General features: G+C 67.1%; 106 protein-coding genes and 1 pseudogene (2 of these 107 only partly in view). 51 read left to right on the top strand and 56 right to left on the bottom strand.

The window, feature by feature from the left end:
• The 13 genes from AB1281_RS10845 to AB1281_RS10785 all read right to left on the bottom strand — a co-directional run.
• On the bottom strand, nt 1-539 hold the 5' portion of the coding sequence (locus AB1281_RS10845) for a DUF2968 domain-containing protein (RefSeq protein ID WP_049443363.1). The gene continues 166 nt to the left of window position 1, outside the view; 539 of the gene's 705 nt are visible here — the first part of the coding sequence; its start codon is at nt 537-539; its stop codon lies beyond the left edge, outside the window.
• Nucleotides 540-644: 105 nt separating this feature from the next.
• On the bottom strand, nt 645-2795 hold the full coding sequence (locus tag AB1281_RS10840) for a TadG family pilus assembly protein (protein ID WP_430345889.1): 2151 nt from the start codon (nt 2793-2795) through the stop codon (nt 645-647).
• Between the two features lie 8 nt (nt 2796-2803).
• Nucleotides 2804-3265 (bottom strand): DUF3613 domain-containing protein, encoded by a 462-nt coding sequence (locus AB1281_RS10835; RefSeq protein WP_430345888.1) that lies wholly within the window; start codon nt 3263-3265, stop codon nt 2804-2806.
• A complete protein-coding gene (locus AB1281_RS10830; protein ID WP_430345887.1) occupies nt 3262-4152 on the bottom strand; it encodes a Flp pilus assembly protein TadD in 891 nt (296 codons plus the stop codon). Before AB1281_RS10830 ends, AB1281_RS10835 begins: the two co-directional genes overlap by 4 nt.
• A complete protein-coding gene (locus tag AB1281_RS10825; protein ID WP_430345886.1) occupies nt 4152-5087 on the bottom strand; it encodes a type II secretion system F family protein in 936 nt (311 codons plus the stop codon). The genes AB1281_RS10830 and AB1281_RS10825 overlap by 1 nt, the downstream gene beginning before the upstream one ends.
• A 28-nt stretch (nt 5088-5115) precedes the next feature.
• Entirely contained in the window at nt 5116-6072 is a 957-nt protein-coding gene (locus tag AB1281_RS10820) for a type II secretion system F family protein (RefSeq protein WP_049443368.1), read from the bottom strand.
• A 2-nt stretch (nt 6073-6074) separates the two neighbouring features.
• Nucleotides 6075-7424 (bottom strand): CpaF family protein, encoded by a 1350-nt coding sequence (locus AB1281_RS10815; RefSeq protein WP_430345885.1) that lies wholly within the window; start codon nt 7422-7424, stop codon nt 6075-6077.
• The gene (locus AB1281_RS10810; RefSeq protein ID WP_430345884.1) at nt 7409-8665 is read right to left on the bottom strand and encodes an AAA family ATPase; all 1257 of its coding nucleotides are present in this window, start codon (nt 8663-8665) and stop codon (nt 7409-7411) included. Before AB1281_RS10810 ends, AB1281_RS10815 begins: the two co-directional genes overlap by 16 nt.
• A 27-nt stretch (nt 8666-8692) precedes the next feature.
• Complete coding sequence (locus tag AB1281_RS10805) at nt 8693-10051, bottom strand: type II and III secretion system protein family protein (RefSeq protein ID WP_430345883.1); 1359 nt, start codon at nt 10049-10051, stop codon at nt 8693-8695.
• A gap of 18 nt (nt 10052-10069) precedes the next feature.
• Nucleotides 10070-11104 carry a Flp pilus assembly protein CpaB gene (gene cpaB, locus AB1281_RS10800; RefSeq protein ID WP_014037520.1) on the bottom strand — a complete coding sequence of 345 codons (1035 nt, stop codon included), beginning with the start codon at nt 11102-11104 and terminating at the stop codon, nt 10070-10072.
• A gap of 25 nt (nt 11105-11129) precedes the next feature.
• Nucleotides 11130-11606, bottom strand: a complete 477-nt coding sequence (locus tag AB1281_RS10795) for a TadE/TadG family type IV pilus assembly protein (protein ID WP_430345882.1) — start codon at nt 11604-11606, stop codon at nt 11130-11132.
• Nucleotides 11603-12148, bottom strand: a complete 546-nt coding sequence (locus AB1281_RS10790) for an A24 family peptidase (RefSeq protein WP_430345881.1) — start codon at nt 12146-12148, stop codon at nt 11603-11605. Before AB1281_RS10790 ends, AB1281_RS10795 begins: the two co-directional genes overlap by 4 nt.
• An 89-nt stretch (nt 12149-12237) precedes the next feature.
• Nucleotides 12238-12426 (bottom strand): Flp family type IVb pilin, encoded by a 189-nt coding sequence (locus tag AB1281_RS10785; protein ID WP_014037517.1) that lies wholly within the window; start codon nt 12424-12426, stop codon nt 12238-12240.
• A 692-nt stretch (nt 12427-13118) separates the two neighbouring features.
• Here AB1281_RS10785 and AB1281_RS10780 point away from each other — a divergent pair.
• The 4 genes from AB1281_RS10780 to AB1281_RS10765 all read left to right on the top strand — a co-directional run bounded on the left by AB1281_RS10780 (nt 13119) and on the right by AB1281_RS10765 (nt 21377).
• Nucleotides 13119-14099, top strand: a complete 981-nt coding sequence (locus AB1281_RS10780; RefSeq protein ID WP_430345880.1) for a helix-turn-helix domain-containing protein — start codon at nt 13119-13121, stop codon at nt 14097-14099.
• Nucleotides 14100-14334: 235 nt separating this feature from the next.
• Nucleotides 14335-20061 carry an ESPR-type extended signal peptide-containing protein gene (locus AB1281_RS10775; RefSeq protein WP_430345879.1) on the top strand — a complete coding sequence of 1909 codons (5727 nt, stop codon included), beginning with the start codon at nt 14335-14337 and terminating at the stop codon, nt 20059-20061.
• A 61-nt stretch (nt 20062-20122) separates the two neighbouring features.
• Nucleotides 20123-20965, top strand: coding sequence for an OmpA family protein (locus tag AB1281_RS10770; RefSeq protein ID WP_430345878.1), 843 nt, complete (start codon nt 20123-20125; stop codon nt 20963-20965).
• Nucleotides 20966-21113: 148 nt separating this feature from the next.
• Nucleotides 21114-21377, top strand: coding sequence for a DUF6959 family protein (locus AB1281_RS10765; protein WP_223224455.1), 264 nt, complete (start codon nt 21114-21116; stop codon nt 21375-21377).
• Between the two features lie 81 nt (nt 21378-21458).
• Here AB1281_RS10765 and AB1281_RS10760 read toward each other — a convergent pair whose 3' ends face one another.
• Nucleotides 21459-22286 (bottom strand): class I SAM-dependent methyltransferase, encoded by an 828-nt coding sequence (locus AB1281_RS10760; protein WP_430345877.1) that lies wholly within the window; start codon nt 22284-22286, stop codon nt 21459-21461.
• 63 nt (nt 22287-22349) lie between these two features.
• On the opposite strand from AB1281_RS10760, the gene AB1281_RS10755 reads away from it, so the two are divergent.
• Complete coding sequence (locus tag AB1281_RS10755; protein WP_075677902.1) at nt 22350-22757, top strand: MerR family transcriptional regulator; 408 nt, start codon at nt 22350-22352, stop codon at nt 22755-22757.
• 73 nt (nt 22758-22830) lie between these two features.
• Here the strand turns inward: AB1281_RS10755 and AB1281_RS10750 are convergent, their stop codons facing one another.
• The 3 genes from AB1281_RS10750 to AB1281_RS10740 all read right to left on the bottom strand — a co-directional run bounded on the left by AB1281_RS10750 (nt 22831) and on the right by AB1281_RS10740 (nt 27564).
• Entirely contained in the window at nt 22831-23547 is a 717-nt protein-coding gene (locus AB1281_RS10750; RefSeq protein ID WP_430345876.1) for an MgtC/SapB family protein, read from the bottom strand.
• A gap of 100 nt (nt 23548-23647) precedes the next feature.
• Nucleotides 23648-25420 carry a chloride channel protein gene (locus AB1281_RS10745; protein ID WP_430345875.1) on the bottom strand — a complete coding sequence of 591 codons (1773 nt, stop codon included), beginning with the start codon at nt 25418-25420 and terminating at the stop codon, nt 23648-23650.
• A gap of 62 nt (nt 25421-25482) precedes the next feature.
• Complete coding sequence (locus AB1281_RS10740) at nt 25483-27564, bottom strand: TonB-dependent receptor family protein (protein ID WP_430345874.1); 2082 nt, start codon at nt 27562-27564, stop codon at nt 25483-25485.
• Between the two features lie 131 nt (nt 27565-27695).
• Here AB1281_RS10740 and AB1281_RS10735 point away from each other — a divergent pair, with 131 nt between their 5' ends.
• Complete coding sequence (locus AB1281_RS10735; RefSeq protein WP_430345873.1) at nt 27696-28616, top strand: M14 family metallopeptidase; 921 nt, start codon at nt 27696-27698, stop codon at nt 28614-28616.
• A gap of 73 nt (nt 28617-28689) precedes the next feature.
• On the opposite strand, the gene AB1281_RS10730 is transcribed toward AB1281_RS10735, so the two are convergent.
• Nucleotides 28690-29541, bottom strand: a complete 852-nt coding sequence (locus AB1281_RS10730; protein WP_430345872.1) for a LysR family transcriptional regulator — start codon at nt 29539-29541, stop codon at nt 28690-28692.
• A gap of 160 nt (nt 29542-29701) precedes the next feature.
• Here AB1281_RS10730 and AB1281_RS10725 point away from each other — a divergent pair, with 160 nt between their 5' ends.
• The gene (locus AB1281_RS10725; protein ID WP_010485170.1) at nt 29702-30055 is read left to right on the top strand and encodes an SMR family transporter; all 354 of its coding nucleotides are present in this window, start codon (nt 29702-29704) and stop codon (nt 30053-30055) included.
• Entirely contained in the window at nt 30055-30378 is a 324-nt protein-coding gene (locus AB1281_RS10720; RefSeq protein WP_005409978.1) for a DMT family transporter, read from the top strand. The genes AB1281_RS10725 and AB1281_RS10720 overlap by 1 nt, the downstream gene beginning before the upstream one ends.
• Before the next feature lie 125 nt (nt 30379-30503).
• Here the strand turns inward: AB1281_RS10720 and AB1281_RS10715 are convergent, their stop codons facing one another.
• The 3 genes from AB1281_RS10715 to AB1281_RS10705 form a co-directional block, all read right to left on the bottom strand.
• On the bottom strand, nt 30504-33452 hold the full coding sequence (locus AB1281_RS10715) for a TonB-dependent receptor domain-containing protein (RefSeq protein WP_430345871.1): 2949 nt from the start codon (nt 33450-33452) through the stop codon (nt 30504-30506).
• Nucleotides 33453-33521: 69 nt separating this feature from the next.
• On the bottom strand, nt 33522-34466 hold the full coding sequence (locus AB1281_RS10710; protein ID WP_430345870.1) for a FecR family protein: 945 nt from the start codon (nt 34464-34466) through the stop codon (nt 33522-33524).
• Nucleotides 34463-34981 (bottom strand): sigma-70 family RNA polymerase sigma factor, encoded by a 519-nt coding sequence (locus tag AB1281_RS10705; RefSeq protein ID WP_430345869.1) that lies wholly within the window; start codon nt 34979-34981, stop codon nt 34463-34465. The genes AB1281_RS10710 and AB1281_RS10705 overlap by 4 nt, the downstream gene beginning before the upstream one ends.
• A gap of 150 nt (nt 34982-35131) precedes the next feature.
• On the opposite strand from AB1281_RS10705, the gene AB1281_RS10700 reads away from it, so the two are divergent.
• Nucleotides 35132-35512 (top strand): VOC family protein, encoded by a 381-nt coding sequence (locus tag AB1281_RS10700; RefSeq protein ID WP_099523683.1) that lies wholly within the window; start codon nt 35132-35134, stop codon nt 35510-35512.
• Nucleotides 35513-35707: 195 nt separating this feature from the next.
• Nucleotides 35708-37687, top strand: a complete 1980-nt coding sequence (betT, locus tag AB1281_RS10695; RefSeq protein WP_430345868.1) for a choline BCCT transporter BetT — start codon at nt 35708-35710, stop codon at nt 37685-37687.
• 99 nt (nt 37688-37786) lie between these two features.
• Here betT and AB1281_RS10690 read toward each other — a convergent pair whose 3' ends face one another.
• The gene (locus AB1281_RS10690) at nt 37787-40414 is read right to left on the bottom strand and encodes a TonB-dependent receptor (RefSeq protein ID WP_430345867.1); all 2628 of its coding nucleotides are present in this window, start codon (nt 40412-40414) and stop codon (nt 37787-37789) included.
• 237 nt (nt 40415-40651) lie between these two features.
• A complete protein-coding gene (locus tag AB1281_RS10685; protein ID WP_430345866.1) occupies nt 40652-41629 on the bottom strand; it encodes a zinc-binding dehydrogenase in 978 nt (325 codons plus the stop codon).
• Nucleotides 41630-42060: 431 nt separating this feature from the next.
• Here AB1281_RS10685 and AB1281_RS10680 point away from each other — a divergent pair, with 431 nt between their 5' ends.
• From AB1281_RS10680 to AB1281_RS10665, 4 genes are all read left to right on the top strand, one after another.
• Nucleotides 42061-44424 carry a ribonucleoside-diphosphate reductase subunit alpha gene (locus AB1281_RS10680; protein ID WP_430345865.1) on the top strand — a complete coding sequence of 788 codons (2364 nt, stop codon included), beginning with the start codon at nt 42061-42063 and terminating at the stop codon, nt 44422-44424.
• A 147-nt stretch (nt 44425-44571) separates the two neighbouring features.
• Nucleotides 44572-45612, top strand: a complete 1041-nt coding sequence (locus tag AB1281_RS10675; protein WP_008267116.1) for a ribonucleotide-diphosphate reductase subunit beta — start codon at nt 44572-44574, stop codon at nt 45610-45612.
• Between the two features lie 25 nt (nt 45613-45637).
• Nucleotides 45638-46105, top strand: coding sequence for a flavodoxin (locus AB1281_RS10670; protein ID WP_430346992.1), 468 nt, complete (start codon nt 45638-45640; stop codon nt 46103-46105).
• Nucleotides 46077-46403, top strand: coding sequence for a thioredoxin family protein (locus tag AB1281_RS10665; RefSeq protein ID WP_005409967.1), 327 nt, complete (start codon nt 46077-46079; stop codon nt 46401-46403). Before AB1281_RS10670 ends, AB1281_RS10665 begins: the two co-directional genes overlap by 29 nt.
• A gap of 112 nt (nt 46404-46515) precedes the next feature.
• Here AB1281_RS10665 and AB1281_RS10660 read toward each other — a convergent pair whose 3' ends face one another.
• A complete protein-coding gene (locus tag AB1281_RS10660) occupies nt 46516-47847 on the bottom strand; it encodes an Nramp family divalent metal transporter (RefSeq protein WP_430345864.1) in 1332 nt (443 codons plus the stop codon).
• 117 nt (nt 47848-47964) lie between these two features.
• On the opposite strand from AB1281_RS10660, the gene mntR reads away from it, so the two are divergent.
• Nucleotides 47965-48435, top strand: coding sequence for a manganese-binding transcriptional regulator MntR (gene mntR / locus AB1281_RS10655; RefSeq protein ID WP_014037494.1), 471 nt, complete (start codon nt 47965-47967; stop codon nt 48433-48435).
• Between the two features lie 184 nt (nt 48436-48619).
• On the opposite strand, the gene AB1281_RS10650 is transcribed toward mntR, so the two are convergent.
• From AB1281_RS10650 to fabR, 3 genes are all read right to left on the bottom strand, one after another.
• Complete coding sequence (locus AB1281_RS10650; protein ID WP_430345863.1) at nt 48620-49168, bottom strand: thioredoxin-like domain-containing protein; 549 nt, start codon at nt 49166-49168, stop codon at nt 48620-48622.
• A complete protein-coding gene (locus AB1281_RS10645; RefSeq protein WP_430345862.1) occupies nt 49158-51311 on the bottom strand; it encodes a TonB-dependent receptor plug domain-containing protein in 2154 nt (717 codons plus the stop codon). The genes AB1281_RS10650 and AB1281_RS10645 overlap by 11 nt, the downstream gene beginning before the upstream one ends.
• A gap of 276 nt (nt 51312-51587) precedes the next feature.
• Nucleotides 51588-52244 carry an HTH-type transcriptional repressor FabR gene (gene fabR / locus AB1281_RS10640; RefSeq protein ID WP_005409961.1) on the bottom strand — a complete coding sequence of 219 codons (657 nt, stop codon included), beginning with the start codon at nt 52242-52244 and terminating at the stop codon, nt 51588-51590.
• A 92-nt stretch (nt 52245-52336) separates the two neighbouring features.
• Here fabR and AB1281_RS10635 point away from each other — a divergent pair, with 92 nt between their 5' ends.
• Together AB1281_RS10635 and AB1281_RS10630 are read left to right on the top strand one after the other, a co-directional pair.
• Entirely contained in the window at nt 52337-53407 is a 1071-nt protein-coding gene (locus AB1281_RS10635; RefSeq protein ID WP_430345861.1) for a ferredoxin reductase, read from the top strand.
• Between the two features lie 11 nt (nt 53408-53418).
• Complete coding sequence (locus tag AB1281_RS10630) at nt 53419-54567, top strand: fatty acid desaturase family protein (protein ID WP_075677930.1); 1149 nt, start codon at nt 53419-53421, stop codon at nt 54565-54567.
• Nucleotides 54568-54572: 5 nt separating this feature from the next.
• On the opposite strand, the gene AB1281_RS10625 is transcribed toward AB1281_RS10630, so the two are convergent.
• The 5 genes from AB1281_RS10625 to AB1281_RS10605 all read right to left on the bottom strand — a co-directional run bounded on the left by AB1281_RS10625 (nt 54573) and on the right by AB1281_RS10605 (nt 58602).
• A complete protein-coding gene (locus AB1281_RS10625) occupies nt 54573-54908 on the bottom strand; it encodes a tetratricopeptide repeat protein (protein WP_005409958.1) in 336 nt (111 codons plus the stop codon).
• Nucleotides 54905-55483, bottom strand: a complete 579-nt coding sequence (locus AB1281_RS10620; protein WP_430345860.1) for a flavin reductase family protein — start codon at nt 55481-55483, stop codon at nt 54905-54907. The genes AB1281_RS10625 and AB1281_RS10620 overlap by 4 nt, the downstream gene beginning before the upstream one ends.
• Nucleotides 55480-56109 (bottom strand): superoxide dismutase, encoded by a 630-nt coding sequence (locus tag AB1281_RS10615; RefSeq protein ID WP_075677934.1) that lies wholly within the window; start codon nt 56107-56109, stop codon nt 55480-55482. The genes AB1281_RS10620 and AB1281_RS10615 overlap by 4 nt, the downstream gene beginning before the upstream one ends.
• Nucleotides 56110-56502: 393 nt before the next feature.
• Nucleotides 56503-58023, bottom strand: a complete 1521-nt coding sequence (locus AB1281_RS10610; protein ID WP_430345859.1) for a thioredoxin family protein — start codon at nt 58021-58023, stop codon at nt 56503-56505.
• A 99-nt stretch (nt 58024-58122) separates the two neighbouring features.
• A complete protein-coding gene (locus tag AB1281_RS10605; protein WP_430345858.1) occupies nt 58123-58602 on the bottom strand; it encodes a GNAT family N-acetyltransferase in 480 nt (159 codons plus the stop codon).
• A gap of 66 nt (nt 58603-58668) precedes the next feature.
• Between AB1281_RS10605 and AB1281_RS10600 the strand changes: the two genes are divergently transcribed.
• The 10 genes from AB1281_RS10600 to AB1281_RS10555 all read left to right on the top strand — a co-directional run bounded on the left by AB1281_RS10600 (nt 58669) and on the right by AB1281_RS10555 (nt 70408).
• Complete coding sequence (locus AB1281_RS10600; RefSeq protein ID WP_430345857.1) at nt 58669-59613, top strand: TIGR03571 family LLM class oxidoreductase; 945 nt, start codon at nt 58669-58671, stop codon at nt 59611-59613.
• 145 nt (nt 59614-59758) lie between these two features.
• Entirely contained in the window at nt 59759-60070 is a 312-nt protein-coding gene (locus AB1281_RS10595) for a DUF3817 domain-containing protein (protein WP_164117287.1), read from the top strand.
• 151 nt (nt 60071-60221) lie between these two features.
• A complete protein-coding gene (locus AB1281_RS10590) occupies nt 60222-61418 on the top strand; it encodes an MFS transporter (protein WP_164117250.1) in 1197 nt (398 codons plus the stop codon).
• Nucleotides 61415-62608 (top strand): isochorismate synthase, encoded by a 1194-nt coding sequence (locus AB1281_RS10585; protein WP_430345856.1) that lies wholly within the window; start codon nt 61415-61417, stop codon nt 62606-62608. Before AB1281_RS10590 ends, AB1281_RS10585 begins: the two co-directional genes overlap by 4 nt.
• The gene (locus AB1281_RS10580) at nt 62605-64257 is read left to right on the top strand and encodes a (2,3-dihydroxybenzoyl)adenylate synthase (protein WP_430345855.1); all 1653 of its coding nucleotides are present in this window, start codon (nt 62605-62607) and stop codon (nt 64255-64257) included. Before AB1281_RS10585 ends, AB1281_RS10580 begins: the two co-directional genes overlap by 4 nt.
• Nucleotides 64257-64889 (top strand): isochorismatase family protein, encoded by a 633-nt coding sequence (locus AB1281_RS10575; RefSeq protein WP_075677950.1) that lies wholly within the window; start codon nt 64257-64259, stop codon nt 64887-64889. The genes AB1281_RS10580 and AB1281_RS10575 overlap by 1 nt, the downstream gene beginning before the upstream one ends.
• Nucleotides 64889-65146, top strand: a complete 258-nt coding sequence (locus AB1281_RS10570; RefSeq protein ID WP_101765620.1) for a phosphopantetheine-binding protein — start codon at nt 64889-64891, stop codon at nt 65144-65146. The genes AB1281_RS10575 and AB1281_RS10570 overlap by 1 nt, the downstream gene beginning before the upstream one ends.
• The gene (locus AB1281_RS10565; protein WP_430345854.1) at nt 65143-69033 is read left to right on the top strand and encodes an enterobactin synthase subunit F; all 3891 of its coding nucleotides are present in this window, start codon (nt 65143-65145) and stop codon (nt 69031-69033) included. Before AB1281_RS10570 ends, AB1281_RS10565 begins: the two co-directional genes overlap by 4 nt.
• Nucleotides 69024-69782 (top strand): 2,3-dihydro-2,3-dihydroxybenzoate dehydrogenase, encoded by a 759-nt coding sequence (locus AB1281_RS10560; RefSeq protein ID WP_430345853.1) that lies wholly within the window; start codon nt 69024-69026, stop codon nt 69780-69782. Before AB1281_RS10565 ends, AB1281_RS10560 begins: the two co-directional genes overlap by 10 nt.
• A 179-nt stretch (nt 69783-69961) precedes the next feature.
• Nucleotides 69962-70408, top strand: a complete 447-nt coding sequence (locus tag AB1281_RS10555; RefSeq protein ID WP_119006388.1) for an REP-associated tyrosine transposase — start codon at nt 69962-69964, stop codon at nt 70406-70408.
• A gap of 1100 nt (nt 70409-71508) precedes the next feature.
• Here AB1281_RS10555 and AB1281_RS10550 read toward each other — a convergent pair.
• The 6 genes from AB1281_RS10550 to AB1281_RS10525 all read right to left on the bottom strand — a co-directional run bounded on the left by AB1281_RS10550 (nt 71509) and on the right by AB1281_RS10525 (nt 79499).
• Nucleotides 71509-72969 (bottom strand): esterase-like activity of phytase family protein, encoded by a 1461-nt coding sequence (locus AB1281_RS10550; protein WP_430345852.1) that lies wholly within the window; start codon nt 72967-72969, stop codon nt 71509-71511.
• 21 nt (nt 72970-72990) lie between these two features.
• Nucleotides 72991-75309, bottom strand: a complete 2319-nt coding sequence (locus AB1281_RS10545) for a TonB-dependent receptor (RefSeq protein ID WP_430345851.1) — start codon at nt 75307-75309, stop codon at nt 72991-72993.
• 268 nt (nt 75310-75577) lie between these two features.
• A complete protein-coding gene (locus tag AB1281_RS10540; RefSeq protein ID WP_430345850.1) occupies nt 75578-76018 on the bottom strand; it encodes a DUF2894 domain-containing protein in 441 nt (146 codons plus the stop codon).
• Nucleotides 75936-76574 carry an OmpA family protein gene (locus AB1281_RS10535; RefSeq protein ID WP_430345849.1) on the bottom strand — a complete coding sequence of 213 codons (639 nt, stop codon included), beginning with the start codon at nt 76572-76574 and terminating at the stop codon, nt 75936-75938. Before AB1281_RS10535 ends, AB1281_RS10540 begins: the two co-directional genes overlap by 83 nt.
• Nucleotides 76571-78835 (bottom strand): DUF802 domain-containing protein, encoded by a 2265-nt coding sequence (locus AB1281_RS10530; protein WP_430345848.1) that lies wholly within the window; start codon nt 78833-78835, stop codon nt 76571-76573. Before AB1281_RS10530 ends, AB1281_RS10535 begins: the two co-directional genes overlap by 4 nt.
• Before the next feature lie 10 nt (nt 78836-78845).
• On the bottom strand, nt 78846-79499 hold the full coding sequence (locus AB1281_RS10525) for a DUF3348 family protein (RefSeq protein ID WP_430345847.1): 654 nt from the start codon (nt 79497-79499) through the stop codon (nt 78846-78848).
• A 145-nt stretch (nt 79500-79644) separates the two neighbouring features.
• Here AB1281_RS10525 and AB1281_RS10520 point away from each other — a divergent pair, with 145 nt between their 5' ends.
• Complete coding sequence (locus tag AB1281_RS10520) at nt 79645-80565, top strand: M14 family metallopeptidase (RefSeq protein WP_135968033.1); 921 nt, start codon at nt 79645-79647, stop codon at nt 80563-80565.
• Between the two features lie 50 nt (nt 80566-80615).
• On the opposite strand, the gene AB1281_RS10515 is transcribed toward AB1281_RS10520, so the two are convergent.
• From AB1281_RS10515 to AB1281_RS10495, 5 genes are all read right to left on the bottom strand, one after another.
• Nucleotides 80616-81008, bottom strand: coding sequence for a diacylglycerol kinase (locus AB1281_RS10515; RefSeq protein ID WP_012511296.1), 393 nt, complete (start codon nt 81006-81008; stop codon nt 80616-80618).
• Between the two features lie 82 nt (nt 81009-81090).
• Nucleotides 81091-81771: a hypothetical protein gene (locus tag AB1281_RS10510; protein ID WP_430345846.1), complete on the bottom strand. Its 681-nt coding sequence runs from the start codon at nt 81769-81771 to the stop codon at nt 81091-81093.
• Nucleotides 81768-82298, bottom strand: coding sequence for a nuclear transport factor 2 family protein (locus AB1281_RS10505; RefSeq protein WP_101765611.1), 531 nt, complete (start codon nt 82296-82298; stop codon nt 81768-81770). Before AB1281_RS10505 ends, AB1281_RS10510 begins: the two co-directional genes overlap by 4 nt.
• Nucleotides 82299-82333: 35 nt before the next feature.
• Nucleotides 82334-82780, bottom strand: a complete 447-nt coding sequence (locus AB1281_RS10500; RefSeq protein ID WP_430345845.1) for a hypothetical protein — start codon at nt 82778-82780, stop codon at nt 82334-82336.
• Nucleotides 82773-82967: a hypothetical protein gene (locus AB1281_RS10495; RefSeq protein ID WP_430345844.1), complete on the bottom strand. Its 195-nt coding sequence runs from the start codon at nt 82965-82967 to the stop codon at nt 82773-82775. Before AB1281_RS10495 ends, AB1281_RS10500 begins: the two co-directional genes overlap by 8 nt.
• 95 nt (nt 82968-83062) lie before the next feature.
• Here AB1281_RS10495 and AB1281_RS10490 point away from each other — a divergent pair, with 95 nt between their 5' ends.
• Nucleotides 83063-83443, top strand: a complete 381-nt coding sequence (locus AB1281_RS10490; protein WP_430345843.1) for a hypothetical protein — start codon at nt 83063-83065, stop codon at nt 83441-83443.
• 17 nt (nt 83444-83460) lie between these two features.
• Nucleotides 83461-83778, top strand: a complete 318-nt coding sequence (locus AB1281_RS10485; protein WP_430345842.1) for a hypothetical protein — start codon at nt 83461-83463, stop codon at nt 83776-83778.
• Nucleotides 83779-83828: 50 nt separating this feature from the next.
• Here the strand turns inward: AB1281_RS10485 and AB1281_RS10480 are convergent, their stop codons facing one another.
• The 5 genes from AB1281_RS10480 to AB1281_RS10460 all read right to left on the bottom strand — a co-directional run bounded on the left by AB1281_RS10480 (nt 83829) and on the right by AB1281_RS10460 (nt 87180).
• Nucleotides 83829-84176, bottom strand: coding sequence for an RcnB family protein (locus AB1281_RS10480; RefSeq protein WP_430345841.1), 348 nt, complete (start codon nt 84174-84176; stop codon nt 83829-83831).
• A 114-nt stretch (nt 84177-84290) separates the two neighbouring features.
• Nucleotides 84291-85109 carry an alpha/beta fold hydrolase gene (locus AB1281_RS10475; protein WP_430345840.1) on the bottom strand — a complete coding sequence of 273 codons (819 nt, stop codon included), beginning with the start codon at nt 85107-85109 and terminating at the stop codon, nt 84291-84293.
• 176 nt (nt 85110-85285) lie between these two features.
• On the bottom strand, nt 85286-86317 hold the full coding sequence (gene arsB / locus AB1281_RS10470; RefSeq protein ID WP_430346991.1) for an ACR3 family arsenite efflux transporter: 1032 nt from the start codon (nt 86315-86317) through the stop codon (nt 85286-85288).
• 14 nt (nt 86318-86331) lie between these two features.
• On the bottom strand, nt 86332-86835 hold the full coding sequence (locus AB1281_RS10465) for an arsenate reductase ArsC (RefSeq protein ID WP_430345839.1): 504 nt from the start codon (nt 86833-86835) through the stop codon (nt 86332-86334).
• A gap of 15 nt (nt 86836-86850) precedes the next feature.
• Nucleotides 86851-87180, bottom strand: a complete 330-nt coding sequence (locus AB1281_RS10460) for an ArsR/SmtB family transcription factor (RefSeq protein WP_430345838.1) — start codon at nt 87178-87180, stop codon at nt 86851-86853.
• 17 nt (nt 87181-87197) lie between these two features.
• Between AB1281_RS10460 and arsH the strand changes: the two genes are divergently transcribed.
• Nucleotides 87198-87926, top strand: a complete 729-nt coding sequence (gene arsH / locus AB1281_RS10455; RefSeq protein ID WP_430345837.1) for an arsenical resistance protein ArsH — start codon at nt 87198-87200, stop codon at nt 87924-87926.
• Nucleotides 87927-87956: 30 nt separating this feature from the next.
• On the opposite strand, the gene AB1281_RS10450 is transcribed toward arsH, so the two are convergent.
• Complete coding sequence (locus AB1281_RS10450) at nt 87957-88367, bottom strand: MerR family transcriptional regulator (RefSeq protein WP_135968040.1); 411 nt, start codon at nt 88365-88367, stop codon at nt 87957-87959.
• Nucleotides 88368-88451: 84 nt separating this feature from the next.
• Between AB1281_RS10450 and AB1281_RS10445 the strand changes: the two genes are divergently transcribed.
• A complete protein-coding gene (locus tag AB1281_RS10445) occupies nt 88452-89081 on the top strand; it encodes a cation transporter (protein ID WP_119006378.1) in 630 nt (209 codons plus the stop codon).
• A 1-nt stretch (nt 89082) separates the two neighbouring features.
• On the opposite strand, the gene AB1281_RS10440 is transcribed toward AB1281_RS10445, so the two are convergent.
• Nucleotides 89083-90018 carry an aspartyl protease family protein gene (locus tag AB1281_RS10440; RefSeq protein ID WP_430345836.1) on the bottom strand — a complete coding sequence of 312 codons (936 nt, stop codon included), beginning with the start codon at nt 90016-90018 and terminating at the stop codon, nt 89083-89085.
• Nucleotides 90019-90432: 414 nt separating this feature from the next.
• Between AB1281_RS10440 and AB1281_RS10435 the strand changes: the two genes are divergently transcribed.
• The 3 genes from AB1281_RS10435 to AB1281_RS10425 all read left to right on the top strand — a co-directional run bounded on the left by AB1281_RS10435 (nt 90433) and on the right by AB1281_RS10425 (nt 92160).
• The gene (locus AB1281_RS10435) at nt 90433-90873 is read left to right on the top strand and encodes a hypothetical protein (RefSeq protein ID WP_285303404.1); all 441 of its coding nucleotides are present in this window, start codon (nt 90433-90435) and stop codon (nt 90871-90873) included.
• 264 nt (nt 90874-91137) lie between these two features.
• The gene (locus AB1281_RS10430; RefSeq protein WP_285303403.1) at nt 91138-91527 is read left to right on the top strand and encodes a hypothetical protein; all 390 of its coding nucleotides are present in this window, start codon (nt 91138-91140) and stop codon (nt 91525-91527) included.
• A 156-nt stretch (nt 91528-91683) separates the two neighbouring features.
• On the top strand, nt 91684-92160 hold the full coding sequence (locus AB1281_RS10425) for a hypothetical protein (RefSeq protein WP_430345835.1): 477 nt from the start codon (nt 91684-91686) through the stop codon (nt 92158-92160).
• 19 nt (nt 92161-92179) lie between these two features.
• Here the strand turns inward: AB1281_RS10425 and AB1281_RS10420 are convergent.
• Nucleotides 92180-92525, bottom strand: a pseudogene (locus AB1281_RS10420) (hypothetical protein).
• A gap of 159 nt (nt 92526-92684) precedes the next feature.
• On the opposite strand from AB1281_RS10420, the gene AB1281_RS10415 reads away from it, so the two are divergent.
• Nucleotides 92685-93695, top strand: a complete 1011-nt coding sequence (locus tag AB1281_RS10415; RefSeq protein ID WP_430345834.1) for an alpha/beta hydrolase family protein — start codon at nt 92685-92687, stop codon at nt 93693-93695.
• Between the two features lie 95 nt (nt 93696-93790).
• On the opposite strand, the gene AB1281_RS10410 is transcribed toward AB1281_RS10415, so the two are convergent.
• The 4 genes from AB1281_RS10410 to AB1281_RS10395 all read right to left on the bottom strand — a co-directional run bounded on the left by AB1281_RS10410 (nt 93791) and on the right by AB1281_RS10395 (nt 95925).
• Entirely contained in the window at nt 93791-93937 is a 147-nt protein-coding gene (locus tag AB1281_RS10410) for a hypothetical protein (protein ID WP_430347025.1), read from the bottom strand.
• A 109-nt stretch (nt 93938-94046) separates the two neighbouring features.
• Entirely contained in the window at nt 94047-94859 is an 813-nt protein-coding gene (locus tag AB1281_RS10405) for a hypothetical protein (RefSeq protein WP_430345833.1), read from the bottom strand.
• The gene (locus AB1281_RS10400) at nt 94838-95338 is read right to left on the bottom strand and encodes a hypothetical protein (protein ID WP_430345832.1); all 501 of its coding nucleotides are present in this window, start codon (nt 95336-95338) and stop codon (nt 94838-94840) included. The genes AB1281_RS10405 and AB1281_RS10400 overlap by 22 nt, the downstream gene beginning before the upstream one ends.
• A 209-nt stretch (nt 95339-95547) precedes the next feature.
• Complete coding sequence (locus AB1281_RS10395) at nt 95548-95925, bottom strand: hypothetical protein (protein ID WP_430345831.1); 378 nt, start codon at nt 95923-95925, stop codon at nt 95548-95550.
• A 568-nt stretch (nt 95926-96493) separates the two neighbouring features.
• On the opposite strand from AB1281_RS10395, the gene AB1281_RS10390 reads away from it, so the two are divergent.
• Nucleotides 96494-96823 (top strand): hypothetical protein, encoded by a 330-nt coding sequence (locus AB1281_RS10390; protein ID WP_430345830.1) that lies wholly within the window; start codon nt 96494-96496, stop codon nt 96821-96823.
• On the opposite strand, the gene AB1281_RS10385 is transcribed toward AB1281_RS10390, so the two are convergent.
• Nucleotides 96817-97221, bottom strand: coding sequence for a ribonucleotide reductase subunit alpha (locus tag AB1281_RS10385; protein WP_075677990.1), 405 nt, complete (start codon nt 97219-97221; stop codon nt 96817-96819). The two genes, AB1281_RS10390 and AB1281_RS10385, sit on opposite strands and share 7 nt — an antisense overlap.
• 194 nt (nt 97222-97415) lie before the next feature.
• Between AB1281_RS10385 and moaA the strand changes: the two genes are divergently transcribed.
• The 14 genes from moaA to AB1281_RS10315 form a co-directional block, all read left to right on the top strand.
• Nucleotides 97416-98396 carry a GTP 3',8-cyclase MoaA gene (gene moaA, locus AB1281_RS10380; RefSeq protein WP_430345829.1) on the top strand — a complete coding sequence of 327 codons (981 nt, stop codon included), beginning with the start codon at nt 97416-97418 and terminating at the stop codon, nt 98394-98396.
• Between the two features lie 8 nt (nt 98397-98404).
• Nucleotides 98405-99400 carry a bifunctional molybdenum cofactor biosynthesis protein MoaC/MoaB gene (moaCB, locus tag AB1281_RS10375; RefSeq protein WP_430345828.1) on the top strand — a complete coding sequence of 332 codons (996 nt, stop codon included), beginning with the start codon at nt 98405-98407 and terminating at the stop codon, nt 99398-99400.
• Nucleotides 99400-100653 (top strand): molybdopterin molybdotransferase MoeA, encoded by a 1254-nt coding sequence (locus AB1281_RS10370; RefSeq protein ID WP_430345827.1) that lies wholly within the window; start codon nt 99400-99402, stop codon nt 100651-100653. The genes moaCB and AB1281_RS10370 overlap by 1 nt, the downstream gene beginning before the upstream one ends.
• Complete coding sequence (locus tag AB1281_RS10365; protein WP_049401279.1) at nt 100653-100913, top strand: MoaD/ThiS family protein; 261 nt, start codon at nt 100653-100655, stop codon at nt 100911-100913. The genes AB1281_RS10370 and AB1281_RS10365 overlap by 1 nt, the downstream gene beginning before the upstream one ends.
• A 3-nt stretch (nt 100914-100916) precedes the next feature.
• Nucleotides 100917-101417 carry a molybdenum cofactor biosynthesis protein MoaE gene (locus AB1281_RS10360; protein WP_430345826.1) on the top strand — a complete coding sequence of 167 codons (501 nt, stop codon included), beginning with the start codon at nt 100917-100919 and terminating at the stop codon, nt 101415-101417.
• A 222-nt stretch (nt 101418-101639) separates the two neighbouring features.
• On the top strand, nt 101640-102182 hold the full coding sequence (gene mobA / locus AB1281_RS10355; protein WP_430345825.1) for a molybdenum cofactor guanylyltransferase: 543 nt from the start codon (nt 101640-101642) through the stop codon (nt 102180-102182).
• On the top strand, nt 102179-102544 hold the full coding sequence (locus tag AB1281_RS10350; protein ID WP_430345824.1) for a hypothetical protein: 366 nt from the start codon (nt 102179-102181) through the stop codon (nt 102542-102544). Before mobA ends, AB1281_RS10350 begins: the two co-directional genes overlap by 4 nt.
• A gap of 145 nt (nt 102545-102689) precedes the next feature.
• Nucleotides 102690-104108, top strand: coding sequence for a NarK family nitrate/nitrite MFS transporter (locus tag AB1281_RS10345; protein WP_430345823.1), 1419 nt, complete (start codon nt 102690-102692; stop codon nt 104106-104108).
• Nucleotides 104109-104180: 72 nt separating this feature from the next.
• Nucleotides 104181-107975, top strand: a complete 3795-nt coding sequence (locus AB1281_RS10340; RefSeq protein ID WP_430345822.1) for a nitrate reductase subunit alpha — start codon at nt 104181-104183, stop codon at nt 107973-107975.
• Entirely contained in the window at nt 107975-109519 is a 1545-nt protein-coding gene (narH, locus tag AB1281_RS10335; RefSeq protein ID WP_012511273.1) for a nitrate reductase subunit beta, read from the top strand. Before AB1281_RS10340 ends, narH begins: the two co-directional genes overlap by 1 nt.
• Entirely contained in the window at nt 109519-110199 is a 681-nt protein-coding gene (gene narJ / locus AB1281_RS10330) for a nitrate reductase molybdenum cofactor assembly chaperone (RefSeq protein WP_049444677.1), read from the top strand. Before narH ends, narJ begins: the two co-directional genes overlap by 1 nt.
• Nucleotides 110196-110903, top strand: a complete 708-nt coding sequence (gene narI, locus AB1281_RS10325; RefSeq protein WP_010485313.1) for a respiratory nitrate reductase subunit gamma — start codon at nt 110196-110198, stop codon at nt 110901-110903. Before narJ ends, narI begins: the two co-directional genes overlap by 4 nt.
• Before the next feature lie 3 nt (nt 110904-110906).
• Nucleotides 110907-111806 (top strand): peptidylprolyl isomerase, encoded by a 900-nt coding sequence (locus AB1281_RS10320; protein WP_430345821.1) that lies wholly within the window; start codon nt 110907-110909, stop codon nt 111804-111806.
• Nucleotides 111807-111829: 23 nt separating this feature from the next.
• Nucleotides 111830-112217, top strand: partial view of an MFS transporter gene (locus AB1281_RS10315; RefSeq protein ID WP_014037437.1) — the beginning only. It continues 944 nt past the right edge of the window; only the first 388 of its 1332 coding nucleotides appear in the window; its start codon is at nt 111830-111832; its stop codon lies off the right edge, out of view.

Below are 112217 nucleotides of genomic sequence, written 5' to 3'. Positions count from 1 at the left end.
TGGGCCTGCTGCAGGGCGGCGCTGACCTGTGCCGACTGCGCCTGCTGCTGTTCCATTTCCTGCTGCAGGGTGCGCAGGCGTTCTTCGTTGTAGGCCACCAGGCGCTCGGTGTAGCGCTTGCCGGCTTCCAGGCGGGTGGTGTCGATGTAGACCTGGGCCAGCTGCTCGGACTGCTGCGCGAAGGTGCGGTAGACACGTTCGGCGTTGTCCACCGCGTCGGTCTTGATCACCCGCCAGAAGTTCTTCTCCTGGAACAGGGCGACGTAGTAGGTCAGGGTGTTGGCGTTGAACAGCAGGCTGGCGCCGTAGTTGCCGTTGTAGGTGGTGCGCAGCTCGGTCAGCTGGCGCGAATCCATCAACTGCTTGAGCTCGTCCACGGTGTTGCGCACCACCGGCGCGCTGCGCGCCGGTTCGGCTGCAGGCTCACGATCGCCACGTGCGGCCATCGCCGCCGGTGCCACCAGCATCATGGCCACGGCCAGCACTGCCGCGCTGCGCGCGTGCCGGGCGAAGACCGCGCCCCCTGAAGTTTCTCGCATGTCTAGACCATCCACGGATGAGTGTGGGTTGAGATGAAGGTGGTTCCCCGCCGGGAGTCTAGCATGCGCGCGGGCGCCGCCAAGGGCGCCCGTCACGGCTCGATTTCAATAGACCAGCTGTGCGGCGCTGCACTGGATCGACTGCACGTTGACGTCGGTCCGGCCCAGCTCCAGGCCCAGCACGCTGGCCAGCAGGTTGGTCAGCAGGGTGCCGACACTGTTGAGCACCGGCCGCAGTGCGGCCAGGATTGGCTTCAGCAGGGTGCACAGCAGGCCGCTGCAGCTGACGCTGCCGTCGGGGTTGGTGACGCCGCTGCCACCGGCACCATCGAGGAAACCGGCCGGCGCGGTCTGGATGTACGACGCCAGGTTGTTGCGCACGCAGCCGTTGTAGTCGATCAGGTTGCCGAGCAGGCTGTCGCAGCGGTTGATCAGCAGGCCGCCGACCAGCGAGCCGAGCAGGCCATCGAGCAGGCCCAGGCCCTGGCCGGTGACGGTCGTCTTGTAACCGGTCCACACCGAACCGTCTTCCCAGCAGGTGGTCAGGCCCAGCAGGCAAGGCTTGGGGACGCCATTCTTCACCGTCCAGTTGCCCAGCGGCGCGAGATTGCGTGCCGGGTCGCCATCGCGCAGCAGCGGGATGACCTGGTCGACGTTGTAGCGCCCGCCAGTGGGGAAGGCCGCCTGCAGGTAGCGGTCGGCCAGTGCCTTGGCCGTGTCGTTGGCGCTCATGCCCTGCTTGGGCGAGCTGAGCATGCCCGACAGCACCCGCAGCAGTTCATTGACCAGGCTCGACACCGCGTCACCGATCGCGAGCGGGTTGATCCGGGTCGAGCCGGTCTCGCCGGCAGCCAGGGTCAGGTTCTGCGAGCTGGTCAGCGCGGGCAGGGTGATCTTGTCGTTGATCAGCGGCTGCCCCAGCAGCTTCAACAGCTGCTCGTTCTGCAGCGTGACGTCGCAGACATTGGCCTTGGAGAAACGCTGTGCGGGGTCGACATTGCCGACGCAGGCACGCAGCACCGATGAATCGACCTGGATGGTGGCCTTGGGGGGACTGGCGCCGCACTGGATGCCGGTCAGCGTGCCCATGCCGTTGGCCACGTCGACGTGCAGCGGCAGGTGCAGGCGCGTGCCGAGCAGGTTCAGCAGCGGCCCCAGCGCGAACAGGTTGTTGCTGTCCACGTCCACCATCAGCCGCACCTGCGCATTGTAGGCACGGGTGCCGACGCCGCCGATGGCGATCGACGGCGGTTCGACCACGCCGCCCTGGATGTTGATGCCCAGCAGGTCCAGCCCCTTGATCGTCACGCCGTTGCCATCGTTGGCGATGGAGATGGCGGTGTTGATCAGGTTGAGCACGTTGATCTTCGATTCCAGCGCGCTGCCGACGGTGCCGTCGGGTGAGACAACTTCCGCGAACAGGCCACCGCCGCCGGCCTGGCTGCCGAGCACGATGTTGAGCTTGTTGATGTCCAGCTGGGTGGCGACAAGGTCGGACAGGGCGCGCAGCTGCACGCCCACCGTCGAGTCACGGCCGACGACGGTGGCGGTGGCATCGACCAGCTGCGCCAGCGAAATCTTGTTGACCGACAGCAGGCGGTTGAAGTCGGCCACGCTGAGGTTTGCGCTCACCGGGATGTTGAGTGCCTTCAGCAGGCCGGATGGCGTGACGTTGGCCTGCGCCAGGCCGTCATAGGACAGCACCGTGGCATTGGTGACGTCCAGGCCGACCAGGCGCAGGGTCGACAGCAGTACGGAATTGCCATTGGTACGCAGCAGCTGCGAGCCCACCGCGAACACCGCCGTGGGCTCCGAGCGGCGGGCTACCGCCTGTACGCTGACGGTCGGCAGGCTGGTGTTCTGGCCGAAGAAGGGCAGAACGCTGCGCTCGGCGATCACCTGCACGGCATTGCGCGGGTTGCTGGCATCAACGCTGGTGACGAAACGGTTGCTGGTGCCGCGGCTGGCACTCCAGTTGCCGCAGCGGATCTGCAGGGTACCTGCGAACCTGTTCTGGGCCAGCGCGCTTTGCCGGGCTGCGCTGTTGTCGCTGTTGTCCGCACTGCACAGCTCCAGCCGCTGTGCGCCGGCCAGCGCGGCCAGGTCGGCCACCTTCTGCGCATCACGCTTGGCCCAGAACAGATAGCCGATCTCGATCAGGCCCAGCATGGCCAGCAGCGCCAGCATGACCAGCATCATCGTGACCGACATGCCGCCGCGTGGGCGACTGAAACTGAACTGGCGTGGGCGTTTCATGGCCGACCTCAGCGTCCGGAGGAGGAGGCGTCCTTGGACCGGGCAACATCGGTCTCAAAGAAGTCCGGGATCTCGTGTTCAAAGCTCTTCAGGTAACGCGCATAGCTCAGCGTGGCCTGGTCACCCAGGATCGGCAGGCGCTGGCCGGCCTGCTGCCCCGACGCCTGCAGGCGGAACAGGTTGCGGGTGGCTTCGCCGCTCTGCAGGCGCGCACGCGGTGTTGCCGGTGGTGCAACGTCGGTTGCGGGGATTGCCGGCGGCGCCGCAGCCACCGCTGTGGATGCGGCGGGTGAGGACAGCTCCACGGTGGGAAGCGGCTCGGCCTGCATCGGCGCTGCGGCCGGTGCCGACGGCAAGGGGCCACCGAGCATCTGTCCGGTCAATGGCTGTTGCTGTGCCTGCACGGCACCGGCAGCAAGCAGGCAGGACAGCACGGGCAACAGGCGTCGGGTCAGGCGCATCGCGGTCATGGGGTGCTTCCGGTCGGGTGATCGGTGGTGCTGAAGCGTTCCAGCATCGACGGTGGCAGGCGCTGCGGATCGCGCTCGTCACGTGCTTCGCGGCGTGGTTCGGCTGCCAGCCGGGTGCTGCCCGATGCACGGGCGCCGCGTTCGCTGCTGGCCGTGAGCGCAGGCGCCGGGGCGTTGACGGCGGCCGCAGCCTGCCGCTGCTGCAGGCGGGTGCGGATCTGCTGCGCCTGCTGCTGGATGCTGCGGCGCGTTTCCTCGTTGAGGTTGGCCTGTTCCGACAGGCGCTCTGCCGTGGCCTGATCGCCGCGCAGTACCGCCCACAGTGCGAGATTGGCCGTGGCCTTGGCGTTGCCTGGCGAAAGCTCCAGGGCCTTGGCCAGCGGCTCGCGCGCCTGGTCGAACTGGCCGGCGCGCAGCCGCGCATAGCCCAGGTCGCCCAGGTAGTCGGTGTTCAAGGGCTGCAACTGCGTGGCGCGCGCCAGCGCCTGTTCGCTGCCGGCATCGTCGTCGCGGCGCGCCGCGATCAGGCCCAGGCCATGGGCGGCCGCGGCGGCCTGCGGTCCGCTGGACAGCTCGCGATACAGCGCGACGGCTGCGTCGGTCTGGCCGGTCTCGCGCAGTGCGTCGGCCTGCAGCAGGCGCAGGGCGGGGCGATCACCATAGCGTTGGCGGAAGGCCTCCGCGTGGGCCAGCGAGGCATACCAGGCACCCTGCTGCTGCATGCGCTCGATCAGTTCCAGATAGGCGTTGCGGCTGTCCTGCGGATCGGGTTCCGGCGGCGCAAGGCTGGGCGCCCGCACATACTTCGGCGTGGTCGAGGTGCAGCCACTGGCCAGGGCGGCGAGGGCGGCGGCAAGCAGCAGGCAGGAAGTGCGCAGGGCAGGCATCAGGGCGATCCCATCTTGGACATGGTGGTGGCCAGCGCGACCAGCGCTGGACCGGCAAGCACCAGCATCAGTGCCGGCAACAGGGTCAGCATCATCACCACGGTCATCTTCACCGAGAGCTTGCCGACCTTTTCCTTCAACGTGTTGCGGCGCTGTTCGCGCAGGCGGATGCTGAACTGGCGCAGCGGTTCCTGCACCGCGCCGCCGTGTGCATGCACCTGCAGGATCAGCTGCATAAGGCTGGTCAGGTCGTCATCGGCGTAGACCTCGCTCAACCGCCGCAGTGACTGCGCGCGGGTGCGGCCGTGGGTGTAGGCCACGTTCGCTTCCTGCAGTTCGCCGCCCAGTACCGGCAGCGCATCGCGCAGCTTGTCGCCCAGTGTCTGCAGGCTCTGGTCCATGCTGAAGCCAACGCCCTGCAGCAGGCGCAGCAGGTCGATCAGCAGGGGCAGCTCGTTCTCGACCGCGCGGCGGCGGCGCTTGACCCACGACGACAGCACGAACTTTGGCAGCAGCAGCCCGGCTGCCAGCGCACCGATCACCACCATCACCTTGGCCAGCCCGTGCGCGCTGCTGAACGCCAGCGCCAGGGCCAGCACCAGCAGCGCAAGCAGCAGGCGCAGGCCCAGGTAGATGGCCGTGCCCCGGCGTGTATTCCAGCCGGCGAGGTCCAGCAGCAGCTTGTCCTCGTTGGCCAGCAGCGCGGCCTCCAGGCGGCCACCACTGAGCGAGCGGCCGAAGCGCTCGAGCCAGCCCAGCGAGTCACGGCGGGTGGCCTCGCTGTCGCGCGCTTCGTCGCGCGGTTGCAGGGCGGTCTTCAGCGTGGCCGAGGTGCGGTGCTCGCGATGGCTGCGAATCCAGCCGGCAATGCCGAGCAGGGCGACACCGGCCGCCAACACCAGCAATGAGAGAGCGAACCAGGCGGTGGCGCTCATCGGGTACCTCCGTGGCGGCGGCGGGCGGTCATAGCGACTTGGCCAGGCGGTACAGCAGGAACGCTCCGAGCAGTTCCAGGCCCAGTGCGATCAGCAGGATTCGGTGGCCGAGCGGGTCATGCAGCACCGGCTGGAAGAACGCCGGGCTGGAGATCGCCATCAGCACCGCACTGGCCGGTGGCAGCAGCCCCAGCACCCAGGCCGACATGCGCGTTTCCGAGGTGGTGGCCGCCAGCTCCTGCTGGGCCTGCTCCAGGTCGCGCATGAAGTCGCCCATGCGCTGCAGGATCTGGTCGGCGCGGCCGCCGATGCGCACGCTCACCCCGATCACCACCGCCAGCACCTTCAGCACGTCCATGCGATATGGCTGCGCGGCCAGGCTCAACGCGCGATCCAGGTCCATGCCGCTGCGCGCATAGCGCACGGTGGTGTCGAGCAGGCCACGCAGTGGTGCGCTGGTCTGCATCGAAGAGACCTGGAACGCGGCCTGCAGGCTGTTGCCCAGCGCGGTGAGGCGGACCAGGTTGTCGAGGAAGTCCGGCATCTGGTGCAGCAGCTGCGCACGCAGTTTCGTGATCCGGCGCATCACCCACAGCCAGCAGCCCAGCAGGTACAGCAGCAGGGTCAGCGGAAACATCCAGGCCGTGCCCAGCCGCATCGCCGCGACGACCGCAAGCACAACGCCGGGCACCAGCAGCATCAGTGGCAGCTTCCAGCCCGGCTGCAGGCCGGCGCGCTGCAGCACGCCGTCCCAGGGCAGTACACGGCTCCCACTGCTGGCGGGGCGGGCGGAATCGTTGGCTGCGGCAACGGCGGGCCCGGCCGGTACCGCACCGGCGGCGCTGCCGCGCGCCAGCTGCTGCTCGGCATGCTGCAACGAGGCCTGGCGCTGTTCGCGGCTGCTGGCGGTGCCCCACAGCCAGACGGCCAGCGCCAGCAGCACCGAGATGATGCTCAACACGCCCAGCAGCAGGCCGGTACCCATGCTCAGAAATCCCCGTAGAGTGATTCGCGCAGCTCTTGGCGGAACGGCTCCAGCTTGTGCGAATGCGGATGGAAGCCCAGGCCGATCCAGCGGTCGGTCTCGCGGCCGCTGCCGTCGATCTGCACCTCGTGCCGGAACATCTCCTGGGTGGTGATCAGGTTGTCGCTGACCCCGGTGATCTCGGTGATCGAGACCAGCACCCGGCGCCCGCTGCCCAGCCGGGAGATCTGCACGATGAAATCGATGGCGCTGGCGATCTGGCGGCGCAGGCTGTCCTCGCTGCCCTGGAAGCCGGCAAAGCCGGCCAGCATCTCGATGCGGTACAGGCAGTCGCGGGGTGTATTGGCGTGGATGGTGGCCATCGATCCGTCATGGCCGGTGTTCATCGCCTGCAGCATTTCCAGCACTTCAGCGCCACGCACTTCGCCGACCACGATGCGGTCCGGGCGCATGCGCAGGCTGTTGCGGACCAGGTCGCGGATGCTGACCGCGCCCTGGCCCTCGGCGCCGCCGATGCGGCTCTCCAGGCGCACTACGTGCGGATGGTTCAGCGAAAGCTCGGCGGTGTCTTCCACGGTGATGACGCGCTCGTTGGCAGGCACGTAGCTGGCCAGGGCATTGAGCAGCGAGGTCTTGCCCGAGCTGGTGCCGCCGGAGACCAGGATGTTGCAGCGGCCCAGCACCATCGCCTTCAGCAGGGCCTGCATCGGCGCATCGAAGGTGCCCTTGGCGAGCAGTTCGTCGGGGGTGAACGGGTCCTTGCGGAACTTGCGGATGGACACCATCGGTCCGTCCACCGCCAGCGGCGAGATGATCGCGTTGAGGCGGCCGCCGTTGGGCAGGCGCGCGTCGACCATGGGGTTGGAGTCATCCAGCCGGCGGCCGAGCGGCGCGAGAATGCGACGCAGGATGCGCAGCAGGTGGGTGTCATCGGTGAAGCGCTGGGTGGCGCGCTTGAGCTGGCCGCCCTGCGAAACGTGCACGTCCTTGAAGCCGTTGATCAGGATGTCTTCGATGGAAGGGTCATGCAGGAGGTCGTCCAGCGGGCCGAAACCGGTCAGCTCCTTGACCAGGCCCTCGGCGACCACCTGCATCTCTTCCTCGTTGATCGGGATGCGCCATTCCTGGATGAAGCCCACGGTCTGCACCTGCACCCAGCGGGCGATGGTGTCCGGGGCCCAGGAATCGATGTCGATGCGCTCGTCCTCGATGCTGTTGAGCAGGTGCTCATGCGCGGCCGACAGCACCTTCTGGTACTGCTCGGTCTGCGCGAACGGCAGGTGGCCCGGGGTAGTTTCGGGCACCACCGGGCGGGCAACGGCATGCGGGAACGGGGTTACCTTGTCTTCCATTGCGATCCACCCAGGGCAAGGGAGAGTCTTTCCCGCAGGCCATGCGGCTGGACCGGGCAGGCGGCCGGATCCAGGCGTGACACGAGCGGGGCGAGGGCACGCAGATAGGGGTCGCGCGGGGCATCCTGCAGCAGCAGGTGGCCCTGGCTGGCGGCCAGGCGCACGCGCGGTCGTTCGGGCAGCGTCGCCAGCAGCGGTACTTCGAAGCGGCGCGCGATCTGTTCCGGGCTCATGCCGCTGCTGTCATCGTGGCGGTTGATCACCAGCTGCAGGCGCTTCTCGCGCTCGCGCTGGCCCGCCAGGTGCTTCAGCGCCTGGTCCAGCGAGACCAGCGTGGCGATCGAGGCATCGGTGACCAGCCAGATCTCGTCAGCCTGGTCCAGCAACAAGGGCGGAAGCTGCCGCAGCGGGCAGCCGCCGGCGTCGCACAGCACGCTGGCGAACACGCCGCGCAGGCGTTGCAGCAGCGCGCCAGGATCGGAGGGCGGAACGGCATCGCCGCCACTGGCACGATCCAGCAGCACCAGTCCGGAGTCATGGCGCGCCATGGCCGTGCGGGCGAGGGTGGCATCGATGCGGCTGGCATTGCGCAGCGCGTCTTCGTAATGGAATCGGCTGTCGAGATTGAGATACAGCGCGAGGTCACCAGAGGGCTGCGCCAGCTCCATCAGCAGGCCGTCCTGCTGCAGGGCTTCGCCCTGGGCCAGGGCACGCGTCTGCTGCGCCAGCACCGAAAGATGTGCGGCCAGGGTGCTGGTGCCGACGCCGGCGCGCACGCCCAGCAGCACAACCAGGCGCGCCTTGTGCGCGTGCTGGGCCACGGCGGCCGGGCGTGGTGACAGCGCACGCCGCAGGGCCGCCTCGATGCCTGCGTCGTCACTGTCCAGGTCCAGTACATCGCGCAGGCCAGCGCGCAGCGCGATCACCACGCCCTCAACCTGGCCGGCGCTGGTGGCGCCCACCGCGACCAGGGGCAGGTCGGGTTGGGTCTGCTGCAGCTGCTGTGCCAGCACGCTCGACGCGGCCGCATGCTCGGGCCGGAAGTCGAGCAGCACCAGGCTCTGCGGGCCGCGCTGCAGGTCCTGCGCGGAGGTAGGAGCGTTGCTGTCCTGCCAATGCAGGGTGGTGCTCGGCGGCAGCTTGGCAGCCAGCCGGGGCAGCAGTTCGCGATCCATGCCATACAGGACCAGGTTCATCGGGGGTCCTTGCGGATGCAGCGGCTGGGCAGTGGCGTAGGGCATGGGCGTGGTATCGCAGGCATCATGGAGTCAGCGCGAGAACCCGGGCACCGGGTCCTGGCTGACCGGACCCAGCAACCAGGAACCCCACTCGGGGAGGTGCGGCTTGGCTTCGCGCTCGCCGGGCAGCGGCAGTTCGGCGTTGCGTGCCAGCGGCTGCACCAGGCGCGGGGTGACGATGATCACCAGCTCCTTGTCCTGGCGCTTGTAGTCGAAGTTGCGGAAGAACGAACCGATGATCGGCAGGTCGCCCAGCAGCGGAATCTTGCTGACGTTGGAGACGATGTTGGAGCTGACCAGGCCACCGATGACGAAGCTCTCACCATCGCCCAGCTCGACCGTGGTGTCGGCGCGGCGGGTGGTGATCGAGGGGATCTGCACGTTGTTGAGCATGATGGAATTGCTGTAGTCCAGGTCGCTCGCTTCGGGCGCGACCTTCAGCGCGATCCGGTTCGCCGCCAGCACGGTCGGGGTCACGGTCAGGCCGATGCCGAACGGCTTGTAGGTGATCGTGGTGGTGCCAAGCCCTTGCGGTTCCAGGATCGGCAGTTCGCCGCCGGCCAGGAAACTGGCGCTCTGCCCGGACAGCGCCACCAGCGTCGGCTCGGCCAGCACCCGGGCCATGCCATTGCTCTGCAGCAGTTCGACGTCGGCGTTCCACAGGCCCTTGGTCGAGCCGAACACCAGGCGGAATGCCGAGGAAATCGGTGACACCGCTTCGTTGCTGACGTTGCCTTCCTTCATGCCCGGCAGTACGCCGGTGTTGCCCGGCAACCCGGTACCGGGCCGCGCGAAGCCATAGGCGAAGCCGCCGTTGCGGTTCTGGAAGTTGATGCCGATCTGCTTCATCGCGGTCTTGTTGAACTCGACCACCTTGACCTCGACCTGGACCACGCCGCCGCTGCTGATGGTGGACGTATCGGCAAGCACACCGTCCTTGCCCAGTGCCATCGCCGCCGTGCGTTGTTCCTGCATGTGCGAGAGCACGCTGTCGGTGCTTCCCTGCAACAGGCCCTGCTGGTCCTGTTGGGTGAAGACGAGATCGTTGCCGCCGGTGCTGGCAGCGCCCTGTACGGCGCTCTGCACCCGTACCGTCACCCGTTGCGGCTCGGCCTGCTTGCGGTGCCACAGCAGCAGGGTGGTGGTGCCGGGCATCTTGCCCACCAGCAGCGCCTGGCGCTGGCCACGCAGCATCACGATGTCGGCCACGCCGGGGTCGGCAATGGCCACCCGCTCCAGGTCGGCCGGCAGGTTCCAGGGACGCTGCTCACGGGCCTGCAGCACCAGGTCATCGGCGGCCACGCTCGTTGCCGGTGCCAGCAGCACCAGCAGCAGGGCCAGCCAGTGCTGGCGGGGAGAGAGGCGTGGACGGCGGCGACGTTCGGTCATGGATGCGCTCGATGCAGGTCAAAGGGAGCCACGGGGGGCGGAACTGTCGCCACGGATGATCTCGATACCCGACGCGCGCGGGGCGCTGCGACGGGGCGCCGGCGCGCGCGCGGGTGCATCCGCGTTGCTGCGTGGCGGGGCGCTGCCGCGGCCGGCCAGCGCGTCGCCGTCGATACCGGCGAAGGCGTGGTTCTCCGGGCGCTGCAGTGCCAGCTGCTGCTCCGCGTCGAGCCCACGCAGCGGATCGATCACGCCGCGCGACTGGGGGAACAGCGCCAGGTCGGGCAGGCCGGTATCGGCGGGATTGCGCAGCGCCAGGAACAGCTTGCCCTGCTGTGCACCCAGCAGCAGCCGATTGGCGTCGGCCACCGGTACCGCCAGCACCGCGCTGCGCGCGGGTTGCGGGGCTTCATTGCTGCTGTGGCTGCCGCCACTGCCGGTGATGTCGGCCGCGCGCGGGTCGTTGCGGGTGTCGGCCTCGCTACTGGAGGTGGCCTCTGAGGCGACCGGCGCGATGTCCTGCTGGCCATAGCTCAGCACGCGCAGGCGCGACAGCAGCAGGCGCGTCTGCGCGGCTTCGGCGGGGCTGTTGATGCTGGGCTGGGCATTGCGCAGGTTGAGGAAGACGTCGACGAAGTCACCGGGAAGGATGCGGTTGCCGGCACCGACCAGTTCGTCCACGGGCACGGCCAGTGCGCGCTCGCCCGGCCGCAGCTGCAGCGAGAAGCCCTGTGCCAATGCGCTGCTGCTGATCGGGCTGCCTTCGGCGATGTCCTGCACCGGCACCTTGCCGACCACGGCGGCGATGCTGGTGGCGGCACCGGCGACGGGTGAGGTGCGCTGGGCCAGGCGCAGGCCGTTGGCGCTGATCGGCTCGCCCGCAGGCAGGCGTGCCACGGCTTCCACCACCGTGATGGCCTGCGCCTCGTTGTGCGCGATTGGCGCGACCGTGACCGGTGCGGCCGGTTTGCGCCCGATCATGAAAGCGATCAGCGCCAGCAGCACGGCCAGGCCGATCAGGGCGACGGCAGCGATGCGGGTCAACTTGAGCATGGGACCGTCTCCAAAATACCGATCATCAGTTGCCGCTGCCGAGATCGAGCTGGGCGACCGCGACGCTGCGGATGGGAGCCTGCATCACCCACTTGTAGAGCGTGGCGGTGCCGGGCAGGAAGGGATAGCTGGCGTAGTCGTAGCTGACCGTCACGGTCATGCACTGGGCCGTGGCCAGGCCGGCGCAGGGCGCCTGTGCCGACACCACGATGGCGTTGCTGCCCCCCGCGCTGCAGTCCACGTTCTGCTTGGAAAACTGCAGCAGCCATTGCATCGAGGTGCGTGCGGCGACGCAGGCGGCAGTGCGCCGCTCGTCGGCCGTGCCGTAACGCAGCGAGGCGCGCGCGCCTTCGGCCGAGGCGGTGGCCAGGGTCTGTTGCGCCGCCATGATCATCACCCCGGAGAAGGTGAACAGCAGCAGCGGCAACAGGCCGAGCATCAGCATCAGCGCGAACTCGATGCTGGCGACGCCGCGTTGCAGGCGTGGGCTGCGGGTGTTCATGCTGCACCTCCGTAGATGCTGGCCAGCACCCAGCCGATGGCGGCGAGTGCCAGGTAGGCTGCATAGGGAATGCCACGTCGTCCCTGGCGGGCGGCCTGCATGTCGCGCAGGGCCGGATGCGTCTGCCATTGCGTGCTGGTGCGATTGACCTGCATCTGCAGGTGGCCGGGCAGCAACACGCCCAGGCGCCGGCCAGCCAGCACCAGCACGGCGTGCAGCCCGGCGGCGAGGCTGGCCACCAGCCAGACCGGCAGCAGCGCCTGCCAGCCCAGCATCAGCCCCAGCACGGCGAAGAACTTCACATCACCGGCGCCCATCCAGCGCAGGGCATAGAACGGCAGCAGCGCCACCAGGCCGAGCGCCGCGCCGGCAACGTGGGGCAGCCACGGCTGGCGCGGCGCGCCGAACTGGCCGGCGACGATCACCACGGTGGCGATCACGCATGCGGCGATCAGCCAGGCGTTGGGCACCCGACGGGCATACAGATCACTGATCGCGATCCGCAGGCACACGCCGATGGCCAACAATCCCAGCAGTGTCATCGCACACTCCATCGTCCGTCACTGGACGGTCTTCGCCTGGTTCCATGCGCCCCGCCGTCGCGGCCCTGCCGGCCGCGCGCGGTCGCCGCTTAGGTCGTCGAGCCCGACGCCTTGGTCGCCAGTGCGGAGAGGTTCTTGAACAGCGTTTCGAAGAACCCCTTGATCTGGTCGTTGCCGACCGCGATCAGGATGCCGGCGATGACGGCGGCCAGCAGCCCGTACTCGAGCGCGGTGACGCCGTCTTCTTCCTTCAGGAATTTGCGGATCGATGCGTTCATGACCAATGTCTCCCTCTACCTGTCTGCGGATGCAGTACACCTGCGTTGGGCGGTGGCCCGGCTCCGCCGGGATCGTCCGTGGGCCTCCGCGCGTCCTGGCGGAGGAGGCACGGCGGGTTGGACCCGCTGTGCTCAAGCAGGGTGATCGTCTCCAGGCGGGACATTGGCCGCACGGTCGCGACCGCACGGCGCGGGGCCGGTGGTCGAGGCATCCAATGATGCGTGCGTGGTCATGCTGTCCCCCTGGGTGCGGCCAGATCAGATGGCCGGATCACCGTGATATCGACTTTGCCTGAATGGCGGTTGGCTGCAACTGGAACCTATATGCAAATTCGGCAGAAACCCCGGAATCCTGAAACTTTCAGATTGTTTCTGTGACGAAAATCCGTTCGCAGGCAAAACGATTCATGGTCGTGCAGATAATGTGATTCCATTTTCCGGCGCATGCGAAAACCGTGCCACTCGCTCCGACATTTTCTTCACCTGTGTATCTATTTTCATCATTTCAGTCCGCGGGTTTACCTTTGCAGATTATTGGGCATACTCGCATTCAAGCTATTGCATTTCCCTGGTCGGTCGCATCGAAGCCGGTGCGGCCGGCACGGCATCGGAAGTGGTTAATGGATCGATGCGCGCCCTGTCAGGCAGTGGGGGCCGCATCGCATGGCGGATCAACGGGGGACAACACTGTCATGGTCGATGGTGGGGTAGAAGACAGCGACGACAGCGGCCTGCGGTCGATAGACCTGGCCACGCTGAGCGGCGTGCTTCGTGTCTGTGATGTCGAACTGCTGCTGCTTGATGGCAATGGGCCACGTGCGGCGTTCGCTTCGCGCGTGCACGAGGAAGCCCTGTTCTGCAGCATCAGCTGCGGTTTCCATTGCCGTGGCCGCTTCATGCTGCCGCCGGACTGGGCGATGCTGGGGTATCTGCACGCCACCGATGAAACGCTGAGCTGGTGCCATGGCGTGCCGCTCACGCCCGGCATGGCGCTGACGATCATGCCGGAGGGCATCAGTGAGTTCACCCTGAGCCCGGGCACGCACATGACCCTGATGCTGGTGCCGGTGGCCCGCGTGCAGCGCAAGCTGACCGAACTGAGCCTGCGCAGCACGCCACCTGCTGGCCAGGCACTGTCATTGTTCAACCTGGCCAGCGAAACCACGCCGCTGGCACGCCACTACCAGCAGCTGCACCTGCAGCTGGGGCAGGGTGCAGGCCTGCAGCCGGAAGAAACCGAAAGCCTGCTGCATGAGCATGTGCAGGCTCTTCTGGGCGCCGGTGCGGCGGATCGCCCGGGCTGCAGCCGTGCACGGCGCACGCATTATCTGATCGCGCAGCGAGCAGAGAACTTCATGCGGCTCAACCTGCGCCGCAATATCTACATGAATGAGATCTGCGATGCCGCCGGCGTCAGTGAGCGCGGCCTGCGCTATGCGTTCGAAGACCTGTTTGGAACCTCGCCGAACCGCTATCTCTCCATGCTGCGCCTGTGCGCGGCCTGCCGCAGCCTGTCGATGGCCGATTCCAGCCGTCGCTCGGTGAAAGCCATCGCCCTCAGCTGCGGCCTGTGGGACCTTTCGCGCTTCGCCGACAATTACCGCAAGGTATTCGGCGAACTGCCGCGCGATACCCTGATGCGCGCGCCCGCGCAGATCGGCCAGCCGGCCTGAGCCAAGCCCCGCAAGGGTTTCCGCGGCGTTCATGCCGGAATTGCATATCCGCTTGCCGATCGTGTTGCCGCTTCTGCATAACCGGCTGCCGATTCCGGCCGTGGATTTGCCGGAATGCGCGATTGCCGTGCCGGATTGAAGTGCACCGGCGCCGTTGCAACCGCTGAAATGTCAGTCACCTGCCTAACGGCAAGTCCACTGTCATTCCAGTTGTTCGCCTACGGGGGAAATGCTCATGAACCGCATCTACCGGCGTGTATGGAACCGCCAGCTCAATGCTCTGGTTGTGGCCTCGGAACTGGCCACCGGCGACAGCGGCGGCAGCGCCGCACGCGATCCGCGCGCCTTCCTGCTGATGCCCACCGCCCTGGCCCTGGCACTGCTGTGCGCGCTGGCCAGCGGCCACGCAGGGGCATCGGAAACCAATCAATCGTTGCGTGACCTGCAAGCGCTTGCGGCGAAGTATGCGCAGCCGATGCCGGTCAAGGTCGACGCTGAAGTGGCCCTGGCTGCCGCTGCGCGACAGGCGCAGAGCAGCCCCGCGATCAGTGCGGATGCTCGCCTGGGCCTGCAGTTGAACACCACGTCGCTGCCGGTGGTGCGTGACGTATTGCCGGCCACCGTGCAGGTGAAGCTGGCAGCGGACACCGCGCCGAAGCAGGTGGCCGTCCCGGCGCTGGCGGCCGATGTCCGCGCCACTGTCGGCCTGGGCAACGCTGCGGGCAAGGCAGCACAGGTGGATGCATCGCTGGCAGCGCACGTTGCGCCCGGCGCGCAGGCGCCGCTGGGTGTCGCCGCCGATGCACGCGCCAAGGCCAAGGTCGGAGTCGCCGGCCGCCAGGTCGCTTCGATCGATGCTGGTGCCAAGGCCTTGGCGGGCCTCAGCGGTTCGTCCCTGAAGACCTCTGTCGACGGCAACACCGACGCGCATCTGGCGGTGGCTGGCCATCACATCGAAGGTCAGGGCCAGGCCCGGGCGACAGCCGCAGTCACGCTGCCGGCCAAGGAGGAATTGCCGGGTGACACGCATGATCGCGCCATCAGTGCCGCGTTCGATGCCGGCGCCGCCGGCAAGGTGCGCGTGCAGGCGCCGGACGGCCAGGAAGTGATCGCCGACCGCAACCTGAAGCTGGCCGGACAGGCGACCGTCGCCGCGCAGCACAGCGCGCTGGGCGTTGGCAACCTGGTGGGCGGCGCGGTGGGTGCTGTCGGTGGGACGCTTCACGGTGCTGCGGGTGCGGTCGGCAGCACGGTGGGTGGTGCGCTGAACGGCACCGTCGGAACGGTGGGCGGTGCTGTCGGCGGCGCGCTGAACGGTACTGTCGGAACGGTTGCCGGTGCAGTGAGCGGCGCACTGAACGGTACCGTTGGCACCGTTGGCAGCGCAGTGGGCGGTGCACTCAATGGCACGGTTGGCCAGGTCGGTAGTGCGGTAGGTGGCACGCTCAACAACACGGTCGGCGCAGTCGGCGGTGCAGTGGGGGGTGCACTGAACGGCACCGTCGGAACGGTTGGCGGTGCGGTGGGTGGCACGCTCAGCAACACGGTCGGCGCAGTCGGCGGTGCACTGAACGGCACCGTCGGAACGGTTGGCGGTGCGGTGGGTGGCACGCTCAACAACACGGTCGGCGCAGTCGGCGGTGCACTGAACGGCACCGTCGGAACGGTTGGTGGTGCGGTGGGTGGCACGCTCAACAACACGGTCGGCGCAGTCGGCGGTGCAGTGGGTGGTGCTCTGAACGGCACCGTTGGCACAGTTGGCGGCGCAGTGGGTGGCACGCTCAACAACACGGTCGGCGCAGTCGGCGGTGCACTGACCGGCACCGTCGGAACAGTTGGCGGTGCAGTGGGCGGCACGCTCAACAACACGGTCGGCGCAGTCGGCGGAGCACTGAACGGCACCGTCGGAACGGTTGGGGGTGCAGTGGGTGGTGCGCTCAACAACACGGTCGGCGCAGTCGGCGGTGCACTGAACGGCACCGTCGGAACGGTTGGTGGTGCGGTGGGTGGCACGCTCAACAACACGGTCGGCGCAGTCGGCGGTGCACTGAACGGCACCGTCGGAACGGTTGGGGGTGCGGTGGGTGGCACGCTCAACAACACGGTCGGCGCAGTTGGTGGTGCACTGAACGGCACCGTCGGAACGGTTGGTAGCGCAGTGGGCGGCACGCTGAACGGCACCGTTGGCACCGTTGGCAGCGCAGTGGGCGGCGCACTCAACGGCACGGTTGGCCAGGTCGGCAGCGCAGTGGGTGGCACGCTCAACAACACCGTCGGCACGGTCGGTGGTGCAGTGGGCGGCATTCTCAACGGTACCACCGGCAGCCCCACCAGCGGCCTGGGCGGTGTGCTGGGTAGCACGCTGGGCAATGTCGGCAGCGCGGTGGGCAACCTGCTCAACGGCAATCTCAATGGCACCATCGGCAATCTGGGCACCGCCGTGGGTGGCCTGGTCGGTGGCACGCTCAGCGGTCTCGGCCTGACCAAACCCTCTGCGATTCCGCCGACCAGCCCGAAGGCGCCGGCGGCGGCCGACCCGAATGCGGGCCTGATCATCGGTACCGGTGGCCTGGTCGGCAATGTCGGCCAGCTGATCGGGCCGACCACCACCAGCCTGTTCGGTGGCAACGGCTACCTGAGCAACGGCAACCTCAAGCTCAGCAACGCCAACGTGATGCAGACCTATTCAACGGTCAATGTGCTGGGCCTGCCGGTGGTCAACCTGTCGCCGGTCGGCAGCACCCTCAACGGACTGGGCGGCGCTGCCACGGGTGGCAGCTCGCACCTGACCCTGATCGGTGGCGTCACCTCCGACAGCTACATCTACAACATCAACAACGGCAATCCGGGTGGCCTGCTGGGTCTGCTGCTGCCGAAGGATTCCCCGGCCTGGGCGGCCAAGTGCCTGGACATCGCGCTGGCCGACATTTCCTGCTGGGCCGTCAACGCGGCTCAGGATTACCAGGTGCTGATGGGCGATGGCGCCTTCGCCAACGGCTCCAAGGAAGTGGTGATCGGTGCCAACGCGCGCCATGAACTGCCGAAGGTCGATGCCAACGTCGCCTTCCCCGGTGATGGCGTGAACGATCCGAGCAATCCCACCGGCGTGCCGACGGCCGACTATGCCGCGCGCATGGGCCATTCGGTCGTCGTCGGCGACAGCGCCGTCGGTACCGCCAACGGGCAGACCCTGCTGGGTGCCGAATCCACCTCCAACCAGGCCAACTCGGTCGCGCTGGGCTACCGCTCGGCTGCGCTGCGCGGCGCGCAGGCCAGCTACAGTGCCTATGGCCTCACTGCGCCGCAGGTCTCGGCCGGTGAAGTGTCAGTGGGTACCGCCGGCGGTGGCGAGCGCCAGATCACCAACGTGGCTGCCGGCAGCGTCAACACCGACGCGGTCAACGTGGCGCAGCTGAAGGGTGCGATCAGCCTGATCAACGGCGTGGCGGATGCCGCGGTGACCTACGATCTGGATGCCGGCGGCAATCCGAACTATCGCCGGGTCACGCTCGGCGCAGGCACCGGCACCACCACCATCGGCAACCTTGCCGCCGGTGCGGTCACCGCAGGCAGCCTGGAAGCGGTCAACGGCGGCCAGCTGGCGGCGACCAACAGCGCCATCGCCAGCTTCTTCGGTGGCCGCGCGGCCTTCGATCCCGCCAGCGGCATCTTCACCGCACCGCTGTTCGAGATCAGCACGATCTCCACCGGCGGCGCCATCGCCAAGGGCCTGTACACCAACGCCACCGATGCCTTCGCGGCGGTGGATGGCTCGCTGGTCAACCTCAACTCGCAGATCACCGATATCCGCAATGGCGGCACCAAGTACCTGCGGGTGAACTCGACCGGCACTGAAGCGGTGGCCAGTGGCACCGATTCGATCGCGGTCGGCACCAATGCGCGGGCGACGGCGGCCAACGCCATCGCGGTGGGGGCAGGCAGCCTGGCCGATCGTGCCAACTCCGTGTCGATCGGCGCCGCCGGTGCCGAGCGCCAGGTCACCAACATGGCGGCCGGTACCGCGGCGACCGATGCGGTCAACCTGGGCCAGCTGCAGGCCTCGGAGCAGGGCGCGCTGCGCTATGACCTCAACCCCGATGGCAGCGTCAACTACGCCAGCGCCACGCTGGGCCAGACCGGCACGGCCACCACGCTGCGCAACCTCGGCCCGGGCCAGGTCAGTGCCACCAGCAGCGAGGCCATCAACGGTGCCCAGCTGTTCGCGGCCAACCAGGCCGTGGCCACCCACCTCGGCGGTGGTGCTGCGGTCAACGCCAGCGGCGTGCTGACCGCACCGACGTACTCGATCAACAACGTCGCCGCCAACGGCACCGTGACCAAGGGCAGCTACAACGACGTCGGCACCGCGTTCGATGCGGTCAGCAATTCGCTGGCCAACGTTGCCGACCAGACCGGCGAGATCGACAAGCTGGCCGTGAAGTACGACGTCGATGGCAGTGGCAATGTGATCAACAGCGTGACCCTCAAGGGGAGCGGCACCGGCGCAGTAAAGGTGACCAACGTTGCCGCGGGTAGCATCCTGGCCGGCAGCAGCGACGCCATCACCGGCGACCAGCTGTTCAGCACCCACAGCACCATCGCCAACTACTTCGGCGGCACCACTGCCTTCAACGGCACCACCAATGTGTGGACCGCGCCGACGTTCAGCATCTCCAGCATCGCCACCGATGGCACCTTCACCAGCGGCGATTACAACAACGTCACTGCCGCCTTCACTGCTGTCGATGGTTCGCTGAAGGTCCTCAACCAGCGCATCACCAACGGTGGCGGCAGTGCCTACCTGGCGGTGAATTCGACGGCGGCCGCAGCAACCGCAGCCGGTGCGGAAGCGGTGGCGGTCGGCCCGCAGGCCAGTGCGGCCGGCGCCAACAGCGTGGCGGTCGGCAATGGCGCCAGCAGCAGTGCCGGCAACAGCGTGGCACTGGGTGCCGGCTCGGTGGCCAGCGTCGGTGCGCAGAGCGGTTACACCGGCGCCTATGGGCAGACGGGTGCCAGCAATTCCGCTGGCGAGGTGTCGATCGGCAGCAGTGGCAGCGAGCGCAAGATCACCCACGTCGCGGATGGCTCCGATGACCACGATGCGACCAATGTCGGGCAGCTGAAGAACGGCGTGAACTACGCCATCGACCAGTCCAAGTCCTACACCGACCAGAAGATCCAGAACATCACCAACGTGGCCGGCAGCTTCCGTGCCAACAACACCAACAACCTGGCCGACCCGTCCGCCAGCGGCGCCAATTCGGCCGCCGGTGGTGCAGGCTCCACCGCCGCCGGTGCCAACTCGACCGCGCTGGGCAATGGTTCGCAGGCGCAGGCTGACAACGCGGTGGCGCTGGGTGCGGGTTCGGTGGCGAACCGGGCCAACACGGTCTCGGTCGGTGCCGCCGGTGCCGAACGCCAGGTGGTCAACGTGGCCGACGGCTCGCAGGCCACCGATGCGGTCAACGTGCGCCAGCTGCAGGCTTCGCAGCAGGGCACGATCCGCTACGACACCACGGTGAACGGCGCGACCAACTACAACAGTGTCACCCTGGGCAGCACCAGCAGCGGCCCGACCACGGTCCGCAACGTTGCCGCCGGCACCGCCGGTACCGACGCGGTCAATGTGGACCAGCTGAAGTCGGGCATGGCGCAGACCCTGGACTGGTCGAAGGCCTACACCGACGAGCGCATGGGCGGCTTCGAGCGCGACCTGCGCAAGACCGACAACCGTGCCTCGGCCGGTATCGCCTCGGCAATGGCCACCGCGGCGCTGCCGCAGCCCAGCGAGGCGGGCCGCAGCATGGCCTCGATCGCCGCCGGCAGCTACAACGGCGAATCAGGCGTGGCGCTCGGTATCTCCGGTGTCTCCGAAGGCGGCCGCTGGATCTACAAGTTCAGCGGTTCGACCAACAGCCGTGGCGAGGCCGGTGTGGCCGTCGGTGCCGGCATCCAGTGGTGATCCCCGCCGCCGGGCCGCACGCGCGGCCCGGCATCGCGGAAACGTCTACAGGGGGAATGACATGAAACAGCATCGCATCGCCCGCGCCGGCCAGTGTGCCGCCACGCTGGGCCTGATCCTGGGGATGGGCCTGCTGGCCGCCTGCCGCAGCCATGCGCCGGCCGCCGACGGTCCTGCCGAAGCCACCGCCGTGCACTTCCCGGAGGCCTCGAAGGCCTCGCTGAAGGAAGGCATCTATCCCGACGTCGCCGACCTGCGCCGCTTCGCGCCGGGCATGACCAAGCGGCAGCTGTACACGCTGCTGGGCACGCCGCATTTCAATGAAGGCATGTGGGGCGTGCGCGAGTGGAACTACCTGTTCAATTTCCGCACCGCGCAAGGTGCGGAGTACTTCACCTGCCAGTTCCAGGTCCGTTTTGACAGCAAGGGCATTGCCCAGGCGGGCTACTGGAAGCCGGAATCGTGCGCGGCCGTGCTGGAGCCGCCGCGGCCACCGGCCCCGCCGGCACCGGTACCGGCACCGCTGCCGGAACAGCCGCTGCGGCTGTCGGCCGATGCGTTGTTCGGTTTCGACAGCGCGGTGCTCAGCGCCGAAGGCCAGCACGCGGTGCAGGGCATCCTGGCGCAGGTACGCGAAGCCGCGCAGGTGCAGTCGATCCGGGTAACCGGCTACACCGACCGTATCGGCAGCGCCAGTTACAACCAGACGCTGTCGCAGCGTCGCGCCGAGGCCGTGCGCAACGCGTTGGTGCAGGGTGGCGTGCCTGCAGCCAGCATCAGTGCCGAAGGGCGCGGCGCGGCCGAGCCGATCGTGCAGTGCGGGCAGCGCAACCGGCGCGAGCTGATTGCCTGCCTGGCGCCGAACCGGCGCGTGCAGATCGCCGGGATGGCGCAGCCACGTTGACCTTCCTGCGCCGGGGCGATGCCCCGGCATCCCGAGTCCCCCCTGACCGCCGGCAGGCGTGGCAACGTCTCCCCCGTCGTCCACGCCTGCCTGCGGCTCAGGTTTTCAAACGGTGCACGCGATGAATGCCCAATTCCTGCCACTCTCCATGAAGACGGAAGCTACGCTCAGCGTGTACGGCCAGCTCGGCAACCATGCCGTGGTGCGCATCCCCGGGCGACGCCTGCCGGGCCTGATCCTGCAGGCCGATACCGTGGCCGGGTTCCTGGCCCAGCTGCAGGAAGCCCAGGCCTGCCTGCGCAGCGGCCGCGCACAGCGCACCGATGCCGAGCTGGACATGCTGATCGACGTGCTGCAGCAGTGGTACGCACTGATCGAATCGCGCCTGGCCGACGCCGGCGAGGCACTGTAGAAGAAAAAGGGGACGGAGGGGATTAAGTCGTTTCTGGCACACCCGGGGCGAGAACGACTTAATCCCCTCCGTCCCCTTTTCCTAGGCGCGGGCGCGGACCAGCCAGCAGGCGGCATCCACGCGTACGCGGTCGCCTTCGATGAACGGCGCGAATGCGGCCAGTGCCTGGTCGCGGAGCACGGTGGCGCGGTCTTCCGGCATTGCGCGCAGGGCCAGCCCCAACGGGCCCAACTGGCCGACATAGGTCGGCAGGTCTTCGCGGGCGATCGAGCAGGGCAGGTCTACCGCAACCACCTCCACATCCTTCCAACCGGCGGCCTGCAGCAGCCGCTGTACCTGCCCGCCATCGGCAAAGGCGAACTGTCCCGGCGCGCCAGGTACCCGGGGCGGCAGATCCAGTGCATCGCCGATGGCGCGTTCGGCCGTGGTCATGAATGGGTTCTCGTGGGCACTGCGCCAGGCGATGAAGCGCAGCCCCGCGCCGGGTGTCGCGGCACGATGCAGGTTGGCGAAGGCAGCCTGGCTGTCCTCGAAGAACATCACGCCCAGCCGCGACTGGATCCAGTCGAAGTGCGCGGACGGCAGCGGATGCCGCTGCGCGTCTGCCACGATGAAGTCCGCGTCCAGTCCCGCAGCCTCGGCGCGCTGGCGGGCTAGCGCCAGCATCGGCGCGGAGATGTCCAGGCCGGTGCTGTGTGCCGCCGGGCGAGCGCGGGCTGACGCCAGCAGGCTGGCGCCGGTGCCGCAGCCGATGTCGAGCAGTTGCGTGACGGTCTCCGGAAGTTCAGTGGCCAGCAGGTCGGCCATCGGCTGGAACAGGCCATCGAGGATGGCCTGCTGGGCGACCCAGATCTGCCCGCCAGGGCCATTCCAGAGCGCATTCTGATCAACGGGGGATGTACTGGCCATGGCCTTGTCCTGCCGGGAAGTTGCCCATAGGTTGATGCTTGAAGGCGACTTGAGGTCAAGCCCGTGCGTGAACTGGATATCGGCGAGGTGGTGAAGCGCAGTGGCGTGCCGGCCTCGACCCTGCGCTACTACGAGCAGCTGGGGTTGTTGCAGGCCCTCGGCCGTCGCGGCCTGCGCCGGCAGTACGACGAGCAGGTGCTGGAACGGCTGGCGCTGATCGGCCTTGGCCAGGCGGCCGGGCTGTCGCTGCAGCAGATCGGGGCATCGCTGCCGCCGCAGCGCGGCTGCCTCACGCTGGATCGTGAGGCGCTGCTGGCGCAGGCTGATGTGCTGCAGCAACAGATCAGCCAGCTGCAGCGGATACGCCGTCACCTGCAACGCGCCGCGGCCTGCCCGGAAGCGCAGGATGCACGCCAGTGCGGTTCGTTCCGCAAGCTGCTGCGCGCGCAGCAGCGCAGGGCGGGTGGGTGAGAGAAGGGCATCCACGCATGGCGTGGATCTACTGCACCACGACCTCGGTAGGTCCACGCCATGCGTGGATGAATCAATCGCGGGTGCTGACTTCCCAGGTGGCATGCAGCACGCCCGGCACGTGTTCCATCCGTGCCAGCACCACGTCCAGCTCGTCGGCACTGACCGCCGTACTGACCAGCACCGCGATCACGTCGGTGGGGGCGTCGGCATGCTCGACCACCTGCACATCGCCCACCGGGTACTGCGCAGCCTCCAGCGCATCGACCAGGCGCTCGCGCACCCGCGGCACGGCTTCGGCATCCACGCTCAGGCGCACTTCATAGGTGGCTTCGGTCGCCGCCTCGTTGATCGGAATCCGGTTGATTGCATTCACCAGCGGCCGCAGCAGGGTGTTGCCGGCAATGATCAATACCGTCAGCAGCACGCCCTCGGCCAGCATGTCCGCACCGGTGCAGCTGCCGACCGCCGCCGAACACCACAGGGTGGCGGCAGTGTTCAGGCCGCGCACGTTCATGCCTTCCTTCATGATCACGCCGGCGCCGAGGAAGCCGACCCCGGAGACCACGTAGGAGATCACCCGCACCGCCTCGGCGCTGCCGGCGATACGCATGCCCAGGTCGACGAAGGCAGCGGCACCCACCGCCACCAGCACGTTGGTGCGCAGGCCGGCGGTGCGTTGCCGGTACTGGCGCTCGGCGCCGATCAGCGTGCCGAGCACGAAGGCGGCCAGCAGGCTGACCACGGTGTCGGCGAAGGGGCCGACCTGGAAGGTTTCAATGAAGCGCATGGTCGGAGTCTACCCGGTCGAAGTGACAGTAGATCCACGCCATGCGTGGATTTCCAGCGGTCCAGAAACGACTTAATCCCCTCCGTCCCCTTTTTGCGGGTCAGTCGGTGTCCTCGACGCGCTCGCCCATCAGTTCGCGCTGGCGCTTGTCCAGTTCCTCGGCGTAGCGCTTGCGCACGAAGGCTTCGGAGACCACGCCCAGCACCTGGCCGTCGGCGGCGACCACGGCCAGTTCGTCGGCCTGGGTCTGGTCGAAGCGTTGCATCACGCTGACCACGTCTGCGGCCGGTGACAATGACACGTCACGGTTCTCGGCCAGCTCGCCGATGATGGTCTCCGGCTTCACGCCGTCGCCGTAGACGCGTGGGATCTGCACGATGCCGGCATAGTGGCCTTCGCCATCGATCAGCACCACCCGGCTGCCCGAGCCCAGTGGGAAGCGCTGGCGGAAGGCATTGGCGTCGAGGTCGGCCGGGGCGGTCGCCACGCCCTTGCGCATCAGCCGGCCGGCATTGAGGTTCTGCACCCAGCCGACGTCGCGTGCGCTCTTGATGGTCTCGCCGCGCAGGTGCATGCGCCAGGTCGAGAACGAATAGCCGAACCACTGCCGCACCAGCGTGCTGGAGACCAGCACCGCACTCATCACCACGCTGGTCAACAGGAAGTCGTGGGTGCCTTCCAGCACCAGCATGGCCATGGTCATCGGCGCGCCGACCACGGCGGCGGCCAGCGCCGCCATCCCGGCCAGGGCGGCAGAAGTTGCATCAATCACCGGCACGCCGGTGGCCATTGCCAGCAGGCCGGCGAACAACGCACCGACCAGGGTGCCCATGAACAACGAGGCGAAGAACAGGCCACCGCGGAAACCAAACCCAAGCGAGATGCCCGAGGCCAGGCACTTCAGGGTCAGCAGCCCGCCGATCCAGATCAGCGGCAGATGCGTGGTCAGGTCCAGGTGCAGGGCGCCATGGCCGGACGACAGCACCTGCGGGCTGGCCAGTGCCAGCGGAATCAGCAGCAGGCCACCCACCACCGGCCGGCCCCACAACGGCAACGGGCTGCGCTTGACCGTGCCTTCGATCGAAGCGATCAGCCGCATCACCGCGATGCCGACCATCGCGCAGCAGCAGCCGAGCAGGCCGTAGATGGCGTAGTCGGCGGCGCGGACATCAATCGTCGAGGCGGCCGGCAGCAGGTAGGCCTCGATGCCGGCTTGGTCGGCCACGAACGCGCCGGCCAGCGCAGCGACCGCCACCGGGGCCAGCGCGGCCGGGGTGTAGGCGCCGATGACGATCTCGAAGGCGTAGAACGCGCCGGCCAGTGGCGCCCCGAAGGCGGCCGCGATGGCACCGGCGGCACCGGCGCCGACCAGGATGCGCACGTCGTTGCGGCGCAGGCGCATCACCCGGCCCAGTTGCGAGCCGCTGCCTGCGCCCATCTGCGTATACGACGCCTCCAGCCCGACCGAGGCGCCGCAGCCATTGGACAACAGGGTCTGGGTCAGCACGATGAGGTTGTCGCGCATCGACATGCGGCCGCCATGCAGGGCATTGGCTTCCACCGCATCGAGCAGGGGCCGCTTGAGCCGGGTCGCGGCCAGGCTGACCAGGCCGACCAGCAGGCCACCCAGTGGCAGGACCAGCAGCGCGGTCCAGGTCAGCGAGGGCAGGGAACTCAGGCGCATGCCGTCGTCCAGCCCGTACAGGGTGCCCTGCAGCCAGCGTGCGATGCCGGACTGCAGCAGGGTCAGGTAGCCGGCGATCAGGCCGACCAGCAGGGCAAGCGCGATGAACCACAGGTCGCTGCCGCGCAGGCGCAGGCGCAGGCCCTGGAAGGCCAGATGCAGGCGCGATGGCGAAACAGGCAATGACATGGTGGCGGCATGATACGCCGCCACCGTGATCGCCACCGTCACTGCATCGGGCGGTTACTGCGTCAGAAGCGGTAGCGGCCCTGCACGTAGAAGGTGCGCGGCGCGGCCACCATGCGGCCAGCGTTGCCATCGACGTTGCGGGTGTACCAGCGCTTGTCGGCCAGGTTGTTCACGCCCAGCGCGATCTCGCTGTCGCCCAGGCCGGGCACCTGCCAGGCCACCTGTGCATTCCACAGGCGCACGCCCGGCACGCGGCCCACGCGCGCGTCGGCGGTCTCATCCCAGGTGTTGGCCGCATCGGAGAACTGGCCGCTCTGGTGGGTGCTGGAGACATTGAAGGTCCAGCCGGCCAGCGCGTAGCGTGCGCCGACGCTGTCGGTGTCGCGCGAGTAGAACGGCACGTCCAGGCCACGGTTGTCGCCGGACTGCTGGATCGCCTTGGTCCAGGTGTAGTTGGCGTACAGCTCCAACCCGGCCAGCGCGCTGTCTTCGCTGAAGTGGTACTCCAGCGCGCTTTCCACGCCCTTGTGGTCGGTGGCGCCGATGTTCTGGAAGGTCGGCGGGGTGATCCCCGGTACCTGCAGGATCTGGTTGTCGAAGCGCATCTTGAACACGGTCACTTCCGCGCGCAGTGCGCCGTCCTGCCAGCGTGCGCCCAGTTCGGTGGTCCTGGCGATTTCCGGGTTCAGCGGGTTGCTGGCGGTCTGCGAATTCAGCTGGATGTTCTGCACCGGCCCGAACGAGGTGGTGTAGTTGCCGAACACGGTCAGCTGCGGGGTCAGCAGGTAGGCGATGTTGAGCGAGGGCAGCGCCTTGTCGTTGCGGCTGCTGAAGGTCGCCGCGCCACCCGCCTGGCGGCGGTCCATGTCGATCCATTCCATGCGCACGCCCGGGGTGATCCGCCATTGGCCGATCGCGATGCGGTCGTCGATGTAGAAGGCGTGCGCGTCGGTGGCGTTGTCGAAGCGGGTGGTGCTGCTGGCCACGCCGGTGCGGCGGGTGACGGTGTAGCTGCGGTCATTGCCGCGCTCGCGCAGGAAGCGGTAGCCGGCGGTGATGTCATGCACCGTGCCGCCCCACTGCAGGCGCTGGGTGTAGCGCGGCTCGATGCCGAGCACGCGGTAATCGCGCGGCTGCACGGTCAGCTGGGTATTGGCCGCGTTGACCAGCGAGCTGGCACGGCTGCTTTCGTTGTAATAGGCCAGTACCTCGAACTCGCTGTTGTCCGACAGCGTGTTGGTGTAGCCCAGGTCGATGCCGGTGCGGTGGCCCTTCCAGAAATCGGTGGGGCGGGTGTTCTGGAACGGGTCGGCCTCGTACTGCGCGCGGGTCAGGCCGCCCGGGGTCAGCGAGCGCACATCGTAGTAGGACAGCTTGGCACGCAGTTCCTGCTGTTCGTCGATGGCGTAGGCGAACTTCAGCGCCAGGTCGTTGAAGCGGTCATCGCTGCCCTGGCGCCAGCCGCGGCCGTCCTGGCCGGAGTACAGCAGGGCCGCGCCCAGGCCGTTGTCGCCGGTGCCGCCAAGGAAAGCGTTGTACTGGGTGCTGTCTCCGCCGCCATGGTCGTAGGCGGTGTAGCGCACGCCGGCCTCACCGTGCAGGCCGGCACCTGTGGGAATGGCGCGGGTACTGAAGTTGATGATGCCGCCCACGTTCTGCGGGCCGTAGCGCACCGCACCGCCGCCGCGCACCACATCGATCGATTCGATGTTGGACAGGCTGGTCGGCGCGAACGACAGCTGCGGCTGGCCATACGGCGCCACCGCCAGCGGCACGCCGTCCAGCAGCACGGTCGAGCGCGGCGAGTAGCGCCCGGTCAGGCCACGCACGCCGATGTTCAGCGACACCGAGCTGCCGGCAGTGCCGGAGTTGTCGGTGACCTGCACGCCGGGGATGCGGCACATGGCATCGCCGATGCTGGCCGCGCCGCTGGCCTCGATGCGCTGACGGTCCACCACGGTGCGCGCGCCAGCGAAGCTCTTTACGCTGTCATGCAGGCCGGTGCCCAGCCAGCTGCCGGAGACCTGGATGCTGTCCAGCGTGGTGGCGCCATCCTGGGCGAAGGCGCTGGCGGCCGGAAGCAGGCACAGGGCGAGGGCGGCGGCCAGAGGCAGGCGGGCCGGTTGCAGGGCGTGGATGGGCATCGGTGCGGGTTGTGGAAGGTCGTAAATGAGAATTATTGCTGATTCCATTCGCTATTGGAATGCATCCCCGGTTCATGCCGACGCCCCGGTGATAGAGTGGGCGATTGCTTCCTGACTCGCTGAGATCCGCCATGTCCCAAGCCGCCTTCTACCCCGTCGGAACCCCTGGCCAGCCGTGGGGAGCGGCGGAACGGGAGCTGTGGCGTGGCCGCCAGCAGCGCCTGCGTCGCTATGACGAGGAGGTGCTGCCGCGCATCGAGTCGCTGGCCTCGCGCTTCGACAAGGTGGCCTATGGCCAGCTCGATTACGCGGGCGAGACCTACACCCTGTACGCCCTGCGCAGCCGCGACTGGAACCCGGCGCTGCCGGCCGCGCTGGTCACCGGTGGCGTGCATGGCTACGAGACCAGCGGCGTGATGGGCGCGCTGGAGTTCCTCGAGAAGCACGCTGCTGACTATGCCGGCAAGGCCAACCTGCTGGTGGCGCCGTGCGTGAATCCGTGGGGCTTCGAGCGCATCAACCGCTGGAACTTCGATGCGATCGACCCGAATCGCAATTTCCGCGCCGATGGCCCGGCCCGCGAATCGACCGCTGTCATCGAGCTGATCGCGCCGTACCAAGGCCAGTTCATGCTGCACATCGACCTGCACGAAACCACCGACAGCGACGAAAGCGAGTTCCGCCCGGCGCTGGCCGCGCGTGACGGCAAGCCGTTCGAGCCGGGCCTGATTCCCGATGGCTTCTACCTGGTGGACGACAGCGAGAATCCGCAGGCAGCGTTCCAGCAGGCAGTGATCGCCGCGGTGGAGAAGGTCACCCACATCGCGCCGGCCGACGACAAGGGCGAGATCATCGGTTCGCCGGTGGTGGCCCATGGCGTGATCGAGTACCCGCTGGTGAAGCTGGGCCTGTGCGCCGGCATTACCGGCGCGAAGTACACCACCACCACCGAGGTCTACCCGGACAGCCCGCGGGCGACCCCGCAGCAGTGCAACGACGCACAGGTGGCGGCGGTGTGCTCGGCGCTGGATTACGCGCTCGCCCATCGCTGATCGGTTCGGTAGTGCCGGCCGCTGGCCGGCAGCCACGGGACAAAGAGATTGCCGGCCAGCGGCCGGCACTACCTCAGCCCAGCGCGTCTGCCCACCACAGTGCGGCTGGCCCTGGCGGCGTGTCGCGGCGCCACAGCAGGTCGCTGTGGATGCGCCGTGGCCAGCCGGGCAGCACCAGTTCCAGCAGCCGCCCGCGGTCATAGCGCTGTACCAGCGCCCGCGGCAGTTCGGCCCAGCCGATGCCGTCCTCGGCCATCTCCATCACCATCAGGTAGTCGGTGGCGGTCCAGGCCAGGCCGGTGACCATGCGGGATTGATCGACTTCTGCGCTCAGGCGCACCTGTCTATGCCGCGCCAGCTGCGCGGCGGCGCGACGGCCGGCGCTGGCCAGCGGATGCTCGCGCGCTACGTACACCGACAGTTCGCTGTGATGCGCCAGCGGACGTGCCATCAGTCCATCCGGATACCACTCCTGCCGTGGCAGCAGGCCCAGCGCGGCGCGACCGTTGCTCACCAGTTCCAGCACGTCCTCGCCCTCGGCATCCAGCCATTCCAGTTCGATCTCCGGGAACGCTTCGGCGAAGCGCTGCAGGATCCGCTGCTCCGGGTCCAGCTGGTAGACATCGGAGAACGCCACGGTCAGGCGCGGCTCGACCGGCGCGGCCAGGCGCACGCTCAACTGCTGCAGGCGGGCATCGGCCGCGAGGATCTCCTGCGCGTGGCCCAGCACCTGGCGGCCGGCCTCGGTCAGCTGCGGGTAGCGCCCGCTGCGGTCGAACAGGCTCACGCCCAGGTCGGCTTCCAGGTGGGCAATGGCGGTGCTGACCGTCGACTGGGTCTTGCGCAGGCGTCGCGCCGCCGCCGAGAACGAGCCCAGCGCGGCGGCTTCCACGAAGGCCTGCAGGGATTCAGGGGAGTAGGGCATTGATCCATCGCTCCTGTCGATGGAATCCATTTTGATACCACCGTAAAAGGCGATGATACTGGCTTCCGTCGCCCCCGTCTGCGGGGCGTTCCGGACCCTCCACGCATGGCGTGGATCCATCGGTGAGGCGGCGTGGTCCCCGCCCTGCAAGGAGCTTCACATGTCCCGTACTGTTCCCGCCCGTGGCGCGCTGGTCGCCTGGGCCTGCCTGACCGTGGCGATCGTTGCCGAAGTGGTCGGCACTTCGTTCATGGCCCATGCCGCCCGCGATGGCGGCTGGACCGGCTACCTGATCATGGCCGGCGCGCTGGCGCTGTCCTACTTCTTCCTGGCGCAGTCGGTGCGCCGTATCGCCGTTGGCGTGGCCTATGCGGTGTGGGAAGGCCTCGGCCTGACCCTGCTGACCGTGGTCGGCCTCACCGTCTTCGGCGAGAGCCTGTCGCTGCAGCAGCTGGCCGGCCTGGTGCTGGCGGTGGTCGGCATCGTCTGCGTCACCCTCGGGGAGGCGCACTGATGAATACCCTCGCTCTGTTTTTCGTGATCTGTTCTGCACTGATCGACGTCGCCGCCAACATGATGGTGGCCAAGTCGGAGGGCTTCCGCCGCTGGCGCTGGGGCGTCGGCGCGATCGTCATGGTCTGGATCGCCTTCGCCCTGCTGGGACAGGCCGTGCGTTACATGGACCTGGCCACCGCCTATGCGATGTGGGGTGCGATCGGCGTGATCGGTACCGCTACCTGCGGCCGCCTGTTGTTCGGCAACCGCCTGCGTCCGATTGGCTGGGTCGGCATCGCGCTGGTCACGGTTGCAGTGCTGCTGCTGAGTACTGCGAAGTGATGCATCGTTGCGCCAACCAAGGTTGGCGCCTACCAGAACCACGGTTGGCACCTTCCAGAGCGTGAGCCGCCGCAGGCAAGCGCCCCGGGGATGATCTCCCCGGGGCGTTGCTGTTTCTGCAGCACTCAGAAGCGTGCGGTGAAGTTCAGCCGCGTGGTGCGACCCGGGCCCGGCATCAGGCTCATCGCCAGCGTGTCCATGTAGTAGGTGTTGCGCAGGTTGCTGACCACCAGCTCCACCTCGCTGCGCGGGGTGAACTGCCAGCGTGCGTAGAAGTCATAGATCGCGGTCGGCAGGTAGATGTTCTGCAGGCCGGTCGAACCGGTGGTGTTCCAGGGCTTGTCCAGTTCGTGGGTGGGGCCGCTGTTGTAGGTGCGGCGGATGCCGGTATCCAGCCGCTTGTCGAACAGGCGGAAGCCCAGCGTGCTGTGGATCGAGTACTTCGGCGGGTTCTGTGCGTTGACGAACGAGGTGCCGAAGCCGCCGTCCACGCAGTCCGGCGTGGTGTCCAGCTTGCTCCACTTCGCATACGGGTCTTCGCGCAGGCGCTTGGCAGTGGCCGCATCGCAGGTGCGCGCGCGCTGGTAGTAGCTGGCCGACAGGTCCAGGTAGGCGATGCCGGCGTCATAACCGGACTGCAGCTCGTAGCCGGACACCGTGTAATTGTCGACGTTGTCGACGTAGAAGGCCCAGTTGCTGGAATCGAAGCGGCGGGTGATCGCGTTGTCGATATCGTTCTTGAACCAGGCCACCTTGAATGCCAGGCGGTCACCGTCGCGCCACAGGTCCTGCTTGAGCAGGCTGAAGCCGATGTCCCAGGAACGGTTCTTCTCCGGCTTCAGGTCAGCCACCGGCGCCGAGGTGCTGTTGCCCAGCGTCGACTCGAACAGGCTGGGCATCTTCCAGCCCTGCGCGTACTTCACGTAGAAGAACATGTCCGCGTCGAGGTTGAAGCGTGCTTCGGCATAGGGCGCGAAGCCGTGGCCGGAGCGCCGGATCGCCGGCTTGTAGCCCCAGGCGGTGGGAATCTGCTTGGTGTAGAAGCCATTGGCACCACGCGGGTCAGGGATGAACCCGTCGAAGTCATAGGCCTGGCCCAGCGTGCTGTCGCCATAGGGTGTGGCGCGCAGCGAGTCATAGGTGTAGTTGCCCTGTGCATCCGGGTACCACTCCTTGTACCAGCCCGGCAGCAGCTGGCCGCCCTTGCTCAGCCGCGCGAAGGTGTAGCGCAGGTCACGCGATTCGCTGACGAAGGCCACGCGGTTGCGGTCGCGGGTGCGGTAGTCGATGAAGCGGCCGCCGGCTGTCAGCGACAGCCAGTCCCACGGCTGCCACTGCAGCGACGCCACCACGCTGGCCTCGCGGCGCGTGCCCGAGCGCAGGTAACGGTTGTTGTTGTAGTCCACCGGCAGCACCGGCGAGTTCGGCGCGGTGTCTTCATGCTGGAAGGACGCGCCGAAGCGCAGCGTCCAGTCGCCCAGGCCGTTGCTGAAGCGCGTGGTGTTGCTGCTGTCCACGCCCCAGCGCTGGGTCTTCACGTCCGACTGCAGACCGGGGCCGTAGGTCTCGCCCAGCGTGTCGGGCATCTGGTCGGAGGCCATTTCCTTGAACAGCGGCGTGTTGGCGATGTTGCTGTTGAACATGCGGCTGGTGGCGGTGGTGAACCACAGCGTGCTGCTCAGATCCAGCCATGGATGCGCCTCGGGCCGGTACCGGTGGCGCAGCGAGGTGGCATTGACCCGCATTTTCCCCGGCTCGAACTGGAACATGGTGTTGGCCTTGTCCACGTAGGTCACCCATTCGTTGGACTCGCCCACGCGACCGATCGCCGACGGCATGATCTCGCCGAAGCTCGAATTGAAGTAGCGGTGGCTCAGCTCCAGGCGTTGGTCCGGACTGGGCGTCCAGGTGAACTTCAGCAGCGCCGATTCGTTGTCGGTATGCGTGTTGAGCACCTCATCGCCGGGGTGGTACATGTCCGAGACCGCCTGGCTGGACATGCCCGTGCCGCCGCTGGACAGGTGCTGGTCGTCGTAGCGATGTGCACCGTTGCTGCCGGCGAAGTAGTTGCCCTGGCGGCGCCGCGCATAGGCCGCGACCAGCTGCCAGTCTTCGCCGCGCTGGGCGAAGGCCACGCTGCCATTCCAGTCGCGCGGGTCACGCAGGCTGTTGCGGTTCTCGCTGCCACGTGCCACCTGCTTGAACACGCGCGTACGGTCGATGCTGTTGTCGGCCACGCCGCCGCGCACGCGCAGGCCCCAGGCCTGGCCGTCGTCGAGGATGTCATCGACATTCAGCGTTTCCATGTAGACCACGCCACCGATCGCGCTGGCGGCATTGGCGGCCAGGCTCGGCCCCTTCTCGATGCTGACCGCACTGATCAGATCGGGGTCGAGATAGCTGCGCTGCTGCACGCCGGCATAGCCGCGGTACACGTCGATGGCCTGCTGGCCACCGTCGATGATCACCGGCACCCGGTTCTGGCCCTGCAGGCCGCGGATGTTGACGTCCAGCGCACCGCCGTTGCGAACGTCAGCGGTGTGCACGCCCACCGCACCGGCCAGCACATCGCCGATCGACTGGCCGCGGAAGCGTTCCAGCTGCTGGCGGTCCAGGTGCACGCGGGAGCCGCTGTCACGGTAGACCGCATCGGCATCGGCCAGCCCCCACGGCGAAGCACCTTCGCTGGCCTGGCCGGCCACGCGCAGCGTGCCGATCTGGCGCACGCCGGCCTCAGCGTCGGGTGCCGCCTGCAGCGCCACGCCATTGGCATCACGCTGGAAGGTCAGGCCGGTACCGGCCAGCAGCTGCGCCAATGCGGCGTCCGTGCCGAGCGTGGCCTGCACGCCGTTGCTGTGGCGGCCGCGGGTGAGGCGCGCGTCGGCGGCGATGGACAGGCCCGATTGCTGGCCGAACGCGGTCAGGGCCTGGTCGAGCGGGCCAGCTGGAATCTGCCAGCGAACGGCGGCAGCGGTGTCCTGTGCATGGACCGTGGCAGGCAGCAGGCAAGGGGTCGCCAGGGCCATGCACAAGGCGATGGCCAGGGGACGAGGGGAGGGGCAGGGCAGTTTCATGGGGGCGGCAACATCCGCAATGGGTTCCCTTGTAGTGCCCGGTGAGCGCGCAGAAAGGGAACCGCGATTTCAAAGCGGACGCACGACGGTCCACCACGGCCAGCGCTGCTCGATGCGGATCGGCAGGGCGCGGGCCAGCAGTTGCAGAGCCTGCAGGCTGTCCAGGCGCGGTAGTACAGCGGTGACATTCAATGCGGCGAGCGCCGGATCACAGCCCAGATAGCCCTGATGGTGGCGGGCCAGTTCGTCGATGACGCGGATCAAGGGTGTGTGCTGCACCTGCAGTCGGCCGTCCTGCCAGTCGCCACGCAGTGGATCCGCATCGACCGTCGACAGTCCACCCATCGGGCCGATCCGTGCCGCCCCGCCTGTGGGTACGTCAAGGGTCGCGCCGAACAGCGGCAGGCAGCGCACCACGCCCTCGAACACATCCAGGCGACTGCCCTGCGCCTCGCGGCCTACCGCGAAACGGGTGCCGATCGGCTGCAGGCGCGCGCCCGGCACGTGCACGGTCAAGGGCAGGCCGGCATGGGCGGGGTGGTGGCCGGTCTGCAGCAGCAGTTCGCCGCGCAGCAGATGCAGGGCGCGGCGGCCGTTTCCGATGTCGATGGTGACTTCGCTGTCCGCGTTGAGCCACAGCTGGCTGCCATCCATCAGCGTCCAGTGCCCGATATGCCCGGCAGCGGTGCGCTGTGTCTGCAGGCCGCGTTGTTCGCGCAGCCCGTGCAGGCCGAGCAGGGAGACCGCACCGATGCCGAGTGCGCCACCGAGACTGCGAAGCGCGCGTCGGCGGCGACGGCCGGCAGCATCGAGCGCCGTGGCAGCAGCCGGTGCCGACAGTGGAGCAAACGACTGCCAGACCGTCTCGACCCGGCGCCACGCATCGGCATGGCCAGCATCGGCATGCAGCCATGCGTGCCATTGCTGCTGGTCGCTGTCACTCCAGCCCTGCTGGCGCAGCGCGAACCACTCTGCCGCCTGCTCCAGCGCCGGGCTGGCCAGTGCGGCATTCATGCCGTGGCATCGCCGGACAGGCGCAGGCAATGCAGCATCGCCTGCGCCATGTACTTCTTGACCATGCGCTCGGACACGCCCAGTTGTTGGCCGATCTCCGCATAGCCCAGGCCAGACAGTCGTGCCAGCAGGAACGCACGGCGTGGGCGTTCGGCCAGGCCGGACAGCATGTGGGCGATGGCATGCAGCAGCTGCAGCGCCTGCGTGCGTTCTTCCGCCGATGGATGCACTGGCTCCGGTTGCGCAGCCAGTGCGGCCAGGTAGGCACGCTCCAGGTCCGCGCGCTGCCAGTGGTTGACCAGCAGGGCGTGCGCGATGGTGCTGAGGTAAGCGCGCGGCAGCCGCAGTTCGGATGGATCGACGCGACGGCTGAGCAGGCGCAGGAAGGTGTCCTGGGTAAGGTCGGCAGCGCAGTCGGCGTTGTGGGTGCGGCGGCGCAGCCAGCCCAGCAGCCAGCCATGGTGTTCGCGGTAGAACCCCGCCAGCGCAGTGCTGGAGGCGGCGGGCACGGCCATCGGCATCGATCATTAATGAGAATGATTCCCATTATAGGGTAATCGAACGGCGGACGACAAACCCTGCGCACGCAGCAGCAGGCCGGAGGCGTGCATTTGCGATGCCCGCCGGGCTCGCCGACACTGCGGTTTTCCACAAGGAGTGCCCGCATGTTCAGCCACATCACCGTTGGAACGAACGACATGGACGTCGCGCATCGCTTCTACGATGCCCTGTTCACCGCATTGGGCGCCCGTCCGGGTGTCTTCGATGACAAGGGCCGGCTGGTGTACTTCAAGGATGGCCGCATGTTCATCGTCACTGCACCGATCGATGGGCAGCCCGCGTGCCATGCCAACGGCGGCACCATCGGTTTCACCCTCGACAGCGCCGAGGCGGTGCGTGGCTGGCAGGATGCGGGCGTGGCCCATGGCGGCACCGCCATCGAAGACCCGGCCGGCATCCGCAGCATGGCCGGTCGCCAGCTGTTCCTGGCCTATCTGCGCGACCCGGATGGCAACAAGCTGTGCGCGGTGCATGTGATGTCGTGATTGGACAGTATGCGCGTGGCCGCGGTGCACGCGGTCCGCGCGCGGCTGCGCTCGCAGGCACGCTCCAGCGCGCGCGTGATAACACGGATTGGTAGGCCGGGCCTGTGACCACGGGCCGCAACTTCATGCTCTGTCCACTGCGGTTCAGCCAGAATCGGTCGGCTAACCCTTTGATCTACCGGAGAACGCCGCCCCATGGAAGCATTGGAGCCGCAACAATCCCCGGTGCGCACTCTTCGACCTGTGTTCGCCTTCGCGGCGATCGTTGTCGTGGCGTTCGCGCTGTTCGTCAGCCTGTTCCCGCTCGGTGCGGGCCGCCTTCTGGTCAAGGCGCAGGACTGGGCCGCACTCAATGTCGGCTGGTACTACCTGCTGGCGATGACCCTGTACCTGGTGTTCGTGGTCGGCGTGGCGCTGTCCAAGTACGGTGGCATCAAGCTCGGTGCCGACCATGACGAGCCGGAGTTCAGCTATCTCTCCTGGGCCGGCATGCTGTTCGCCGCCGGCATCAGCATCACCCTGTTCTTCTTCTGCGTCTCCGAACCCCTGACCCATTACATGCAGCCGCCGCAGGGCGACCCGGCTGCGGGCGAGGCCGGGGCGCGCCAGGCCATGCAGCTGCTGTTCCTGCACTGGGGCCTGCATGGCTGGGGCGTGTTCGCGCTGGCGGCGATGGCGATGGCCTACTTCGCCTACCGCCACAACCTGCCGCTGGCGCTGCGTTCGGCGCTGTACCCGCTGATCGGCAAGCGCATCAACGGCCCGATCGGCTACACCGTGGACGCGCTGGGCATTGTCGCCACCGTGTTCGGCATCGGCGCCGACATGGGCTTCGGCGTGCTGCACCTCAACGCCGGCCTGTCGCACCTGTTCAACATCCCGCACTCCAACCTGGTGCAGATCATCCTGGTGGTCAGCATGATGGGTGCGGCGGTGGCCGTGGCCGTCTCCGGGGTGGAGAAGGGCGTGCGCTGGATGGCCAACATCAACATGCTGCTGGCGATCGCGCTGGTGCTGTTCATGCTGTGCGCCGGCCCCACCCAGTACCTGCTCAGCACGCTGATGCAGAACCTGGGCGACTACCTCGGCAGCGTGGTCGGCAAGAGTTTCGACGTGTACGCCTATGGCGGCCGACCGGAATGGCTGGGCGGCTGGACGGTGTTCTACTGGGCCTGGTGGATCGGCTGGGCGCCGTTCGTCGGCCTGTTCATCGCGCGCATCTCGCGTGGCCGCACCATCCGCGAGTTCGTGTTCGGCGTGCTGCTGATCCCGCTCGGCTTCACCCTGGCCTGGTTGTCGATCTTCGGCAACAGCGCGCTGGACCAGGTGCTGCACCACGGCCAGCAGCAGCTGGCACAGCTGGCGGTGGATGACCCACCGACGGTGCTGTATGCACTGCTGGACGGTTACCCCTGGAGCCGCACGGTGATCGCGGTGACGGTGCTGGTCAGTTTCATCTTCTTCGTGACGTCGGCGGATTCGGGGGCGGTGGTGTTGTCCACGCTGTCCTCGCATGGCGGCGCGCCTGAGGATGACGGCCCGCGCTGGCTGCGCGTGTTCTGGGGCACGGTGATCGCGGTGCTGACCGCCGGGTTGCTGCTGGCCGGCAGCATCGATGCGCTGAAATCGGCGGTGGTGCTGGCGTCGCTGCCGTTCTCGGCGGTGCTGTTGCTGATGATGTGGGGCCTGACCCGCGCCTTCAGTGACGAATCGCACCGCAAGCGCGCGCTGCAGTACCGGCCCTCGCCGCTGATCGGCGATGACCGCCACCACCAGGGCTGGCGCCAGCGCCTGAGCCAGGCCATGCACTTCCCGGTGCGCGACCAGGTCTACCGCTTCATGGACGACACGGTGAAGCCGGCGATGGAAGCGGTGGCCGAACAGCTGCGCGGGCAGGGCTGGGACGTGGCGACGCGCTTCGAGGCCGGCGACATGGAGCTGACGGTGAACCACGGCGAGCAGCAGGACTTCCTGTACCGGGTGATCCTGAGTGGCTACCTGACGCCGTCGTTCGCCGCGCAGCAGCTGCGCAACCAGCGCTACTACCGCGCTGAAGTGCACCTGTTCGAAGGCAGCCAGGACTACGACCTGGTCGGCTACAGCCGCAAGCAGATCATCAACGACATCATCAGCCAGTACGAACGGCACCTGCAGTTCCTGCACCTGAGCCGTTGATGCACGACCGCGGGGACATCCCCCGGCGGTCGGTGGTAGTGCCGGCCGCTGGCCGGCAGCACAAATGGGGCGGCACATCACCGCCGCCCCGATATCGCATCAGAACCGGTAGCGCGCGCCCAGCGAGACGAACTGCCCGCGCAGGTTGTACTGGCTGATATCGAAGCCGTTGGAGCCACCGGCCGGGTCGAACGGCGGGTCTTTGTCGGTCAGGTTCAGCACCGACAGCGACAACGTGGTGTTGGGAATACCTTCGTAGGCCACGTACAGGTCCAGCTGGTGATACGGCTTGATGCGGTCGCGCAGCCCCGGGTTGCTGGTCGCTGTCGCCACGCGCTGGTCGTAGCCGCTCACGTACTGCAGGCTCAGCGTGCTGCTCCAGTCGCCCACTGCCCAGTTCAGCGAGGTGGTGCCGCGCGTACGCGGCAGTGCGCCGTGGCGGTTGTTGCCGGCCCCTTCGTACGGTGCCTGGCCGGCTACCAGTGGCTGCTTGAAGCTGAGCAGGTGGGTCCAGCTGCCGGCCACGGTGAAGCTGCCCCAGCCATCGGTGCGGAAGGTGTGGTTGGCGTCCAGGTCCAGGCCCGAGGTGGTCAGTTCGCCCTGGTTGGCGTACTGGTTGGTGATGAACGTGATGCGCCCCTGTGCATCGCGCTGCACGCGCCCCGGGAACAGCGTCGGGTTGTCGACGATGAACTGCGCACTGTCCGGCTTGACCAGGTTGTCCTGCTCGATGCGGTACCAGTCCAGGCCGATGCTGGTGTCGCCATCCGGCGACCACACCGCGCCCACGTTGAAGTTGCGCGAGCGCTCGGCCTTCAGGTCCGGGTTGCCGGTGCGGATGTTGGTCACGCCACGGCTGCCACCGGGCTGCAGCGGATCCAGCGGATCGATCACCGAGCCGTAGCTGACGGTCTGGCCCGGCGCGATCTCCGGCAGCGAGGGGGCGCGGAAACCACGCGAGAACGAGCCGCGCAGCAGCAGGCTGTCCAGCGGCTGCCAGCGCAGCGCCACCTTCGGCGAGAACGCCTTGCCGAAGTCATCGTAGCGGTCGCCGCGACCGGCCAGCTGCAGTTCCAGCGTGCGGTGCAGCGGCACGCTCAGTTCGGCGTAGGCGGCGCTGACCTGGCGCTCGCCGTTCACCACGTTGATGGCCGGGCGCAGTTCGGTGCCCGACAGTACCTGCGCACTGGTACGTGCATCCAGCGATTCCCTGCGGAACTCGGCACCCCAGGCGAAGCCGACCGTGCCGGCCGGCAGTTCCCACAGCGAGGTCGATGCTTTGACGTTCAATGAGTGCAGCTTGTACCAGCCCGGTCGCTTGGTCTGCAGGCGCAGGGCATCCAGCGCCCCCGGCGTGCTGGACGGGTTGAGGAAGTTGTAGCTGCCATCGCGCAGGATCTGCTCGAACGCGTAGCGGTTGACGAAGTTGTCCACGTATTCGCGCTGTGCACTCTGCGAGGTCAGCGCTGCCACCTCCCAGTCCCAGCGCTCGCCGCTGCCGCGCACGCCGGCCAGGGCGCGGTAGAACACCTGCGTGTTGTCCTTCAGGCGCGGACCGAGGTCGAAGAAGGTGTACTCGAACGGCAGCGGCGTGCTGCCCGGGTTGTTCGGATGGCCGACCGGCAGCACCGCCGGTACGTCGATCAGGGTGCCGGTGGCCGGGTTGTACGCGCGCAGGCCGGGTCCGACGGCCAGCGGCGCGCTGAAGATCTGGTCGGCCTTGTTGTGGCTGTACAGCACGTCGGCGAAGGCCTCGACGCTGTCGTTGAAGCGGTAGGTCGCGCTCAGCGACGCCTGCAGGCGCTCGGCGCCGGGCTGCAGGGTCTTGAACGGCTGGGCATTGAAGGCGCAGGCCTGGCCGGGCAGGGTGCTGCCGAAGTCGCTGTACGGGCGCAGCTGGCTGCCGTCGGGGCAACTGGTGAACGGCTGCGGTGCACGGGGGTTGCTCAGCCAGTTGCCACCGGCAGTGGACCAGCCGGCCAGGCGGCCACCGGGCTTGTCGCGGAAGTCACCACTGCGGGTATAGGCACGGTCGTCGCCATCGAGGCGGTCACGCTTGAGCAGGTCCAGCCCGAACAGCACGTTCCAGCCCTGCTGTTCCAGGTCACCGAAGCCGGCCAGCAGGTTGGCCTTGCGCTCGTCCAGGCCGCCCTGGGTGGCGGTACCGAAGCCGCCGCCGACTTCCACGCCCTGGAAGTTCTTTCGCAGGATGATGTTGATGACGCCGGCGATGGCGTCGGAGCCGTACACCGCCGAGGCACCGTCCTTCAGCACTTCGATGCGTTCGACCGCGCTGATCGGCAGTGCGTTGAGGTCGACGAAGGTGTCCTGGGTATTGAGTGCGAAGCCGAAGTTGGAGACTCGATAGCCGTTGACCAGCACCAGCGTGTTCTTCGGCGACAGGCCGCGCAGGCCGATCGACGCCGAGCCCGCGGCGAAGCTGCCGGTGTACTGCTCGTCGAAACTGTTGCCGGCATTGGCCGACAGGTTGCGCAGCACGTCGGTGAGGGTGGAGCGGCCGGTCTGTTCGATCTGTTCGCGGCTGACGATCTGCACCGGGTTCGGCCCGGCGGTATCGCTGCGCTTGATGTTGGAGCCGGTCACCAGCACGGTGCCGAGGGTGGTGCTGTCCTTGCCGGAGTCGGCGGTTTCAGCGGCGCCGGCAGCGCCGGCGGTGAGGCCCAGCGCGATCGCGCCGGCAAGCAGGTTCAGGGTGGTGCGGTACATGGAAGCGACAACGCCGAACGGGGGAGGAGCCGTCAGTACCGCACGCAGCCGCGTACGCCTTCCAATGACGAAAGCGCATTCAGTTATACATCACAGGTTCTTAACGAAATGGGCGGTCCTGTCATCGACCGCTGCGGTGGGTGCGGACCGATCTGTGGTGGGTGCGGACCGTTGGTCCGCACGCTCCTGGCGGGTCAGAGCCTTTCCATTCTGGAAAGGGATCCGACCCGGGGCCCATCAAGGCCGCAGCAGCACCTTGCCGTTGCGGCCCGAACCCGCGCCTGCCTTCACTGCCTGGGCGATGTCGTCCAGTGCGAAGACCTGCTCCACCGGCAGCGTCAGCTCACCACTGGCCGCACGCTTGAGCAGCTCGCTGACCAGCCGGCGCTTGTCCTCCACTGCCATCGCCTGGCTGACCTTGCTGCCCCAGAAGCCTTTCACCGTGGCTTCCTTGTAGATCAGGCCGCCGGCGGGAATGCGCATCGGTTCGCCGCTCATCACCCCGAACGACACCAGGGTGCCGTGGTGGCCGAGCAGGTCGACCAGATCGCCGCTGGCGTCGCCGCCAATGGAATCCACCGCGGCCGCGGCCTGGGCTTCGCCGGTGGCGGCGCGCACGCGATCCTTCCAGCCGTCCACCGAGGTATCGAACACATGATCGATACCCAGCGCCTGCAGCTGCGCGACCGCGTCGGCATTGCGCACCAGGTTGGCCACGTGCACGCCGCGCGCCCGCGCCAGCATCGCCAGCGACTTGCCCACCGCGCCGTTGGCGGTGTTCTGCACGATCCACTGGCCCGCTTCGACGTGCAGGAATTCCAGCAGCATCAGCGCGCTCAGCGGCATGGCGATCAGCTGCGCGGCCATTTCGTCCGGGATCGCCTCCGGCATCGGAATCACCATGCGTGCCGGGGCGATGAAGGCCTCGGCCCAGGTGCCGTGCACCGAGGCGGCGGCCACCCGCTGGCCGATCTGCAGGCCGTCGACGCCTTCGCCAAGCGCATCGACCACGCCCAGCGCTTCGCTGCCACCGATCGCCGGCAGCGTCGGCTTGTAGCCGTAGAGGCCACGCACGGTCAGCAGGTCGTGATTGTGGATGGACGCCAGAACGGTGCGGATGCGCACCTCGCCGGGGCCGGGCTCGGGCAGGGGCGCGTCGGCAATGGCGAGGACGTCGGCCGGGTCGCCGAAGGAGGGGTACTGGGCAGCGCGCATGGGCGGTGTTCCGGGGAAAGTTGATGTTGTACCGAACTGGGGACGCAGGGGATGTCGACAAGGCGTCGCAGGTGCAACACGGCATCCTGCGACTGATCGTCGCGTCATGTCGTGATTACCGCATCTTGTGTTGACGGCTCCGAGTATCCCCACTATGTTGTGGCCGTCACTCCCGGTCAGCCGCCGCCGCCGGACATGCAGCAAACGTCCCGCGGCCCGCCCCTGAAGGCTTGCCGTGTCGACGCGGCCGCCATCGTGCGGACGCAGGTCGCCCCCACGGCCCGGATACCGGCCGCAGGCGCAGGCAGATGCCGACGACCTACGTTCCCGTGCCCTGGCAATCCACCCGTTCGCCCCGTGCGCCGGTATCGCGTGCAGGGCCGCCATGGCATCGACCGCCAACGCGCGTGCGAGCCTGGAGTTTCACCACCATGACCGACAGTACCTTCCGCGTGGCCGATCTGGCCGGCGCTGGCGACGCCTTGCGCGCTGGTGGCGAGCGCGTGCCGACCTCGATCACCAAGGAGGCCGGCAACCGCCGCCTGCCGTTCGATGCCGAGCGCCTGCAGCGCAGCATCGATGCGGTGCATGCCGAGTTCCCGCAGCTGGATGTGAGCGACTACCGCCGCGTGGTGCAGGCGATGGTCGAGCGCAAGCCGAGCATCAGCGCCGACGACCTGGTCGATCTGCTGATCCGCGAGGCCGAATCGCGCGTGGACCTGGTCGCGCCGGAGTGGGAGCAGTTTGCCGCGCGCATCTACCTGCGCCGCCTGTACAAGCGCGCCAGCCGCAACCGCTTCTACGATGTCAGCCTGAAGTACGGCTCCTACGTGGGCCTGCAGGAAAGCCTCGCCGACCGTGGCATCTACAGCAACGACATCCTGCGCTGCTATTCGAAGGAAGAGCTGCAGCAGGCCGGCGAGATGATCGACCCGGATCGCGACCGCCTGTTCGCCTACAACGGCCTGTACCTGCTGGCCACGCGCTACCTGGCCAGCGACCGTAGCCGCGAGGTCTATGAGCTGCCACAGGAACGCTGGCTGACCATCGCGCTGTACCTGATGCAGGAGGAAAAGCCGCGTGAGCGGCGCATGCAGTTGGTTGGCGAGGCGTACTGGGCGCTGTCCAACCTGTACATGACCGTGGCCACGCCGACGCTGGCCAATGCCGGGAAGGTCGGCGGCCAGCTGTCGAGCTGCTTCATCGACACGGTGGACGACAGCCTGCAGGGCATCTATGACTCCAATACCGACATCGCCCGCGTGTCCAAGCACGGCGGCGGCGTTGGTGCCTATCTGGGCTACGTGCGCAGCAGCGGCGCGCCGATCCGTGGCGTGCCCAATTCCTCCGGCGGCGTGGTGCCGTGGATCAAGCAGCTCAACAACACCGCGGTGTCGGTCGACCAGCTCGGCCAGCGCAAGGGCGCGGTGGCGGTGTACCTGGACATCTGGCACCGCGACATCGAAGCCTTCATGGACCTGCGCCTCAACAACGGTGACCAGCGCCTGCGCGCGCACGATGTGTTCACCTCGGTGTGCGTGCCGGACCTGTTCATGGAAGCGGTCGAGCGCCGTGCCGACTGGTACCTGTTCGACCCGCACGAGGTGAAGCAGGCCAAGGGCTGGTACCTGCAGGACTTCTATGACGAGAAGCGCGGTGCGGGCAGCTTCCACGACCGCTATGCCGAGCTGGTGGCCGATGAACGCATCAGTCGCCGCACCGTGAAGGCCATCGATCTGTTCAAGCGGATCATGCTCAGCCAACTGGAGACCGGCAACCCGTTCCTGTTCTACCGCGACGAGGTCAATCGCCGGAACCCGAACAAGCACGCGGGCATGATCTATTCCAGCAACCTGTGCACCGAGATCCTGCAGAACATGAGCCCGACGCGGATGATCCAGGAGATCGTCAGCGGCGACCAGATCGTCACCACGCGCCGCGCCGGCGACTTCGTGGTCTGCAACCTGTCCTCGATCAACCTCGGTCGGGCGATCAGTGCGCCGGATGACCTGCTGGCCACCGATGTGCTGGAGCGCCTGATCCCGATCCAGGTGCGCATGCTCGACAACGTGATCGACCTCAACGCACTGCCGGTACCGCAGGCCACGATCACCAACCGCAAGTACCGCGCCATCGGCCTGGGCACCTTCGGCTGGCACCACCTGCTGGCACAGCAGGCGATCCAGTGGGAATCGCTGGATGCCGAACAGCTGGCCGACCGCCTGTATGAGCGCATCAACTTCCTGACCATCCAGGCCAGCATGCAGCTGGCAAAGGAGAAGGGCAGCTATCCGATGTTCGCCGGCAGCGATTGGCACAACGGACGCTACTTCAGCGACCGCGACTACACCGGCGCGGCCTGGGACAGCCTGGCCCGCGAGGTCGCCACGCACGGCCTGCGCAACGGATGGCTGCTGGCGGTCGCGCCGAACATGAGCACCGCGCAGATTGCCGGTTCCACCGCGTCGATCGACCCGATCTACAGCGCGTTCTACTACGAGGAAAAGAAGGACTTCCGGCGGCCGGTGGCAGCACCCGGGCTGTCGCTGGAAACCTGGCCGTACTACGAGAAGGGCGCCTACAAGGTCGACCAGTTCGCCAGCGTGCGCCAGAACGCGCGCCGCCAGCGCCATGTCGATCAGTCGATCAGCTTCAACCTGTACGTGCCCAGCACGATCCGCGCCAGCACGCTGCTGGATCTGCACCTGAGCGCCTGGCGCGAAGGCCTGAAGACCACCTACTACGTGCGCTCCAACGATATCGACATCAGCGAATGCGAGTGGTGCTCCAGCTGATCACTGCTGACCCACGGTAGTGCCGGCCGCTGGCCGGCAACCCGGCGATCTACGGTAGTGCCGGCCGCTGGCCGGCAACACCGCGATCTACGGTAGTGCCGGCCGCTGGCCGGCAACACGATGGAAAGAGAACGAAGGCAGAAACCCATGGCAACCCCCCTCGACCGCATCAAGATCCTCGAACCGCGCCATCCCAATCGCAGCACCGGCATCATCAACGGCCGCACCAGCGGCATCCTCAACTGGAACGATATCCCGTACCCGTCCTTCTATCGGGCCTACAAGGAGCTGTCGACCAACTTCTGGATTCCCGACGAGGTCGACATGAAGGCCGATGCGCGCCAGTACGGCGAGCTGTCCGGGCGCGAGAAGAACGCCTACGATTCCATCATCGGCCTGCTCGCCACACTGGATTCACCGCAGACCCGCTTCATCTACAACGTGGCCGAGTACATCACCGACCCGGCTGCGCATGCCAATGCCGCGATCATCGGCCAGCAGGAAGTGATCCACAACGAGAGCTACAGCTACGTGCTGGCCTCGATCACCGACCTGCCGAACCAGAACCGCGTGTTTGAGCTGGCACGCACCCATCCGACCATCATCAAGCGCAACGCACCGATCATGGGCGCGTATGACGATTTCATGCGCGAGAAGACCGCCGAGACCCTGCTGAAGTCGCTGATCCAGTCCTCGATCCTGGAGGGCATCAACTTCTATTCCGGGTTTGCGTACTTCTACAACATGGTGCGGCAGAACCGCATGACCGGCACCGGCAAGATCATCAGCTTCATCAACCGCGACGAGCTGGCCCATACCAAGTTCATCAGCGAGCTGATCCGCGCCATCATCGGCGAGAACCCGGAGCTGCAGACCAACGAACTGACCGCCTATGTGCACCAGGCGTTCGAGCACGCCATCGAACTGGAGACCCAGTGGTCGTCGGAAGTACTCGACGGCATCGACGGCATCGATGTGGAGGAAATGACGCGCTACGTGAAGTACCGGGCCAACAAGATGGCCGGCATGCTCGGCATCGAGCGCCTGTACAGCGACACCACCGACAACGTGATGCCGTGGATCAAGGCCTACGCCGACAACTTCACCGAGACCAAGACCGACTTCTTCGAGATGCGCAATGCAAGTTACAAGAAGACCAACGTCGACAACGGCTTCGACGACCTCTGAGCCCGGCACGGCGCTGCGCATCCTGCTGGTGGTCGCCTCGCTGAGCGGCAACACCCGCGAGCTTGGCCGACAGATTGCCGAGCGTTGCCGCGCTGCAGGTCATGCCGTGCACTGGCAGGAGGCCGACGATCTGCGCCAGGCGCCACCCCTGGCGGCCGACGAGGCCGACCTGGTGCTGCTGGGCTGCTGGACCGACAATGCCGGCCGCACGCCGGCGGAGATGAAGGCCTGGGTGGTTGGCGTCGCCGAGCGCGGTGAGCGGCCACGGCAGCTCGCCGTGTTCGGTACTGGCGAGACGCAGTGGGGGCAGGAGTATTACTGCGGCGCCGTGCACCGCTTGATCCGCTACTTCCGCAGCGACTACCCGCCGCTGGAGATCGAACAGATGCCGCATGGCGAGCGCCATGCCGCGGCCATCGAGGCCTGGACCGACGCGGTCCTGGCCCATTACTGGAGCACCACCGATGCAGATCATCGACGCCACCACACCTGAGCAGTTCCAGCAGCTGCTGGCCGAACACCCGCGGGTGCTGGTGGATTTCCACAAGGATCAGTGCCCGGGCTGCCGGATGCTGGAAATGTCGCTGCACCGCGTGGCCAACAGCGTCGCGGGGCAGGGCACCACCTTGCTGCGCGTGCAGCTGGAAGTGCTGGGCGAGGCGTTCTTCAGGGAACTGGGGCTGCGGCAGACGCCGACGCTCTCGCTGTTCCGTGACGGTGATGAACGCACCCGGCTGGCCGGGTTCCAGTCGCCGCAGCAGATCGAGGCCGCGATCGCGTTGCATCTGTAGCGCGCGATCCGGGCTTCTGTAGAGTCGAGCCATGCTCGACTGCTCTTCGCACGATGATGGATGGAGTCGAGCATGGCTCGACTCTACAAGTGCATCCACGCATGGCGTGGATCTACTGACCGGTGAAGGTGTCCACCAGCAGCTTTACGTTCAACACCACGATCACCAGCGCGATCACCCAGGCGATCGCGCCCAGCCAGCGTGGGGCCACCAGTGCACCCATCGTCACCTTGTCGGTCACGATCCGCACCAGCGGGATGATCGCGAACGGCAGCTGCATCGACAGCACCACTTGGCTCAGCACCAGCAGCTTCACCGCGCCCTGGTCGCCGAACAGCATGATCACCACAACCACCGGAATGATCGCCAGTGCACGCGTGATCAGCCGCCGCAGCCACGGCGGCAGGCGCAGGTGCAGGAAGCCTTCCATCACGATCTGGCCGGCCAGCGTCGCGGTCACCGTTGAATTCAGGCCGGAAGCCAGCAGCGCGATCGCAAACAATGTCGCCGCCGCGCCCACGCCCAGCATCGGCGCCAGCAGCTGGTGCGCCTGCTCGATGTCTTCCACGTCGAAACGGCCATTGGCATGGAACACCGCCGCCGCCAGGATCAGGATGCTGGCGTTGATGAACAATGCGAGGGTCAGCGCAATGGTGCTGTCGGTCACCGCCCAGCGCAGCGCGCTGCGGCGGCCTTCATCGGTACGCGGGTAGGCGCGGGTCTGCACGATGGACGAATGCAGGTAGAGATTGTGCGGCATCACCGTGGCACCGATGATGCCGATGGCGATGTACAGCGCATGGGGATCGGTCACCACCTGCGCACGCGGAATGAAGCCGCCCAGCACCGCCATCACCGGCGGCGCAGCCATCGCGATCTGCACTACGAAGCACGCAAAGATCACCATCAGCAGCGCGATCACGAAGGCTTCCAGTGCACGGAAACCGCGGTTCATCAGCAGCAGCACCAGCAGCGTGTCCAGGGCGGTGATCACCGCGCCCCACAGCAGCGGCAGGTCGAACAGCAGCTTCAAGGCGATCGCAGTACCGATCACCTCGGCCAGGTCGCAGGCGATGATCGCCGCCTCGCACAGTGCCCACAGCGCCAGGTTCACCGGCTTCGGGTAACGCGCGCGGCAGGCCTGCGCCAGGTCCATGCCGGTGGCGATGCCGAGCCGCGCCGACAGCGCCTGCAGGATCACCGCCATCAGGTTGGAAATGAGGATGACCGACAGCAGCAGGTAGCCGAAGCGCGAACCGCCGGCGAGGTCGGTGGCCCAGTTGCCCGGGTCCATGTAGCCGACCGAGATCATGTAGCCCGGGCCAAGGAAGGCCAGCAGGCGGAACCACCAGTGTCCCTTGTCGGGCACCGCGACCGAGCCGTTGAGCGCACCGAGGCTGGCCGGAGTGGAGGCCGAAGGGTCGCGGGGCGCCAGGGTGTTCATGGGTCCGAATATAGCTCCTGCTATAGTCATTAGCAATGTGAAACAATCGTCTTTATCGCGTTACTGGTCCAGAATTCAGGTTCAACACCGGAGTACACCGGAAGGACAGGCGCAGGCGTGGGCAAGACCGACGATTCGACATCGCTGAAAAGCACCCCCTTGATCGAGGCCGAGCGCCAGGTCGAGAGCTTCCGGCAGGTACGCGAGGCGCACCGGATGGAGCTGGTGGAGGACTATGTCGAGCTGATCTCGGACCTGCTGGCCGACGGCGGCGAGGCCCGCCAGGTCGACATCGCTACCCGCCTGGGCGTGGCCCAGCCCACCGTGGCGAAGATGCTGCGGCGGCTGGCCCGTGACGGCTGGGTGGTGCAGCGGCCCTACCGCGGTGTGTTCCTGACCCCGGAAGGCGAGGCGCTGGCCCATGCCAGCCGCCAGCGCCACCAGACGGTGGAGCGTTTCCTGCTGGCGCTGGGTGTGGACCCGGATACCGCACGGCGCGATGCCGAGGGTATCGAACACCATGTAAGCGAACAGACGTTGGCGTTGTTCGAAGCGTTCGTGCGCAAGGCCGAGGGCGGGGCGCCGTAACGGTAGCGCCGGGCCATGCCCGGCGGGTGTCCGTGTGGTGGCGGAATCAGGTGTTCTGTAGAGCCGAGCCATGCTCGGCTGCCGTTCGCGCGGTGATGGAATCAGTCGAGCATGGCTCGACTCTACAAATGCATCCACGCATGGCGTGGATCTACTTGCGGGATCTGCTTTTGTTCGCGCGATCCTACAATCCCGGCGGACATCGCGCCTGCTGCTGCGCGCACGCCCGTTTCGTCCATTCCTTCAATACAGGTTGCAGGCCATCGTAGCGGCGCCCGTGCCAGCCATTGGCAAGTACATTCCCGTCGGCATCGATCAGCACCAGGTTCGGTGGTCCCAAACCGGCCAGGGCCTGCAGCGCAGGCATGCGCGCGGCGCGGCGCGGGTCCAGCACCGGCCACGGCATGTCCTGCGCGTGCATGTAACGGCGCAGTGCGGCCTCGCTCTCATCCAAGCTGACGTACACCACCTCGGTGTCGGCGCCGGCCTCGCGCAACGCGTCACGCACGCTGCGGAGGGTGGGCACGAAGGCATGGCAGGGCGCGCACCAGTCGGCGCCGAAGTACAACGCCACCAGTTTCGGCGGTGGTGACCACTGCATCGGCCGCAGCGAGCGCTGCTCGGGACGCATCAACGAGGCCGAGACCTGCGCGTGCAGGTCCGTGGCCATCGCCGGTAGCGCCAGCAGCAGCGCGCCGGCCAGCAACAGCGCTCGCAGTGCTTCAGAACGCATAGCGCAGGTTGACGTACCACGAGCGCGCGAAACGCGGCCCGTAGACATAGTCGCTGTCACGCAGCGCCCCCACTTCCAGGTCTTTCTGTCGCTGGTCGAAGACGTTCTTGACGCCTGCGGCCACCGACACTTCCTGCTGTGCCTGCGCGCCCAGATGCCGGTGCCAGCGCGCCCCGAGGTCGGTGACCAGGAACGAGCGCGTGCGGTGCAACTCGCCCAGCCGGTTGTTCAGCACCGACATCGGGCCCGTGTGGCGCAGCGCGACGAAGGTCTCCCACGGCTCGGCCGGCATCCAGCTGAGCTGGGCCAGGCCGGTCCAGCGTGGGGTCTTCAGGTAGTCGCGGCTTTCGATCACGGTGTCGCCACCGTCGCCGGTGTCGTCGAAGATGCGTTGCGGTTCGCGGAAGCGCGAGCGGTACCACGAGGCACCGGCGGTCAGGCGCCACTGCGGCGACGGCTGCCAGCCGAGGTTGGTTTCCGCGCCCAGCACATTGGAGCCGGAGGCGTTGTAGCGCAGCTGGCTCAGTTGTCCGTCATCACCGCGCTGGATCTCGCCCAGTGCGAAGGTGTCGCGGATACGGGCGTATGAGGCGGTGGCATCCCAGCTCCACACCGGATTGGCCGGGTCCGAACGCCAGTCGAAGCCGAACAGGGTGGTCAACGCGCGCTCTTCCTTCAGGCCGTCGATGTTGCGCACACGCACCTGTTCGCCACCCAGGGTATCGACATGCACGTCCTCGACGAAGATTTCCGGTGCACGGAAGCCAGTGGCAACGCCTGCCCGCCACTTCAGGTTCGGCGTGGCCTGCCAGGCCAGCGCGATGCGCGGCGAGAACACCGCGTTGTCCAGCTCCGAGCTCTTGTCCACGCGTGCGCCCAGCACCAGGTCGACGTTGTCGCGCAGGCTCCATTCGTCCTGGATGAAGGCGCCCAGGTTGTGGAAGGTCGCATCCTCCAGCACGGCGAGACGCTGCCCGTCACCGGTGCGGTTGTCGTCGCGCAGCGCCTCGTGCTTGTACTGCACGCCGAAGGCGAGCGCGTGCGCGCCCAGCCGCCAGTTCAACTGGCTGTCGATGTAGTGCAGCGGGTTGTGGGTGCGGCCGTACTGGCGCCACGAACGCGAAGCCGCGCTGCCGGCGACGTTGGGGTCCAGCTGCGACGGGTCATAGCCAGGGGCAGAGGGATCGGTGACCACGTCACCCAGACCGCCATAGAAGCTGTCACGGTCGATGTCGGCGAAGGCGTAGGCCAGGCGGAAGTCGACGTCGGCATTGATCTCCTGGTCCCACGACACGCTGCCGCGCCGGTACTTCGTATCCAGCGATTCGGCGATGTTGGCCAGGTATTCGGGCTGGTCCAGGCGGTTGCCGCCGCGGCGGGTTTCATCGGTCACCTGCAGGTCCAGGCGAAGCCGCGTGCCCGGCGTGGGCGCATACCAGGCCTGCAGCCCGCCGACCTTGAGGTTCTTGCGGGTGATCTCGGTGTAGCCGTCACCGTTGTAGTCGATGCCGCTGTTCCAGTTGCGCTGGGCAATCACCGACAGGCCGGCGTCTGCGTCCTTGGCCATCAGGTCCAGCCGCACGTCGGCGTTCTTCTGCGGTGTCCCCTTCAGGACATCCACGCCGGCCTGCACATGGCCACCGCTGCGCGCCGGCAGCGGCGGGATCAGGTTGATCACACCGGCAACCGCGCCCGGGCCGTACAGCGCCGAGCCGCCGCCCTTGACCACTTCGATGCGGTCGACGAACCCGGCCGGAATCTGTTCCAGGCCGTACACGCTGCCCAGCGTGGACAGCAGCGGGATGCCATCGAACAGCAACTGGTTGTAGGCACCGGGCAGGCCCAGCAGCTGCACTTCGCTGGTGTTGCAGTTCTGGCAGTTGCTCTCCACGCGCAGGCCGTTGATCAGCTCGGCGGCACGCGAGAAGTCGGTGGCCGCACGCAGTGCGATGTCTTCCTTGCGCAGCACTTCGGTGCGGATCGGCACGTCCGACAGCAGGCGTTCGCTGCGGGTGGCGGTGCTGACTTTCACCTGCACCCGATCCAGTTCGGTCGGTTTCGGGGTGGCTGCCACTGCGGGCAGTGGCAGGGTGAGGGCAATGGCGGCAGCCAGTGGCAGGCGGCGAAGGAGGGAAACGGGCATGAGGCGTCGTCCTTGGGGAGGGAGGGCGGCGAGGGCGACCTGGCTGGCGCATATGAAAGCAGTGGCTTATCAATATAGCAAGAGCTATATAACGAAGCCGCGGCAATTCGGTGAGGAGCACTCATCCAGGTGGATCATGCGTGTGTTATAACATTACATTAAGCGACCACAACCCTGCCGGTGGTCATGCACGGAGAATGGCGTTGCCGTGTGGCGCAGGGAGACGGGGTCAGAGCCCTTTCCTTTGGAGAGGGATCCGACCCGGGAAGCGGGTTGTCAGCCGCGGCGGAACGCGGCGGGGGTACGCGCGCCGACGATGATCATGCGGATCATCGTGGAGATCTGCTCGACCAGCTCCGGATCCTTCTCCGGCGGCAGGTCCATGGCGGTGGCGCCCATCGCGAACACCAGCCGGGTGATGGCCTTGGCCACCAGTTCCGGCGCATGCAGTACCGCGCCGTCCAATGCAGCCAGGCGCACCAGGTCGTGCTGCAGCTCTTCCTCGAAGTAGTGCAGCTCGCGTTCGACCGCGTGCTTGAAGTCGTCCGAGCCGACCGCGCCCTCGCGCAGCAGCACGTGCAGCAGCTTGTCGTCGGCGCGCAGCTGCTCCATGAAGGTCTCCACCGAGACCCGCACCACGCTGGTGGCGGTGGAGGTGGCACGCTGGCGGGCCTCGCCGATGATGGTGCGCAGCGAGCGGCCGGCCGCATCGATCAGCGCCACGGCCAGTTCGTCCATGTCGCGGAACTGCCGGTAGAAGCTGTTCGGCGCGATGCCGGCCTCACGTGCCACTTCGCGCAGGCTGAGCGTGGACAGGCTGCGGTGCGGCCCGATCAGTTTCAGGGCGGCGGCCAGCAGATCCTCGCGGCTCACCGTACGGCGGGCCGGGCTGTTGGCATCTTCGGGCGTCGACAAGGCGGTGGCAGCGGCCATGGGGGTTCCGGTGGGGCGAGGCTGAATCATACCCAATCCGGTTCAATATACACATGTATACACAGGTGTATGTGCGCCCGTATAGTTCGCCCATGAGCGCTGTCGTCCGTCCGTCCCTGTTCTCTCCTTACCGCTGGGTCTCGCCGTCGCTGTTCGATTTCTGGGCGGGCCAGCTCAATCCCCTGTGGACCCTGCGGGAGCCGGTGGCCCGCCTGGTCCGGCGCGAGCCGGCCGGCGAGGGCGCGGCAACCCTGGTCCTGCGCACCAACCGGCACTGGGCCGGCATGCGCGCTGGCCAGCACGTCACCCTGGGCGTGGAGATTGAAGGGCGCCTGTGGCAGCGCAGCTACAGCCCCACCGCACTTGGCCCGCGCGAGCTGGCGATCACCGTCAAGGCGGTCGACGGCGGCCGGGTCAGCCAGCACCTGGTCAACCATGCGCAGGCGGGCGAGCTGTTCCGCCTCGATGCCGCCTTCGGTGAATTCCATATGCCGGCCGCGGCGCCGGTGCTGCTGCTGGCGGCCGGCAGTGGCATCACGCCGATGCGTAGCCTGTTGCGCGAAGCCTGCCAACGCCCGCTGGCCGCCCCCGTGGATCTGTTCTACTGGGAGCGCAGCGCTGCCCACCTGCAGTTCCGTGATGAGCTGCAGGCATTGGCCGCCAGCCAGCCGAACCTGCGTGTGCACCTGCTGACCACCCGCGAAGGCGATGTACCCGCCGCACGCATCGATGCCCACGACCTGCAGGTGGCCGGCGATGACACCCCGCTGGCGCAGCGCCATGTACTGGCCTGTGGCCCGGATGGATTCGTTGCCGCCGCGCGCGAACGCCTGGCGAACCAGGTCGCCGGTTTCCAGGCAGAAGCGTTCACTCCGCCGGCACCGCTGCGTGACGCCAGCAGTGAAGGGCAGGTAGTGCTGACACTGGCGCGCAGTGGCCGCCAGCTGAGCGTGCCGCGTGGCAGCTCGTTGCTGGAAAGCCTGGAAGCGCATGGCATCAAGCCCAAGCATGGCTGCCGCATGGGCATCTGCAACACCTGCAGCTGTGACCGCGTCAGTGGCGCCACCCGCCACCTGCGCACTGGCGACCTGCAGTCCGAATCGGCACAGCCGGTGCGGATCTGCGTGAGCGCACCGACCACCGACCTGACCCTGGATCTCTGAGGACGCCTGCCATGACCCGCGCTACCGACCGTGCCCTGAGTACTGCCGAGATGCATGCCTTCGGTGAGGAACTCGACGCGATCCGCGACCGTGTGATCGGCAGCCTCGGCGCCTCCGATACCCGCTACATCCGTCGCGTGGCCGCTGCCGTGCGCTGGTTCGGCGTGGGGGGCCGTGGCCTGCTGTTCCTGGCGGCGTTCTCGCCGCTGTTCTGGATGCCGCTGCTGTGGCCGGCCGCGATCACCGGCACGCTGCTGCTGGCGCTGTCGAAGATCCTGGAGAACATGGAGCTGGGCCACAACGTCATGCACGGCCAGTTCGACTGGACCGGCGACCCCAAGCTCAACGGCAACACCTACGAGTGGGACATCGTTGCCACCGCCGACAACTGGCGCAAGACCCACAATTTCCGCCACCACACCTACACCAACGTGCGTGGCATGGACGATGACATCGGTTATGGCCTGCTGCGCATCTTCCCGGAGCAGCGCTGGAAGCCGTTCTACCTGCTGCAGCCGATCATCGCGCCGATCTTCGCGCTGCTGTTCCAGTGGGGCGTGGCCGCGCAGGACCTGCGCCTGGGCCGCTGGCTGAAGGGCCGCATGAGTGCCCGTGCGATGTGGCTGCAGACCCGCCCGGTGGCGCGCAAGATGCTGCGCCAGGTGCTGAAGGACTACGTGTTCTTCCCGCTGCTGGCCGGCCCGTTCTTCCTCACCGTGATGCTGGGCAACCTGGTGGCCAACGGCCTGCGCAACATCTGGACCTACGTGATCATCTTCTGCGGCCACTTCACCGCCGAATCGGAAACCTTCCCGAAGGAATGCCTGCGCAATGAATCGCGCGGCCACTGGTACCTGCGCCAGCTGCGCGGTTCGTCCAACATCAGCGGCGGCTTCCTGATCAACGTGCTTTCGGGCAACCTCAGCCACCAGATCGAGCACCACTTCTACCCGGACCTGCCGGCCAACCGCTACGCGGCCATCGCCAAGGAAGTGAAGGACATCTGCCGCCGTTACGGCCAGCACTACAACAACGGCTCGCTGCCGCGCCAGTTCGGCCAGGTGGTCTGGCGCATCCTGCGCCACGCATTCCCGAGCAAGCCGCGCCGCCTGCCGATGTCGGACATCATGTCCGCACCGGCATCGGCCAACGCGGGCTGATCGACTCAGCCCGCTTTCGCCAGGTCCGCCTGCTCGCGGTCCAGGCGCCGCAGGAACACCTGCATTTCCTTGCGTGCCTGCTGGTCGCCCTTGCTGCCGGCCACGCTCAGCCCGCGCTGCCATGCTTCGCGCGCGGCCTGCGGCTGGCCACTGGCCAGCCAGGCCTTGCCGAGCAGCTTCCACGCCGCTGAATACTGCGGATCAAGCACCACGCAACGGCCAAGATGGGTCGCCGCACGCACCGGGTTGCCGGCATCCAGCCAGCCTTTGCCCAGGCCGAAGCGCAGCAGCGCGCCGTCCTTGCCGGCGGCGAGCATGCATTCCAGAGCCTCGATGTTCATCCGCGCACCTCCACCAGCAGTTCGGCCGGTCCGGGCTGGAAACGGCCGCGATGGAACAGCAGCGGCGCACCGCCGTTCTCGTGTACCTCGATGATGCGACCGGCCAGCAGCAGGTGATCACCCACCGGCCACTGCGCGTGGCGGGTACAGGTGAGATGGGCCACCGCACCGGCGATGCGCGGTGGTGCGTCTTCGTCGTCGTCCAGCAGTGGCAGGTCGTCGAAGCGGTTGCGTACCTGCGGATCGGCGAAGCGCCGTGCCAGTGCTTCCTGGTCGGCCGCCAGCACGCTGATCGCAAAGCGGGTGGCGCGCTGTAAGGTGGACAGGCTCTGCGCGTGCAGCGCCAGGTTCCACAACACCAGCGGCGGCTGCAGCGACACCGGCACGAACGAGTTGATGGTCAGGCCGACCGGTTTTCCCTGCGCATCGCGTGCGCAGACGATGGCGACGCCGGTCGGGAAATGGCCGAGCAGCCGCCGCAATGCACGCGGCGGCATCTCGACCGACGGCACCGGGGCCGGAGCGGGGAAGACCCCCGCCCACGGCCCGGCGTACGGCAGTGTCTCGCCGCTCATGAGGCCCGGGCCTGGCGGTAGCGCCGGCCGACCTCGGCCCAGTTGATGATGTTGAAGAAGGCGCCGATGTAGTCCGGGCGACGGTTCTGGTAGTGCAGGTAGTAGGCGTGCTCCCAGACGTCCAGTGCGAGGATCGGGGTATTGCCGGACAGGCCGACGGCTGCACCCATCAGCGGGCTGTCCTGGTTGGCACTGCTTTCCACCTGCAGGCCGCCATCACGATCGCTGGTCAGCCAGGCCCAGCCACTGCCGAAACGGGTCTGCGCAGCCTTGGTGAAGGCGTCCTTGAAGGCGTCGAAACTGCCGAGGTCACGGTCAATGGCCGCGGCCAGCTCGTCATCGGGCGCGCCGCCGTCGGTGCTGAGCACGGTCCAGAACAGGCTGTGGTTGGCGTGGCCGCCGCCGTTGTTGCGGACCGCGCCGCGCTGCGCCTCGGGCACGGCATCGAGGTTGGCGATCAGCGCCTCGACCGGTTGTTCGGCGATGCCGGCCTGCTCGATGGCGGCATTGAGGTTGTTGACGTAGGTCTGGTGGTGCTTGCTGTGATGGATTTCCATCGTGCGTGCATCGAAATGCGGCTCGAGGGCGTCATAGGCGTAGGGGAGCGGGGGAAGCGAGTACGACATCGAAGCAATCTCCGTGGGGAAGGCCAGGGGGTTGGCCGTGCGGAGATCGTTATCGCACCTCAACATTGGTTTAGGTCAATAGATCAAGAGGTCAAGACGGAGGCATGGTAGTGCCGGCCGCTGGCCGGCATTCAGCGACGGTCGGGTTGCCGGCCAGCGGCCGGCACTACCAGAACCCGCTTTCCGAACCCTCACCGGCGCGCTGATGCGCTGCCCGCGCTCGCAGGAAACTGTCAGGAGGGGGCGGGGGCCGCTGGACAGGACCGTTGGCGCCAAGGATGGCGCCATCGAGCACCATGGAGGGGCTTTTGCGTGTCCTGGCCAGCGGCCCCCGCCCCCTCCCACACGGATCAACAAAAGCGCCGGCCGGCGAACCAGCCGCCAGCGCTTTCATCAACTCAACCACTCCTTGCACGCGCCATCCACCTGCTCGCCGCACGCCTGCTGCATTCGCTGCTGCAACCGCGCCAGCGTCTCCGCGCCCTGGTGCTTGCTGCTCCACGCCTTCAACTGCCCGGCCAGGCGCTCGAAGCGCTGGCGGGTGCGCTGGTGGTAGCCCGAAGGCTGTGCTTCCAGTTCGGCGATCAGCGAGGCGGTGGCCTGCTCGATGCGCGGCGCATCGTCCGGCGCCAGCCGCAGCAACCCTTCCACGTACAGCACGCCCCACTGCACGCGCGTCGCGGGGCCCTGCGCACCATCGTAGGCGCGCTTCAGCCACTCCAGCGCCCCGGCGGTGTCGCCACGCTGCTCGGCCAGTTCGGCCAGCTCGGGCATGTAGTAGTACGGCTGCTCGCTGCGCTTCAGTTCGGCCAGTAGCAGGGCCTCGGCACCGGCGTCGTCACCGACCTCGCGCAATGCGTACACCGCGCTGCTGATCGTGGCCTGGCGTGCATGCGCATCGGTGGCGGCGGCATCGGCCGCGGCCACGCGCTGCTTGACCCGGTCCACGAGTGCTGCCGGCAACGCGCCCTTCGGTTGTTGCTGGCGGGCCAGCGAGACTTCGGTCAACGCGCGCGACAACGCATCGTCGGCGCGGTCGCCGCGTTCGGCATCTGCCCGCTCCAGTGCAACCAGCAGCTGCTGCCCCAGCGTGTTGGACGTGGCCGGGCCCGCGCTGGCCCGCTTCACGAGCTTGGCGCCGGCATAGCCCAGCAGCTCGCGGTTGCGACGCACCTCTGCAGGTTGCGCCAGCACGGCCTGCAGCAGCTCGCGCACTTCGGTGGGCGAGGCATCGGGCTTTTCGGCTGTAGCCAGGGCCAGCAGCGCGAAACGGCGCTGCAGGGCGGCGTCGGGTGCGGCCTTGGACAGCTGGCGCAGCACGTCCTGGCTGTTGCGCTCGCCGGCCAGGCGGTTGGCGTCGACCTCCCAGCCGTAGTCGCCCAGCACCTGCCAGTCTTCGGCGGCCAGTCGGTCCGGCGTTGCCAACGCGGTGGCCAGGGTGGCAGCAACAGCACTGCGGCGGCCTGCGGCCACGGTCAGGGCCCGGGTCAGTTCGGCGGCGTCATTGCCACCGGCGACGCGGGTGATTTCGTTGCGTTGCGGGTCCAGCACGATCAGCGTCGGGTAGCCGCGTACGCCGAAGCGCTCGCCCCAGGCCTGCGCACCTTCCTCGTCGCCATCCAGGTAGACCGGCACGAACTTGCTGGTCAGCGCGATGAACGCCGGGTCCTTGAACAGGCCGGCCTTGAGCTGGTTGCACGGCGGGCACCAGACCGCGCCCCAGTACAGCAGCACCGGCTTGCCGCTGTCGGCGGCCTCGGCGAAGGCATCGTCGACGTCACCCTGGCGCCAGGCGATGGAGCTGGCCGGCGCGGGCGCCTCGGCGGAACTGGCGGTGGAAACCGGAGCCGGAGTGCAGGCGCTCAGCGCCGAAGCCAGCAGCAACACGGAAAGCGCGACGCGCATCGGCAGCATCTCGAAGGGCGGGGTGACAGGCCATTGTAGGAACGGCCGGCGCAGGTGCTGATTCAGTTTGCTTATATCGGACACGCTGCAGGGAATGTGGGCCGGAGGTCAATGTGGACCAGGGGCTGCCCCTGCCGAAGGCGGCGCCGCCCGCACCATCTGCTGGTACACCAGCCCGTTGAACTCGCCGACCTCGCCATCCAGCAGGAAGCCATAGCGCAGGTAGGTCGGCACCGCATTGAGCGAGGCACGCACGGTCAGCACCGGTTCGCGCACCTGCGGCAGCACCGCCTCGAACAGCGCATGGCCGATGCCCTGGCCCTGGCAGGCGGGATCGACGAACAGCATCGCCAGGTGCCGGCCCTCCTTCAGTTCGACCACGCCGACCACGCGTGCATCCTGCTCGGCCACCAGGATGTGGTTGTCACCCTGCAGGCGCGCAGCGAACGCATCGGCTGCAGCGACACTGCCGAAGGTGGCGATGCCGGCCGCGCCGAGCGACGGCGCCACTGCCTCGTTGAACGCGGCCAGGCACACCGCACTGATCGCAGGCAGGTCATCGGCATGAGCGGGGCGGATCTTCGGCATGCAGCGTTCTTCCTGTGGTGTGTGGCGTGTCATTGTCGCCGGGTACCTGCACGCTAAGCTGGTGGCATGAGTGAATTCAATCCCGCCTACACCTCGTTGTTTCCGCAACAGGGACTGAGCCTGGGCCTGATGACGCCCGTTGCGGCGCATGGGCTGGCCGATCCGCGCGAGGCGCGGCGCATCGCACGGCTGGCCGACGATCTTGGCTTCGCTGCGTTGTGGACGCGCGACGTGCCGCTGATGGTCCCGCAGGGACCAGACGCAACAGCGAGTGCGCTGGACGATCCGTTCCTGTGGCTGGGCATGCTGGCGGCCGCGACCGGGCGCATCGTGGTCGGCAGCGCAGCCATCGTGCTGCCGTTGCGCCAGCCGCTGCAGGTGGCGAAGTCGGCACTGAGCCTGGACCGGATCAGTGGCGGGCGCTTCGTGCTGGGCCTGGGTTCGGGTGACCGCCCGGAGGAGTTCGCCGCGTTCGGCGAGGACCTGGAGGGCAGGGCGGCGACCTTCCGTGATCGTTGGTCGTTGCTGCGCGCGGCGCTGTCCCCCGATACGAACGAACGGGCGACCGTGCTGCAGGCGACCGGTGGCTTCGATGTGCTGCCCGCGCCGGCCACGCGCATCCCGATGCTGGTGGTGGGCACGGCACGGCAGAGCCTGCAGTGGATCGCGCGCGAAGGCGAGGGCTGGGCCACCTATCACCGCGAGGAAGCTGCGCAGGAGGGGCGGATCGGCCTGTGGCAGCAGGCGCTGGTGCAGCGTGGTGGGCCAGGCAAGCCGTTCGTGCAGTCGATGCTGCTGGACCTGCAGGCCGATCCGCAGGCGCCGGCCGAGCCGCTGCCGCTGGGCCTGAAGGTCGGCCGCGATGGCCTGCGTGACTACCTGCTGCGCGTGCATGCGCAGGGCGTGGCGCATGTGATGTTCAATCTGGTCGACAACGGGCGGCCGATGGATGAAGTGCTGCGCGAGATCGGTGAGCAGGTTCTGCCGGTGGTATCCGCGCACCGACTGTAGAGTCGAGCCATGCTCGACTGCTTCTGTGCGATATGCCGAATCAACGGCAGTCGAGCATGGCTCGACTCTACAGAGAGCGTGCATCTGCGTATCATTCGCATTGGATATCCAGATGCCGGAGCCCCGCGTGACCCAACGTTCCCCCATGCACCCGACCGGACGGCTGTTCGCGGCGGTCGCTTTCATCGAGGCCGTGACCTGGGCCGGCCTGCTCATCGGCATGTGGATGAAGTACGGCCCGATGGCCAACGTGGCACTGGTCAAGCTGTTCGGGCCCCTGCACGGCGTGGCCTTCCTGGTCTACGTGGCGGTCACCCTGTTCGCGGCGGTGCGCCTGCGTTGGCCGTGGTGGGCGAGTGCGCTGGCGCTGCTGGCGGCCATTCCGCCGCTGGTGACGCTGCCGCTGGAATGGTGGTTCAAGCGCCGTGGCCTGTTGGGCCTGCGCGCAGCGCGCTGAAGTCGCTGTTGCGTGCCCGTTCAAGAGAATGGGTATCAAATGCAAATACGAGCCGTTATCATTTGAGGGTGGCGTCCGGTCCTGAACAGGGCCGGCGCCAGGCAGGGCGCAGGTGCGCCCGGCGATCCCTCCCCGTTACGGCTGGTGTTCCATGCACGCACGTCCCGTCGTTCCCGGCTTGCCGGCGCTGGTGTTGGCCGCCCTGATCGGCACCATGGCGATGATGTCCTTCGTCGCCGTGATCGGCCCGGTGGTCCGCCTGCTCGGTCTGTCCGAGTGGCACGCCGGACTGTCGGTGACCGCTGCCGGCGTGCTTTGGATGCTGGCGGCCCGTCCGTGGGGCCAGCTCAGCGACCGCATCGGCCGCAAGCGCGTGCTGATGCTGGCGATGAGCGCGTACACCGTGGTCTACATCGCGCTGGCGGTGTTCATCGACGTCGCCCTGCAGACGGTGCCGCCGGTACTGGTATCGGTGCTGGTGCTGGTCGGTGCGCGTGGCCTGATCGGCCTGTTCTACGCAGCGGTGCCGCCTACCGCTGCCGCGCTGATTGCCGACAAGGCGCCGACCGGGCAGCGCGCCCGCTTCCTCGCCCGTCTGGGCAGTGCCAACGCGCTGGGCATGGTGCTCGGTCCGGCCGCTGCCGGCTGGCTGGCCTATACCAATCTTTCGCTGGCGCTGTATGTGGCCGCGTTGCTGCCGTTGCTGGCACTGGCATTGCTGGCTTGGCGGCTGCCAGCGACGCCGCCGGTGGTGGGGGCTTCCGCGCAGCGCCGCGCGCCGATGAGCCGTCTCGACCCACGCCTGCGCCTGCCGCAGCTGGCGGCGTTCATCGCAATGGTCTCGGTGACCATCGCGCAGGTGACGGTGGGCTTTTTCGCGATTGATCGCCTTGGCCTGGATGCGGCCGCCGGTGCACGCATGGCCGGCATCGCGCTGACCGCGGTCGGTGTCGGCCTGATCCTGGCGCAGGCGCTGGTGATGAAGCTGGACGTGCATCCTCGCCGCTGGATCATCCTCGGCGCCGTGATTTCCGGCATCGGCTTTGCCTCGGTGGCGGGCGTGCAGCAGGCCTGGCAGTTGCCGGCGGCGTACGCGCTGGCCGCATTCGGCATGGGCTTCGTGTTCCCCTCGTTCCAGGCGCTGGCCGCCGACGCGGTGGAAGCGCACGAGCAGGGTGCCGCCGCTGGCACCGTTGCGGCCGCGCAGGGACTGGGCATGGTGGCCGGCCCGATGCTCGGCACGCTGTTGTATCGCGGCGGGCCCAGCCTGCCATATCTGCTGGTCGGCGCACTGTTGCTGTTGCTGTGCGCGCTGGCCGCAGCGCATCGGATGAAGGAGACCCCATGAACGATTCCCTGATGCAGGGTGCGTGGCCGGAGGCTGCGCCGGCCGCGCTGGAAAACACCGACGATGCGTCGCTGTTCCTGCTGCAGCATGCCGGCCAGCACGTGCACGCACGTGGTTGCCGGGCCGCGCTGCCGAGTGGCGCCCTGGCGACCCTGGCTGAGCGGGTTGCGGCGTTCTTTGCCCAGCAGCGTGGCGGCCCGGGGCTGCTGGTCGGTGCGGTGCCGTTCGAGCCGCGTGCCGACGATGCGTTGTACCAGCCCGAGCGCCTGTTGCCGGCCCTGCCGTTGCAGCCGCAGGCGGCACCGGCGCTGCAGGGCGCGCTGCAGGCGGAGCCCGCAGCGCAGGACTATGCCGCTGCGGTTGCCGCGGCAGTGAAGGCGTTGCGCGCGCCCGACCAGGACCTGCACAAGGTGGTGCTGGCGCGCAGCCTGTTGGCACGCACCCGCATGGCGTTGTCTCCGGAGGTGCTGCTGGCGCGGTTGGGCGCGGATCCCTCGGTGGCCACCTATGCGGTGCCGCTGCCGGTCGAACTGGGGCAGGCCCCGGCCTGGCTGGTCGGCGCTACACCGGAACTGCTGCTGCGCAAGCGCGGCGCGGAGCTGTTGTCGCATCCGCTGGCCGGGTCCGCACGCCGCAGTGCCGATGCCGCCGAGGACGAGCGTGCAGCGCAGGCATTGCTGGCTTCAACCAAGGACCATGACGAGCACCGCCATGTGGTCGAAGCCATCGTCGAGGGCCTGGCACCGTATTGCAGCCACGTCGATGCGCAGCCGCGCCCGGCACTGCATGCCACCGCCAGCATGTGGCATCTGGGCACCCGCATCCATGCCACCCTGAAGGATCCGCAGAGATCGGCGGCCGAGCTGTTGGCGCAGCTGCATCCCACCCCGGCGGTCTGCGGTACGCCGCGGTTGGCGGCATTGCAGCGCATCCGCGAACTGGAGCCGGTGCCGCGTGGCTTCTATGCCGGCGCGGTCGGCTGGCTGGATGCGCAAGGGGATGGCGACTGGTACGTGGCGATCCGCTGCGCACGCCTGCAGGGTACGCAGCTGCGCCTGTACGCCGGCGCCGGCATCGTCGCTGAGTCGCAGCCCGAGGCCGAGGTGGCCGAGACCGCAGCGAAGTTCGCTGCCTTGTTGAACGCGCTGGGTGTCCATGAATCCGCGCCCGCCATCGAGCCTGCTGCATGAACACGCCTACCGTTTCTTCCCGCCTGCCACTGCAGCAGGTGTGGCCTGATGACCTGATGGCGCGCTATCGCGAGGCGGGCCACTGGCGCGGCGAGACCTTCCCTGCGTTCCTGCGCGAGCGTGCGGAATGCTACGCGGATGACATCGCGGTGGTCGCTGGCGATGTGCGCCTGAGCTATGCGCAGCTGTGGCACGAAGCCGGTCGCATCGGTGCCGGCCTGCTGGCGCTCGGCCTGCAGCCCGGTGAGCGGGTGCTGGTACAGCTGGGCAACACCGCCGGATTCATCACCACCATCTGCGGGCTGTTCCGCGCCGGCCTGGTGCCGGTGTACGCGCTGCCTGCACACCGCATCACCGAGCTGGTGCATTTCGCCAACAAGGCCGAAGCCAGTGCCTACATCACTACCGACCTGCACGATGGCTTTGATCATCGCGGGCTGGCGCGGGCGCTGCAGGCCGAGGTGCCGGCACTGCGCCAGGTGGTCATCGATGGCGATGCGGCGGAGTTCACCGCGCTGGAGGCGCTGCAGGGAGACCGCAGCCAGCTGCCGGCCGACCCGGATCCGCAGTCGGTGGCGTTCCTGCAGATTTCCGGCGGCAGCACCGGGTTGTCCAAGCTGATTCCGCGCACCCACGACGACTACATCTATTCGTTCCGTGCCAGCAATGACCTCTGCGGCATCGACCGCGACAGCGTCTACCTGGTCGCGCTGCCGGCCGCGCACAATTTTCCGATGAGCTCGCCCGGTTTCTTCGGCGCGCTGTATGCCGGTGCCCGCGTGGTGCTCAGCCCGGGCCCGGGACCGGATGCGGCCTTCCCGCTGATCGCCCGCGAACGGGTGACCTGCTGCGGGCTGGTGCCGCCGCTGGCGTTGCTGTGGGCACAGGCCGCGGCTACGAGCAAGCACGACCTGTCCAGCCTGCAGGTACTGCAGGTAGGTGGCGCCAAACTGGTGCCGGAAGCCGCACGGCGGGTGATCGATGGCCTTGGCTGCACGCTGCAGCAGGTGTTCGGCATGGCCGAAGGCCTGGTCAACTACACGCGCCTGGATGATCCGGAGGAACTGATCGTGGCCTGCCAGGGCCGGCCGATCAGCCCGGATGACGAAGTGCGCGTGGTCGATGACCATGACCAGCCGGTGGCCGAAGGCGAGGTGGGACATCTGCTCACCCGTGGCCCGTACACCATCCGTGGCTACCACAACGATGCGGTGGCCAATGCGCGCTCGTTCACCGACGACGGCTTCTATCGCACCGGCGACCGCGTGCAGCAGCTGCCCGGTGGCTACCTGGTGGTGCAGGGCCGTGCCGGTGACCACATCAACCGGGCCGGTGAGAAGATTTCCGCCGAGGAGATCGAAGACCATCTGCTGGCGCACCCCGGCGTGTTCGACGCCGCCGTGGTCTCCATTCCCGACGAGTATCTGGGCGAGCGCAGCTGCGCCTTCGTGATCCAGCAGGGCGAGCCGCTCAAAGCGCCGGCCCTGAAGTCCTGGATGCGCGGTCGCGGCCTGGCCGCCTTCAAGGTGCCGGACCAGGTCGTGTTCGTCGACAGTTTCGATACCACTGCGGTCGGCAAGATCAGCCGCCGCGAACTGCGCGCGCAGCTGCGCGCGCGTCATCTGCAACAGACAGGAGGAACGCGCTGATGGCGCTGCCCCGTATCACCGATTACCCCTTGCCGACCGCCGCCGAACTGCCGCAGGCCCGTGGCCCGTGGCGCCCGCAGCGCGATCGAATTGCGCTGCTGGTGCATGACATGCAGCGCTACTTCCTGGCCGCATTCGACGCCGGCAGTGCGCCGCTGCGGCCGGCGGTGGACAATATCGTGCGCCTGCTGGCGCATTGCCGCGCGCACGGCATTCCGGTGTTCTACACCGCCCAGCATGGCGACCAGGATCGCCGTGACCGTGGCCTGCAGGCCGACCTGTGGGGGCCGGGCATGCGCCGCAGCGCCGACCATGAACCGATCATCGAGGCGCTGGCACCGCAGCCGGGTGAGCACGTGCTGGTGAAGCACCGCTACAGCGCGTTCCAGCGCAGCAACCTGGAGACGCTGATGCGGGTACGTGGGCGCGACCAGCTGCTGGTGACCGGCGTGTACGCCCATATCGGCTGCACCGCGACCGTGGTGGAGGCGTTCCAGCGTGATATCGAGGCCTTCATTGCCGCCGATGCGGTGGCGGACTTCTCGCGTGCCGATCACGATCAGGCGCTGCATTGGATCGCGCGCACCAGCGGGGTGCCGATGACCACCGACCAGCTGCTGGAGGTGCTGTGATGGTTGCCACGGCTGATGTGCTGGATCTGGAGCGGATGCGTGCCGATGTGGCGCGGGTGCTGGAGTGCACCCCGGCCGAGATCGGTGACGACGACAACCTGATCGACCTGGATCTGGACTCGATGCGCATGCTCGGCCTGGTCCTGGCCTGGGGTAACACTGGGTTGCCGCTGGAGTTCTCGCAGCTGGCCGAGCACACCACGCTGCGCCAGTGGTGGGGTGTGGTGCAGACGCTGCAGGCCGCGCAGAACGCATGAACGCCGCCGCGCTGGCCACGCCGGTGGCACTGACCGAGGCCCAGGCTGGACTGTGGTTCGCACAGCGGCTGGCACCGGACAATCCGTCGTTCAATACCGCACATGCGGTGTGGATCGACGGTCCGCTGGATGTGGCCGCGTTCGTCGCCGCGGCGGACCAGGCTGCGGATGAGGCCCAGGCCTTGGCACTGCGCTTTGCCGAGGGGGCCGACGGCCAGCCGCTGCAGTGGCATGACCCGGCGCATGTGCCGCGGCTTTCGGTGCGTGATGTTTCTGCCGAGGCGGATCCCGCCGCTGCGGCCCGCAGCCTGATGCAGGCCGACCGCCTCAGCGCGGTCGATCCGACCCGCGACCGGATCAGCCAGCAGGTGTTGTTCGATCTGGGCGGACAGCGCTGGGTCTGGTACCTGCGCGTGCATCATCTGGCGGCCGACGGGTATGGCATGGCGCTCTTCGCTGATCGGGTGTGCGCGTTGCATGCCGGCCGCATGAGTGAGCCATTGCCAGGACTGTCCGGTGTGCTCGCGGATGATGCCGCCTACCGTGCCGATCCGCGCCGTACGCAGGCCGGCCACTGGTGGCGCGAGTACATGCAGGGCGCACCGGCAGGCGTAGGCCTGGCGGGTACCGTGGCGGCCAGCGACGATGCGCTGCGCTGGGTGCAGCCGCTGGATGCGGGGTTCCGGGAGCAGCTGCTGCAGGCCTCGGTGCGCTGGTTGCAGCCGTGGCCGGATGTACTGGCCGCGCTCGCCGCCGAGTATCTGCGACGGATGAGCGCTGCCGATGAAGTGGTGCTGGGCGTGCCTTACATGGGGCGGCTTGGCAACGCGTCCGCCCGTGTGCCTGCAATGGTGATGAACGTGCTGCCGCTGCGGGTGGCGGCCGGCGAGTGCAGTGTCGAGGCGTTTACCCGGGCATTGGGCCGGCAACTCAGCCAGGGCCGCAAGCACGGTCGTTATCGTGGCGAGCAGTTGCGCCGTGACCTGGGCCTGGTGGGCGCGCAGCAACGGCTGCATGGTCCGCTGGTGAATGTGCAGCCGTTCTACAAGCCGCTTGCGCTGACCGGCGTGCAGGCAACGCTGGAGGTGCTGTGTACCGGGCCGGTGGATGACCTGACGCTGGGCTTCCGTGGCGACGGCCAGCACCTGCTGGATCTGGAGATCGAGGGCAACCCTGCGCTCTACAGTCGCGAGGATGTGCAGGCGCACGCAGCGCGGCTGCTGCATTTCGTGTCGGCGGCGCTGGAGGCTGAAGACATCGCGGCGGTGCCGCTGGCCACCGGCGAAGAAACGCAGCAGGTAGTGCACGGTTTCAATGCCACCGTGCATGCACTGCCGCAGACCACGCTGGTTGAGCTGCTGCAACAGGGCATGGACCGCGATCCACACGCACCCGCGCTGGTGTTCGGCGATGCTGCGTTGGACTACGCAACGCTGGAAGCACGTAGCTTCGCACTGGCCGCGCAGCTGCGCGCGATGGGCGTCGGCCCGGGCAGTGTGGTGGCAGTGGCATTGCCGCGCTCGCTGGAACTGGTGATCGCGCTGGTGGCGGTGCTGCGCGCGGGCGCCGCCTACCTGCCGCTGGATCTGGCGCATCCTGACGAACGCCTTGCCCGCATCCTGGCCTCGGCGCAACCGTCCTGCGTGCTGGCAGCGGCGGACGTGCAGCCGCGACTGGCCGGGGTGCCGGTGCTTGCCCCTGAGCAATGGACCGCGTTGAGTTTCGCAGCGCCGTGGGCCGATCCGGCGCCCAGCGATGCAGCCTATGTGATCTATACCTCCGGTTCGACCGGCGAGCCGAAGGGCGTGGTCATCGAGCACCGTGCCATCGTCAATCGCCTGTTGTGGATGCGCGAGCACTACGGTGTGCGCGCAGATGACCGCGTGCTGCAGAAGACGCCAGCCACCTTCGATGTCTCGGTCTGGGAATTCTTCCTGCCGCTGCTGTGCGGGTCTACGCTGGTGATCGCCGCGCCGGATGCGCATCGTGATCCGACCGAGCTGGCGCGGCTGATCCGCGATCATGGCATCACCACGGCGCACTTCGTGCCCTCGATGCTGGATGCCTTCCTCGCCGCGCCGGCTTCCGAAGGCCTGCAGCTGCGCCGCGTATTCACCAGTGGCGAGGCGCTGGACGCTTCACTGCGCGACCGCTTCCATGCGCGCGTGCGCGCCGAACTGCACAACCTGTACGGCCCGACCGAAGCCGCGGTGGACGTCAGCTACTGGCCGGCTTCGGCCCAGGACCATTCGCGGCCGGTGCCGATCGGGTTCCCGGTGTGGAATACCCGCTTGTATGTGCTGGACGCGCGGATGCAGCCGGTGCCGGTCGGTGTGGCCGGCGACCTGTACCTGGGCGGCGTGCAGCTGGCGCGTGGCTACCTCGGCCGCGATGATCTGACCGCCGAGCGCTTCCGGGCCGATCCCTTCCTGCCGGGCGAGCGGATCTACCGCACCGGCGACGTGGCGCGCTGGCGCCCCGATGGTGCGGTCGAATACCTCGGCCGCAGCGACCACCAGGTGAAACTGCGCGGCCTGCGCATCGAGCTGGGCGAGATCGAGGCGGCACTGCGCGAGCTGCCGGGCATGGAGCGCGTGGAAGTGCTGCTGCGCCAGGACACGCCGGGCGATGCGCGGCTGGTGGCCTATGTGCCAGCGGCGCTTGCCGATGCCGTGATGCTGCGCAGCCACCTGGCCACCCGCGTGCCGGACTACATGGTGCCCTCGGCATTTGTTGGTGTGGATCGCTGGCCGGTGACCGCGAACGGCAAGCTCGACCGCAACGCCTTGCCGAAGCCGCCGCAGAACGAGATTGCCGGACTGGCGCCGCGCACGCCGCTGGAGCAGGAGCTGGCCGTGCTGTTCGCCCAGGCGCTGGGCCGCGATGCGCCCGTGGCTGTGGATGCGGACTTCTTCAGCCTCGGCGGCGACTCGCTGTCCGCGGTGCACCTGCTGCTCGCGATCGAGCAGCGCTGGCGCTGCGACCTTGGCCTGGGCGCTTTGTTCGCGCAGCCGACCGTGGCCGCGTTGGCGACGCGCATTGCCGAGCCGCCGGCGCTGGCCGACCACGCGTTGGGGCCGGTGATCTCGTTGGCTGCCACTGATGCTGATGGGCCCACTCCGCTGTTCGTGCTGCACCCGGCCGGTGGCATCGCCTGGAACTACCGCAGCCTGGCGCGCGCGCTGCAGCCGGCACGACCGGTGTACGGCCTGCAGTCGCCCGCGCTGGATCCGAAGCAGCCGTTGCCGTCCAGCATCGAAGCCATGGCCAATGACTATGTGCAGCGCGTGGTTGCGCTGCAGCCGAAGGGACCGGTACATCTGCTGGGCTGGTCGGTGGGCGGCATCCTCGCCCAGGCGATGGCGGTGCGCCTGCATGAAATCGGGCGTGAAGTCGGTGAACTGGTGCTGCTGGACGCCTACCCCAGCGAATGCTGGCGGGCCGAACCGGAACCCGATGCCATCGCCGCATTGCGCGCACTGCTGGCGATTGCCGGCCATGACCCGGACGCGCATCCGGAGCTGGACAGCCGCGAACGCATTCTCGGCTTCCTGCGTCGCGGTGGTAGTGCGCTCGGCAGCCTGCCGGACGTGGTGCTCGATGGCGTGGTGCGCGCAGTGACTGGCACCAACCGGCTGATCCGCGAACACATCCACCGTCCGTTCGACGGCACGCTGGTGCACGTCCGCGCTGGCCGGGACCATCAGGCGCGGCCACAGTTGCAGTCGGCACTGTGGCGCGCGCACGCACGCAAGGTGCAGGCGCTGGAACTGCCGTTCCTGCATGCCGAGCTGACCGGGCGCGATGCGGTGGCGCAGCTGGCGCCGTGGCTGTCGGCGCGCCTGCGCCACTGGGATGAGCAACAGGAGATCGCAACATGCAGTTGACCGGCTTTGAAGGTCGCGTGGCACTGGTGACCGGCGCCGCCGGCGGCATCGGCGAGGCACTGGTACGGCTGTTGGCCGAGGCCGGCTGCACGGTGGTGGCAACCGACCGCGAGGCGCCCGTGATAATGGATGCACGTGTGCAGGCGTTTGCGCTCGACGTGACCGACAGCGTGGCAGTGGATGCACTGGTGGATCGTGTAGAAGCCAGCATTGGGCCAATTTGCCTTGCCGCCAGCGTGGCGGGCGTCCTGCATGTGGGAGCTGTTACGGAGACCACCGAAGGCGATTGGCGCCGGGTGTTCGCGGTCAATGCCGACGGTGTGTTCCATGTTGGCCGTGCGCTGGCGCGGGTGATGTCACCGCGAGGCCAGGGCGCGATCGTCACCGTCAGTTCGAATGCCGCCGGCGTGCCGCGGCACGGCATGGCCGCCTATGCCGCGTCCAAGGCCGCCGCCACGATGTTCACCCGCTGCCTCGGGCTGGAGCTGGCGCCGCTGGGTATCCGCTGCAACATCGTCGCCCCGGGCTCAACGCTGACCCCGATGCAGACCGCCATGTGGCAGGACGAGCATGGCGCAGAGCGGGTGATCGCCGGGAGCCTGGAGACGTACAAGGCCGGCATCCCGCTGCGCAAGCTGGCCACCCCGGAAGACATTGCCCATTCGGTGATGTTCCTGCTCTCCGAGCAGGCTGGGCACGTGGCGATGAGCGACCTGTACGTGGACGGCGGCGCCACCCTGCGCGGTTGAGTCCTGTCGATACCGGCTGGCAATCCATGGTCCCGGTAGGGCCGGCCGCTGGCCGGCAATCCAATTTCCCTGGTAGTGCCGGCCGCTGGCCGGCAACCTCATTCAACTTCAGACAACTCCGAACACCCCTCGAGGCATGGCCTGACGTTCAACGCGCAACGATCGCTCCACCATGGGGCATGAGCAGCCATCGCCTCCGCCTGGGCCGTCGTTCCATTGTCGGTCAGGTCTACGTTCTGACAACGACCACACATCTGCGCCGCCGGCTCTTTGAAAGCGAAGCTGCAGTGGCATGTGTAATCGACCAGTTTCATTACATCGAGCGGCGGGGGCTGGTGCAGTCACTCGCATGGGTCGTCATGCCGGATCACCTCCACTGGATGTTCGAGCTGCGTGCAGCTCACCTTCCAGACATTGCACGCCGAATGAAGTCGTCGAGCGCGCTTGCCCTGAATCGCCTACAGGGTCGTCGAAGTACGATCTGGCAGTCTGGCTACTTCGATCATGCCATGAGGGCGGAGGAGTCGCTCGCGCGGCAAGCCCTGTACATCCTCGGGAATCCGGTGCGCGCTGGTCTTGCTGGGCAGATTGGCGAGTACCCGCATGCGTGGTCGGTCTGGGCGTAATGCCGGCCAGCGGCCGGCACTACCCGTTGCGTTGAGGGCTGAGGAGTCGCTGGCGCGGCAAGCCCTGTACATCCTCGGGAATCCGGTGCGCGCTGGTCTTGCTGGGCAGATTGGCGAGTACCCGCATGCGTGGTCGGTCTGGGCGTAATGCCGGCCAGCGGCCGGCACTACCCGTTGCGTTGAGGGCTGAGGAGTCGCTGGCGCGGCAAGCCCTGTACATCCTCGGGAATCCGGTGCGCGCTGGTCTTGCTGGGCAGATTGGCGAGTACCCGCATGCGTGGTCGGTCTGGGCGTGATGCCGGCCAGCGACCGGCACTACCCGTTGCGTTGAGGGCTGAGAAGTCGCTGGCGCGGCAAGCCCTGTACATCCTCGGGAATCCGGTGCGCGCTGGTCCTGCTGGGCAGATTGGCGAGTACCCGCATGCGTGGTCGGTCTGGGCGTGATGCCGGCCAGCGGCCGGCACTACCCGTTGCGTTGAGGGCTGAGGAGTCGCTGGCGCGGCAAGCTCTGTACATCCTCGGGAATCCGGTGCGCGCTGGTCTTGCTGGGCAGATTGGCGAGTACCCGCATGCGTGGTCGGTCTGGGCGTAATGCCGGCCAGCGGCCGGCACTACCCGTTGCGTTGAGGGCTGAGGAGTCGCTGGCGCGGCAAGCTCTGTACATCCTCGGGAATCCGGTGCGCGCTGGTCTTGCTGGGCAGATTGGCGAGTACCCGCATGCGTGGTCGGTCTGGGCGTAATGCCGGCCAGCGGCCGGCACTACCCGTTGCGTTGAGGGCTGAGGAGTCGCTCGCGCGGCAAGCTCTGTACATCCTCGGGAATCCGGTGCGCGCTGGTCTTGCTGGGCAGATTGGCGAGTACCCGCATGCGTGGTCGGTCTGGGCGTAATGCCGGCCAGCGGCCGGCACTACCCGTTGCGTTGAGGGCTGAGGAGTCGCTGGCGCGGCAAGCTCTGTACATACTCGGGAATCCGGTGCGCGCTGGTCTTGCTGGGCAGATTGGCGAGTACCCGCATGCGTGGTCGGTCTGGGCGTAATGCCGGCCAGCGGCCGGCACTACCAGGCTTTCGAGCGAGACGGTTGCGGCAATGCCCGATGCAGTCAAGGCAGGGTCAGTCGGTAGACCAGCACGCGGTTGTCGTTGTCGTACGGGCTGTCGCAGGGCTGGCCCTGCATGCGGCAGTTGCGGGCGATGAAGTCGTTGTCGTTGCCGATCAGCAGCAGCACGTCGTTCGGATGCTGCGGGTCCAGCGCCGGCAGCACGTCCATGGCTTCCCACTTTTCCGAAAGCAGTCCGGCATGCGGGCCGCGCTTGGTATCCAGGTCCAGCCCGGCACGTGCGAGCTGGGGGCGGTCGAGCAGGTTCAGCAGTTCGTCGCAGCGTGCGGGTACGATGCCTGCCTTCAACGTGGTATCCGCTGGATCAGCCAGCACCGAGGCCGTGCCGGTTTCGTAGGTGCTGCCGGCCAGGTTGCTGGCTTCGGCCACATCCACCAGCAGCACCGACTTGTAGACGATCGGGTCGTCGCCATCCTTGCCCAGGCCGTTGCCATCACGGGCCAGCAGCAGGAAGCGGTGGGCATCCAGTGCGCGCAGCTCGCTCTGCGCGGCGGTGCGGTCCAGTTTGCCCTTGCCGTCGTGCGCATAGGCGGGCAAGGCCATCACGTAATGGCCGATCGGTTGCTGCGGCGTCGGCGAGGCCGTCACGTCGTAGACCAGCACGCGGGTGTTGATGCGCCCGGCCGCATTGCCTTGTGCGCTGTCCTGCAGCGTGGTGCTCTGCAGGGCCACGAACAGTCGGCTGCCGTCGGGCGACAGGCCCATGCCTTCCACGCCCTGGTTGTTGCGGCGGCCGCTCTGCGGTGGCGCAAGGGAACCGAACGCTGGCTTGCCCTCGCGCTGCGGCCTGATCGCGGGCGGTGCCACGATCACGCCCTGCAGCTGACCCTGCGCATCGAAGTAGTAGACGTTGGCGGTGTACTCGTCGCCGATGTAGAAATGGCCATCGGCGGTGAACTGCAGCGACTCGGCATCCAGCGAGACCTTGCCCGCGCCCGCGCCGCTGGCGGGCGAGGGTAGCACCACCTCGCGCTGCGTGATCGTGTGCTCACCCGGGTCGGCACCGGTGAACGGCTGACCGTTGAAGTCCTTCAGCACCACTCCCTTGTCCGGCACCATCGTCAGCGTACCGAGCGCACCGGGCTTTCCCCGGGTAACGTCGATGCGCAGCTGCATGCGCTCCACGCGTCCAGCGTAGTCGTAGAACAGGCCGGCCTCGGGATCGTTGCGGCCGCGGTCGGGCAGGGTCCAGAGCACGCCTTCGTAGCCGCTGGCGGTACGCTTCCAGCTGCCGGGCTGCACCGCCAGCGAAGAGAACGAGCCCAGCGTGTCGCCGAGGAAGTCCACCGTGCCCGCCGGCAGCCGCCCGGCGGCGACCAGGCCTTTATCCACGTAGGTACGACCGCCCAACTGCAGGGTGCGTGGCGGCGTACCACTGGCCTCATGTGGGGCGGAGTATCCGCTGGCGGAGAGGGTGGCCAGCAGCAGGGCGGTCGCGAACATCGGTGGACTCCGGGCGGTCGATCAGAAGCGAAGGTCGATCGTACCGAACACCTGGCGCGGTGCCGAGGCATGGAACACGTACAGCTTGCCGGCCGGGTCGCTGGGCGCGAACACGCTCGAATCCAGGTTGCTGGCGTAGCGCTTGTTGGTCAGGTTGGTCACGTTGAACGACAGGCGCATGCCCTTGGCGAAGCCGACCTGGCCGAAGTCGTAGCCGCCAGCCAGGTCGAACACGGTGAAGCCGCCGAAGCCCTGGTCGTTGGTGTAGGTGTAGAAGCGCTCGCCGGTGTACTTGCCACGCAGGCTGGCGAACCAGCCGTTGTCGCGCCAGGTGATCTCGGTGGCCAGCAGCTGCTTGGGCGTGTCGGTCTGGATCTTGCCCTTGATCTGCTGCTCGACACCGGCCTGTACGTAATTGGAGGCATAGGTCGAACGGTTCAGCGAGGCCGAGGTGTACCAGCTGAAATGCTCGTTCGGGGTCCACAGCACGGTCAGCTCGGCACCGCGGCTGTCGACGCCGCCCACGTTGTAGAAGCGGTTTCCGCAGGTCGGGCCGACCGGCTGGCGCGAGTCACAGGGGTTGTACTGCAGCAGGCGGTTGTCGAAGCGCACGCTGTAGGCCGCGATCGAGGCCTGCAGGGTATCGGTGACGAAGCGGTAGCCGGCTTCGAGTGAGCGCGACTCCTCCGGCTTCAGGTTGCCCTGCGCGTTCCAGGTGGCCTGGCTGACCGCTTGCGGACCGAGCTTGAAGCCGCCCTGGAACATGGCGATGTTCTCGGCATAGCTGGCGAAGAGTTCGTGGTGCTCGTTCAGGCGGAAGTTGGCGCCGATGCTGGGCAGGAAGTTCTTGCTGGCCTTCAACGAACCGGTGGCGAACTGGTTGTTCGAGGTCGGCGAGATCGGCGTCTTCGCGTCGCCCGGCAGTGCCTGTGCATCGGAGGTGGCGTGTGGGCTCTTGGCGCCGAACTCCAGGGTCAGGCGATCATCGAGCAGGCGCCAGGTGTCCTTCAGGAAGAACTGGTGGGTCTTCCAGCGGGTGCGCTGGGCGAACACGCCCACATCGGAGGGCAGGGTATTCATGCCGCTCAGGTCACGCGGGCCGTCCACGGCAGTCTGGTAGCGCTCGGCGCTGCTGGTGTTGCGCTCGTACCAGACGCCGCCTTCGATGCGGTGCGCGCCCAGCTCCCAGTCGAAGGACAGCGTGCCGCCGTCGCGGTCGATGGTATAGATGGTGTTGCGGAAGATGATCGGAATCTCCTGCGCGGTGCCTTTGTTCGACCACGCGCCGCTGTTCCAGTTGTGGCCTTCGCCACGGTCATCGTGGTGGTAGGCCAGGGCGCGCAGGCTGAAGCCATCGGCCAGGAAGAAGTCGCCGGCCAGGTAGTACAGGTTGTCATCGCGCAGGATCTGGCCGGCGGTGAAGGCACCGTCGGCATCCTTGTCCGGGCCGCTGCTGTCGCACTTCTTCGCATTGAAGCTGGCGGTGTTGCAGTAGGCCTTGGCCACCGCCTTGTTCCAGTCCGGCGCGTAGCCGCCCCAGTCCCAGCCCAGGCCGCGCGACATCTCGTCCTTGGACAGGTAGAAGTAGTCGGCCTGGGTGGTGCGCGAGGTATCGACAAAACCGGTGATCTGGCCGCGGCCAAAGTTCCAAACGCCCTTGGCGTTGAACTGCTTGGTGGTGGACTTGTTGTAGGCGGTCTGGTCGTTCCACAGATCGGAGGCGGCATTCATGCCGGAAACATAGCCGGAGAAGCCGTTGTACTCGCCGCTGTCCACGCGCACGAAGGTGCGGCGGTTGGCATCGCTGCCGAAGGTCTGCACCACGCGGCCGCCGAGTTCCTGGGCCGGGCGGTCGGAGGTATAGGAAATCGTGCCGCCGAGGTTGCTGGTGGACGGCGTACCGAGGCTGCCGATGCCCACCGCCAGTTCCGCGCCGGCCATGTTCTCGCTGATCAGCGCACGGTTGATGGTCAGGCCGTTGTAGTTGTTGTACGCACCATCGCCCAGCGGCACACCGTCCAGCGTGTATCCGAGGCGAGTGGAGTTGAAGCCGCGCAGGCTGAGGGTCATCGACTGCTCGTTGGTGCCCAGCGCATCGGCCGACTGCGCGTTGACGCCCGGCAGCAGGTTGAGCGTCTTCTGCAGGCTGGTGCCCGGCGGCAGGATGTCGAGGTTCTCGCGGGTGATGCGCTGCACCTGGCGCGCTTCACCGCTGCCGATCACCGAGACCGCATCGAGGGTGGTGGCGGAGGGCGTGCTGGAGGTCGGGGCAGCATCCTGCGCCCAGGCCGCGGGAGCGAGCGCGATCGACAGCGCAGCGGCCAACAAAGTCTTCGTCATGTTACGGACACTCAGGCAGGCACGAGCCACCGCACGGGCGCGGAGCTCATGGCGTTCAAAAGGGGAGACAACCGATGCGACCGGCGGGCGCTGCAGGCGCCGTGGGTCAACGTGAAAATGGTGCGCTAGACAGATGACTGTCTGGTGACATGTTCAGTTGTTGTGAGGCGCCTACCAGGACGGGTAGTGCCGGCCGCTGGCCGGCAGCCCGATGAACCTGCGGCTATCAATCAATTGCCGGCCAGCGGCCGGCACTACCAATCGGTGTTCAGCGCGGCTTGCGCGTGCGCTTCGGCTTCGCGGTATCGCCGCCGCTGGCGGCGCCATCCTGCAGCGCCTGCAACCAGGACAGGGTGTCCACGTAGTCGATGAAGTGGCGCAGGTAACCGGGGCTGGTTGCCTGCATGGTGTCCAGCATGCGCTGCACCAGCACCGCCGAGTTCAGCGGGCCGCCGTCGGCGGGGGCTTCGGTGCGCAGTGAGCGGCGCACCTGCAGCTCGCTGCGCAGCTCCGACCATTCGCGCTGCACCTGCTGCAGCATCGGCACGTGCGGGTAATGCGGCAGCGAGCGCGACCCCGCATCGAGGTCGCGCACCAGTGCGCGCAGGCCCTCCAGTGCGGGCGGCTTATTGGGCATCCGGGGCCTTGGGCTTGGGAATCGGCGCGATCTCCACGCGACGGTTGCGTGCGCGGCCGTCTTCGCTGGCATTGGAACTGACCGGCTGCTCGCTGCCGAACGCGGCGGCGAACACCGCGTCGGCCGGTACGCCATCGGCGATCAGGGTGCGGGTCACGGTCAGCGATCGCTGTGCGGACAGCTCCCAGTTGTCGGCGAAACGCCGGTTGCCTTCGCGCACCGGCGCGTCATCGGTGAAGCCGCTGACCATCAGGATCTCTTCGCGCGTGCCCAGGTAAGCGGCCAGCGGTGCGGCCAGGCTGCGCAGCAGCTCCTGGCCTTCCGGCTGCAGCTGGTCGGAGTTCAGCGCGAACAACACGCTGCCACTGATGCCGATGCGGCCGTCGACCAGGGTCACGCGACCGGCGGCCAATGGGCCGGCCAGCGCCTGTTCCAGCGTCTGCAGTCGCTTGGCTTCGGCCTGGCGCTGCTTCACTTCCTGGTCCAGCCGCTGCGACAGCTCCAGCTGCACGGCGACCACACCGACCAGTATCAGCACGAACGCACCCAGCAGCACCGACATCAGGTCGCCGAAGGCGGCCCAGATCGGGGCGTGCGAACCGCCGTCGACCTCCAGCTCGTCGCTCATGCGCTGCCGGCCTTGCCGCGGCGCGTGGCCAGCTGCTGCAGTTCTTCCATCACCTGCTTCTGCGACAGCAGGCTGAGGTCGACCACCTCGCGTGCCTGCGCCACGTAGTAGGCCAGCTGCTCGTCGCTGCGGGACAACGAGGCATCCAGTGCGCCGCCGATCTGTTCCAGGCGGCCGGACAACTCGGTGGAGGCGCTGCCGAACTGCGCGACCGCCTCACCGAAGGCGCCGGCCAACTGGCCAACGTCGCCCGCGCTGCCGCTGAGCGCTGCGGCAATGCCATCCAGCTTGCCGGTCTCGGCGGCGATATGGTCGGTGAAGCGGTTGCCGACGCGTTCCAGCAGCTCGGCCGAACCGCCGACCAGCGCGTCCACCGCGGTGCGCTGCTCGTGCGAAGCATGGTTGATCGCATCCAGCAGGGTCTGCACGGTGGCCAGCAGGCGGCCGCGCTCTTCCAGCATCGCGTTGTCGCGCACCAGGCTCTCGGAGAGCGTGCTGCGCAGCTCGTTGATGACGTCGGCGGCGGCCTTCGGCGCAGCGGCGGCGGTCTGCAGCAGGGTGGACACTTCCGCCAACGTGGCGCTGGCCTGGGCGCGACCGTTCTCGCCGATCTGCTGCGCGGTTGCCGCCAGCGTGTCGCAGACCTGCTGCTGCTGGGTGGCCAGGCGTTCGCCGTTGGCCTGCAGGCGCTCGGCCAGATCGGTGGAAACATGCTGCAGGGCATCGCTCCAGCGCTGCAGGCGCTGTTCGTCGCCGGCCTGCAGCTGGGCCTGCAGCGCGGCGTGGGCCTGCTGCAGTTCGGCACTGACCGCATCCCAGCGCGCCTGGCGCTGCTGCTCGCGGCTGTCCAGGCTGGCCTGCAGTTCGGCGTGCGCGGTGGCGGTGGCGGCCTGCGCGGCCTGCCACTGCTGCGAACGCTGCAGTTCGTGATCCTGCAGCAGCGCCTGGCTGGCGCTGTGGTGCTGTTCCAGTGCCTGCAGCAGCGCCTGCGCACGCGCGTCCAGATGCTCGCTGGCGTCCAGCAACGCCTGCTGCTGGCGTTCGACCAGCGCGGTATTCAATGCCTGCTGCTGTTCGGCGGCGGCGCGCCAGGCCTCGGCATTGCCGCTGGCATCGGCCTGCAGGCGCTCGCCGATGCGCGCGACCAGTGCTTCGGCCTGCGTGCCCTGGCCATCGCTGAAGGCCTGCAGGTGCTGACGCAGATCACTCACCAGCGCCTGTTGTGCCTGGGTCTGCTCGTTCACGACCTTGGCCCAGCTGGCTTCGGTGGCGACGCGGCTGCGCTCGAATCCGTCGCTCAGGCCAGACAACTGCTGCTGCACCGCCTGCTCGACACGGGCATGGAGTGCCTCACCATGGTGGGCGAGGCCGGCCAGCGTGGTTTCGGCCATCGGCTGCAGCGCGCCACCGATGGCAGCGGCACTGGCCTCGGCACCTTCGCGCAGCGACTGCTGCAGCGAGACGGCCAGGCGTTCCTGCAGCGCCTGGCTCTGGGTCAGGAACTCGGCCTGGCCGGCCAGCAGACGCTCATTGGCGGCCGCACTGTGCTGTTCGAAGGTGCTGGTCATCGCCTGCAGGCGGTCGACCAGCGCCGGCAGCGCGGCGGACTGTGCCTGCAACAGGCGCAGCGATTCGGCGCGCTGCCAGGCCTGCGAGTAGGGGTGCAGGTCGCCGGCAATGGCACGGTCCAGCTGCTGCACGGCCTGCAGGCGGTCACGGCGCAGCAGCGCCGCCAGCAGGCCGAGCATGGCCGAACTGGCAACACCGGCGATCGAGGTGCCGAACGCCACCGCCAGGCCCTGTACTGGCGACGCCAGCGAACCGCGGATGGCGGCCATGTCGGTTGCGCTCTGCAGGGCCAGGCCGGTGCCGCGCAGGGTGTCCATCATGCCCAGCAGGGTACCGAGCATGCCCAGCAGTACCAGCAGGCCAACCAGGTACGGGGTCAGCACCGGCGCGGGCAGGGCGGTGCGTTCGCCTTCCACGCGCAGACGCACGGCGTTGCGCAGGCCCATCGGCACGCGCTCCAGCCAGGGGGCAAGGCTTTCCTTCGCGCTGGACAGGTCACTCAGTGCGCTGCGCAGGCCGTTGCTGGCCTGGCGGTAGCGGTACAGCTCCACGCCACCGGCGATGTAGCAGGCCGCGATGATCGCCGCCACCGCTGCACCCAGCGGATGCACCGAAACGTAGCCAATGCCGATCCAGCACACGGCCAGCAGGCCGACAAGGAAAACAACGACATGGAAAGCAGTTCTGGACATGGTGTTCCGGTCAGTGGGAGCGCAGGGCGTCTTGCAGCCCTTCGATCGGGTGGAAGCGCAGCTGCAGCTCGGCAAGCAGCAGGGTGCGCATGTCATGGCGGAAGGCCGCGCGCCAGCCGGGCTGGCCGTGCACGCGTTCAAAACGGGCGCCGAGCACCGCCGGCGCAGTGGCCAGCAGGCTGTGCTCGCGCGGGGTGAGGGTCTGTTCCATCACCGCATCGACCTCGGCCAGCCGTGCCAGCTCGGGCGAAACTTGTACCAGCTGGTCGCGCAGGCGGCCGCGCAGTCGCCCGGTGGCGGTCTGGATGGCCTGCTGCAGCACCCGGTAGCGCTGGCGCAGCGAGGCGAAATTGGGTGCGGCGGCGGCTTCGGCCAGGTCCAGCAGGCGCTCGGCCTCGGCATCCTCGCTGATCGAGGCCAGCAGGCTGGCATGGGCCTGGGCGCAGTCGTCCAGCACATCCCGGGCCGCTTCGGCGGCCTCACCCGGCTCGGGCAGGCGCCCGCCCAAGGCCCCGGACAGGGCCACGGCACGGCTCCAGTCCACCCACTGGCCGAGGCGATCGGTCAGGGCGGGACTGCTGGCCGGCATCGCGCCGTCGCTGAGACGGGCGAGCAGGCGGAGGAATTCCGGTCCACCCAGGACCGGCTGCGCTGCTTTCGCCATCAAGGGGTGAGGGGCCAAAAACCGTTGATTTTACAACCAGATGACCCGGCCTGGATGAAGGCGGGGCCGGGGGGAGGGCACCCGCAGGCGCGACAGGGCTTAGAATGTCCGGCTGCACCCATCCGTTTGACCCTTGGAGTACCCAATGACTGTTGCGCAGTTCTACCCGATCGGCACCCCCGGACAGCCTTGGGGCGACGCGGAACGCGCACAGTGGCGGGCCCGCCAGCAGCGCCAGCGCAGCTACCACGACGACGTGGTGGCCGCGCTTGAACGCCTGGACGACAGCTTCGATGTGATCCAGTACGGCCAGCTGGACTACGCGCCGGACCATTACCCGCTGTTCGCCGTGGTCAACCACAACTGGAACCCGGCGCTGCCGACCGCGCTGATCACCGGCGGCGTGCATGGCTATGAGACCAGCGGCGTGCATGGCGCCCTGCAGTTCCTGGAACAGCAGGCCGAGCGTTACCTGGGCCGGTTGAACCTGATCGTGGCGCCGTGCGTCAGCCCGTGGGGCTACGAGCGCATCCAGCGCTGGAACCCGGATGCCATCGACCCGAACCGCAGCTTCCGTGACGGCGGCCAGATCGAGGAAGCCGCCGCGCTGATGCGCTGGGTGGCCGAGCGCAAGCCGAACCTGCTGGTGCACCTGGACCTGCACGAGACCACCGACAGCGACCTGCACGAGTTCGATCCGGCACGCTGCGCCCGCGACGGCAAGCCGTTCGAGCGCGACACCATTCCGGATGGCTTCTATGTGATCGGCAACAGCGAAGACCCGCAGGCCGAGTTCCAGAAGGCGTTGATCACCGCCGTCGCCCCGGTCACCCATATCGCCCCGGCCGACGCCGAGGGCAACCTGGTCGGCCTGCCGCTGCAGTCGCCGGGCGTGGTCTGGGGTGAGTCGCGTTCGATCGGCGCCTGCGCCGGCTTCACCGACGCGCGCTTTGCCACCACCACCGAGGTCTACCCGGACAGCCCGCGCACCAACCCGCAGGAATGCAACGACGCCCAGGTGGCGGCGGTGTGTGCGGGTCTGGATTTCGCCCTGGCCACGCAGTAATACCTCCGTCCAGGGGCGCGCCGGGTCATGCCCGGCGGCTCGGGCGTGAACTAGCCCAGCAGGATCACCCCCCACACCGTGCCGACCATCAGCAGTGCGGTGGTCTGTGCGGCGCTGCCCATGTCCTTGGCGTTCTTGGACAGTGGGTGGTGGTCAAGCGAGATGCGGTCGACCACCGCTTCGATGGCCGAGTTGAGCAGTTCCACCAGCAGGCTGATGAAGCAGACTGCCAGCACCACGGCGCGTTCGACCCGGCTGATGTCGAGCAGGAAGGCGGTGGCGATCAGCAGTGCATGCAGCAGCAACAGCTGCCGGAAGGCCGCTTCGCCACGGAAGGTGGCGATGAAGCCATCGCGCGAATGGATCAGCGTATGGAAGATGCGGCGAATCCCGGTCTTGCCGTGCGGGTACTTGCCGCTGTCCCTGGGGTGAGGTGGCTGCATGCCGGTCCTGCCATGAATTGACCTCACGACAGGATGTGCAGGCGGGCGTCGGGAAAGCGTCGGACGCCCGTTGGATTTTCCTTCAGCCGGCCTGGCGCTGCGCCTGGATGGTCTGGTCGAGGGCATCCAGATCATCCGTCGGCGAGGCCAGCCATGCCGGGTACGCCTCGGTCTCGACGAAGGCGGAGGAGCGCAGCACATCATCGAACGCCGGATTGTCCTTCTCCGCATGACGCAGCAGGCCGGACATCAGCCCGCAGATGCGGACGGCCGCCTTGAAGGCGCCCTGCAACGAACCGGCCGGCTCGGTGACCGTATTGAGGAAGGCCGCATAGGCCGGGCCATCGAAGACGAAGTCGTCGCGCTGCTGGAAGGCTTCGCCGCTGAGGTTGGCTTCGCCGGAGACGTGCCGCGAAAACCCCCAGGACCAGATGTCGAGGAAGCGGAGGTCATCCAGCATCCGGCGCGCATCGTCATCCAGTGGAACGGCACCAGACAGGGCGTGTTCCAGCGTGGCCGCTGCGAACGGTTCGGTGCCTTCGTGGGCCAGGAAATCGCTCAGGCAGCGCAGTGCACCGGGATGGTGTGTATCCAGTTGCAAGGCCCGGTAGATCACGCGGGCGCCTTCCACATGGCGGCCCTGGGCGATGAAGATGTTGAGCGCGTGGTGGGCGAGTTGGTCGGCGTTGAGATCGGCAATCCGGGTCATCGGGGTCTGGCTGGCGTGGACGGACGGTGGGCACCAGTCTGACAGATCACTCATTCGGCCGGGCTGCGTGAATCGCGGATCGAATAGATCACCGAGAAGATCTTCCAGCCCTGTTCGGTGCGGATCAGCTGCCACATCTCCTTGCCCCAGTTGGTCTTCACTCCATCGTCGTGGAAGCTGTAGTCAAACGACACCGAGGCTACATCGCCATCCGTCTCGATCTTCGTGTTGGAGAATGTCTCCTCCTTCGGTTTCGGCGAGGCCACCGCCCCGTCGATCAGTGCGATGAAGTTGTTGGCGGGAATCCGCCGCGCCTTGATCGCATCGGGCTTGGCCTTGCGGATGTCCTGCAGGCGCACATCCTCGGAGACGTACTGCCAGCCGATGTCTTCCGGTTTGTCCGAGAAGAACAGGCCCATGTAGGTCGGCTTGTCCTTGTTGATCAGCGAGGTGCGGAAGGACTCGACCACCTGTTCGATCGCCTTGACGTCGGCGGGTGCGTTCTGCGCGGCGTATGCCGGCAGGCACGCCGGGAGCAAAAGGGCGAGGGCGGCGAAGCGTGCACGTGCGTTAGGCATCATGGGGTCCTGGGGAGGAGTGAGGTGGCGCTAACGCATCACCGCGCGTAAGTTCGCCAGAAAAGCACGTGGTCTTCGGTCCTGTTGATGGCGACGAAGACTGATTTTCCGGATTCGGGCGCGCAGTGAAATACGCGGTACGACGCGCTGAGCGTCGCGTTGCCAGGCCACCAGTATCGATCGAACGCAACAGGATCGCTGTTGTTGAATGTGGTTGCCTGGCAATCCGCAGGCAGCTGCAGTGGTATCGCAGGGGGCTTGGTAAAGGCCAGCGCGCTGGTGTTTGAGTCGAGGTCGTGCACCTCGCGCAGGTTGGTCGCCTCGTGGGGCACCCAGCCGGGAATCCATCCCTTGTTCACCCTCTCGGAGTCGATGGCCTGCTGCAGGGTGTCGAACGAACTGTCCATCACCAGGCCGCAGGCGCATAGCGCGCTACAGACTGTCACGACGATGGCGCGCCTGGCCATTCCGGCGGGGCTAGTCATCGTCGTCCTCTTCTCCGGAAAGCAGCCTGCCCAGTTCTTCCGGTGGCAAGCGCTTGAACCGCTCTTCCAGTTTCCGATCGTACGGCCGGTCGTTGGGTTCGGTATGGCGCTGGGCCTTGCGCGCGTACTGCTGCATGAACAGGCCGATCTCCTGCGCGATCCTGTCCTTCCGGCTCTTGCCTGCCATCGACGGGCGTCCCTGTGTTCATCCTGAATCATCGGTCGGCGCACGCTAGCACGGATGCAGGGCGCTGCAACAGGCCCGCTTGCCGAGGTTTGACGTTGAAGAAGGTCTGCGCGGATGATGCGCGGGCGCGCGGCGCAGGAGGGGATCTGTCAATGAGGACACTGATGTGGGGGCTTGCCGGCCTGTTCGTGGCGTACGTTGCCGGTTGCTCGGCAATCTCGGCGTGGCATTCCCGCGCGCTTGCCTCGGTTCCGGCGGGGGCGGGCAAGGCCGAAGTACTCCGGGCGCTGGGGCAGCCTGACGTGGTGGAGCACGCCGGTGTTCCCTTTACCCGCTATGCCAGCAGGGGATGCAGTGGCCGCTGTGTGCAGCGATGGTGGTATGAGAACCGGCTGGGCCTGGATACCGAAGCCTGGTCGGTAGAGCTGGATGCTTCCGATCGCGTGCTCGCAACGTCGCGCTGGACATCACCGTAGAAGACCACGACGAGCGCATGCGCATCCATCGACCTTTCATCTTCATCGCAAGCCTGGCCCTCATGGCGTTGTGCGGGCTGATGGGCGTACTGGTGCTCATCTATGGCTTCAACGAGCAGGGCCTTCGCTGCGGCAGGTTGTGCTCACTGGAGATCTCCATCCGCCTGCTCTTTGGTGATCGCGGATTCGAAATGCTGGTGGCGATGGGGCTCTTTGCTGCGGCGTTGATGTGCGGGAGTATCGCACTGCGGCCCGGCATGAATGCCGGGCCGCCTCGCAAGCAGGTGCGGCGCCGTGGGCGCAAGTACCGACGATCGGGTCGGCCCCGGTCGTAAGGTGTCTGCAGCGGGCTAATTCGCCGCGTGTGGAGACGCAGCAAGTCGCTTCAGCGGTGCAGCGCGTCGATGATCAAACCGGTGGCGATCTCCACCAACAGGTACTCGTTATCGGACTGGCGCACCCAACGCCGGTCGCGGCCCGGCTCGCGCAGGTGATAGCGCGTGTAGTCGTCCACCCAGTAGCGGCGGTCCACTTCTGCCCATGGCAGGCGCTCGCCGCGACGCCAGGCCTTCTTCTGCCAGCCCGGCGGCGGTGCATCACGGTTGTGCGGGCCACCGGCGTGCGGCGGTGGCCCGTTGCCGCGCGCATGGTGCGGCGGATCGGCGAAGGCGGGTGCCGCAGCCAGTGCGGCAGCCGTGGTCAACGCAATGGCGAACAAGCGTGCAGTGTTCATCGCAACCTCCGGGCCTTGCCGCTGCATGCGGCGTGGTGCTGCGGAGTATGGATCAACGAATGTGAATACATTCCAGCGCCGTTCCACATGCACAGAAGTTCAGCCCGCTGGCGACTAAGGGCGAGCCGAGACCGATTGGATGGCCGAGACGACCGCCGCCGGATTCTCGCGATGGAGGTTGTGGCCGGTGTCCAGATAGCGATGCGAGCCTCGGGTGAATCCGGAGAAGAGCAGGGCGTGCTGGATCTTCCAGAGAGCCTTGCCCTGTGCGGTTTCTTCGAAGAAGAGCGGTTCGCTGGCGATCTGCGTGGCGGTGAGCAGCGCGACCGGTACATCCGGCATCGTCTGAGGTGTCTGCGCACCCGGCGCATCAAGCTGCTCGATGAGGATGGCGTAGTCGGCGACCATCGCAGGTGACAGCATGGCGCGCAGCGAGGTGTCGTCTGCCTGGATGCGTGCGGCATCGGCCTGCCTGAAGGCGTGCCGCTGCCCCATCGTGGCCGGATCGACCAGTACCAGGCCCTGCAGGCGATCGGGATGACGCCGCGCGAACTCGGTGGCGAGCAGTCCACCATAGGAGTGGCCGACCAGCACGACCTTGCGCCCCGGCGCGAGTGTATCGATGACAGCAGTAAGATCCGCCAGGTGTTCGTCGATGCGCTTGGGCTGGCCATTGCTGCCGGACTTTCCGAGGCCGGCGCGCGCGTACGCGATGCTGTGGTAGTCCTCTCCCAGCCCGGTGATCACATCCTTCCAGACGCCGGCACCCTGGCCGAACCCTGATTCAAAGACCACGGTGACCGCGCCGCTACCTGACTCCTGTGCCTGGAGCGCGTAGGCGCCGCGATCAACCGTGATCTCCCGCGCCGATACGCTGCCCATGGCCAGGAACAGTACCGCCAGCGCCCACAGCTTCACTCGGTTGCGTTTCATTCGACATCTCCGGGTCATGGAGGCGCGCCCGCCCTCCTGAATGAATCAGGCAAGGGAGCGAGGCCCGCCTGCCGACCCAGCGACAGGTCGTGCTGGTAATGTAGTGATGTAGTACACCATTCATACGTGCTGGAAGTCACGGGGGCGGCCCAGCCGCCGCCTCCGGCATGGCCGCCTCAGGCGCGCTCGCGTGCCTCATACCAGTCGCGCGACCGGTTCACGATCTTCACCACCGAAAGCATCACGGGGACTTCAATCAGCACCCCCACCACCGTAGCCAGCGCCGCACCGGAGTGGACACCGAACAGGCCCACGGCCGTCGCCACCGCCAGTTCGAAGAAGTTGCTGGCGCCGATCAGCGCCGACGGCCCGGCCACGCAGTGCGCCACACCCAGGCGCCGGTTGAGCAGGTAGGCCAGGCCGGAGGTGAAATAGACCTGGATCAGGATCGGGACCGCGATCAATGCGATCACCAGCGGCTGCTGGACGATCTGCTGGCCCTGGAACCCGAACAGCAGCACCAGCGTCAGCAGCAGCGCCGACAGTGACAGTGGCCCCAGCCGGCGCAGCGCCGCCTGCAGCCCGGGCTGGCCATGGCGCGACAGGAGCCAGCGCCGCAGCAACGCGGCCAGCAGCACCGGCGCCACGATGTACAGGCCGACCGACAGCAGCAACGTATCCCACGGTACGGTGATGGCCGAAAGCCCGAGCAGCAGCGCCACCACCGGCGCATAGGCCACCACCATGATCGCGTCGTTCAGTGCCACCTGGCTCAGCGTGAAGTTGGCATCGCCGCGGCACAGGTTGCTCCACACGAACACCATGGCCGTGCACGGCGCGGCGGCCAGCAGGATCAGGCCGGCGATGTAGCTGTCGATCTGGCCTGCGGGCAGCCAGTCCGCAAAGACGTGGCGCAGGAAGAGCCAGCCCAGCAGCGCCATCGAGAATGGCTTCACCGCCCAGTTGATGAACAGCGTCACCCCGATGCCTTTCCAGTGCTGCCCCAGCTGGCGCATCGCACCGAAATCCACCCGCAGCAGCATCGGGATGATCATCAGCCAGATCAGCACCGCCACCGGCAGGTTGACCCTGGCCGCTTCAGCTGCCGCCAGGGAGGCGAAAGCACCGGGCAGGAAGTGCCCGAGCAGCGTGCCGGTGATGATGCACAGCGCGACCCAGAGCGTCAGCTGGCGCTCGAACAGGCCCATGGGTGCCGCTGTGCTCATGGCGTGCGCGCTGCCGGCAGCAGGTGGCCGATCTGGTCCAGTGCCTGCTGCAGCACTCCGCGGTCTTGCCACACGTGCCCGGGCAGCGCCAGCAGGGCCTGCACGCGCGCCTTCACGATGGCATGCGCATGGGCGAAGGCGGCAGCCTTGTCGGCATCGCTGCCCTCTGCCTCGGCCGGGTCCGGCAGGCCCCAATGGCCGCGGATGAAGTCACCGAACACCACGGGGCAGGCTTCCGCTGCCGCCGCATCGCAGACGGTGATCACAAGATCCATGGGGGCGGCATCAGCGAACTCATCCCAGGATTTGCTGCGCAGTCCCCCGACCGGGATGCCTTCTGCGCGCAGCTGTGCAAGCGCGAACGGATTGACCTGGCCGGTCGGGTGGCTGCCGGCACTGTAGGCCGTGAAGCGGTCGCCGCCCCATGCGCGCAGGGTGGCTTCGGCCAGCACGCTGCGGGCGCTGTTGCCGGTGCAGAGAAACAGGATGGAGCGGGACATGAAGGCGTTTCCGTATCAGCAGCTGCAGGGATTGCCCGACGGCGTGCACTGTTCGCTGGGCGAACCGGCGCAGCAGTTGTGCGTGAGGTACTCGATCAAGCCGCTCATTGCGCCGAAATTCGCGCGGTAGCAGACGTGGCGGCCCTGGCTCTCGCTCTCGACCAGGCCGGCCTGTACCAGCTCCTTCAGGTGGAAGCTGAGGGTGGCGGGAGGAACCTGGAGCGCTGCGGCGATGTCGCCGGCCATGCGACCGGCCGGGCCGGCTTCGACCAGCAGGCGGAAGGCTGCCAGGCGGGTGGCGTGGCCGAGCGCGGTGAGCGCAGCGATTGCATTTGATGTTTCCATATTTCTAGAATAGTCGAATGAATAAGCCGATCACAAGTCCTTCGCTGCCCCATCTGAGGGAAGCCTCCCTTCCCCAGCCTGATCACCAGCGGTTGGCCGCCGAACGCCAGGGGCCGCCACGCATCCTGCTGATGTACGGCTCACTGCGGCCGCAATCGTTCAGCCGCAAGCTGGCACTGGAGGCCGAACGGCTGCTGCAGCATCTGGGCTGCGAAACGCGCGTGTTCGATCCACATGCCTTGCCGCTGCTGGACAGCGTGGACAAGGAGCACCCGGAAGTGCAGCGGCTGCGCGAGTGGTCGCACTGGTCGGAAGGGCAGGTGTGGGTCAGCCCGGAGCGGCACGGTACGGTGACCGGCGTGTTCAAGAACCAGATCGACTGGCTGCCACTGGAAGACGGCAGCGTGCGGCCGACCCAGGGCAGGACGCTGGCGGTGATGCAGGTCTGCGGCGGTTCGCAGTCGTTCAACACGGTCAATACGCTGCGGGTACTGGGCCGTTGGATGCGCATGTTGACCATTCCCAACCAGTCGTCGGTGGCCAAGGCCTGGCAGGAGTTCGACGAAGACGGACGGATGAAGCCCTCGCCCTACTACGATCGCGTGGTGGATGTGGTCGAAGAACTGGTGAAGTTCACGCTGCTCACCCGCGGCCGCGCCGACTACCTCGTGGACCGTTACAGCGAGCGCAAGGGCGATGCGTTGGCGGTGGAGCTGGCGCGGGCGGCGGGAGCGACCGGCATCTAAGGCGGATGCCGAATTGCGCGCGGTTCCTGCTCAGCTAGCCGGCGCGGGCTGCAGGGCCTCCAGCACGCGGCAGTCGGCCACGCGCCCACCGGGGCAATTGCCGATCATCCGCTGCAGTTCGCCCTGCAGCGCCTGCAGGTCGGCAATCCTGCGCGCGATGTCGGCAATGTGCGCCTTCACCACGTCATCCACCGAACTGCATTGGTGCTCGCGTTGTTCGCCGAAGGCGATCAGCTCGCGGATCTGCTCGATGGCGAACCCCAGCTCGCGCGCACGACGCACGAATGCCAGCCGCCGTTGGTCCTGTGCGTCGTAGCAGCGGTAGTTGCCCTGCGAGCGCAGCGGCGGCTGCAGCAGCCCGATCTTTTCGTAATAGCGGATGGTTTCTGCCTTGGTGCCGGTCTGGCGGGCCAACTGGCCGATGGTGAGTGGGGCTGTCATGGGCTTGACCTTGTAGGGGCTACAAGGTTGATAAAGGCAGCTCCCTTTCATTTCAAGCCCGGGCACGCCCGGCGGAGCGCCCCCATGGACCAGTGCTGCGGCCACAAACGCCAGGAGCTGGCATCGATAGCGCTGCACAGCGCTCAACGGCGGGTACTGGTGGCGGTGCTGGCAATCAACCTGGCGATGTTCTTCATCGAGTTCGGCGCGGGCCTTGCCGCGCGGTCCAGTGCCCTGCAGGCCGATGCGGTCGACATGCTGGGCGATGCCATCGTCTATGGCCTGAGCCTGTGGGCGGTAAACCGGGGCGCGCGCTGGGAAGCGGGCGCGGCGCTGGCCAAGGGCCTGCTGATCCTGGCCTTCTTCGTGTTCATCGTGTTCGAAGTGGCTGGCAAGCTGGTCAACGGCGTGCCACCGTCCAGCACGCTGATGCTGGTGTTCGGTGGCATTGCCCTGGTGGCGAACCTCACCTGCCTGGCGCTGCTATGGCGGTTCCGCAGGTTGAACATCAACATGAAGAGCACGTTCGAGTGCTCGCGCAATGACGTGGCCGCGAACCTGGGGGTGCTGGTGGCCGCAGGTGGCGTGGCCATGACCGGGCGCGGCTGGCCGGATATTGTCGTCGGCGCAGTGATCGCCCTGTTGTTCCTGAGGTCGGCAGTGAGCGTGATCGCTGAAGCGTGGCCGGCATGGCGGGCAGCACGCCACCAGTGACTCAGTTACGGTGATGCTTGCTTGGGCAGACTGCAACCTCTTGGCTGCGCTGATCGATCAGCACCACCGCTTCCTGCAGCGCATGGGCGCCCACCACCGCTTCCGGATAGCGATCGGACACCCGTACGTCCAGCCCCTGCAGCGCCAGGCCGCCAATCAACACGGGAACATCCAGTCGTGCACGTCCGCCATCGACCTCGCCGTGACTGAGGGTCAGTCGATCCCCGGTGGTCACTGCGGCACCGGATGCCTGCCGGAAGCGTGCAGTGGGCAGCACCATCGCGACGTTGGCGCCGGTGTCCAGCTGCGCCTCTGTGGTCACTGTTCCAATCTTCACCGGGATGCGGAAGGCGCGTGAGTAGGCGAGCGTGTCCGGTTGCGCGGGCAGGAGGTCGATGTCGCGGCGGAACTGCAGGCGCCGTTGGGGGTAATCGATGATCAGCACGCCATCAGCGAAGAATCCGCGCGCAAGGATGCCGTCGAACACTGCGTCTTTGGATTGCCGTGCGTTGTAGTCGCGGGTGAGCGCGGTCACGTCGCTGTGGCGCAGCCCGGCGAGCGCCAGGGCGTCGATGCGCACTGTGTCGGCCCGCGCTGTCTGCACGCCGTCGGAGTGGTGGGTGCTGGCGTCCGCAGGTAGCGTCAGTTTCCGCACCAGGCGGCTGTCCGCGCGGGCCATTCCGCTGGCGCCGGTATCGATGGCGAAGCGGTAGGGGCCGCTGCCGTTGACCTGCACCTGCACATGGATGCGCCCGTCGAAGACGTCGAAGGGAACGTCGATGATGCGCTCGCCCGGGCGGGCGGCGAGGGAACAGGCGCTCTCCAGCACGGGTGAGGCGAGGGTGGGCGCAGCGAACGGCCACAGAGTGAAGATGACAATGCTGCGCCAACGGCGAGTGCCGAGTGCGCTATGGCGGTGCGGGGGAATGCGCCTCATGATCCTGTTCCATGGGTGTCCAGGATCTTCTGATGCGTGAGGGATGCAGGCGGTTGCAGGTTTTTCCTGCTCCGCAGGCTGCTCCGAAAGCTGTCGCGGCAATCGGCTGGATCTGAAATCCTCGCGGGTGGAAATGTGACGGATGTCGCGGGCCTTGACTTGAATATGTCACCGTCTTCAACGATAAAGGCGGCATGTGGCACTGCCGCATTCCGGACCAGGGACGATCCGAAGCATGACGTGATGGCGCTCTACCCCCGCGTTCTCGTTCCCGCCGGCGCTGTGTTCGTCTCAGCTGGCAAATCGCCTCGGACGATCATCTGGACAAATGAGCCGTACGGGGAGTTGCTCGCAGATGTGCGGGAGCTATCGTCCGGGTGGAAGCTTCCCCTACTGATGACTTGGACGCCTCAAATGTACGCTCCCAAGCTGCTCCCAGTCGTGATGCTGTCAATCGCACTTTCTGGTTGCATGGAAGTTGCCAGCACCGAGTATGCAGACCGCAATCAAGCCGTCTCAAGACAAGCAATCGGTGAATCGAAGTGGTTGCCTTCATGGTTGCCTGAGGACGCGGTCAACATACGCGAATCGCACGACATGGACACAAATGAATCGTGGCTGGTTTTCCGCCTAACCAGCGGGATTCTTGCTTTGCCCGAAGACTGCAGGCTAGTGAGCAGGCCGGAGATGTCCGACGCGCGAGTCATGCGGAGATTTCCTCAGTTTGCCCGCAACGCGTGGTCGCGAGCGTCAAGCTATGGCGGCAAGTTCTATCTGTGTCCGGAGGGTAATGTTGGTCGCTGGGTCATGCAAGATGAAGAGTTGGGCCTTGTTTACAGTGGAATAAAATTCTAGGTGGATGGGCGGTCTCACCTGGCAAGCGAAATGCGTGAGTGGCAATTGGCGACCTCAAGGCTCTTGGGGCGCGTGGCCGTGGTGACGACTGTGTGGGAGAAATTCTAGGGTATCGGCTCCGTCGTCTATGGTGGCTGTAGGGCAGGCGGTAAGTAGAGGCGAATGGAATTAAAAGACAGTCTGAGAGAAAGAGTGGCGCTGCCGCCAAGTTGGCGGCGCCCGGATTCGGTCGCCCGGTCGTATGCGCCTGAAGGGTTCCAGTAGATGAATGAGGATTTCAACGCGCTCGAATGGTGTGACGCCACGTTGCTGACCATCAACATCGACAGAAGCAATCCTGGCGTATGCGATGAGGTAAAGGTGCAGGTGCGCTGGCCGGATGGCCGGCAGGCAACCGTTTGCTTCTCGGAAGCGTACGGGTGCTCGGCGCTCATGAACTTCGGCATGCTGGGTGAAGAGGGAATCGAGTTCGCCAGGGTCGACGATGACGAGCCGGGACTCGCCGATCTTCTTGATCGTTGGAAGGCGGTCGGCTATCCGCTATCCGGCGTGAAGTGTTTCCACATCGAAACCAGTTCGACTGGAAGCATCATTCTTATCTACGCCAAGTCATGGTGGATCGAGCATCTGCCGATGGCGGATGCAGTGCCCTGAAGGACATCCCGTGCCCCGATTCCTCACCCCCGACGAGGTCTTCCTCATCCACAGGCTGCTGCCTGAGACGACCGAGTCGTCCTACGTGCTTGGTTTCGTGATTCTTGCTCCGGCGGTGCCGTTGGCCGCCACACTCTACATATTGGGGCGTCGATGATGGTGAAGCTCCTGACAGCACTACTTCTGATTGGAGTCGGACTTGGATTCTCTGGCGGCGCATGGGCTGTAGGAAAGCGGCCCTTCAGGATGATCCAGTTCTGCGTGCATGACCAAGAGGGCTTGAGGCGGCTCAAGCAGATCCTCAGCTCTATCGCCAAGGACGAAGGAATGCAGTTCTTTGATGGCAGCGCTGAATTGGATCGCCAGCTTGCCAGGGCAAAGGTGGACATGAAGCGCCCCGTCGTCTACGTCGGAGTGAAGCGGGAAGACGGCTCTGGACTGGAGGCGGGGAACCTCGGATTGGATCGCTTCGAGATAGCTATCGGCTTCTCTGAAGGGAAGATGCCCGCCGAGGCACGGTCATTCTCTGTTCGCCTCGAGCGCACCTTGGCCGAGCGCTGGAATGTACTCACGGTTCCTCCGGACAAGGGCGCTGCGCCGACGGCGTGTCGCGCGGGAGGCGATCCTCGCTGAATGGCGTTGCAGATGGCCTTCACCCTTCGGGCTGCAACCGTCCCATCGCCTGCGCGCACAACGACTGGCAGGCCATGACCAACGCCTCCATCACCCGGTCGCCCACGTACTCTTCGGGTTCGGCGTTCTGTCGGGGGCGTTCCGCCGCCAGCAGCATTTCCAGCACAACCCGCAACCCGCTCAACGCGCAATCGGCGTCGGCCAGGGCCAGGCAGCGGCCGGGCAGTTGATGCCGCTCCGGCCAGGGTTGGCCATCGGCCGCCGCACCGGAGCCGATGCGGTTGAGGTTGGCAATGAAGGTGTTCCTGTCCACTGCAGGCGGTGCCGCGATAGGCATGCAGATGGGGGAAGTCGGTTTCGTTCATGGCAAGGCTCCGTGCAGGGCAATCGGTACGCACTGGCCCGGTCCAGGTCTACTCTGCGAGGCCCGCCCCGCCCCGGCACGGATACGTTGCGCACTTGTGGCGCGGTACTGGGTTGTGCAACGTATCGGCTCAGTGCAGTAACACATCAAGGGGAAGGTGATGCGCTTGATTCTGGCAGTGGTTCTGGCGGTGCTGGCAAGCCCTGCGGCGGCGCTGGAGGCGGCAACCCCGGCGCAGTTCGACAGCTACGTGGTGCACGACCCGGCGCTGGGTGAGATCGGTTGGCACATCGACAACGTGAACGCCAGCAGCAAAGGGCCGCTGGTGGTATGGCTGCCAGGCTCAGGTGCATTCCCGCACTTCCAGCGTTTCAGCGACGGCAGCCAGGGAACCAGTTTTCCCCGCGATCTCTTCGCATTTCGCGACCGCGCGCATTTCCTGCTGGTGGACAAGCCCGGGATTCCGTTCTCTGCTGATATGCGGCTGGACGAGGCAACAGGAAGACCTGTGCAGCTGGATGGGCCCCTCTATCGAGCAGGACTTGCGCGCGACAATCTGATCGCGCGCACGGTGAAGGCCATTGCAGCCGCACGCCGCACGCTGGGGGCCAGGGTCGATCAGGTCGTGATCATGGGCGGGTCCGAGGGAGCGCAATATGTCTTTGCGGTGGCAGGCCTGGTACACGCGGACAAGGCTGTAGGGTGGGGCGGACTGGCCTTGCCGCAGTACCAGGACTTCATCATCGAGCAGCGGCTGCGTGCCGAACGGGGCGAGATCACCCGCGCCGAAGCGCAGGCCGCCGTCGAGGAGGTCTTCGCGGCCATCAAGGCGATCCATGCCAATCCGCTCGGTCTGGAGCAACAGTTCATGGGCGAGACCAACCGGCGCTGGTCCGGGTTCGGTGCGCATGCCGTGGTGGACGACATGCTGGCACTGAAGATTCCGCTGCTGTTGGTGCAGGGCGGTGACGATGACAAGGCCCCAATCATCAACACCGATTTTGCGATGGTGGCGTTCCTGTCGCGTGGTCGCAGCAACCTTGACTACTGGGTCTATCCGGAGGCCGACCACGGGATGCGGGTGACTGATTCAGCCCGTCCGGGCAAGCGCATCTCGATCGCACCGGAGATCTGGTCGCGTGTCTGGACGTGGGTGACGAAGAAGTCCTGAGCGGGTGACGGTGGCGGCACGCCTGCGGATGACAGACAAATGAAGTACGAGGCAGCGCGATACCTCTGCCCTTTTGGCCGTCGCGTCGCACTGCCTTACACGTCCACCTGCAACCGCCCCACCGCCCGCGTGCACCACAACTGGCAGGCCATGACCAATCCCTCCATCACGCGGTCGCCCACGTACTGCTCAGATTCGCCGTTCTGGCGCGTGCGTTCGGCCGCCAGCAGCATTTCCAGCACTATGCGCAATCAGTGTCGGCGAGACGAGGGTTTGGCAACGCGCGGGCAGTCGACGCCGTTCGATGGTGATTGCCCCTTCGTGGAGGGCTCAGCCGAACGGCTCAGTTCATCAGTGACTCGCCTCAGTGGCCATTCGGATGTCCTGAAGCGTCTTGAACCGGGGCTTGTCGAGATATGGCTCTGGCCTGCTACTGCCATCGGGATAGTAAAAGATGGTTTCACTGCCCTCGCGTTTCATCTTGGGTTGCACCGAGAGGGTCAGAAATCCGGGATGGAAAATGGGTTCGAAGTGGATGGCGCGTGCGTTAGGTGCCCGATACTTGATGTATATGTCTGCATCCGTCGTCAGGTTGATGGTCTTTCGATGTCCGCCGATAAACCACTCCATCAGCCATGGATAATAGTCCTGCTTTACTGAAAGGACGCCTTCAGCGCTGAGGATTGGTTCGGCGTTGGGGCCTCCATGTGCGGAATCTGTCTCATCAAACATTGCAACGACATTGCCTCCCATGCCAAACCTCACATCATCTCCAAATCTGGATGGATCTCCGTACTTGACTCCAAAGGTGACGTTGCTGAGTTTCCAGCGGCACGCGCCGCCGCCATTGACTGCCACTGTGGCCTCGTAAACATTCGTTCCTGGGCGGCGCACAGGCTGAAGCTCAAGTCCCGCATAGCTGTCTCGTGTACGTTTTTCCCAGTCCAGCGTGGACCGATACGTCGTGGTGCATTTCGTCGAGCGGTAGATCACCTGCATGTTTTTAGCTGCAAGCTCCTCGGGGACCTTGACGGTCACTTTGACTGTGCCAGCCTCCGGCTTGGGTGAAAGTGCTTGATTCCGGGTAAGGTGGCAGCCGCTCAGAAGCAGGAGGGCGAGGGTTGCTGCTGGCATTGGAAGACTCATCTGCTTGAGTCGGGGCATGCTGACTCCTTCTGAATGCTGACGGTGCCATCGGTGTCCTCTTTCAAGCAGAATGTCGCTTCGTAGATTGCGGTAGGCATGTACCAGAGAATCGGAATTCTCCGGACCATTCGAAAGTAGTAGATTGTGTTCAAACTCAAAGGAGAGTTCTCTCTGCCGCCTTCGGCTGGATCATGCTGGTAGCCGTCAGGCATTGAACCGTATGAAATGCAATTGCCAGGCCTGAGTTTCATCGGATCGGCGCCGTCCTTCAGCTCGATGGCCCACCTTCCAGCTTGGAGTGCGTGGGACTCCATCATCATCACGTAGGACACTGGGAACGGCCGCCGGGCTTTTTGCGGGAGGCAGATCGCAGGGATGCTTCCTATCAGCCTGACATCTGCCTCTTCTCGGGTCAGCTGATACGCCTGTGCGATGTGGGGGGTCGAGCAGCAACCAGCTGCGACGAGCAATGCAAAAGTGCTCTTGACAATCTTCATTGGTTTTTCGGCGTCTCCGTCTGCCCTACTCTGAGGGGGCGAGCCATTCAATTGCCCTGATCAGCCTTGCCAGCATGGTCGTGTCGTCAGAAGGATGGGGGCGCGCGCCAGTCTGGAGCAGCCATCGCAGGGCGGGTAAGGAGAAGGGCGTCGCATTTGTGCGGGCGAACGCCGGGGCGAAAAGGGGGCAGAGGCGACATCGATAGAGGCTACTGCTCACCCACCTGCAACCGCCCCACCGCCTGCGCGCACAACGACTGACAGGCCATGACCAACCCCTCCATCACCCGGTCGCCCACGTACTGCTCGGGTTCGCCGTTCTGCCGGGTGCGCTCCGCCGCCAGCAGCATTTCCAGCACCACCCGCAATCCACTCAACGCGCAATCGGCATCGGCGAGGGCCAGGCAGCGACCGGGCAGCTGATGCCGCTCCGGCCACGGCTGCCCATCAGCCGCCGCACCGGAGCCGATACGGTTGAGATTGGCAATGAAGGTGTTCCTGTCCACTGCGGGCGCGGCCTGTGGCGAACCGTCGTCGTGGGCGGTGCTGCGGTAGGCGTGCAGATGGGGGAAGTCCGATTCGTTCATGGCAAGGCTCCGTGCAGGGCAATCGGTAGCCGCCACCCATAAAAGTGGCAGGCGGTGCATGGTTCGAATCCGGGTTGGTCCCAAGCCGGTGGGCGCGAACGCCCCCACGCACCGCCCGCCATAGCCGGCAGACGGATTGCCAGCCGGCGCCACGGAATGTGGACGCCGACTGGCAAGCGCAATCACTCAGGACCAACTCGGGATTCGAAACCCGGCCACCCTTTTCCGGTGGCACGCCATCTGAGCCCCTGTCGCTGAGCAATGCCAATCAGAAGAGTTGCAAACATCACTCGATTGGAGACGCTTTCGGCATTCTCCCACGCTGTTAAGCACTGCCAGCGCGGGCTGGCGTGGTGATCCGCCCGCACCGTGCAATCTGCGACAGGTGTCGAGGTTGGGGGAGGGAAGGGCGCGGGTGGGGAGGGGCGATGGCGACAGGCTCCGCAGGGGCCTGAGTCGAGCATCGCTCGACTCTACAGACGCCAAAGCGTGACGTGCGACTCGGGTTGACGTTCCCAGCCACCAAGCGCAGGCTGGTCCGGCACGTTTCCTAACCAGAAGGAGACTTATGACCGCGACCGCTTCGCTGCACCCAACCCCCGACACTCAGGGCCGTTCCCGCCTCTGGAGTGTGTTCTGGCTGCAGGGCGTCATTCCCAGCAACATTCTGTGGGCGGTCGCCCTCTGGGCCCTGGCCAACCAGCGCACCCCGCTGCTGCTGGGGGTCTTTGCCGTGCTGCTGCTCTATACCGGCTGGATCATCCCGGCGGTCTGGCGGGCGGCGCCCACCGCGCGCACCCCCAACCTGGGCGTGGCCGCGCGCGGGCTGACCGTGGCCTGGGGGCTGAACACCGTGCTGGTGATCTTCTTCCTGACCCTGCAGTTGGTGGCTCAATAGAACTGAACAGGCTCGCCGCCCCGGTCGAAGGCGGCGAAGCGGCCGATCTGACCGTCATGGATGGCGTTGACCATCAGCTGCAGCGGGCGGGCGGCTTCGTCGCTATTGGGGGCGAAACCGGCGCGGCCATCCAGCGCCGCCACGAAGACCAGATCCCAGTCGATGCCGGTGGTGGTCGATTCGGTCGCCAGCGCCTGGAAGCTGGGCACCTCGGCCGGCAGCTTGTCCACGCACAGCACCGGCGACAGGGTGCCGCCCTCGCGGCGGTCATGCCGGTCGCGCTGGTCGCTGGTGGGCGATTCGGGCAGCTCGGCGCGCACGAATACGAACAGCAAGCGTTGCGGTTCAGCCTGCTGGCCTGCGGCGTGCAGCAGCTGCTGGAAATCGTTCATCATCATGAGGGTTGTCACACGCCCGCTGCACGGAAAGCCGCATGCTGCCATAACGCCTGCCGCGCGGGGCCGAAGACGATTGATTTAAGTCATGCACATGGAACTGACGGCCGCGTACTCTGGCAATCGTTCCAGCAGACGAGGGTTTCCGGGCCGTTCCGGGCACAGGCAAGACGGTGGAGCAACAAGGTGGACCAGCCATGAGCCAACTCACCGACGGTTTCGGACGCAGCTTTCCGTACCTGCGCCTGTCGTTGACCGAAGCCTGCAACTTCCGTTGCAGTTACTGCCTGCCCGACGGCTACCAGGCCGATGGCCGCCCGCGCTTCCTGCAGGTGGATGAAATCGCGCGCCTGGTGCGTGCGTTCGCCGCGCTGGGCATGAGCAAGATCCGCCTGACCGGCGGCGAGCCCAGCCTGCGCAAGGACCTGGACGAGATCATCGCCACCGTGGCGGCGGTGCCGGGCATCCGCAAGGTGGCCATCACCACCAATGGCACGCTGCTGCCGCGGCGCCTGCCGGGCTGGCACCGCGCCGGCCTGACCGCGCTGAACGTGAGCATGGACAGCCTGCAGCGCGAACGCTTCAGGACCATCACCGGGCACGACCGCCTGCCGGAGATCGAACAGGGCCTGGCGCTGGCGCAGGCGCTGGGCCTGCCGGCGATCAAGCTCAACGCGGTACTGCTGCGTGGCCTGAACGACGACGAGCTGCCGCAGTGGATGGACTACCTGCGCGACCGCCCCTTCAGCGTGCGCTTCATCGAACTGATGCGCACCGGCGACAACGAAGCCTATTTCCAGCGCCACCACCTGCGCGCCGACCTGGTGATCGAGCAGTTGCTCGCCGCTGGCTGGCACGAGCGTCAACGCGCGGCCGATGCCGGCCCGGCGCGCGAGTTCGGCCATCCCGACCATCGCGGCAGCATCGGCATCATTGCCCCGTATTCGCGTGACTTCTGCAAGGGCTGCAACCGCCTGCGGGTGACCGCCAAGGGCGACCTGCGGCTGTGCCTGTTCGGCGAGTTCGGCGTGCCGCTGCGCCCGCTGCTGCAGAGCGACGACGACCACGACGCGCTGCTGGCACGCATCACCACACAGCTTGGCCTGAAAGCGGCCGGGCATGGACTGCACCAGGGCCAGACCGGGCTGACCCCGCACCTGGCCTCCATCGGAGGATGAGCAACACGATGAGTGGGGAATTGAATGCGGCCTTCCACATGGCCGATGTCCGCGACAAGCGCATCACCCGCCGCCGCGCGGTGGCGGTGGGCGAGCTGCATGCCGGTCCGGTGGCCTATCCGCTGATCGTCGAGCGCCGCCTGCCCAAGGGCGATGCGCTGGTGATGGCCGAGATTGCCGGCCTGCAGGGCGCCAAGATGGCCTCGATGCTGATGCCGCTGTGCCACCCGCTGCCGCTGGAACTGGTGCAGGTGTTCTGCGCGCCGGTGCCGGAACGGCAGGCGATCCGCGTGTGGTGCGAGTGCGCCAGCGAGGCGCGCACCGGCGTGGAGATGGAAGCACTGGCCGGCGTCAACGCGGCGCTGCTGACCCTGTACGACCTGAGCAAGCCGGTGGAACCGGCGCTGCGCATCGAAGGCATCCGCCTGCTGTTCAAGGAAGGCGGCAAGCGCGGTGTGTGGCTGCACCCGGATGGCATGGACGATGCCGAGCGCGCGCGGTTCAAGCCGTGTGCGCCGAAGGGGCTGGAGGGCGCGGCCTGTGCAGTGATCACGCTGAGCGATCGCGCCAGCGAGGGCACCTATGAGGATGTGTCCGGCCCGACCCTGGTGACCGGCCTGAAAAAGCTGGGCGGTGAGGTCGTGGCCGCCGAGGTGTTGCCTGATGGCATCGAGCCATTGGCGGGCCGCCTGCAGGCGTTGGCTGCCGATGGCGTGCGCCTGTGCCTGTGCACCGGCGGTACCGGGCTGGGCCCGCGTGACCTGACCCCGGAGGCGCTGCGTTCCTTGAACGCGCGGCCGGTGCATGGCCTGGCGCAGATGGTGCGGGCACTGAGCGCACAGCACACGCCGATGGCCTGGCTGAGCCGCGCAGAGGTGGTGCAGCTGGGCAACATGCTGGTGTTCGCGCTGCCGGGCAGCCCGAAGGCGGCGGCGCAGTGCCTGGATATCCTGGCGCCGGTGCTGGGCCACGCCTTGGCGATGGTCGACGGTGGTGGCCACTGATGATTGCCTACAGCGAAGCCTTGCAGCACCTGCTGGATGCGGCCACGCCGCTGCCGGCCGAGCGCCTGCCGCTGCATGAGGCCGGCGGCCGCACTCTGGCCAGTGACATCATCAGTGAGCAGTCGCTGCCGCCGTTCGACAATTCTGCGATGGACGGTTTCGCGCTGCGCGCCAACGGCGCGACGTTCGAAGCCGGTACCGAATTTGCCGTGCAGGGCTGGCAGGCAGCCGGCGATGCCGGCGCCGAAGGCGGCGAGGGTGCCTGGGAAATCATGACCGGCGCGCGCATGCCGGTTGGGCTGGATACGGTGGTGCCGGTCGAGAACGTGGACGTCCTCGCCAGCGAGGAGGGACGCCCGACCCGCATCGCCTTGAAGGGCACGGTGAAGCCGGGCCAGAACGTGCGCCAGCGCGGCCAGGATGTGGGCGACGGCGAACGTGTGCTGCAGGCCGGGCAGGTGCTGGACATCAATGCGCGCACCCTGCTGCATGCCATCGGCGTGGGCCAGGTGGCGGTGGTGGCACGGCCGAAGGCGGCGGTGATCGCCACCGGCAAGGAGCTGGTGACCGAGGCGGCGCAGACGCTTGAGTCCGGCCAGATTCGCGACAGCAACCGGCCGTACCTGGTGGGCCGCCTGCAGGCCGCAGGTGCCGAGGTGGTCTGGCAGGGCACGGTGGGTGATGACGTGGCCGCGTTCAATGCGGTGCTGGATGAAGCGCTGGCTGCCGGCGCGCAGCTGCTGATCAGCACGGGCGCGGTGTCGGCCGGCCGCTACGATTTCGTTCCCGATGCACTGCGTGGCCGTGGTGCGCGCATCGTGTTCCACAAGGTGGCGATCCGCCCGGGCAAGCCGCTGCTGTTCGCGGTGCTGCCCAACGGCGCGCTGTATTTCGGCCTGCCCGGCAACCCTGTGTCGGCCGCCGTGGGCCAGCGCTTCTTCGTGGAGCCGGTGCTGCGCCGCCTGCTGGGGCTGGCACCGGAACCCGTGTTGCAGCTGCCGCTGCAGGCCGACGTGCGCAAGCCGCCGGGCCTGCGCTTCCACGCGCGGGCGCGGGTGGAAGTGGACGGTCAGGGGCGCCTGAGTGCGCGCGTGCTGTCCGGGCAGGAGTCGTTCCGTTTGAAGTCCATGCTGCAGGCCAACGCCTGGGTGGTACTGGAGGCCGAGGGAGACCTGGCCAACGCTGGCACCTACGTGCGCGTGCAGGGCTGGGGTCACCATGACCCGGTGCAGCTGGCGAGCCAGGAGTCATGATGAAACAGGTGAATCTGCAGTTGTTTGGCGCGTTTTCCGATCTGGATGCCAGCCGCGAGATCGCGGTGGAGGTGGCCGGTGGCACCGTGGCCGATCTGCGCCAGGCGCTGCGCGAGCTGCTGCCGGTGCGTTGGCCGGGTTTCCGCGCGGGCCTGCTGGATTATTCGGCGTTTGCCGACCAGCAGCGCGTGCTGCGTGACCACGAGGCGCTGCCCGATGACGGCCGGGTGGCGATCCTGCCGCCGGTGAGCGGGGGCTGAGTGATGAGCGAGAAGATCATCGCGAAGGTGGTGGACCGCGCGCAGGCGGCGATCGATCCAGTCGAAGGCATCGCTGCCGTCTCCGATCCGGGCTTCGGCGGCATCGACGTGTTCATCGGCAAGGTGCGCGACGTCAACATCGGCCGGCCGGTAACCGGGATCACCTACGACCTGTTCGAGCCGCTGGTGTTGAACGAGTTCAAGCGCCTGGCCGCCGAGGTCGAGGCGGCGTTCGGTCCGAAGCTGAAGCTGTATGTGGCCCATGCCAAGGGCCGGTTGGGCATTGGTGATGTGGCGGTGGTGGTGGCGGCGGGCAGCCCGCACCGTGACGAGGCGTTCCGCGCATGCCGGCAGTTGATCGAGGCGGTGAAGCACCAGTGCCCGATCTGGAAGCAGGAGCATTACGAGGACGGCGACAGCGAGTGGAGCGAAGGCTGCAGCCTGTGCCACGCGGACAACGAACCCGCACATGCCCATGACCATGCGCACGATCACGAGCATTGACCCCGCTGCAGCCACGCATGGCGTGGCTCTACTGCGGGGTGCCCGGGCGATGCCATGCGTGGATGCTTCTGCGGTGGATCCGGCCGACGCAGCCACGCATGGCGTGGCTCCACCACCGAATGTCTGGATGGCCGTGGGGTCCAGTAGATCCACGCCATGCGTGGATGTGGCCTTCCCGATGAATCCGGCCGGCGCAGCCACGCATGGCGTGGCTCTACTGCGATGAGCGTCAACGGCATCGTGCTGGCCGGCGGCCTGTCCAGCCGGATGGGCCGCGACAAGGCGCTGCTGCCGTGGCAGGGGCGCACGCTGCTGGAACACATGCGGGGCCTGTTGATGCAGGCTGGCGCACGCGAGGTCTGGGTCAGCGGAAATTATCCGGCGTTCGGCGGCGTGCCGGACCGCGTGGCACGTTGTGGGCCGCTTGGCGGGCTCTACAGCGTGGCGATGCGCATGCCCGATGGCCCGGCCTGGGTGGTGCCGGTGGACACACCGCTGCTGCCGCCGCGATTGCTGCAGCAATTGCGTGACGGCCATCGCGGTCCGTGCACGATCTTTTCCGATCACCCCCTGCCCATGCTGGTGGATATAGACGATGCTTGCCGCAACGTACTTGAATCGATGCTGGGTGATCCGGACGGCCCGCGCTCGCTGCATGCCCTGCAGTGTCGTCTTGGCGTGAATACCGTGGCCCTGGCGCCGGTTGACGAAGCCTGCCTGGTCAACTGCAATACCCCCGAACAATGGGAGGATGTTGCGTCATGAAAGTGCAGTTGCAGGACCAATCAGTACGGCTTCGCCTGGACGAGGCCGAACTGGCGCGCCTGCTGGCCGGTGAATCGGTCGAGAACATGACCCGCTTTGGCGGTATCGAGGGCTGGGGCATGGCGGTGTCGCTGCACGGCGGCGATCAACCGGTGCTGCTCGATGGTGGCACCTTCTGTCGCCTGGTACTGCCGCGCCTGGCCGTCGAGGCCTTGGCGGCGCGGCTGCCGTGCCGGGAGGGCCTGCCCTTCGACATTGCCCTGGAAGATGGCAGCCAGCTTCAGCTGCAGTTCGATGTGGACGTGCGCGACAGCGTGCGCCAGCGCGGGGTGACCCGCCGCACCACCGCTTCACCGGTTTGACATTTGTCAGGGGCACGGCGGAAACCGGTCCCTGATTGATCCAGATCAACCCCGTCGTTGTTGCTGCGCGGCCTAATGGCTGCATGACGACGGGTCACAACTTGAAACGCAGTACCCACGTCATTCCACAGCCTTGGAGCCATGTATGACCGTCGGTAGCGATCCTGTTGTCCGCAGCACTGCCCGTCCGGGTCGCGTCATCAGCGACTGGACGCCGGAAGATCCCGGCTACTGGGAGCGCACCGGCAAGCGGGTTGCCACCCGCAACCTGGTCATCTCGATCCCCTCGCTGCTGCTGGCCTTCTCGGTCTGGGTGCTGTTCTCGGCGGTGTCGATCAGCCTGCCGAAGATCGGCTTCAATTTCAGCACCGACCAGCTGTTCTGGCTGGTGGCGCTGCCCAGCCTGTCCGGCGCCACGCTGCGCATCTTCTATTCGTTCGTGATCCCGATCTTCGGCGGCCGCCGCTGGACTGCGCTGTCCACGGCCTCGCTGCTGGCGCCGACGCTCTGGCTCGGCTTTGCGGTACAAAACCCGGCCACGCCGTACGGGGTGTTCGTGGCCATTGCGATCCTGTGTGGCTTCGGTGGCGCGAACTTCTCATCGTCGATGTCCAACATCTCCTTCTTCTACCCCAAGCAGAAGCAGGGCCTGGCGCTGGGCCTGAACGCCGGCCTGGGCAATGTGGGCGTGTCGGTGGCGCAGGCGGTGATCCCGCTGGTCATCACCGTGGGCGTGTTCGGTGCGTTGGGTGGTGCACCGCAGCCCACGCTGGAGGGTGGGGCGCCGTTGTTCCTGCAGAACGCCGGCTTCATCTGGGTGCCGGCCATCGCGCTGTGCGCCATCGCGGCCTGGTTCGGCATGAACGACCTGACCAGCGCCCGCTCGTCGTTCTCCGAGCAGGCGGTGATCTTCCGCCGCAAGCACAACTGGCTGATGTGCTGGTTGTACATCGGCACCTTCGGTTCCTACATCGGCTTCTCTGCCGGCTTCCCGATGCTGGTGAAGAGCCAGTTCCCGGATGTGAACCCGCTGGCCTACGCCTTCATCGGCCCGCTGCTCGGTGCACTGATGCGCTCGGTGGGTGGCAGCATGGCCGACCGCTGGGGTGGCGCACGCCTGACCTTCTGGGTGTTCGCGCTGATGATCGCGGCCGTGTTCGGCGTGCTGCACTTCCTGCCCAGCGACGGCCAGGGCGGCAACTTCCATGGCTTCCTGCTCAGCTTCATGGCGCTGTTCGTGCTCAGTGGCATCGGCAACGGCACCACGTTCCGCATGATCCCGGTGATCTTCCGCACCCTGCATGAGCGCTGGTCGGCCAACGACAACGCCGAAGGCAAGGCCACGGCCGCGCACCAGGCCAGCATCGAGTCGGCCGCGGTGGTCGGTTTCTCCGGTGCGATCGGTGCCTATGGCGGCTTCTTCATTCCCAAGAGCTACGGCTCGTCCATCACCTTGACCGGCAGCCCCGACATGGCGCTGTACGGATTCGTTGTTTTCTACGTCACCTGCCTGGCCGTGACCTGGTGGTGGTACTACCGGCGCGGTGCCGAGACACCCTGCTGACGACATGAAAACGCACCGCAGCCAGATGACACACACAGCCACGATGCCGATGTCCGCAAAGGGAGACCCCCGATGAGTTATTTCCTCGATCGCTTGCAGTTCTTCAAGCGTGACCCCCAGACCTTTGCCGATGGCCACGGATTCGCCAAGAGCGAAGGCCGTGACTGGGAAAACAGTTACCGCGCCCGCTGGCAGTACGACAAGATCGTGCGTTCCACCCACGGCGTGAACTGCACGGGTTCGTGCAGCTGGAAGATCTACGTCAAGAACGGCCTGGTCACCTGGGAAACCCAGCAGACCGACTACCCGCGCACGCGCCCGGACCTGCCCAACCACGAACCGCGTGGCTGCCCGCGTGGCGCCAGCTATTCCTGGTACCTGTACAGCGCCAACCGGCTGAAGTACCCGCTGATCCGCGGCACGCTGCTGCGCCTGTGGCGCGAAGCCCGCAAGAGCAAGGCCCCGGTCGATGCCTGGGCCAGCATCGTGGAGGACAAGGAGAAGGCGCGTTCGTACAAGACCCGCCGCGGCATGGGCGGCTTCGTGCGCCTGCAGTGGGAAGAGGCCAACGAGATCATCGCCGCCTCCAACCTGTACACGGTGAAGCAGTATGGCCCGGACCGCGTGGTCGGCTTCTCGCCGATCCCGGCGATGTCGATGGTGTCCTACGCCGCCGGTGCGCGTTACCTGTCCCTGCTGGGCGGCGCCTGCCTGTCCTTCTATGACTGGTACTGCGACCTGCCGCCGGCCTCGCCGCAGATCTGGGGCGAGCAGACCGACGTGCCCGAATCGGCCGACTGGTACAACAGCCGCTACATCATCGCCTGGGGCTCGAACGTGCCGCAGACGCGTACGCCCGATGCGCACTTCTTCACCGAGGCGCGCTACAACGGCACCAAGACGGTGGCGATCTGCCCGGACTATTCCGAGCTGGCCAAGCTGACCGATCATTGGCTGCACCCGAAGCAGGGCACCGATGCGGCGCTGGCCTTCGCCTTCGGTCATGTGATCCTGCGCGAGTTCCACGTCGATTCGCCCTCGCAGTACTTCCAGGACTATTGCCGCCAGTACTCGGACATGCCGATGCTGGTGCGCCTGGAACGCCGCGACGACGGCCGCCTGGTACCGGGCCGCTTCCTGCGTGCCAGTGAACTGGGCGGGCTGGGTGAAGCCAACAACCCGGACTGGAAGACGCTGGCCTATGACGAGACCAGCGGCCAGATCGTGGTGCCCAACGGCTCGATCGGCTTCCGCTGGGGCGAGAAGGGCAAGTGGAACATCGAGGAGAAGGAAAGCAAGGGCGCCGATACACGCCTGCGCCTGAGCCTGTCCGATGGCCATGAGGGCATCGAAGCGGTGAGCTTCCCGTACTTCGGTGGCATCGAGACCGACGGGTGGACCGCGGCGCCGGCCGACGACGTGCTTGAGCGCAACATCCCGGTGCGTCGCCTGGCCCTGGCCGAGGGTGGCGAGACCCTGGTGGCCACGGTCTACGACCTGCTGCTGGCCCAGTACGGCGTGGACCGTGGCTTTGGCGGCGGCAACGTGGCATCGAGCTTCGACGACATGGTGCCGGGCACCCCAGCCTGGCAGGAGCGCATCACCGGCGTGTCGCGCGCCGAGGTGATCGAGATCGCCCGCGAGTTCGCGCGTACCGCCGACAAGACCCATGGCCGTTCGATGATCATCGTCGGCGCGGGCATGAACCACTGGTTCCACAACGACATGAACTACCGCGGCCTGATCAACATGCTGATCATGTGCGGTTGCGTGGGCCAGACCGGTGGTGGCTGGGCGCACTACGTGGGCCAGGAGAAGCTGCGCCCGCAGACCGGCTGGCAGCCGCTGGCGTTCGGCCTGGACTGGAGCCGCCCGCCGCGCCACATGAACGGCACCTCGTTCTTCTACTTCAACACCGGGCAGTGGCGCTACGAGAAGCTGCAGGTGGATGAGCTGCTGTCGCCGCTGGCCGACGCCAGCAAGTACAGCGGAAGCCTGGCCGACCTGAACCTGCGCGCGGTGCGCATGGGCTGGCTGCCCTGTGCGCCACAGCTGGACCGCAACCCGTTGCAGCTGGTACGCGAGGCGGACGCGGCGGGCGTTGCCCCGGCCGACTACGCGCTGGGCAAGTTCAAGGACGGCTCGCTGGACTTCGCCTTCGCCGATCCGGATGCACAGCAGAACCATCCGCGGATGATGTTCATCTGGCGCTCGAACCTGCTGGGTTCGTCGGGCAAGGGCCACGAGTACATGCTGCGGCACCTGCTCGGCACGCGCCATGGCCTGCAGGGCAAGGACCTGGGCGAGATGGGGGCGATCAAGCCGGAGGAAGTGACGTGGCGTGACGAGGCACCGGAAGGCAAGCTGGACCTGCTGGTCACGCTCGACTTCCGCATGTGCACCACCGCGCTGTACTCGGACATCGTGCTGCCGACCGCGACCTGGTACGAGAAGGACGACCTCAACACCTCGGACATGCACCCGTTCATCCACCCGCTGTCGAAGGCGGTGGACCCGGCATGGGAATCGCGCAGTGACTGGGAGATCTTCAAGGAGGTCGCCCGTACCGTGAGCGAGATGGCGCCCGGCGTGCTGGGCGTGGAGAAGGACCTGGTACTGGTGCCGACCCTGCACGACACTCCGAACGAGCTGGGCATGCCGTTCGGCGTGGCCGACTGGAAGAAGGGCGAATGCGAGGCCATCCCGGGCCAGACCATGCCGTCGATGACGGTGGTGGAGCGCGACTACCCGAACCTGTACCGCAAGTTCACCTCGCTGGGCCCGCTGCTGGACAAGCTGGGCAACGGCGGCAAGGGCATGAGCTGGGACACGAAGCACGAGGTCGAATTCCTCGGCAAGCTCAACCACACCGTGCACGACGAGGGCGTCAGCCACGGCCGCCCGGCCATTTCGACTGCGATCGACGCGGCCGAGGTGATCCTGCACCTGGCACCGGAAACCAATGGCCACGTGGCAGTGAAGGCGTGGGAATCGCTGGGTACCTTCACCGGCCGCGAGCACACCCACCTGGCGGTGGGCAAGGAGCACGAGGCGATCCGCTTCCGTGACATCCAGGCGCAGCCGCGCAAGATCATCTCCTCGCCGATCTGGTCGGGCCTCGAAGACGACAACGTCAGCTACAACGCCGGCTATACCAACGTGCACGAGCTGATTCCGTGGCGAACGGTGACCGGCCGCCAGCAGTTCTACCAGGACCACGAGTGGATGATCGACTTCGGCGAGGCCTTCATGGGCTACCGGCCGCCGGTCAACACGCGCACGGTGGAGCCGCTGCTGAACCAGCGCCCGAACGGCAACAAGGAGATCGTGCTGAACTGGATCACGCCGCACCAGAAGTGGGGCATCCACAGCACTTACAGCGACAACCTGATCATGCAGACACTGTCGCGCGGTGGCCCGATCGTGTGGATCAGCGAGGATGACGCGCGCAGTGCCGGCATCGTCGACAACGACTGGATCGAGCTGTTCAACGTGAACGGTGCGATTGCCGCGCGTGCGGTGGTCAGCCAGCGCGTGATGCCGGGCATGGCGATGATGTACCACGCCCAGGAACGCATCATCAACGTGCCGGGCTCGGAGATTTCCGGGACCCGCGGCGGCATCCACAACTCGGTGACCCGCATCGTGCTCAAGCCCACCCACATGATCGGCGGCTACGCGCAGCTGGCCTACGGTTTCAACTACTACGGCACCTGCGGCACCAACCGCGACGAGTTCGTGATCGTGCGCAAGATGGACAAGATCGATTGGCTGGACGATGAACAAGGAAGTTCGAGTGTCGCGGGCGCAGGACGCGCAGGAGCGACCGGCGAGGCCGTACCGGCCGCTGCCAAGGAGGTGGTGTGATGAAGGTCCGTGCACAGATCGCGATGGTGCTGAACCTGGACAAGTGCATCGGCTGCCATACCTGCTCGATCACCTGCAAGAACGTCTGGACCTCGCGCGAGGGCGTCGAGTACGCCTGGTTCAACAACGTGGAAACCAAGCCGGGCATCGGCTACCCGAAGGAATGGGAAAACCAGGACAAGTGGAACGGCGGCTGGGTGCGCACCCGCGCCGGCAAGCTGGTGCCGCGTGCCGGCGGCCGCTGGCGGATGCTGGCCAAGATCTTCGCCAATCCGGATCTGCCGCAGATCGACGACTACTACGAGCCGTTCGATTTCGACTACCAGAACCTGCACACCGCCAAGGACAGCCAGCACCAGCCCACCGCGCGGCCGCGGTCGCTGATCAGTGGCGAGCGCATGCAGAAGATCGAGTGGGGCCCCAACTGGGAGGAGATCCTCGGTTCGGAGTTCAGCAAGCGCTCGCGCGACTACAACTTCGACCAGGTGCAGAAGGAGATCTACGGCGCCTTCGAGAAGACCTTCATGATGTACCTGCCGCGCCTGTGCGAGCACTGCCTGAACCCGGCGTGCGTGTCGGCGTGCCCGTCGGGCGCGATCTACAAGCGCGAGGAAGACGGCATCGTGCTGATCGACCAGGACAAGTGCCGCGGTTGGCGCATGTGCGTGTCGGCGTGCCCGTACAAGAAGATCTACTACAACTGGAAGAGCGGCAAGTCGGAGAAGTGCATCTTCTGCTACCCGCGCATCGAGATGGGTGAGCCGACGGTGTGTTCGGAGACCTGCGTGGGCCGCATCCGCTATCTGGGCGTGATGCTGTACGACGCCGACCGCATCGCCGAGGCCGCCTCGGTGGCCGCCGAGAAGGACCTGTACCAGGCCCACCTGGACATCTTCCTGGACCCGAACGACCCGGCGGTGATCGCCGCCGCGCGCAAGGAAGGGATCCCGGACAGCTGGCTGGATGCGGCCAAGCAGTCGCCGGTGTACAAGCTGGCGATCGACTGGAAGCTGGCGCTGCCGCTGCACCCGGAATACCGGACGTTGCCGATGGTCTGGTACGTACCGCCGCTGTCGCCGATCCAGTCCGCGGCCGAGCGTGGCCGCGTGGGCATGAGCGGCGAGCTGCCGGACGTGGCTTCGCTGCGTATTCCGATGCGCTACCTGGCCAACCTGCTGACGGCCGGTGACGAGGCGCCGGTGGTGCGTGCGCTGGAACGGCTGATGGCCATGCGTGCCTGGCGCCGTGCCAAGAACGTGGACGGCGTGGAAGACACCGCAGTGCTGGAGCAGACCGGGCTGAGCATCGCCCAGGTGGAAGAGATGTACCGCTACCTGGCCATCGCCAACTACGAGGACCGTTTCGTGATTCCGACCGGCCACCGCGAGTACGCCAACGATGCCTTCGGCGAGCGCGGCGGCTGCGGCTTCACCTTCGGCAACGGCTGCAACGGTGACAGCCCGGCCGACCTGTTCGGTCAGCGCAAGAGCACCACCTTCGTGGTGGACAAGGGGCCGAACCACCGCCGCAAGGAGGTGGTGTGATGAGCGTGCTCAAGCTGGTCGGGGTGCTGCTGGACTACCCCCGTGAAGAACTGTGGCAGCACGGCGAGGAGCTGCTCGCCGCCTGCGACGACCCGGCGCTGAGCGCTGCCCGCCGCCAGCAGCTGCGCAGCTTCGTGCAGCAGCTGCTGGACACCGATGCGCTGGACGCACAGGCCGCATGGCTGGCCAGTTTCGACCGCGGCCGCTCGATGAGCCTGCTGTTGTTCGAACACATCCATGGCGAATCGCGCGACCGTGGCCAGGCCATGGTCGATCTGGTCGAAACCTACCGCCGCAACGGCTTCGAACTGGATGCGCGCGAGCTGCCGGACTACCTGCCGCTGCTGCTGGAGTTCCTGGCCCATCGCCCCGGCAGCGAGGCCCGCGAGTGGCTGCACCACATCGGCCATATCGCCGGGATGCTGGCGGCGCGTGCCGCCGAGCGTGAGCTGCCGCACCGGGTGCTGTTCGAGATCCTGGTCGAAGCCGGTGACGGCAAGGCCGATCTGCAGGCGCTGCGCCAGCGTGCCAGCGAAGAAGTCCGCGACGATACCGCCGAGGCCATGGACCGCTTGTGGGAGGAGGAGGCGGTGCGCTTCGGCGCCGAAGCCCCTGCCGAAGACTGCAAGCCGCCCGTGCGTTCGCCGGCCCGTCCTTCGCATCGAGAGGTCCAGCCATGAGTTACTCCCTGCATCAATTCGCCTTCCAGTACTACCCGTACATCGCCGTGGCGGTGCTGCTGATCGGCAGCTGGGCCCGCTATGACAAGGCCATGTACACCTGGCGCACCGGCTCCAGCCAGATGCTGTCGGACAAGGGCATGCGGATCGGCAGCAACTGCTTCCACATCGGCATCCTGGCCATCCTCGGCGGCCACCTGGTCGGCCTGCTGACCCCGCACGCGGTGTACGAGCACTTCATCACCTCGTCGCAGAAGCAGATGCTGGCGATGGTGGTCGGTGGTGTGTTCGGCGCGCTGTGCTTCATCGGCATCAGCATCCTGCTGGTACGCCGCCTGTTCAATGCGCGGGTACGGGCCACCGGCAGCTTCGGTGACACACTGGTGCTGGTGCTGCTGTTCGCCCAGCTGTGCCTGGGCCTGTACAGCATCCGCATCTCGTCCGGCCACCTGGACGGTGGGGTGATGGTGCAGCTGGCCGAATGGGCGCAGCACATCGTGACCTTCCGTGCCGGTGCCGCCGACTACATCGAGGGCGTCAGCTGGGTCTACAAGATGCACATCTTCCTGGGCCTGACCCTGTTCCTGATCGCGCCGTTCACCCGCCTGGTGCACGTGTGGAGCATTCCGATCAGCTATCTGTGGCGGCCCTACCAGGTGGTGCGCCGCCGCCAGGCCACGCTGCGCTACGGTCCGCGGGAGTAGACCATGGGCAGCCTGCCGAAATTCCTGCCGATCACCGTGATCGACTCCGCCGCACCGGTGCCTGCCGAGGCGCATTCGCATCACCACGACGCGGCAGAGCAGGGGCCGCGCTCGCTCGGGCAGCCGGCACCGTGCCGGCTGTTCGTGGACGAGACCGCGATCAGCGAGGCCGACATCGCCCGCGAGATGCAGCACCATCGGGCGATGCGCCCGGAACAGTCACGCGCCGAGGCGGCACGTGCACTGGTGGTGCGCGAGCTGCTGCGCCTGGAGGCGCAGCGGCTGGGCCTGCAGGCGCCGGAGGGCAACCGGGTCAGCGACGAGGAAGTGCTGATCCAGCAGCTGCTGGAAGACGCGATCGAAGACCGCGTGCCGACCGATGAAGACTGCCGCCGCTACTTCGAGCAGAACCCGGAGCGCTTCCGCTCCCCCGATCGCGTGCACCTGCGCCATATCCTGCTGGCCGCGCCGGCCGACGACGTGGCCGGGCGCTTCGCTGCACGTACCGAGGGCGAGCGGCTGGTTGGGCTGCTGAAGGAATCGCCGCACCTGTTCGCCGATTTCGCCCTGCGCCATTCACGCTGCCCGTCCAGCAGCGAAGGCGGTGACCTGGGCTGGCTGCAGCGTGGGCAGACCACGCCGGAGTTCGACCGACAGGTGTTCCGCCTGCGCGAAGGCCTGGCCGGTTTCCCGGTGGAATCGCGCTGGGGCTACCACGTGGTCTGCGTCGATGCCCGCGAGGAAGGCCTGCCGCAGCCGTTCGAGACGGTGCTGCCGCAGCTGCGTGACTACCTGGAGCTGCAGGTACGGCAGCGCGAGGTGCAGGCCTACCTGCTGCAGCTGCAGGAGCGCTACCCGGTGCGCGGGCTGGATGAGATCGAAGCCGAAGCGGATATCGGCTGACCCCCTTTGAACGAGGAGAATTCATGAACCAGGCCCTTGCCCCCGCCAGTGCCGGGCAGCAGCAACGTGCGCTGTGGCTGAGCACGTTCGCCTTCACCGTGTGCTTCGCGGTGTGGATGATCTTTTCGATCATCGGTATCCAGATCAGTCAACAGCTTGGGCTGAATGACACCCAGTTCGGCCTGCTGATCGCCACGCCGGTACTGACCGGTTCGGTCAGCCGGGTCTTCCTCGGCATCTGGTCCGACCAGTTCGGTGGCCGCAAGGTGATGGTGCTGGTGATGCTGTGTGGCGCCGTGGCCACCTGGATGCTGACCTATGCGCAGACCTACACCCAGTTCCTGATCGCCGCGCTGTGCGTGGGCATCGCCGGCGGCAACTTCTCGGTGGGCGTGGCCTACGTCTCGAAGT

The organism is Stenotrophomonas sp. NRRL B-14846, assembly GCF_050473585.1.
Lineage (GTDB): Bacteria > Pseudomonadota > Gammaproteobacteria > Xanthomonadales > Xanthomonadaceae > Stenotrophomonas.
This window is presented reverse-complemented; position numbering and strand designations above follow the sequence as displayed.

Coding starts and splice junctions, on each gene's coding strand:
- AB1281_RS10775 (WP_430345879.1), top strand. CDS start 14,335: ATGAACCGCATCTACCGGCGTGTATGGAACCGCCAGCTCAATGCTCTG.
- AB1281_RS10575 (WP_075677950.1), top strand. CDS start 64,257: ATGGCGCTGCCCCGTATCACCGATTACCCCTTGCCGACCGCCGCCGAA.
- AB1281_RS10430 (WP_285303403.1), top strand. CDS start 91,138: ATGAATGAGGATTTCAACGCGCTCGAATGGTGTGACGCCACGTTGCTG.
- AB1281_RS10840 (WP_430345889.1), bottom strand. CDS start 2,795: ATGAAACGCCCACGCCAGTTCAGTTTCAGTCGCCCACGCGGCGGCATG.
- AB1281_RS10635 (WP_430345861.1), top strand. CDS start 52,337: ATGAGCGCTGTCGTCCGTCCGTCCCTGTTCTCTCCTTACCGCTGGGTC.
- AB1281_RS10480 (WP_430345841.1), bottom strand. CDS start 84,176: ATGAACACTGCACGCTTGTTCGCCATTGCGTTGACCACGGCTGCCGCA.
- AB1281_RS10340 (WP_430345822.1), top strand. CDS start 104,181: ATGAGTTATTTCCTCGATCGCTTGCAGTTCTTCAAGCGTGACCCCCAG.
- AB1281_RS10835 (WP_430345888.1), bottom strand. CDS start 3,265: ATGACCGCGATGCGCCTGACCCGACGCCTGTTGCCCGTGCTGTCCTGC.
- AB1281_RS10360 (WP_430345826.1), top strand. CDS start 100,917: ATGAGCGAGAAGATCATCGCGAAGGTGGTGGACCGCGCGCAGGCGGCG.
- AB1281_RS10585 (WP_430345856.1), top strand. CDS start 61,415: ATGAACGATTCCCTGATGCAGGGTGCGTGGCCGGAGGCTGCGCCGGCC.
- AB1281_RS10540 (WP_430345850.1), bottom strand. CDS start 76,018: ATGCCAGCGAAGACGGCCGCGCACGCAACCGTCGCGTGGAGATCGCGC.
- AB1281_RS10735 (WP_430345873.1), top strand. CDS start 27,696: ATGTCCCAAGCCGCCTTCTACCCCGTCGGAACCCCTGGCCAGCCGTGG.
- AB1281_RS10710 (WP_430345870.1), bottom strand. CDS start 34,466: ATGAATGCCGCACTGGCCAGCCCGGCGCTGGAGCAGGCGGCAGAGTGG.
- AB1281_RS10705 (WP_430345869.1), bottom strand. CDS start 34,981: ATGGCCGTGCCCGCCGCCTCCAGCACTGCGCTGGCGGGGTTCTACCGC.
- AB1281_RS10345 (WP_430345823.1), top strand. CDS start 102,690: ATGACCGTCGGTAGCGATCCTGTTGTCCGCAGCACTGCCCGTCCGGGT.
- AB1281_RS10465 (WP_430345839.1), bottom strand. CDS start 86,835: ATGTCCCGCTCCATCCTGTTTCTCTGCACCGGCAACAGCGCCCGCAGC.
- AB1281_RS10485 (WP_430345842.1), top strand. CDS start 83,461: ATGCGCATCCATCGACCTTTCATCTTCATCGCAAGCCTGGCCCTCATG.
- AB1281_RS10690 (WP_430345867.1), bottom strand. CDS start 40,414: ATGTACCGCACCACCCTGAACCTGCTTGCCGGCGCGATCGCGCTGGGC.
- AB1281_RS10770 (WP_430345878.1), top strand. CDS start 20,123: ATGAAACAGCATCGCATCGCCCGCGCCGGCCAGTGTGCCGCCACGCTG.
- moaA (WP_430345829.1), top strand. CDS start 97,416: ATGAGCCAACTCACCGACGGTTTCGGACGCAGCTTTCCGTACCTGCGC.
- AB1281_RS10365 (WP_049401279.1), top strand. CDS start 100,653: ATGAAACAGGTGAATCTGCAGTTGTTTGGCGCGTTTTCCGATCTGGAT.
- AB1281_RS10665 (WP_005409967.1), top strand. CDS start 46,077: ATGCAGATCATCGACGCCACCACACCTGAGCAGTTCCAGCAGCTGCTG.
- AB1281_RS10525 (WP_430345847.1), bottom strand. CDS start 79,499: ATGGCGAAAGCAGCGCAGCCGGTCCTGGGTGGACCGGAATTCCTCCGC.
- AB1281_RS10600 (WP_430345857.1), top strand. CDS start 58,669: ATGAGTGAATTCAATCCCGCCTACACCTCGTTGTTTCCGCAACAGGGA.
- AB1281_RS10650 (WP_430345863.1), bottom strand. CDS start 49,168: ATGCGTTCTGAAGCACTGCGAGCGCTGTTGCTGGCCGGCGCGCTGCTG.
- AB1281_RS10500 (WP_430345845.1), bottom strand. CDS start 82,780: ATGACTAGCCCCGCCGGAATGGCCAGGCGCGCCATCGTCGTGACAGTC.
- narI (WP_010485313.1), top strand. CDS start 110,196: ATGAGTTACTCCCTGCATCAATTCGCCTTCCAGTACTACCCGTACATC.
- AB1281_RS10405 (WP_430345833.1), bottom strand. CDS start 94,859: ATGCCCCGACTCAAGCAGATGAGTCTTCCAATGCCAGCAGCAACCCTC.
- AB1281_RS10545 (WP_430345851.1), bottom strand. CDS start 75,309: ATGACGAAGACTTTGTTGGCCGCTGCGCTGTCGATCGCGCTCGCTCCC.
- arsB (WP_430346991.1), bottom strand. CDS start 86,317: ATGGGCCTGTTCGAGCGCCAGCTGACGCTCTGGGTCGCGCTGTGCATC.
- AB1281_RS10700 (WP_099523683.1), top strand. CDS start 35,132: ATGTTCAGCCACATCACCGTTGGAACGAACGACATGGACGTCGCGCAT.
- AB1281_RS10440 (WP_430345836.1), bottom strand. CDS start 90,018: ATGAGGCGCATTCCCCCGCACCGCCATAGCGCACTCGGCACTCGCCGT.
- AB1281_RS10390 (WP_430345830.1), top strand. CDS start 96,494: ATGACCGCGACCGCTTCGCTGCACCCAACCCCCGACACTCAGGGCCGT.
- AB1281_RS10830 (WP_430345887.1), bottom strand. CDS start 4,152: ATGCCTGCCCTGCGCACTTCCTGCCTGCTGCTTGCCGCCGCCCTCGCC.
- AB1281_RS10795 (WP_430345882.1), bottom strand. CDS start 11,606: ATGAACACCCGCAGCCCACGCCTGCAACGCGGCGTCGCCAGCATCGAG.
- AB1281_RS10400 (WP_430345832.1), bottom strand. CDS start 95,338: ATGAAGATTGTCAAGAGCACTTTTGCATTGCTCGTCGCAGCTGGTTGC.
- moaCB (WP_430345828.1), top strand. CDS start 98,405: ATGAGTGGGGAATTGAATGCGGCCTTCCACATGGCCGATGTCCGCGAC.
- AB1281_RS10590 (WP_164117250.1), top strand. CDS start 60,222: ATGCACGCACGTCCCGTCGTTCCCGGCTTGCCGGCGCTGGTGTTGGCC.
- AB1281_RS10815 (WP_430345885.1), bottom strand. CDS start 7,424: ATGGAAGACAAGGTAACCCCGTTCCCGCATGCCGTTGCCCGCCCGGTG.
- AB1281_RS10350 (WP_430345824.1), top strand. CDS start 102,179: ATGAAAGTGCAGTTGCAGGACCAATCAGTACGGCTTCGCCTGGACGAG.
- AB1281_RS10435 (WP_285303404.1), top strand. CDS start 90,433: ATGTACGCTCCCAAGCTGCTCCCAGTCGTGATGCTGTCAATCGCACTT.
- AB1281_RS10415 (WP_430345834.1), top strand. CDS start 92,685: ATGCGCTTGATTCTGGCAGTGGTTCTGGCGGTGCTGGCAAGCCCTGCG.
- AB1281_RS10385 (WP_075677990.1), bottom strand. CDS start 97,221: ATGATGATGAACGATTTCCAGCAGCTGCTGCACGCCGCAGGCCAGCAG.
- AB1281_RS10715 (WP_430345871.1), bottom strand. CDS start 33,452: ATGAAACTGCCCTGCCCCTCCCCTCGTCCCCTGGCCATCGCCTTGTGC.
- AB1281_RS10765 (WP_223224455.1), top strand. CDS start 21,114: ATGAAGACGGAAGCTACGCTCAGCGTGTACGGCCAGCTCGGCAACCAT.
- AB1281_RS10685 (WP_430345866.1), bottom strand. CDS start 41,629: ATGCGCGCTGCCCAGTACCCCTCCTTCGGCGACCCGGCCGACGTCCTC.
- AB1281_RS10675 (WP_008267116.1), top strand. CDS start 44,572: ATGGCAACCCCCCTCGACCGCATCAAGATCCTCGAACCGCGCCATCCC.
- AB1281_RS10820 (WP_049443368.1), bottom strand. CDS start 6,072: ATGGGTACCGGCCTGCTGCTGGGCGTGTTGAGCATCATCTCGGTGCTG.
- narH (WP_012511273.1), top strand. CDS start 107,975: ATGAAGGTCCGTGCACAGATCGCGATGGTGCTGAACCTGGACAAGTGC.
- AB1281_RS10505 (WP_101765611.1), bottom strand. CDS start 82,298: ATGATGCCTAACGCACGTGCACGCTTCGCCGCCCTCGCCCTTTTGCTC.
- AB1281_RS10760 (WP_430345877.1), bottom strand. CDS start 22,286: ATGGCCAGTACATCCCCCGTTGATCAGAATGCGCTCTGGAATGGCCCT.
- AB1281_RS10595 (WP_164117287.1), top strand. CDS start 59,759: ATGCACCCGACCGGACGGCTGTTCGCGGCGGTCGCTTTCATCGAGGCC.
- AB1281_RS10550 (WP_430345852.1), bottom strand. CDS start 72,969: ATGTTCGCGACCGCCCTGCTGCTGGCCACCCTCTCCGCCAGCGGATAC.
- AB1281_RS10750 (WP_430345876.1), bottom strand. CDS start 23,547: ATGCGCTTCATTGAAACCTTCCAGGTCGGCCCCTTCGCCGACACCGTG.
- mobA (WP_430345825.1), top strand. CDS start 101,640: ATGAGCGTCAACGGCATCGTGCTGGCCGGCGGCCTGTCCAGCCGGATG.
- fabR (WP_005409961.1), bottom strand. CDS start 52,244: ATGGCCGCTGCCACCGCCTTGTCGACGCCCGAAGATGCCAACAGCCCG.
- arsH (WP_430345837.1), top strand. CDS start 87,198: ATGAATAAGCCGATCACAAGTCCTTCGCTGCCCCATCTGAGGGAAGCC.
- AB1281_RS10560 (WP_430345853.1), top strand. CDS start 69,024: ATGCAGTTGACCGGCTTTGAAGGTCGCGTGGCACTGGTGACCGGCGCC.
- AB1281_RS10515 (WP_012511296.1), bottom strand. CDS start 81,008: ATGCAGCCACCTCACCCCAGGGACAGCGGCAAGTACCCGCACGGCAAG.
- betT (WP_430345868.1), top strand. CDS start 35,708: ATGGAAGCATTGGAGCCGCAACAATCCCCGGTGCGCACTCTTCGACCT.
- AB1281_RS10785 (WP_014037517.1), bottom strand. CDS start 12,426: ATGAACGCATCGATCCGCAAATTCCTGAAGGAAGAAGACGGCGTCACC.
- AB1281_RS10660 (WP_430345864.1), bottom strand. CDS start 47,847: ATGAACACCCTGGCGCCCCGCGACCCTTCGGCCTCCACTCCGGCCAGC.
- narJ (WP_049444677.1), top strand. CDS start 109,519: ATGAGCGTGCTCAAGCTGGTCGGGGTGCTGCTGGACTACCCCCGTGAA.
- AB1281_RS10475 (WP_430345840.1), bottom strand. CDS start 85,109: ATGAAACGCAACCGAGTGAAGCTGTGGGCGCTGGCGGTACTGTTCCTG.
- AB1281_RS10580 (WP_430345855.1), top strand. CDS start 62,605: ATGAACACGCCTACCGTTTCTTCCCGCCTGCCACTGCAGCAGGTGTGG.
- AB1281_RS10620 (WP_430345860.1), bottom strand. CDS start 55,483: ATGAGCGGCGAGACACTGCCGTACGCCGGGCCGTGGGCGGGGGTCTTC.
- AB1281_RS10625 (WP_005409958.1), bottom strand. CDS start 54,908: ATGAACATCGAGGCTCTGGAATGCATGCTCGCCGCCGGCAAGGACGGC.
- AB1281_RS10680 (WP_430345865.1), top strand. CDS start 42,061: ATGACCGACAGTACCTTCCGCGTGGCCGATCTGGCCGGCGCTGGCGAC.
- AB1281_RS10395 (WP_430345831.1), bottom strand. CDS start 95,925: ATGAACGAATCGGACTTCCCCCATCTGCACGCCTACCGCAGCACCGCC.
- AB1281_RS10425 (WP_430345835.1), top strand. CDS start 91,684: ATGGTGAAGCTCCTGACAGCACTACTTCTGATTGGAGTCGGACTTGGA.
- cpaB (WP_014037520.1), bottom strand. CDS start 11,104: ATGCTCAAGTTGACCCGCATCGCTGCCGTCGCCCTGATCGGCCTGGCC.
- AB1281_RS10570 (WP_101765620.1), top strand. CDS start 64,889: ATGGTTGCCACGGCTGATGTGCTGGATCTGGAGCGGATGCGTGCCGAT.
- AB1281_RS10730 (WP_430345872.1), bottom strand. CDS start 29,541: ATGCCCTACTCCCCTGAATCCCTGCAGGCCTTCGTGGAAGCCGCCGCG.
- AB1281_RS10535 (WP_430345849.1), bottom strand. CDS start 76,574: ATGAGCGACGAGCTGGAGGTCGACGGCGGTTCGCACGCCCCGATCTGG.
- AB1281_RS10810 (WP_430345884.1), bottom strand. CDS start 8,665: ATGCCCTACGCCACTGCCCAGCCGCTGCATCCGCAAGGACCCCCGATG.
- AB1281_RS10740 (WP_430345874.1), bottom strand. CDS start 27,564: ATGCCCATCCACGCCCTGCAACCGGCCCGCCTGCCTCTGGCCGCCGCC.
- AB1281_RS10445 (WP_119006378.1), top strand. CDS start 88,452: ATGGACCAGTGCTGCGGCCACAAACGCCAGGAGCTGGCATCGATAGCG.
- AB1281_RS10725 (WP_010485170.1), top strand. CDS start 29,702: ATGTCCCGTACTGTTCCCGCCCGTGGCGCGCTGGTCGCCTGGGCCTGC.
- AB1281_RS10460 (WP_430345838.1), bottom strand. CDS start 87,180: ATGGAAACATCAAATGCAATCGCTGCGCTCACCGCGCTCGGCCACGCC.
- AB1281_RS10720 (WP_005409978.1), top strand. CDS start 30,055: ATGAATACCCTCGCTCTGTTTTTCGTGATCTGTTCTGCACTGATCGAC.
- AB1281_RS10630 (WP_075677930.1), top strand. CDS start 53,419: ATGACCCGCGCTACCGACCGTGCCCTGAGTACTGCCGAGATGCATGCC.
- AB1281_RS10825 (WP_430345886.1), bottom strand. CDS start 5,087: ATGAGCGCCACCGCCTGGTTCGCTCTCTCATTGCTGGTGTTGGCGGCC.
- AB1281_RS10610 (WP_430345859.1), bottom strand. CDS start 58,023: ATGCTGCCGATGCGCGTCGCGCTTTCCGTGTTGCTGCTGGCTTCGGCG.
- AB1281_RS10605 (WP_430345858.1), bottom strand. CDS start 58,602: ATGCCGAAGATCCGCCCCGCTCATGCCGATGACCTGCCTGCGATCAGT.
- AB1281_RS10805 (WP_430345883.1), bottom strand. CDS start 10,051: ATGACCGAACGTCGCCGCCGTCCACGCCTCTCTCCCCGCCAGCACTGG.
- AB1281_RS10780 (WP_430345880.1), top strand. CDS start 13,119: ATGGTCGATGGTGGGGTAGAAGACAGCGACGACAGCGGCCTGCGGTCG.
- AB1281_RS10520 (WP_135968033.1), top strand. CDS start 79,645: ATGACTGTTGCGCAGTTCTACCCGATCGGCACCCCCGGACAGCCTTGG.
- AB1281_RS10370 (WP_430345827.1), top strand. CDS start 99,400: ATGATTGCCTACAGCGAAGCCTTGCAGCACCTGCTGGATGCGGCCACG.
- AB1281_RS10615 (WP_075677934.1), bottom strand. CDS start 56,109: ATGTCGTACTCGCTTCCCCCGCTCCCCTACGCCTATGACGCCCTCGAG.
- AB1281_RS10530 (WP_430345848.1), bottom strand. CDS start 78,835: ATGTCCAGAACTGCTTTCCATGTCGTTGTTTTCCTTGTCGGCCTGCTG.
- AB1281_RS10565 (WP_430345854.1), top strand. CDS start 65,143: ATGAACGCCGCCGCGCTGGCCACGCCGGTGGCACTGACCGAGGCCCAG.
- AB1281_RS10555 (WP_119006388.1), top strand. CDS start 69,962: ATGAGCAGCCATCGCCTCCGCCTGGGCCGTCGTTCCATTGTCGGTCAG.
- AB1281_RS10495 (WP_430345844.1), bottom strand. CDS start 82,967: ATGGCAGGCAAGAGCCGGAAGGACAGGATCGCGCAGGAGATCGGCCTG.
- AB1281_RS10320 (WP_430345821.1), top strand. CDS start 110,907: ATGGGCAGCCTGCCGAAATTCCTGCCGATCACCGTGATCGACTCCGCC.
- AB1281_RS10510 (WP_430345846.1), bottom strand. CDS start 81,771: ATGAGTGATCTGTCAGACTGGTGCCCACCGTCCGTCCACGCCAGCCAG.
- AB1281_RS10645 (WP_430345862.1), bottom strand. CDS start 51,311: ATGCCCGTTTCCCTCCTTCGCCGCCTGCCACTGGCTGCCGCCATTGCC.
- AB1281_RS10745 (WP_430345875.1), bottom strand. CDS start 25,420: ATGTCATTGCCTGTTTCGCCATCGCGCCTGCATCTGGCCTTCCAGGGC.
- AB1281_RS10450 (WP_135968040.1), bottom strand. CDS start 88,367: ATGACAGCCCCACTCACCATCGGCCAGTTGGCCCGCCAGACCGGCACC.
- AB1281_RS10790 (WP_430345881.1), bottom strand. CDS start 12,148: ATGACACTGCTGGGATTGTTGGCCATCGGCGTGTGCCTGCGGATCGCG.